Genomic DNA, 114,178 nt, shown 5'->3' with positions numbered 1-114,178 from the left:
TCTTCCACGGTCCGAGGTCATCGGTCTGGAGGATTAAGCTCGCATAGATACGGGCAATAAGCACTGTTCCCACGACGGTAAAGAGGACCGCAATTCCTAAAGAAGCCCAAGATTCAAGACCAGTCGCATAGCCATTGATGGTACGGAAAGGCATGAAGAAGGTTGAGATAAAAGGAATGTACGAACCGATCTTCAATAAGAAGACATCTCCGGCACTTCCCAAGGCGGTTACCCCAAAGAAACTAAAGATGACTAACATCATCAGTGGCGAAATCGCTTTTCCCGAATCTTCAGGTCGTGCTACTGTGGAGCCTAAGAAAGCAGAGAGCACCACATACATAAAGATCCCAGTAATAATGAAGAAGACCGTATTAAGCGAAATCGACTCTGCTAGGTGCTGGGTAATCGGAGAGTTTGGCGCGAGGATATCCTTGACAACAGGGATATCTGCTCTAAAGATCCAAACAGTTACCAAACCAATCACATAGACAAAAATGTGGGTAAAAATCACTCCGAAGAGTCCGAGCATGCGTGCAAAGAAATAGTCGGTTGCTTTGATACTGGAGAAGACCACTTCCATGATCTTGGTTCCCTTTTCGCTGGCCACTTCTTGGGCTGTGATACTAGAGTAGAAGATTAATATCATATAAAGCAACATTCCCAGACCACCTGCAACCATGGTTTGTACCATTTTCAAGCCTTCTTTTTTTTCATCAATTTTTTCTTTGAGAGAAACCTGTTGAGACAAGGCCGTGACTTGTTCTTTGCTTAGATTGGCACGCGCTAGATTGATTCCTTGTTGGACTTGGCTTAACTTCGCAGAGACAAGGCTTTTCAATTCTGTTTTCATGGCTTGGTCGCCCACATAAGTAGCTTCTAGCTGGCCATTTTTTTCATCTACCGTTAGGTAAGCAGCGGCTTTTTCATCCTTGATGGCTTTTTTAGCTGCAGCTTCATCTTTGTAGTCCAAGGTCAATCCATCGGTCCCTTTGAGGCTTTCTTTGACAGCTGGCAGTTCTGTTACCAAGGCCACCTGGTTCTTCGCATCTGTAGAAGAATCCGTCAAATAACCGATTCCGACGCCCAATCCTAAAAAAAGGAAAGGGCCCAAGACCATGAAGAGAAAACTCCATGATTTCACTTGTCTGATATAGGTTTCTTTCATTACGACAAACATCTGCTTCATACTTCTACTCCTGATTCAAGTTTAAAGATTTCATCAATAGTTGGAGCTTGGTGGTCAAAGGTCGCAAGGTAGTGGCCCTTGGTCAAGCGATCAAATAATTCTGGACCAGCTGATGCGTCATCCAAGATCAGCTTCCAAGTCCCTTGCTTAGTCATGCTAACCTTAGTCACGTGTGGGAGAGCTTCTAGCTCTTCTTTGCTAAAGTCGTCAGAGACAAAGAGTCGCGTTTTGCCGTATTGATTACGAACATCTTGGACTGGTCCATGCAAGACGACACGCCCATCACGAATCATAAGGATATCATCACATAGCTCTTCGACATTGGTCATGACGTGGTCTGAAAAGATAATGGTTGCACCACGTTCTTTTTCTTTGAGGATAACCTGCTTGAGCAATTCAGTATTGACTGGATCCAGGCCACTAAAAGGTTCATCTAGAATGATCAGATCTGGTTCATGCATTAAAGTAATGATCAGCTGAATCTTTTGTTGATTCCCTTTTGAGAGGCTCTTAATTTTATCAGTTAATTTCCCTTTTACTTGGAGTTTTTCCATCCAGATCGGTAATTTTTCCTTGACCTCAGCGGTGCTCATCCCTTTTAAGGTAGCCAAATAACGAACTTGTTCAAGGACTGTTAACTTAGGCATGAGACTTCGTTCTTCAGGGAGATAACCAATGCGAGCATAGCTTTCCTGATGAATATCTTGACCATCAAACTGAATCTCCCCTTGGTAGTCTATAAATTTCAAAATACTGTGGAAAATAGTAGTTTTCCCAGCTCCATTTTTACCAACCAACCCCAAAATACGCCCTGGTCGTGCTTGAATGTCAACACCAAACAAAACTTGCTTAGGCCCAAAACTTTTCTCTAGATTTCTTACTTCGAGCATTACCTACTCCTTTAAATTTATTATACTAATTATAATTTTTTAAAGTAGATATTGCAAGGATTTACTTACATTTTTATTGATAGGATGTACTGCCAATCTTTTATATCAAAATGAATAAGATTAAACTTTATTTTATTTCCAATGATAGGTATTTACAAAGACAAAAAAATCCATCCTTCAGGATGGATTTTAGACTGTTAACGCACTTCTGCATTCACTTTTTCTTCAAGCGATGCTTGGATTTTTTCCATGTAGCGAGCGACTTCTTCGTCTGTCAAGCTATCTTCTGGATTTTGGAAGGTCAAGCTATAAGCCATAGACTTCATACCAAGTCCTAGTTTTTCACCTGAGAAGACGTCAAAGAGTTTGATAGCTGTCAAACGTTTCACGCCTGCAGATTTGATGGCATCAACTACATCTTGGTGAGTCACTTCTGCTTTGAGGAGAAGGGCGATATCGCGGCTCACCGCTGGGAATTTGGTGATTTCCACAAATGGACTAGCTGGTTGAAGAGCTGCTTCAATAGCCGAAAGGTTGAGCTCAGCTACATAAGTCTCTGGGATATCATAAGCCTTAGCTGTTACAGGGTGGACTTGTCCCAAGACCCCAATCACTTGGTCCCCTAGTGAGATCAAGGCTGTACGTCCTGGGTGAAGGCTAGCGATTTCAGAGGTTGCTGTATAAGTCACTTCAAGACCCAAACGAGCAAAGAGGGCTTCAAGGATTCCCTTGGCATAGAAGAAGTCAACCGGAACGGCTGCAGTTTGGAAGTCTTTCTCAGCGACTAAACCAGTCAAGGCAAAAGCAAAGCTATTAATTTCATTTGGCAAGTCTTCTTTTGGATTACCAGTTTGCTCAAAGACTTTTCCAATCTCATAAAGAGCCAAATTCTTGTTCTTACGTGCGACGTTGTAGGCAACTGTATCCAAGATACCTGAAATCATGTTTTGACGGAGGACTGAGCGATCCACTGTCATTGGCCACATGAGTTCAGTTAGATTACTTGGTTGAATCGTAAACTCTACTGCTTTTTCAGGAGTTGTCAGTGCATAAGTGATGATTTCTGTCAATCCAGCCCCTTCAGCAATGGTACGAACTTGGCGACGCAATTTTTGAGTTGCTGTCAAAGCACCAGCTGTACCATCAGAAACTGGAAGACTAGCTGGCAAGCGATCATAACCGTAGATCCGAGCGATTTCTTCAAAGAGGTCTGCTTCAATCGAAATATCCCAACGACGACGAGGCACGCTCACTGTAAAGCTTTCTGCATTTCCAGAAAGGCCAAATCCAAGACGGCGGAAGACATCTTCTACATCTACGTAGGAGAGCTCAGTACCAAGGACACGGTTAACGTCTGCAAGAGTCGAAGAAACTTCTACATCAGAAGTGTCCAACTGTCCTGCTGAAACGATACCTTTACGCACAGTCGCACCTGCAAGCTCTGCAATCAAGCTCGCTGCCGCATCTAAGGCTTCATTAACGGTTGCCACGTTAATCCCTTTTTCAAAACGAGAAGACGATTCAGAACGAAGGTTAAGGCGACCACTGGTCTTACGGATTGAAGTTCCATCAAAGACGGCAGCTTCAAGGACAACACGAGTAGATTTTTCAGAGATTTCTGTAGCCTCTCCACCCATGACACCTGCAAGGGCTACTGGTTTGTCTGTGACAGTGATGACCAAGTCAGCTTCTGCAAGTTCACGCTCTTCTCCATCCAAGGTCACCAATTTTTCACCAGCACGTGCTTCACGCACACGAATCTCGCTTCCTTCAAAGGTATCCAAGTCAAAGGCATGCATTGGTTGACCAAAGTAAAGCAAGATATAGTTGGTCACGTCGACGACATTGTTAATCGGACGGATGCCTTCGTTCATGAGGAGATTTTGCAACCATTGTGGACTTGGTGCGATGGTCACATTGTCCAAGATACGAGTTGCATAGTAAGGAGCCTTGTCTGTATCAATGCTGACAGAAAGAGCATCCGCTGCATCTTGGTCTGTTTCTGTTAAAGTAAATTCTTTGAAGTTGACTGCCTTGTCATAGATAGCTGCTACTTCGTACGCTACTCCACGCATAGAAAGGGCATCTGCACGGTTTGGAGTGATAGAAAGCTCGATGATTTCATCATCCAAGTCGAGGTAAGAGAAGACTTCCTCACCTGGTACGGCATCTTGAGGCAAGATTTGAATGCCATCTGCGAATTCTTTTGGTACAACGGAGTCAGAAATCCCTAATTCACCAAGTGAACAGATCATCCCAAGGGATTCCAACTCTCGGATTTTTCCTTTTTTAATCTTGTAGTTATCAGCGATACGAGCACCTGGAAGAGCCACCATTACCTTGATGCCTGCACGCACATTTGGTGCTCCACAGACGATTTGACGAGCTTCTTCTTCACCCACATTGACTTGGCAGACATGAAGGTGTGTTTCTGGCACATCTTCACAAGTCAAGACTTCTCCGACGACAATTTTTGAGAGACCAGCAGCAGGTGATTCCACACCTTCTACTTCGATCCCTGTGGTTGACATTTTTTCAGCCAACTCTTCTGATGGTACATCAATGTCCACCAATTCTTTTAACCATTTGTATGATACTAACATAATTCTGAGCATAAGATCTCAATAAGTGAGACCTTTTTCAATTCCTTTCTTTTTCTTCGAGTCAGTCCTCACCATTTCTCGGCGAGAGAAAATGACTAGAACTGTATAGGACTGTATTTCAGGTTTCAATCTTATTTAAACTGTTCTGAGAAGCGGACATCCCCTTGGTAAAATCCACGGATATCGTTGATTCCGTAACGGAGCATAGCAACACGTTCTTGTCCAAGACCAAAGGCAAATCCTGAATAGACTGTTGAATCAATGCCACTCATCTCAAGGACGCGTGGGTGAACCATACCGGCCCCCATAATTTCAATCCAACCAGTTTTCTTACAGACATTACATCCCGCTCTACAACATTTGAAGCAAGAAACGTCCACTTCAACCGATGGCTCGGTAAATGGGAAGTAAGATGGACGCAGACGGATTTGACGTTCTGCACCAAACATCTTTTGCACGATCAACTGAAGCGTTCCTTGAAGGTCAGCCATGGAAATGTTTTTCCCAACAACCAAACCTTCGATTTGGTGGAATTGGTGACTGTGGGTTGCATCGTCTGTATCACGACGAAAGACACGTCCTGGTGAAATCATCTTCAATGGACCTTTAGAAAAATCATGAGCATCCATGGCACGCGCCTGAACTGGAGACGTGTGAGTACGAAGCAAGATTTCATCTGTGATATAGAAAGTGTCTTGCATATCACGGGCTGGGTGGTCCTTTGGAAGATTCATACGCTCAAAATTGTAGTAGTCTTGCTCCACTTCAAATCCATCCACGACTTGATAACCCATCCCGATGAAAATATCTTCGATTTCTTCACTTGTTTGTGTAAGAATGTGACGGTGACCAGTTGCAACTGGACGACCTGGAAGTGTCACATCGATACTCTCACTAGCAAGTTTAGCTGCAACTTTCTTTTCTTCCAAAAGTTTAGCTGTTTCTTCAAAGGCAGCTGTTAAGACGTCGCGAGCCTCATTTACGTGTTTCCCAATAACAGGACGCATTTCAGCGGACACATCCTTCATCCCTTTAAGAATTTCAGTCAGTGATCCTTTTTTACCAAGGACAGAAACGCGCAATTCTTGTAGTTCTTTTTCATTTTCAGCAGAAATCTGCTTCAAGCTGGCTAGCGTTTCTTCACGAAGCGCTTTTAATTGTTCTTCAATAGTTGACATAATTCCTCCATCAGTCTCTCCTAGATGAAAAGAAAACCACGTATCAAAAACTCCACTCGGAGCGTTGACACGCGGTACCATCCGTTTTCATCTGACAAGTCAGACCTTCATTTCTAAATCTATATGCAAGTGAATTCACTCAACTTTCATGCAAAAGGCTTTCAGTCACGGCCTTTCTCCCTGTTTCACTTCCCTTAAGCTACTAGTCTTGCAGATTCCTATTTAATTACTATTTATTTTATCAAATTCCAAGCATTCTTGCAAGATATTTAGTGACTAATCAACATAGTCCCCACCTTCAAAGCCATAATACTCTTCCAAACTAAGGCCACTTGCAGCAATTTCTTTAGCTTCTTTGCCGACGTAGCGAAGATGCCATTCCTCAGCCATATAACCTGTTTCTTTTTCCTTACCTTTGAGATAGCGAACGACAAAACCATAGTCAGCTGCATGATCTAACAACCATTGGGCAGCCTTGGGTTCTGTAACTAGGTCACCATTTGTTCCAATTATGTCAAAGGCGAGACCAGTTTGATGTTCACTGTACCCAGGTCTTGCAGAATAGCGGTCAGCCCCAGCTTTACCATCTTTTGTGACATAATCTTGATACAGTTTGACTTGATTCTCATAGCTTCTAAAGCCACTATAGTGATCACTAATTGGAAAACCTGCTTCCTGCATTGCTTTAATGAGTTTCATCAGCTGAGCTTTAGCTGTGGGATTTTCACCTGGATTATAATCTTTGGACATAGGATAATGCTTATTAGCCACAACAATCTCATCGTACTTTCCTTGAATGCTGTAGTGATCTCCTTTATCTACTACTTCTGCTTTCTTTTGACCAGCTTCCTGAGACTTACTTCCGGCAGTTCCTTCTTTAACAGTTGCTTGTTCTGAGGTCCCTTTTGCGTTAGGACTCGCTGACTTTTCTTGCGAACAAGCCACTAATGTCAAGGCTAACAAGCCTGATAAGACTAGATATCTCTTTTTCATGGTTTATCCTTTCATACGATAACTTTGTCCAATTCAACAGATAAAGATTGGATTAAGTGTTCTAATTGTTGAGATTGTACCTGGCAATCTTCTGCTACCATCTCTTCCCACGGCACCCACCAGACTGGACCACGACCGTTAAGACCGTGTCCTTTCATATCACCCTCTCGTCTAGGGAAAATATGCCAGTGAGCGTGAGCATCTCCATTTCCTAACAACTCTACATTCATCTTTTGAGCAGAGAAGGCCTTAGAAACTGCTTCCTGAACCAGACTCATTTCCTCTAAAAAGCGAAGCTTGACAGGAACTTCCATATGGTGTAATTCTGTGACATGTTCCTTAGCTAAGAAAAGAGTGTAACCTTCAAAATACTGATGGTCTCCAATGACAACATAGCCTGTTTCCAACTCCCTCACAAAGTAGGGATTGTCACCAGTCTTGATGAGTTCAATTCGATCACAAATCAAACACATATCAGTCCACCAACTCACTCTTGAGATAAGCATCCACCATACGCTCAGTAGCGAGAACAGAATCAATATGAGTACGCTCGTAAGAGTGACTAGACTCGATCCCTGCACCGAGTAGTGCGTGCTTGACTTCTGCTCCAGCTGACATGGCTGCAGAAGCATCTGAACCATAAAATGGATAGATATCGAGTTTAAATGGAATGTCTTGCTCTTTTGCTAGAGCAACCAAATGTTGGCGGAATTCATAGTGATAAGGACCTGAAGCATCCTTGACACAGATAGAGACTGTGTACTCGTCTGTCTGCTGATCGTCACCCATTGCTCCCATATCCACAGCCAAATATTCGACAACTTGACTAGGAATACTTGAGTTAGCACCATGCCCCACTTCTTCAAAGACTGAAAAAGCAAAATGCGTAGTGACTGGAAGCTTAACTCCCTCTTCTTTATAGACTTTGAGGAGATTGAGAAGAATGGCTGCGCTGGCCTTGTCATCCAAATGACGAGACTTGATAAAGCCTGTCTCTGTCACGACTGTTCGTGGATCAAAGCTGATAAAATCTCCAACTTCGATACCAAGTGCCCGTGTTTCTTTTTCGTTGGTCACTTTTTCATCCAAACGCACTTCCATATTGTCCTGCGTGCGTTCGGCAGTTCCAGCGTCCTTGTATACGTGACAAGAAGTTTGGTGGATCAAAATCGTACCTGAAACAGTTTTACCTGTACTAGCTACATGGACAGTACAGTTTTCACCTTCAATCATGTTCCAAGGATAACCACCGATACGGTCCATCTTGAGACGACCATCCGGTTTAACAGCACGAACAATGGCACCCAAGGTATCCACATGGGCAGTGACATAACGCTGTTGCTCGTCATTTTTTCCTTTAACAGTAACGTTGACACCACCTTTAGCAGTACGGATTGGTTGATAACCAAGATTTTCTAATGTCTCAACTAAATAATCCGTAATTTCACGCGTAAAACCTGTTGGGGACGCGATAGCCGTTAGTTCTTTGATATAATTTACAGTTTGATTCATTCATTCACCTCTTTTAACCATTATATCACTTTTCCCCTTTAAGTATGTGTTAAAAAAGGAAACATCTGAAATGCTTTGATAATAAAAGGAGGTTATGGTATAATGAAGCAAGTTCTCTTATGAAAGGAAATACAATGAACAAATATTTTAAAACTGCTCTTTGCTTAGCTTTACCATTAGCCATCTTGTTAGGATGTTCTAAGCAATCATCAACCACTTCTTCTAGCTCAGCAAAAAGTGAAACTACACAGATAGACTCTACTAGTCAACAAACTACAGAAAACAAGTCTGAAGTAAGAACAGTGACCTTTGTAAATGATACTCATAGTGATCTTCATTCTACTTTAACCTACATTGTAGATGGAGATAACGTATTGAAACATTCAGGTCATAATGTCTATGACCCAGTGGCTATCGGCACGACTGCAGAAACTCTTAAAGCATCCGTTGAAGAAGCTTATAAAGGGTATGAAGGCCTCAAAGGTGTTACTCAAAGCATCGAAATTAAAGACGGAAAAGTCGTTCAACATACTGAAATTGACTTCACAGTTGCAAGTCTTGACGAACTTAAAAAAGCCTTACCAGATGAATACTCTGGTATTGGTGACAGTGTTAGCTTTAGCGCCTCTGAGAAAATGTTAAAAAATCTTGGATACACTGAAAAAACAAATTAAAAGTAATAGAAAAAACTTGGCTTATGCCAAGTTTTTTATTCCATCTCAAAAGCTTCACTCTTCTGTTTATTTGGAAGAACAAGAGATAGTAAAATCCCAATAATCGCTGGTACTAACCATGGCAAGGAAGCCTTAGCAAATGGTAGAGCATTCACAATGTTGACAAGGAAGGTCACTTCAAATGAACTTCCCAAGACACTAGCTACGGCAATAGCTGTAACAAGACCCATCGTCAATTGCATGCCTGGTTTTGAAAGTGGTACAAACTTGTTTACAATCACAATCATAACAATCACAATGGTAATTGGATACAAGATAACTAGGACAGGGATAGAATATTTGATGATTGCATCAAGACCGAGGTTGGCAATTGCAAAACCAATCAAGGTAAAGACAGTCGCATAAACCTTATAGCTGAGTTGTGGGAAACGTCCGTTAAAGAATTCCGCAGTTGAAACAATCAAACCTACAGTCGTTGTGAAGCAAGTTACTGTTACCATGGCTGCTAGGAATAATTGAGCTGTTGAACCAAAGATTTCTTGGGTCGCTTGTGACAAGATATAAACCCCTGGAGTTCCACCCTTCATCGCTTCTTCTGTCATCGGGAAGTGATTTCCAAGGAAACCTAGGCCAATGTATAGAGCACTAAAGCCAAGCGCTACGACAATTCCGACTACCCAAATGGTTGAGATGTACTCTTTTTTACTCGAAAATCCAAGTTGTTTCAAGGTTTCAACCGCGATTACACTAAAGGCAACAGATGCGAGAGCATCTAGAGTATTGTATCCTTCAAGGAATCCTGCTCCAAATGCTGAAGCTTGATAAGCTACTGTAGCTGTTTGTGGAGCATTTCCACCATATTTGAGGACTCCAAGGATTACCAAGATGATAATTAAGAGGGCAAAAACTGGAGTCAAAACACGACCGATACGATCCAAAATCTTTGAAGGATTAAGGGAGATAAGATAAGCAGCAACAAAGTAAAGAATGGTAAAGATAATCAAACCAAAACTTTTTCCTTCTTGGTCCAAGAGTGGACTGATCCCTACTTCAAATGATGTTGTTGCTGTACGCGGAATCGCAAAGAATGGACCAATCGATAAGTACAAGGCTGCCAGATAAATGGTCGCAAACCATGGTGAAATTTTCTTAGAAATCTCATAGATATAGCCCTTAGGATTAAGTGTCCCGATAATCAAGGTTAAAACGGCAATCCCGACACCCGAAAATACAAAACCTGCAATAGCAGGTAGGAAGTTTTCTCCAGACTGTGCGCCCAGAGTTGGAGGGAAAATCAAGTTACCTGCTCCAAAAAATATTCCAAACAGAAGTAATCCTGTTAAAGCACCTTTTTTAGCCATAAACTCTCCTTATTACAAAATAAAATACTTTCCTAGTATAACATGATTAAAGGCAAGAAAAGGCTGTCACGGACTAATTCTAAAATGTTTTCAATTTTCGGAATTTTAGAGCAAAAAAAATTCCCTTTGGGACCTTTTCTTAATTTCGGCTCCAAAGAGAGTTTTCTTATTCTAAAGCATCCATGCCACCTTGGACATTGATAACGTCATAGCCTTGTTCTGATAGAAATTGGCAAGCACGTGCCGAACGCTTTCCTGACTTGCAAATCACATAGTAAGACTGGCTTTTATCCAGTTGATCATAAGTATCAGCCAATTGACTGAGAGGAAAATTACGAGCGGCTTCTAAATGAAGAACCTCAAATTCCTCTACTTCTCTGACATCCAGCACAGAAAGTGACTCTGTCTGATAAAGCTGGTAAAAATCGTTAAAAGTAATTTCTTTCATTTTGCTTCTCCGAGAATTTTGTGAATTCTATCTTTCAAGTCAGGCAAGACCTCTTCCTCAAACCAAGGATTTTTTTTCATCCAGATTTGATTACGAGGAGAAGGGTGTACCAGAGGGAAATAATCAGGCAAATAATCCTTAAACCGATGTACACGGTCCGTTACCTTGCCACTGACCTTTTCGTGCAGATAGTAAGCTTGGGCATATTGTCCAATCAAGAGTGTCAATTGGATATCCGGCAATTCCTTCAAGAGTTCTGGATGCCATTTTTCTGCAAAGCCTGGACGAGGTGGTAGATCACCAGATTTGCCATGACCTGGAAAATAGAAATCCATGGGCATGACTGCAAAGTAACCTGAATTATAAAACGTGTCTTCGTCCACACCCAACCACTCTCGTAAGCGGTCGCCACTTTTATCCTTCCAGTAAAGCCCAGCTTCCTGAGTTTTAAGACCAGGTGCCTGCCCAATAATATTAATACGAGCTGTTTTTGGTGCTGCAAATAGTGGTTCGATTCCTTGTTTCGTATAACTTTCATTCTGTGGATCTGTCATAATAGCTTGCTTGATGGTTTCTATGTGAGACATTTGTTTCCCCTCCAAAAAGAAGTCCAAGCATAAAATCTCAGACTTCTATACGTTTATTTGATCAATTCGTAAATAGCTTCAGCATAGATGGCTGCTGCGCGGAAAAGATCATCCAAGGCGATAAATTCGTTGGCTTGGTGCATAGTGTCGATAGAATCTGGGAACATAGCACCGTAAGCTACACCGCGTTCCAAAAGACGTCCAAAGGTTCCACCACCGATGACTTGTTCATGACCTTTAAGTCCAGTTTGCTTTTCATAAACATCGAGCAAAGTTTTAACAAGAGGATCTTCCATTGGAACATAATGAGGAGTATGTTCATGCTCAGAAAGGCTGACAGAAACAACTGGCAAGTTTTCAAGGACTCCTTTGATTTGTTCAGGACTTGTTCCTTTTGGATAACGGAAGTTAAGGGCAATAGTATTGTCAGCACTAGCTTCGTCAAAGCGGAAGACACCAGCATTCATAGAAAGGGCACCCATCTTTTCATCCACATGAGCCACTTTCAAGTTTTTACCTTCGTGGTCATTTAAGAGGATCTTACCAGCAATGTCGAGGTAGTCTTTTGCAGGTCCAGCAAAGTCAAACTGGCTAAGGAAGAGGGCAAGGTAAGTTGCACCATTGACACCTGAAGCAGGCATAGCACCATGGGCTGATTTACCAATTACAGTAACCTTGTACTGACCGTTCTCTTCTTGGATTTCTCCTCTGAGTTTGTGTTCTGCAACGAAAGCGTCTAGCTTGCCTTGCAAGTCAGCTAAGTCTCCTGAAATAACTGCCGTTGCTGATTCTGGCACCATGTTTTCACGCAAACCACCTGTAAAGCTATGAAGACGCGCTGCTCCTTTATTTTCACCTGCAAAGTGGAGATACTCTGTGATATTTCCCTTTTCACCATTGATGATAGGGAATTCCGCATCTGGAGAGAAACCAAAGTCTGGTTTTTCAAGTCCTACATGCTCAAAGTAGTAGTCCATATCTCCCCAACCTGATTCTTCGTCTGTTCCCACGATGAAACGTACCTTCTTTGAAGTTGGAAGGCCAAGTTCCTTGATAATTTTCAAACCATAGTAACATGCTGTAGTTGGTCCCTTGTCATCAGAAGCCCCACGCGCATAGAGGCGACCATCTTTGATAGTTGGAGTATATGGATCCGTATCCCAACCACTACCAGCAGGTACCACATCTAAGTGAGCAAAAATTCCAAGAACTTCCTTACCTTCACCAAATTCAAAATGTCCTGCGTAGTTATCTACATTTTTCGTTGGGTAGCCATCACGATCTGCGATTTCAAGAAATTTCTCCAAGGCTTTTACAGGGCCAGGTCCAAAAGGATGTGCTGCGTCTACCTTACTGTCATCACGTTCTGAGTTGATCTCCAAGAGGCTAAACAAGTCAGCCAAGAGGTCTTCTTTGCGTTTTTCTACTTCTGCTTTAAAATCAATTGTTGTCATTTTTTCCTCCTATCTTTTTTCGATAATTTCATCTACTGGCAAACGGTAACTTGGTTCCAATTTTTCATCTGTATATCCCACTGTGATCAAAAGCTCTGGTCGGAAGCGGTCTTCGATTTCCAAAACTTCATTGGCTTTTGATTTATCAAAACCAAGAATAATATTTGAACCAATTCCTTGGTCTGTAAGGGCAAGAACCAAATTCATAGCTACCAAACCTGCATTTAGAGACAAGTAATCACTGACTTGTTGTTCATCGTAGCGAGCAAACTCAGCTGGGAGATTCTTCATATAGTACTGAAGCTGTTCTTCAGAAAAATTCTTGGCACCACCAATACGTGCAATCTTGCGAGCACGCTGAGAAAGATCAGTATCTGTAAACAAAGCAATAGTAACTGGCGCTTCTGATACTTGTTCAAAATTTGCACCATAGGCTAATTTTGCTAACTCAGCATTTTTCTCACGAACCACGACAAATTTCCAAGGCTGACTGTTGTGAGCGCTTGGGGCCAAGGTTGCGATTTCAATAGCTGTTCGAACATCCTTGGGATCAACCGATTTATCAATAAAATGCTTGGTTGCATGACGTTTTTTATTTAACTCAAGAAATTTCATAATTGATTTCCTTTTCTAATTCTACTGCTTCCATTCTACCACATTCTGAAAGAGCTTGCAGAGATTTTTCATTGACTACAAAAAATCAAAATAATTCTTCACATCTTCCTTATACCCATGCTTTTCAATTAGACTAGCTAACAAATCTCTATTATGTCCTTGGTAATTGTCCTCTCGTCGTAATTCTTCATACATTTCAATAAAAGGAAGACCTTTGATCTTAGCTGATTCTAGCTCTGCTTCATAATCATAGGCAACCTTACGAAATTGGATATTGACCAATTCACCATTTTCAACCTCAATTAAGGCATACTGGGCTCGATGATTTTTTAGCCCTTCCCAATCAAAATAAGGCATACCAATCGAACCTGGATTAAGGATTTGTTGACCTCTACTACCGTAACGTAGAAGCTGTTTATGGACATGTCCATAGACGGCTACATCAGTAGTTTCATCAAGTAGCTGGTCAAATTTTTCGGTATTATTTTCAACCAGCAGATCACCACCATAATTTTTCTCAGGCAAATTATGAGAAAGTGAGAAGCGCAAGCCTTCGATTTCTTTCTTGGCTATCATAGGTAGCTTTCTCAACCAATCAATTTGCTCTGGGTTTAGGCGCTCCATCAAATACTGAGTCATCCTGAGAAGCTGAATTTCTTGAGGATCCTCTAAACCATATTGCCCATCTAAAGCCTCTAAAACACAATCATCCCAGTTTCCTCGAACGGATGCTGTAATGGGTAGGCCTTTCAAAAGAGCCACCAAGTCATTTGCTCCCGGCCCAGGAAGAAAAATATCTCCCAAAAGCCAATATTCAGTCGCTCCCAAATTTTTAGCGTCCTCAAGTACTCCAGCTAAGGCCGTCGTGTTGCCATGTATGTCTGATAAAATTGCAATCTTATGGTTCATTTTCTGCTCTTTCTTTAGTGGATAGCTTTCGGTTTATTCAATCCACTCTTATATTTTTTACTTTTCTTCATTATAGCATAAAATAGCTAGAAGATTTTCGCTTTCCCATATTCTCACCAATATTCTTTTAAAAATATGTCAAAAATAGTTGATATTTTGTTTTTAAAAGAATATACTATAGTCAAATATATGTGACATAATCTAAAAAGGAGGAAGCATGAACCGTGTGAAAGAATTCCGCAAGGAACTGGGAAAGTCCCAACTCGAACTTGCCAAGGATATCGGTGTCTCTAGGCAAACCATCAACATGATTGAAAATGACAAGTACAATCCTACTCTAGAACTCTGTCTCAATCTCGCCCGTAGCCTCCAGACAGACCTCAACAATCTCTTTTGGGAGGATGATTTTTAACAAAAGGAGTAAAAATGAAAAAAGAAACCTTCACTGAAAAACTTATGAAACGGACCTATGGCATTTCAGGACCACTTGATGAACACAAACAACGCGAGGCTGAACGCATTGGAAATAAAATCTTTATGGTTCTCTTTTACCTCATGATTTTTGGAAATCTCATTCCCTTTGTCCTTGCTTATAAATATCCCCAAATGGTCGCTTTCGGATATCCAATCATTATTTTTATGATTTCCATGATTTGTGCAATCTATGTCACCACTCAAACCAAAAAAACTGGTATTACTGCTATTGACCCTGATATGTTGAACCAGAAAGAAAAGAAACAGTTACGCTACCCTGGCCTTAAAGCCGGACTTGTCTATGGAGTTTTGATGTTCTTTGGAATGCCTCTTCTCAATGTCTTGACGGATGATAGCAAAAACTATCTTACCTCTCTTTTTAATATGGGACATTTTAAATCAATACTTTTCGCAGCTTTCTTTTTTGGATTGATGATGCAAATTGTCGTCTGGCTTCGCATTCGAAAAGCCAAGGAAAATCAAGACGACTAATAGGAGGAAACTTATGAAATCACTACAAAATTTAATTCTCAGCCATATTTTGGTCAGCATTTTTGTTACCTTTTTCCTAGTTTATGGCCATATTACGCGTCCTTTTCTGATCATCTTCCTCTTAGCTCTTCCTGTCTTGAACAAAGGACAAAGATTTCAGAAAATCAAATCAAAAAAAATACGCCTCCTAAACGCATCTCTCTGCTTTATCCTCATATCTCTCCCACAACTGATAACGAATTCTATGGATTGGAGATATCTACTATTTCTAACCATCTGTATTATTTTTAGTCTAGTCTACTTCTATACTCTCTATCAACTCTTTAAAGAAGTTAATCAAAAACAAGGTTATTAAGAGGTCCCTACCATGAAAAAAGAAGACTTAACCACTCGCTTAGTTCGAAATTTCTTTCATATCCAAGGACCCTTTGATGAATGCCGTCAAGAGGTCATCTATAAGGCTTGCGCCCGTTCCATGGTCCAAATCTTTTACTCTTCCTTCCTTCTCTTCCTGTTCTATCTATTGTTTGGGCGCTTTATAGAGATAGTTCGAATGGCTATGCCTTATCTCTACTTCTTGATGATTTTTGCCCTCAGTCTCAAGGCAAGATATTCTACTAGAGGACTCCACTTAGAAGATGATGATCAATCCGAGATTCCACAAATCACTTACAGCAAGCGTCAAATTAAGTTAAGAAGTTGGTTAGTTGGAACTAGCATCCCAACTCTCTACTTATTCATACTATTTTCCAAAAAAGTAATCCTTGAAAATCACTCCATTACAGATTTCTTTTTGCAGTTTCTGGAACTCAAAATGATCGCTTTTTTCCTACTAGTAGGACTCGGAGTAGGAACAATCTTTGGTACTATGACTTATTATTTTTTATCCGAACATGAAGAACAGTAGGTATAAGCTGAACTAATTGATACTCAATGAAAATCACAGAGCAAACTAGGAAGCTAGCCGCAAGCTGTACTTGAGTACGGTAAGGCGACGCTGACGTGGTTTGAATTTGATTTTCGAAGAGTATGATTCTGTCTATTATCGACAACAAAACCCTAACACTTCTTCGTGCTAGGGGTGATTTTAGTTTCTTAAATAGCGCATATATTCTACCAATACGTAGATGAGGATTGTTAAACAAATGATAGTTTCTACCCAAACGAGGAGGTTAAGGACCGGAAACTGTAGAATGCCTTGGGCCATTTTCAATGAAGTTACCGTGATAATCGTTGGGAAAGTTAGGGCTGAAAAGGATGGTTGGAAGCCTTGCTTTAAAATCCTTTGCAAGCGACTAAGGACAAAGAAAAAGAAAGCCTGTGATGCAAGGATCATGATTACTAAACTCCAGTTAGGCAGACTAGGACCTCCAACTCGGATAAGGGCAGCTAAAAGGAGAGAAAATGGAGCACAATAGATTCCTTCTTGTCCCAGTAAAGCCAGTGGTAATGGATTTCTTTTCAAATCTTGATAAATCAGAGGATAAAGGATAAATGTTAAGATAAAACCAAAAATCCAAGCTCCATAGGCAATCCCGACAATGCCCACCACTGGGTAGGTCAAGGTCGCTACTGCTATTCCCACATATAGAACTGTCCAACTTGGTGTAGAACTAGACCTTGGTTTTATAAAAACATAGGCCATCGTAAAATACAGAATCAAGCAAACATCAAGTAGAAAAGAAAACCACCAGAGAGCTTGAGGCAAAAGGCTCATCATAGTTGGCAGAACTCGCAGTAGATAGGCTGATAAAATCATCCCTGCCATAGGAAAAGGTGCCATTGCCGATAAAATAGGAGCTTTCTTTAGTTCCTGCTTACTTTCTTGCCAGTGATGCAGATGACTCGCTAAGAAATAAACCCATAATATCAATCCTGATAAACTAAAGACGTGAGACAATAACGGAAAAGTATCCAAAATCAGATTGCCTGCTCCAGCTAATCCCAATAAACAACCTGAAAAAGCCAAGGGGAGTTTTTTCATGTAGACCTCCAAGAATCATATTAATCTCAGTATAGCATAAAAACGCTTAAAAAAGCATTCAAAAATAGAGTCTGAAAGGTTCAGACTCTATTTTTTCTATTCCTTAAGCATAAGGTTGCAATTCTGGATTAATTGGTGTGTTAGCTAGGTTGTTGGCATAGTTACAGAGAGTTGCCAAACTGACACCAAGAACGACATCCAAGGCATTTTGTTGGGTATATCCAGCTTCAAGGAATTCACCAAGAGCTTCATCTCCTACACGCCCTTTGGTATTGATGACTGCCAAGGTAAACTTAGCAAGAGTATCAAGCTTCGGATCAGTTTCAATCGGAGTTCGATTGCGAAGGGCTTGGAGAAGGTCATCATTCATCTGGATTTGCTTGATAGAAAAGGCGGTGTGCCCTGCGACACAAAAGGCGCACCCATTGGTTACAGCTGCAGTGATTTGTACAACTTCTCGCTCTACTGGTGTCAAGCTATTGCGACGATTGATAGCCCCAACCGTGCGATACGTTTCGAGGGCTGTTGGAGCATTTGCTAAAAGTCCGATGAGGTTGGGAATGTAGCCATTATTGTCCTTTTGTACAGTCTCAAGAACTTCTTTGACTTCTGCTGGTGCTGATTCTACGGTATGGATAGTAAATGTTGACATAAAAAACCTCTTTTCATTTTCTTGTCATTTAGTCTATCATAGAATCTCCCCCTTGGATAATATATATTTTTAATTGTATTGATAGGATTTCTTTATGAAAAAATCACACAAAATGTGTGATTAACTTATTTAGCAAAATACTTCTTAGTCTCAGCGATAACCACTGGAGACAAGGCCAGGATAGCAATCAAGTTTGGAAGAGCCATGAGGGCATTGACGATATCCGCAATGACCCAGACCATATCTAATTCGATAAAGCCCCCCAGTAAGACCATGGCAACAAAGACCACACGATAGATCCAGATAAAGCGAACACCAAAAAGGAATTCAAAACAACGTTCCCCATAGTAATTCCACCCCAAGATAGTGGTAAAGGCAAACAAAACTAGGAAAATGGTCAAAAGAGATGGTCCCAAATCTGAAAAGACGGTTGAAAAAGCAGACTGAGTAAGAGCAACCCCATCTAAATGACCATTCCAAACACCCGTCACCAAGATGGTCAAACCAGTCAAGGTACAGATAATCAAGGTATCAATAAAGGTACCAGTCATGGAAATCAAACCTTGCTCCACTGGTTCATTTGTCTTAGCAGCTGCAGCCGCAATGGGAGCCGAACCCAAGCCAGATTCATTTGAGAAAACCCCACGCGCCACACCATTTTGGATAGCCATCCGAACACTGGCACCTGCAAAACCTCCAAGTGCAGCCACTGGGCTAAAAGCTGATGTGAAGATCAAAGCAAGTGTGCTAGGGATTTTCTCCATATTAAAGAAAATGACAGTAAGAGTTCCCAAGATATAGACAATAGCCATAAAGGGAACAACTGTAGTAGAAACTTTAGAGATTGAACGAAGACCGCCAAATACCGCCATTCCTACAAATACTGCAAGTACTAAAGCTGTGATTCCCTTGGGAATACTTACGGTATTGAACACAGATTCTGTAATCGAATTCACTTGCGTAAAAGTCCCAATTCCTAAAAGTGCTACTAATACTCCTGCAATGGCAAAGAAGATTGCAAGTGGTCGCCACTTTTCTCCCATTCCTAGAAGGATATAGTGCATCGGTCCTCCCGCTACTGCACCATGGTCATCCTTGGTCCGGTATTTAATGGCAAGTAGTCCTTCCGCATATTTGGTTGCCATTCCAAAGAAAGCGGCCATCCACATCCAAAAAAGAGCTCCTGGTCCACCAACTTTGATAGCCGTCGCAACCCCAATGATATTACCAGTACCAACGGTAGCGGCTAAAGCTGTACAAAGAGCCGCAAAACTCGATACATCTCCATGCCCCTTATCCTTGATAAAAATAAGCTGGAAGGCCTTAGGGAGACGCAGAATTTGTAAGAGTCCTAAACGAAGAGTCAAATAAATCCCTGTACCAACCAGTAAAATCAAAAGGGGAGGTCCCCAAGCAAAAGCATCAATCGCTTTGAGCAATCCTAACATTCTATTCTCCTATCTTCTCAACCCCAAAAGAAAGAGCACATGCAAGATACATGTACTCTGGAATGCCTTGATAAATGCTTAAAAGCGGTCTATCCTAGCTCTGTCCTTTTACCTGAGAGTTTGAGCAGTTGCCTGCCTTGCCCCTTCGGTGCCATTACGGTCTCTCCAGAGTTCCGTCCATTTACAGTCACGAAAAATCTAACGTTTTTGCGTTTCTATTAAACTTCATTCGGTGTTGTATTTAATTTTTACTTATTTTACAAGAAAAATTAGTTCTTGTCAATTGTTTTCAGAAAGTTTTATTAAAATTTTCAATTATACTTACTTTAACCCTTAAAGGTTACGATGGTGGCACCACTACCACCTGCATTTTGAGGAGCGTAGCCAAAGGTCTTGACATGTTTATTCCTTTGCAGATATTTGGTGACTCCCTCTCGGATAACTCCCGTACCAATCCCATGAATGATATCTACTTGAGCCATGTTGTTGAGCAGGGCTTGGTCGATAAAGGCATCCAATTCACTCATAGCTTCCTCATAACGTTTGCCACGAAGGTCTAGTCTAGCACGTGGTCCTTTTCCTACTGCACGTTTGACGACGTTGACTTGTTTCTTCTTGACTGGTGCTTCTTGTTGAACTTGAACCAAGTCAAACTCATTCTCCTCAAGCGTCATCTTAATCAAGCCGACTTGGGCTTCCCAACGACCATCCTTGAGTTGATTGGTCAAGGTACCTCGTTGACCATAACTTAAAACGATGATATCATCTCCAACTTTTGGGGCTCGTTTTTTCTTGGCCTTTTGAAGGACCTTGTTTTTAGAAAGGTCAACTTTTTCAGGGGCTAATTTCTTAAGCTTAGCCTTGGCCTCAATGATTTCATGCGGTTTCAGTTGAGATTTACTATGAAGATTTTTAAGAATATCATCACTCTCAGAAAGCGCCAATTCAACAATTTCAGCAGCCTGTTCACGCGCCTTATTGAGTTCGGTTTCTTTCTCACGGTTGAGCTCGTTGTAGAGTTTTTTAAGCGCACGGTTCATCTTGAGATTTTCCTGCTCAACTTCTCGAATATTGTCCAGACGTTTGCGACTTTCAAGCGTTTGTTCTTCCAATTGTTCAATGATGCGATTGACATCATTGTCTTGGTCAATTTGCTTACTAGCGTCACCTACAATAACATCTGACAAACCCAGTCGTTTAGCAATCTCAAAGGCGTTGCTTCGACCTGGAACTCCTTGCATAAAGCGATAGGTCGGGCGCAAGCTAGCTGTATCAAACTCCATGCTGGCATTTTGAACATAGGCAGTTTCAATTCCGTAGGCCTTGAGTTCAGGATAGTGAGTAGTCGCCATGGTCTTGACCTGACGTAAGCGTAGGTCTTCTAGGATAGACATGGCAAGTGCTGCCCCTTCTTGGGGATCTGTACCTGCCCCAAGTTCATCTAGCAGTAAGAGCGAATGTTGGTTGACTTTACCCAAAATATCAACGATATTGGTCATATGACTAGAGAAGGTTGAAAGACTCTGCTCAATGGATTGTTCATCCCCGATATCTGCAAAAATTTCCTCAAAAATCCCTACACGACTGCCCTTATCGGCTAGAATCGGCAGACCAGACTGAGCCATGATCTGTGTCAAGCCTAAGGTTTTGAGCATGATGGTCTTACCACCAGTATTGGGACCAGTGATGACGATTGCTGTCAAATCTTTCCCAAAATGCACATCATTTGCGACAGCATTTTGTACCAAAGGATGGCGAACATGGAGAAGTTGAATCTCCTGTTCCTCAGAAACTTGAGGTACCACTGCTTCCGTCTCTTGGATAAAGCGAACCTTGGCACGAATCAGGTCCAAATGTCCAATAATCCAGGCATCATTAGCGATTTCAGCTGCGTGTGGTCTTACTCGTTCAGAGAGCTCTTGAAGGATACGCATCATCTCATAGCGTTCATCTGCACGAAGACTTGCAATATCCTCACTTAGCTTGACTACTTCACGCGGTTCGATATAGACAGTGTTCCCACTGGCAGAAATATCGTGAACGACCCCAGCAATCTTATTCCGATAAGTATTTTTGACTGGAAGAACCTGGCGACCATTTCTACTAGCAACAATTCCTTCTGTCAGCATTTGCCCCTTCTGCTTAAGTAAATCTTGCAAAACATCACGTACTTGACTTTCTCTATCATGGATTTTCCGGCGGATTCGCGCTAATTCTTCACTAGCGAAATTCTCAATAAATCCAGCTTCGTTGATGGCTTGAAGATTGCCCTGTAGATGTGGGAAGTCATGAAGTTTCTCAAACCAGTTAGCCAGATGATCCAAGCGTACATTTTCAAGATTGTCATAGAAGTTTTTCAGTTCACGACTGGCAAATATGACACGCTTGAGAAGAAGAAATTCTTCGATGTTAAGATCAGCACCCATTTCCAAACGTTTGCAAGTAGCTACAATATCTTTCGTTCCTAAGATAGTGAAATGCGGATGCTCGACAAAAAGATCCTGCATCTCCTTCATCTCTGCAAAAGCCTGTTTAATTTTATCAGCTTTATCCGTTGGAGCAAGTTCTTTCAACTGCTCTTGACCTTGTTCCGTCAAAAGATGAGGTTCAAATAAAGCCTTGACCTTGTTATATTCTAACGTTTCTAGTATTTTTGTATTCATCTTATTTCCTTAGTAAAAAAGTTATGGCTTTTCTTATTTTCAACTCTTTAAATCAATCTCTTACTTTTCGAAATTGTAAACAAAAGGCTAGGAATAGTTCCCGCCCTTTTTAACCGATTAATTTGGTTACCCAAAGCTGTTTAATCACATTTGTAGTGATCGGAATACTTTGAATAATGTGTCTAGCTACAAAGCTATTTTCAAGTGAATTTTGAACAATTTGTAGTGGTACAGTAGCAAGAATCGTTAACATCATCTGGAGGACAAATAAAGTCACTCCAACTGATATCACACCTGCCCCGATACGGTAGTATTTCCCGTCAACTATCTTAGTTGGCGCTAAGTTAATAAAAAGTCCAAGTAAGCGACCAATACAGTAAAAAGCTGTAAAAGCTACGAGAAATCCGATACCTGCATAAAAGACCTTATCCAATTGGAAGAGTTGATCGGATGGGAAAAAGAACGTTCCCTGTCCTTCCTGAGGATTTGCATAAGGGATTAATAAATTGAATTTTTGCCCTAAAGATAGGTAAAATTTACTTGCAAAATAAGCGGAAATAATCGTTGCTACAAGATAATATGCTTGCAAAATAATTCCTCTGAGGTAGCCAATATAAAAACTCCAAGCAAGAATTAACAAGAGTAGGAAGGAAATCATAAGGAGTCCTCAATTTTACTCTGTTCTTGTTTAGCCGCAACTACTTTATAACGGAGCGATTCTAATTCTTGCTCCTTATCATCAAACTCAATCTCACGGCTGAGCTGGGTTGATAAGCAGTTAACAGCTAAGAGTATAGCTACTGTCTCATCATCTGCTCCAGGCATTTGTTCCTTGATTGCTTCATATTTTTCCGTTGCAACTTTAGCAATCTCCTCCATGAAAAGATTGTCATGCTCAGTTGTTAGGGTCAATGTTTTTTTCCCAAATGTAAACTTGAATCGATTTAAATTTGCCATAAAATTCACCTCACGATATTATACCAAATTTCACTAAATTTGTCAGTTTTTTCCAATTTTGCTGCTTTTATGGTACAATAGAGACTATGGCAAGTATCACATTAATACCAAGTGAAAAGGAAATTCAAACTTTTGTTAAAGAGTATGAACAAGCCCTCACGCCAAGTAAAAATCCTTATATTCGCTACTTTTTTAAGCTTCCTCAAGCTAGCGTTTCCATCTATACATCTGGAAAAGTTCTCTTGCAAGGTGAAGCAGCTGAAAACTATGCCAGCTTTTTTGGTTATCAAGTAACACAAGTAGCAAGTGGACAAAACATCCCTTTAATAGGGACAGATGAAGTCGGAAATGGTTCCTACTTTGGTGGTCTAGCTGTGGTGGCATCCTTTGTAACTCCTGATCAGCATCACTTTTTGCAAAAACTCGGAGTTGGAGATTCCAAATCACTGACTGATCAGAAGATTCGTCAACTGGCTCCACTTTTGAAGGAAAAAATCCAGCATCAAGCACTACTGCTTTCTCCAAGTAAGTATAACGAAGTCATTGGGGAAGGTTATAATGCTGTTTCTGTCAAGGTAGCTCTCCATAATCAGGCCATTTTCCTACTCCTTCAAAAAGGAGTTGAGCCAGAAAAGATTGTCATTGACGCCTTTACGAGTTCTAAAAACTACGATAGGTACTTAAAAAATGAAGCCAATCACTTCTTAAATCCAGTTACACTTGAAGAGAAAGCTGAAGGTAAGTACTTGGCCGTAGCTGTTAGTTCCATCATTGCGCGTGATCTTTTCCTTGAAAATCTTGAAAACCTAGGACGAGAGTTAGGGTATCAACTTCCAAGTGGTGCTGGTGCAGCTTCTGATAAAGTTGCCAGTCAGATTTTACAAGCATATGGAATGAAGGGGCTCAACTTCTGCGCCAAACTTCATTTTAAAAACACTGAAAAGGCAAAAACGTTGCTAGAAAGGTAAAATATGAAATACATTAAAAGATTTTTTAAAGAATGGGGATTTATCATTCTTATTCTTGCACTTGTAGGACTTAGTCGTTTATTTATTTGGAGTAATGTCCGTGTAGAAGGGCATTCTATGGACCCCACCCTAGGCGATGGAGAAGTCCTCTTTGTTGTCAAACATCTTCCAATCAATCGTTTTGATATCGTAGTTGCCCACGAGGACGACGGGAACAAGGATATCGTTAAGCGAGTCGTCGGTATGCCAGGAGATACCATCCGTTATGACAATGATAAACTTTATGTTAACGGTCAGGAAACGAATGAGCCTTATCTAGCAGAATATCTCAAACGTTTCAAGGAAGATAAACTCCAAAGCACCTATACTGGAGATAGCTGGGATGGAAAAAAAGGCGAGTATTTTAGAGAGCTTGCTGAAAAAGCCCCTGCCTTTACCTTGGACGTTAATCATAATACCAGCTTTACCTTCACTATTCCTGAGGGACAATACCTCCTACTTGGTGATGACCGCCTGGTATCTAGTGATAGTCGACATGTTGGTACTTTTAAAGCAAAGGATATTATTGGAGAGGCTAAATTCCGTTTCTGGCCATTCAAACGTATCGGAACAGTTTAAAAACTCTAAGAGGCCGAGAAGAAAAATCTCAGCCTCTTCTCATTCTATTCTGAATAATATAATCTCATTCAAGAATGTAAAGGAAGTATATGGAAGTCTATTTCACTGGTACGATTGAACGTATTATTTTTGAAAACCCTAGTAATTTTTACCGTATCCTCCTCTTAGATATTGAGGATACCAATGCTGAGGACTTTGATGATTTCGAGATCATTGTTACAGGTACCATGGCTGATGTCATAGAGGGAGAGGAATACACTTTCTGGGGACGAATTGTCCAACACTCTAAATACGGAGAGCAACTGCAAATCACTCGTTACGAAAGAGCGAAGCCAACTAGTAAAGGATTGGTTAAGTATTTCTCCAGTAGCCATTTCAAAGGGATTGGTCTCAAAACAGCTCAGAAGATTGTAGAGCTCTACGGAGATAATACCATTGATAAAATCCTGGAGCACCCTGAGAAACTCGAAACCATTTCAGGACTATCTTCCAAAAGTCGTGAGGCTTTTGTTTCCACCCTCCGTCTCAACTACGGCACAGAAATGGTCTTGGCAAAACTTGCCAACTACGGCATTCCTAATAAATTAGCTATTCAAATTCAGGATACCTATAAAGAGGAAACCATTGATATCGTTGAACATTATCCTTACAAGTTGGTGGAAGATATCAAGGGCTTGGGTTTTACCATTGCTGACCAATTGGCGCAAGAATTAGGCATTGAAAGTCAGGCACCTGAGCGTTTCCGAGCAGGTCTCATCCATAGTCTTTTAAATGCTTGTATGGAAAGTGGGGACACTTATATTGAAGCTAGAGACTTATTAGAAAAGACTCTAAATCTACTAGAATCCTCACGTCCTGTAGAACTGGAACCAAGTCAACTTGCTCAAGAATTGTCCAATCTCATTGAAGAAGAAAAAGTCCAACAAGTTGATACGAAAATCTTTGACAACAGTCTCTTTTTCGCTGAAGAAGGAATTCACAATCACCTCATTCGCATCCTTGAAAAAGAACAACCCAATAAGCATGAAATAGAAATCATCCAGAATCATATCGCAACGGTTGAGGAAGAATTAGGTATCCAATACGATGCCATTCAAAAACAGGCAATCTGCGACGCTATCCAAAATAAGGTCTTTATCCTGACAGGTGGACCTGGTACAGGTAAGACCACTGTTATCAATGGGATTATTGGTGTTTATGCCCTATTAGAGGGGCTCGACCTTAGAAAGAAAAGCAGTCTACCGATTCTCCTAGCTGCTCCAACTGGTCGCGCGGCTCGTCGTATGAATGAGTTGACAGGCTTGCCTAGTGCAACCATTCACCGCCACTTGGGTATGACTGGGGACGACGATACCAGCCATTTGGAGGATTATCTTGATGCCGATTTTATCATTGTAGACGAGTTCTCTATGGTGGATACTTGGCTAGCCAACCAACTTTTCTCCAATATCTCCTCTAATAGTAAAATACTCATCGTTGGAGATAGTGATCAGTTGCCATCGGTTAGCCCAGGTCAAGTTCTGGCTGATTTGCTCCAGATTCCAAGTATTCCGCAAACACGCTTGGAACGAATTTATCGTCAGAGCGAAGAATCAACCATCGTCACACTTGCGAGTCAGATTCGTCAGGGAATATTGCCTGCAGATTTCACCCAGAAAAAAGCAGACCGTTCCTACTTTGAAATCTCTAGTAACCATATCCCTGCTACCATTGAGAAAATCCTGAGTGCTGCCCTCAGAAGTGGTATTCCCGCTCGTGATATCCAAGTTCTAGCTCCTATGTATCGTGGTACAGCAGGAATTGACACAATCAATCAACTCATGCAAGAACTTCTTAATCCTCTTCAAAAAGGACAGATTAGTTTTGAAGCAAGTCAGTTTCATTATCGCACAGGCGATAAGGTCATTCATCTAGTCAACGATGCAGAAGTCAACGTTTTTAACGGAGACTTAGGCTATATCACAGACCTCATTCCTGGTAAATACACTGAATCCAAACAGGATGAGATAATGATTGATTTTGATGGAAACGAGGTTTCCTATCCTCGAAATGAATGGTATAAGATTCGCTTAGCTTATGCCATGAGTATCCATAAGTCACAAGGTAGTGAGTTCCCGGTTGTGATACTTCCGATTACCAGTGCTAGCAAGCGCATGCTGGAGCGCAACCTCATCTATACAGCTATCACCCGTGCCAAAAGCAAACTGATCCTACTTGGTGAACTGCAGGCCTTTGACTATGCAACCCAACACATCGGAACCGCTCGTAAGACCTATATGATTGAACGTTTTAGTGACCTAATGGAAGCAACTAAAAAAACTAGCCAGCAAACTACTGAAACTTCCATGTCAGTTAATTCTAAACCGCCCTACATTCTGACCGAAGAAAACTGGTCTAGTATTCCAGCCATGATTGGGATTACAGAGGCAGACCTTCAAGAGATTTTTGAAAAATAGAGCACAAGAAAGCCCACCAGAATCGGTGGGCTTTTAATCTGTTCAGATTATTTCACTGTTGCAGTACTTGTGATTAATTCAACAGCCTTCTTAACTGTGATGTCGTGTTTCAACATTTCAGTAGAGAGCAAGTTTTGAACTTGAGCAACTTCCATGTTGTAGTCAGTTGCCAATTGTTCGATTTCTTTTTTGATTTCTTCTTCTGAAGCATCAAATCCTTCCGCTTTAGCAACTGCTTCAACAACAAGATTTGTCTTCGTACGTGACTCTGCTTCTGCTTCGTATTGTTTGTGAAGATCTTCTTGAGTAGTTCCAGTGATTTGGAAGTACATGTCAGGATTGATACCTTGACGTTGCAAGTTTCCAAGGAATTCATTTACTGAACGGTGAACTTCTTCGTGAATCATTTCTTCTGGAAGATCAACGATTTCAGCATTTTCTACAGCTTTATCGATAGCTGCACTTTCAACTGCATCTTTGTAAGCTTCTGCTTTTGTTTCTGCTAACTCTTTACGGTATTTTTCTTTCAATTCAGCAAGTGTTTCCACTTCTTCGTCGATATCTTTTGCAAGTTCGTCGTCAAGAGCTGGAACTTCTTTTGCTTTTACTTCATGGATAGTTGTGACGAATTTAGCTTCTTTACCAGCAAGGTCTTCTGCTTGATAATCTTCTGGGAATGTTACAACAACATCAACTGTTTCGCCAGCTGAGTGTCCAACCAATTGGTCTTCGAAGCCAGGGATGAATTGACCTGAACCAAGTTCAAGAGAGAAGTTGTCACCTTTTCCACCATCAAATTCAACACCATCGATAGAACCAACAAAGTCGATCACAACAGTGTCACCTTTTTCAGCAGCAGCTTCTTTAAGAACCAACTCAGCCAAGTTGTTACGTTCACGTTCGATACGTTCTTCAACGTCAGCGTCTGTTACTTCTTTTTCTACATCAACTGATACTTCAAGGTTTTTGTAGTCACCCAATTTTACTTCAGGTTTTGTAACGACTTCAGCAGTGATAACCCAGTCTTGACCTTTTTCCATTGATGTTACATCAATTTTTGGTTGTGCAACAACTTCAAGTCCAGCCTCTTTTACAGCTGCTTCATAAGCGTTTGGTAAAAGTGCATTCATAGCGTCTTGGTAAAGAGCTTCTTCACCAAATTTTTGGTCAAAGACAGGACGAGGAAGGTGACCTTTACGGAAGCCTGGAACGTTAATAGTTTTCTTAACTGAGTTAAACACTCGATCCAATTCTGGTTTAATTTGGTCTTGAGCAATTGTGAAAGTCAAGACACCACGGTTTGTTTCTTTGTTTTCAAATGATACAGACATTCTGCCATTTCTCCTTAAAATTTTAAATACAGTCTATTATACCATATAGTAGCGATTTTTTTCAAGTAATGGATGCGCTTTTCAGTGATGCTCGAATTACCACCTAGTTTCGCTAAAATTCATCAGACTTAACCAAGTGATGTTGAAAGGCATAGACAGCCGCCTGGGTACGGTCACTAACCTGAAGCTTGGCAAGAATGTTCGAAACATGAGTTTTAACTGTCTTGAGGGAGATGAACAGTTCATCAGCAATACGCTGATTTTCATAGCCTTTAGCGATTAGTTGGAGAACATCTCGTTCACGTGCAGTCAAATCTTCATGTAGTTCAACGTGATTGCGGTTGTATTCTACTTTCTTACTTACCTCTTGTTCAATAGCAAATTCACCTGCTGCTACCTTACGAACAGCGTGTAACAATTCATCCGCGCTAGCAGTTTTAAGCATATAGCCCCTAGCTCCAGCATTCAAAACAGGCATGATTTTTTCATTGTCTAGGTAAGAAGTTACGATCAAAATTTTAGCCTCTGGCCATTCTTTGAGAATAGCTAGTGTAGCATCAATCCCATTGACTTCAGGCATGACAATATCCATGACAATCACATCAGGACGCAGCTCCAAGGCCATAGAAATTCCTTCCGCGCCATTTGTTGCTTCTCCTACAACCTCAACATCTTCCTGTAGTTCGAAATAACTTTTTAAACCCAGACGCACCATTTGGTGGTCATCTACCAATAATAGTTTCATTTTATTTCCTTTTGTTAGTCAATCAAGCAAGGGTATGCGAATATCCACTGCCAAACCCTGCTTGGGTGCCGTTAATAATTGTATGGTCCCTGCCATATCTTCCACTCGTTCTTTGATATTTCGCAGACCATAGCTCAGTTCGTCACCACTATCTAGCTGAAAACCACGACCATTGTCTGCAACCTTCAACTGCAATTCCGTTTCCGTTTGATAAAGGTAAACATCCAGACAAGAGGCCTGCGCATGACGAAGGGTATTACTAATCAATTCTTGTACAATCCGAAAAATATGTTCTTCAATCTTTTTAGGTAAAGCTGTTACCTGATATTTAAAGCTTACCTTCAGTTCACTTTTTTCTTCTAGCTCTTTAAGGAGTACCTGAATCCCCTCCACCAAACTCTTTTGTTCTAGTTCAATTGGTCGTAAATGCAAAAGCAGAATGCGCAAGTCTCTTTGAGCTGTCTCCAAAATAGCAGTCACACTTTGGAGTTGTGTCTGCATTTTCTCTCTGTCTAATTTGGAAGCTTGTTGACTGATTCCCGATAACATCATATGAGCAGCAAAAATTTCTTGGCTAACCGTATCATGCAAGTCACGCGCAATTCGCTTGCGCTCCTTTTCAACAATTTCTTCTTCTTTGACCAAGGCTTGGTTGTCTGCTTTTTGAATAGCTTCTGTCAACAAACCAAGCTTACCTGATAAATTTCTAAAACTTGCGTCTAAGTCAGCATCTCCAAGACTTTGAATCTCTTTGCCAGCTAGGAGACACTTGAGATTTGCTTGGATTCTTCTTCTTGAAATTTCATCAACCATTCTCCAAAACAGGACTAATAAACAAGCTAGGGCAAGACTAAACATCAAAGCTAGAAATAGGACTTTTTCTGTCTTTTCTAGATCCTGAAAAAGAGAGCTCCAGTCTAAATCCAAGACTTTAAAAATACTTCGAAATAGAAAAGCGACAAAGAGAAATGAGGTGAGACCAATTAAAATATAGGGTTGCTTTTTCATCCGCGCACCACCTCAACATCTCCAACCATCGTTGTCAAAAGAATCTTAACACTCTTTGGACTCTTGAGATAGTCTCTGGTTTCTTGATGAAATTGCTCATTACGCAAAGCACGCTTAGGCTGGTCAAAAAAGGTTAAATCTCCATACAAAGAATTGATGCTTAGACTGACTTCCACATCCACTGGTACGATAATTCTAGTCGTACCGACCAGTTTTCTCAAGATGATGACATTATCATGATTGCTCAAAATCACGTGCTCTAGATGAATGGTGTCTTTTCCCATAAGACGAAAAAGATTGATATCATCAAAGCGGCAAGTTTGGTAGCTTGAAAAGTGGTGGAGATTTCCAAACCAGCGATTTTTCTCCCTCTTAACTGTCACTACTTCTTCAAAAACCAGATTGGTGTCTTCCCTTTCCTGATTCATCATAGGATAAAGCAGGAACAGGCTGTATATCAAGGCCACAAAAATAGCTAGAATGACAAAGGGATTGAGCATGATAATAAAGAAAAATAGGATGCTCACTGCTACTAAAATGAAATTGTTTCCCTGTCTACCAGTATAGTATCGAATCAAGAGTAAAAATAAGAGCAAAATGAGCAGAAAACGGGAAAAATGCTCTGATACCATCATGATCAGAGCTCCTGTCAATAAACAAGCTTCAATAAATAGAAAAATTTGGAATTTTCGCATGTATCCGTCCTCTCCATTTAATTGTATCACAAATCTCAAAAGTCACATCCGTCTGAGGAATGATAAAAAGACCGGGACTAAAATCCCGACCTCTTTCTTTACATTTGGTCTTTTGCTTCTTTTAATTTTCCATATAGGAGATAGTCGACCTGCTGCAAATCCTCAATCCTTACGCAATTAAGGGCACACATAATCAAGCGTAGATCTTCCTTCCAACCTTGGACAATCGTAATAACTTCGTCAACTGAATGATTTTCAACCAACTCTAACATAGTACGTGAGAGTCCAACTGCTTTTGCTCCAAAGACCAAGCATTTGATGATGTCTAGTGGATTGCGAACACCTCCACTTACCAGAAGCTCCATCTTATCTTTCCAATCTTGGGCATTCAGTAGAGCTTGCATGGTCGATTGACCCCAGTCATTGAGGTAGTCACGTTGACCGCTGCGACGATTTTCGATATAGGCAAAGCTCGTTCCCCCACGACCAGACAAATCAACAGTTCGTATTCCCATTTCATAAGCCTTGGCAATTGTCTTCACATCCATGCCAAAGCCGACTTCTTTTAAAACAAGAGGAACAGAGATTTGCTCAGCATAATCTTTCAGATTGCTTTGCCACAATCTAAATTGACGTTCACCCTCTGGCATGAGCAATTCCTGCATGACATTAACATGAACTTGCAAGAGAAGGGGATTCATCTCTTTCACTGTTTGTAGACCAAATTCAACTGGCTTGTCTAAGCCAATATTGGTTCCAAGAAGGAGGTCAGGATGATTTGACTTCACGGCAAAAGAATCATCTGATGGATCCTTAAGTGCTGCACTGTAAGAACCCGTCACGAATAAAATTCCACAGGCCTCTGCCACCTGAGCCAGTTTTTGATTGATTTCTTTGCCCTTGTTACTACCGCCTGTCATGGCATTAATATAAAAAGGAAAGTCCCATTTTCGCCCTGCAAATTCTGTTGAAAGATCAATCTCCTCTATGTTATATAGGGGTAGCGAAGAATGGATCAACTCCACTTCATCAAAACTATTATAAGTACTGTTTTGTTCAAGGGCATAGCGGATATGTTCATCCTTCCGATTTGTCGTCATGTCCTATCCTTTCTTGATACAAGAGCTCAATCCCTAGATCAGCCCAGCGTTTTTTTAGCAATGTGGTCGAATCTTGGTCAAAGCTAAGTGCAATCCCACAGTCTCCTCCACCAGCACCACTGCTCTTAGCAACAGCTTTTAAGTCTCTGCTGGCATCTTTTAGTTGTCTGAGCGAAGGTGTGTAAATATCTGAACTCAAGCCTTCTAAAAGCAGACTAGCATGATTTAGCAACTCAATGATTTTATCTTCTTGACCTACCTTCAAAGCCTTTACCAAGCTAGTGACAGTGTCTTTTGAAGCTTGCAAGAAGTTGGGATCCATATTATCCTTGATTTGCTTAACCATATGACTAGACACAGCAACTTCCTTGGTCCAACCCACCAGAAAATCAAATTTCAACGCTGGTTCAACACTCCTAATAGAAAATCCCCAGTCACGTGCTAATACAGTTTGCAAGTCTTCCTTTTCTAGCCATTGTGCAACTGTTTCTCTATTAAACGACTGATAGAGGACCAGGTCTTCTGATACGATACAGGCAATGTCCCCCATGGATCCATTGTCCCCACGCTTGAGAAGAACTGCACTCGCCAATTTAAACAAGAGTTCTCTGTCAGCTAATCTTTCATAGAAGGCAAGCATGGCCTTGATGACCAAAACAACTACGCTACCACTAGAACCCAGACCAAACTTCTTGCCCTCACGCTCCATTTTCCCGCGAATATCTATGGAAAAAGGACGCCAGTCAACTCCTTGGGCAGTTAGATACTCCTCCACCAAGGCAACTGTTTCTTGGATCAAGGCATAAGAAGAATCTGGGCGCATATCTACACTATAGGTAAACATATCCGAGTAGAGTCGATAAACATTAGACGCTTTAATCTCAGCCGTCATATAGATGGGAATAGCCTTGATTAGTGCCAACTGTCTTGGTTCTAAAATGGCATACTCCCCAGCCCAATAGAGCTTCCCACAAGTTTTAACAAGCGTCATCTTGGCTCAAATCCTTTGTTTTTGAAACGATTAAGCGATAGCGTTGACCTAAAAGTTCTGATAGATGTTCCAAGTCCTCTTCCAAGCAAAGAACCTTGACATTAGGGCCCGCATCCATGGTAAAGTAGCAAGATTCTCCTTGTTCTCTAAGCTGACGAACAAAATCCATAGCCTCATAACTAGCATCTGTCAGATAAGAGAAGGATGGAGTTGCAGTTTTTGTCGTAGCATGCATAGCCAAGGCGTTCTTCTCCGTCAATTCTCCAACTTTCTTAAAGTCATTTTCCTTGAGATAAGACAACATATCCTTGTAGTCTTGTTCAGACTGACGAACCCAGTCTTCAAAAGTTGTCGAAGTTTCTACACAGAGCTTCATGCCATCTCGACTAGAGATTGGTTTTTTCTGGTCTTCCAAGACCAACATAATCATAGCTAGCTTCAAGTCAGTCTCAACTGGATAAATCTCTCCACTGTCCTTGTCCCAAGCTGCTAAGGGACCATAAAAACTACGAGATGAAGAACCGGATGCAAACTTAGCTTCCAGGGCCAATTCTTTGCGATTCAGTCCAAGTTGGAAATATGCATTACAAACTTTGACCAGAGCAGACAAACCACTAGAACTTGAAGAAAGACCTGCTGCTGTTGGCATATTGTTCTTGGTATCGATACGAACAAACCCTGCTCCTTCAGGACGGTAGCGGTCAATGATTTTACTCATTTTTGCATGTTCAGCTTCGTTTTGCAACTGACCGTTGATGTAAAAAGCGTCAGCCTTAGCATCTGTCGGTAAAGGAGAAAGTGTTGTCTCCGTATACATATTTTCTAAGGTTAGAGAGATACTACTAGTCGCAGGAACCATCTCTTTTTCATTTTTCTTACCCCAATATTTGATTATGGCAATATTGGCATAGGAACGTACTGTTACAGGCTTTCGATCCATGTCTGAACAGCTCCTTTCTCTTCTAATCTTTCTGCGAGTTCTTGTGCTTGGCTCTCATTAGCAACCAAGGCAATGATACAGCCACCTAGACCACCACCACTCATTTTTGATCCTAGAGCTCCGTGGTCAAGAGCAGTTTCAACCAAGACATCTGCCTCAGGGCTACTAACTCCTATTTCTTTTAGGCATCCGTGTGCTTTCGTTAAAATTTCTCCCAGCTTGACAGTATCTTTTGTTTTTATTGCTTCTTCTGCTTGTTGGGTCAGCTCTCCTAGGGAATGCAGGAATGGTAAAGCATCTTTTCCCTTATTCTTGACAACTTGGATAGCTTCACTTGTATTTCCGTAAACACCAGTATCTGCAATCACCAGATAAGCCGACAAATCCATCGTCAATTCTTCAAAGCCGACATTCTTGATAAAACGAATCGGATGACTGCTGAGGCATGTTTTAGCGTCTAATCCACTAGGATTTATATGAGCAATCATTTCAGCACGATTAACCAAAATCTCTAACACATCATGATGAAGTTCTGCTTGGTAATAATCAAATACCGCTCGAATGGCTGCAATGCTGATAGCTGCCGAAGACCCCATCCCACGTTTTTCAGGAATAGCCGAGTCAATTTGGCAACGGATGTAAGCTTCTTTAATATTTAGATATTCTAAGGAAGCATAAACCGCCATAGACAAGGTGTCCTCTTCAAAAAGACGCCATGGTGTTTCTGCTGGAACCACATGACAAGTGACCTCTACCTCTAAAAGAGGTAAAGAAATCGCTGGGTAGCCATAAACAACTGCATGCTCTCCGATTAAAATAATTTTACTATGTGCCTGACCGACACCAACTTCTTTTGTCATTTAATCCTACTATCAGACGAAAACTGTCTGTTTCTAGATAAAATTTTAGAACTTTATTCCTTTCTATTTTATTATATTTTCGCAAAAAAAGCGATTGTTTCCTTTCACAATCGCTTGTTTTCATTACTGTACCCACTCACCGTTATAGTTAACGTAGTAGCCACCTACTGTAGTATTCACAGCTAAGGCACCTGAACTATAGGCATAGTACCATTTACCATTGACTTGGAACCAACCTGTCGTCATAGAACGACGAAAGAAACTCCACATCGACAGGTAAAGAGGAAAGTCGTGAGGGAGCATGCACCATTGACAGCCTGTTTTAGTGACGTACAAAGTCGCATTAACAAGTACTCGTTTCGACCATTTATAGGTACGGTGTTTGGAGAAATAGGGTTCAATCTTAGCCCATTCTTGATCGTTTAAATCAGTATCATATGCTTTGCGTGTCATAACTCTAGTTTAACATTTTTTTGTTAATACAGGTTCTAAATAATAGACCACGAAAATTTCTTAAGTGGAAAACGCCTTATGAAGTATGCTACGGGAAAGTTATACACTTAATTTGACAATTCAAGGAGAATTATGATACTCTGGAGCAAATAGACTTTGCATTGGGAAAATCTGGCGTCCTATTATCATTAATAAAATATTATCAATTTACCAATGACAATACTCTTAAAACTTTCATCCACAATAGTATAGGGGAAATTTATCATTATTTCCTACAAAGAGATACAGCCAAAGAAACCATTTTAGACTATAGCTTTGCTCATGGATATTGTGGAATTGCATATGCTTTATTTGCCTATTCTAAAGTCTTAGAACCTTCTATGTTCTATAATGATCTCCATACATTCCATACTGAATTAAAAAAATTATTAGAAAAGTTACTTCTAATACTGAAAATTTAGGAAATTTACAACTTTCTTGGTGCGAAGGAATTTCCGGAATAATCTTATATCTTTGTATGTACGATTGTGACGGAAACAAAGATATTATTAGTAAATATCAAGAATTTGTTTTTAACCATCATCTAAAAATGATGACAGGATATTGCCACGGAATAACTAGCTTACTACAAACCACTGTCTACAATCAAAACAAATTACTGATGAAAAAAATCCAACAGGTAATTTTAGCATGTTCTGAACGAGATGATCACGGTTTACTGATGTTTCAAGGAGATAGTGGTAAAGCAGATTTGTTTGACTTCGGAATAGGAAGCATGGGGGTATATTGGTGTTTATTAAATAATAAATTCCCATTCGATGTGCAGACATAAGGGGAAAAGTATGAAATTATTTTGGACAAACAACATATATAGACAATTGCTACTAAACAGCTGTTTTTCATCATTCGGCGACAGTATTTTCTACCTCGCCATTATCAATTATGTGGCTCAGTACAATTTTGCTTCGCTAGCGATTTTACTGATTTCCATTTCAGAGATGGTTCCCCTACTATCGCAACTCTTTCTCGGGATTCTAGGAGATTTTCAAGAAAATAGAGTCAAACACGCACTCTGGATTGCCAAAATCAAAATTCTGCTCTACGCTATTTTGACAGCATTTCTCGTCTTGTCGCCCTTTTCATTAGTTTCAGTCATTATGATTGTCATCATCAACCTCATCTCTGACACCTTGAGCTACCTGTCTGCCTACATGATGAACGCCCTCTACATCAGTGTAATTAAGGACGACTTGCATGATGCCATGGGGTTCAGGCAGTCGCTGATGAGGGCTGTCCGCATTATCGCCAATCTGGCTGGCGCGTTCCTTATCAATGTTATGAGTATTCAAACTATTTCCCTTATCAACACTCTGACTTTTGTCATTGCCTTTTTGGGCCTGTATGTTATTCGACATACCTTGTATGAAGTTGAAAAAAGGATTGAAATGTCACATACAGCACTGAGTTTTAAGAAATATTTTCAACATCTTAGACAGTCGCTGGCTGTGCTCCTGAGGTTAAAAGAGACCGTCATACTACTGTTTCTGACGACCAGTATGATTGCCATCTTGGATGTGTCCCCTCGGCTGATTGTCCTCCGCTTCATCCAACAGACACTAGCACAACTGAGCATTGGGCAACTCCTCGCCCTGCTCTCCATCATCATTTCTTGTGGAGCTATCCTTGGCAATATGACCAGCAGTAATCTATTTAAAAATATCCGTTTCACGCACCTCTTGGTTTTCTGTGAGATTTCCCTATTGGCTCTGATAACTAGTATCTTTTGTCAAGCCTATATCGTGATTTTCATGACCAGTTTCATCAGTTCTACGATTATCGGTATTCTCACCCCTCGCTTACAAGCAGCTGTCTTTGCCTATATCCCCAGTGACAAGATGGGGACGGTGGGATCTGCTCTGAGCACCGTGGATATTCTCGCCCCGTCCCTGCTCTCCCTATTAGCCCTATCCATAGCATCGGGCGTTTCGGTGCAGTTAGCATTGGTATTTTTGTATCTTATTTTGATTGCTCTTATCTTTTGTCAATGGTTAGTCAAGTTCAACACTCATAACTAACGAAAAAGCATGTGTAGATTTCACATGCTTTTAATCTCCCCAATCGTCAGGTCAAGTACAACAAAGTCACTCCTTTGATTAAGCGAGTGCTCTAATATAATTATAAGCGCCCTGTCATTATCGGATCCATTCGCCATTAGAGTTGACAAAATAGCCACCTACTGTAGTATTCACAGCTAAGTCTCCTGAACTATAGGCATAGTACCATTTACCATTGACCTGGAACCAACCTGTCACCATAGCTCCTGACGAACGAAGATAATACCAAGTATTATCGATATAAATCCAGCCTGTTTTCATATCACCGTTTTGATCATCTAGATAATACCATGTTGCATCGTCTTGATACCAGCCTGTCGCCATAGCACCTGATGAACGGAGATAGTACCACTTATTACCTAGATATTGCCAACCAGTTTGCATTGCAGCGGTTGTTGGATCGAGATAGTACCAAGTTGAATTGTCGTTAATCCAACCAGCACGTCTTTCTCCACCAAGGTAGTCTTTTCCTGAAGAACCTGTTTTTGCTAGGTAATACCAGTTTGATTGATCATAAAGCCAACCTGTTTTTAATGAATGATCTTGGTCAAAGTAGTAGTTTGCTAATTTAAGAACTTCTGGACCTTCAAAACCTTCACCATATTTTTTACCAACATTTAACGAATCCTTAAGCTCTAATTGTTGCCAGCCAACAAACTCTTGTAGTACGCCATCTTGATTAAAGTGGTACCACTTGTGTTGAAGGCCAATTTCGAAGACTGGACGATTATCAAATAAATCATCACGATAACCTGTTCCAGGAATTTCTATATATTGCCAGCCAACTACCATTTCTCCACCATCACCAAAATAGTAAGTTTTTCCGTCTATTTTATGCCAATAGATTGCTTTATGATCATCTTTTACATAATATTTTCTATTATCCTTATCAACAAACTGTCCACCTGTAGTATCCGCAAATACTGTACTCGTCACTAACAGACCAAAGAAGAACACTGATAGTCCAATTTGCATCATTTTTTTCAAAAATTTCATTTTAACACCCCCCAAATAGATTATATAACAAAAAAACAATATGTCAACATACATACTAAAAAACAGTTACACAACTGCAACTGTTTTTCTATTCTTGCATAGTATAGCCTACACCACGCACAGTTTTTATGTAGCTCTTTTGACCTTTTACGTCAAGTTTGCTACGTAGATAACGGATATAAACGTCCACGATATTGGTTTCGGTCGCACTTTCATACTTCCATACACTTTCCAGCAACTGCTCGCGAGTTAAAACTTTCTTGCTTCCCATAAGGGTAGCCAAAAGGTCATATTCACGACGTGTTAGGGCAATCATTTCCTCACCACGATAGACAGTATGATGTTCTACATCCATACGCAGATTACGATAAGCTGTCGGAACTTTCATCTGACTACAATGTTGGTCGATGAAGTCTCGACCTCGGAAGATTGCTGCAATACGAGCTACTAAATCGTCAATAATAACTGGTTTATAAATGTATGAGACAGCGAAACGCTGGATTGTTTCATGTTGGTCTTGCAATTCTTCTCGATGGTCCAAGACCATGATAACCGAAGCTGGCTTGGTCCGACTCAACTTGTTTGCAAAATCCTGGGCTGTCATATCCCCTAGATGAGCATTCAGTAAAATCAAGTCATAGTCTGTCTGAAGAGCCAAAGAAAGGGCCTTTTGCCCTTTCTCTACCAGATCAACTCGGTATTGCTCTTTTTGGAGTTCCAGACTTAAAAAATGAGCTAGATTTCTTTCTTTCTCGAGTAATAAAATCCGTTTCCCCATGGCTGACCTACTTATTTTTCGTCATACCAAGAGTAGTGGAAGGTTCCTTCTTTGTCTTTACGTTTGTATGTATGAGCACCAAAGTAGTCACGTTGAGCTTGGATCAAGTTCGCTGGAAGATCAGCTGAACGGTAGCTATCAAAGTAAGTGATAGCTGCTGAGAAGGTTGGTACAGGTACACCAGCTTGAACAGCAAGAGCAACGATATCACGAACGGATTGTTGGTACTTAGCAGTTACGTCCAAGAAGTACTCATCCAAAAGAAGGTTAGCAAGATCTGCATCACGGTTGTAGGCATCTGTAATCTTTTGCAAGAAACGAGAACGGATGATGCATCCGTCGCGCCAGATAGATGCGATGTCCGCAAATGGCAAGTTCCAGTTGTTTTCCTTAGAAGCTACACGCAATTGTGCAAAACCTTGTGCATATGAGATGATTTTTGAGAAGTAAAGAGCTTGACGAATCTTTTCAATCAATTCAGCCTTGTCGCCTTCAAATTTGAATGCAGCTGGTTTTGGAAGCACCTTGCTAGCGTGAACGCGTTCTTCTTTGTAGGCAGAAATATAACGAGCAAATACAGACTCTGTGATTAGTGACAATGGAACACCAAGGTCAAGTGCTGATTGGCTAGTCCATTTACCAGTTCCTTTGTTACCTGCAGCATCCAAGATATAGTCTACGATTGGTCCATCTTGGCCTTCGTCGTCTTTACGTTTCAAGATATCTGCTGTTATTTGGATCAAGTAGCTGTCCAATTCACCCTTGTTCCACTCAGTAAAGATTTCAGACATATCTTCTGCAGAAAGACCAAGTAAGTGTTGCATTAAGTCATAGCTTTCTGCAATCAATTGCATATCACCGTACTCGATACCATTGTGTACCATTTTAACGTAGTGACCAGCTCCATCAGGACCGATGTAGGTCACACATGGTTTGCCATCTTCTGGTGCTTTTGCAGAGATTTCTTCAAGAACATCAGCCACCAAGTCATAAGCTTCTTTTTGTCCACCAGGCATGATAGAAGGACCTTCAAGGGCACCTTTTTCACCACCAGAGACACCAGTACCGATAAAGTTGATTCCAGAGTTGGCCAACTCTTCGTTACGACGGATAGTATCTTTGTAGAAAGTATTTCCTCCGTCAATCAAAATATCACCCTTATCCAAGTGTGGAAGAAGAGCTTGGATAGTTGCATCTGTACCAGGTCCAGCTTGAACCATAAGCATGATACGACGTGGTTTTTCAATAGAGTTTACGAAGCTTTCGATATCATAGCTTGGCACGAAGTTTTTATCTGGATGGCAAGCAACAACATCTTCTGTTTTTTCTTTACTACGGTTATAAATGGCAACTGTATAGCCACGAGATTCAATATTTAAGGCAAGGTTACGACCCATTACGGCCATACCAACAACACCAAAGTTAGCTTTTGTCATGTAATACTCCTCTTGTTTAATATGTTTTATTTTATCATGTTTATCTTCGAAAAGAAAGAATTTTGTAAGCATTAGACTAGTAGTCTAGACTGTCAGCATGTCCAGAACCATTTCCTACAAAGTAACCAGTCTTACAATTAAGCGTAAAGAGATAGGTTCCGTCTGGCTTATAGAGATTGTAATAACCGTTCCCATTCACAATATTCACACGTTCCAAGATATATTGATTTCCAGAGATATATCCACGTGCACGTGATGTTGCAAGAATTTGTTCAAGGACACCATCTGCAAAATTCCAGGCAGGATTGCTGCTATCATTGACTGCTGTTTGATTATACGGTACTCGGCTAACACTTCTTTGTAAAGGCACACCTTCACTTGATAGGCCAGCATTTGTAGATGAAGTAGCGCCACTGGTTGAAGCAGAAGGACTACTTTCTGTAGTTGGGCTTGAAGCTTCCTGACTAGAAGCTGGTGTTGAAGAGGCACTTGTTGTTGTACTTGCTAATTGACTCTTACCGAGGCTAATTGCTTTATCTAGCAGTTTATCAATATCTGTATTACCAGTCTTGATATCTGTAAATTTTGCATCTGCTTTGATTTTTGCGTTAGTATCCAAAACACCATCCTTAATAACCGGTGTTTCAAATTGCGAATTTACTTCTTGGATAGCTTTTATCTGTGTTTCTAAGCTATCATATTTTGATTTAGCTAGAGTGTATTCTCTTGCTCCCTCGAGTTTGTCTAAAATTTCTTTCAACTGATTCAGTTGACTAAATTGACTATTTTTAAGAGCTGTTTTGTTTTCATCGGTATAAAATGTATCATAGAGAGTATTAAATTGCTCCAAGACCGACTGATTACTTACCAAGCCTGAGTCTGTAGCTTGGGTCTGCTGTTCTTGAGAAGAACGAGTAATTTGGTGATAAACGTAATAGGCACCTCCAAAAATTAAAAGTAATACCAAGATAAGGACTGATAGAATAGCCCATTTCTTTTTACTTTTTGGCTCTTCACTAGTCTGAGCAGAACGAGACAAAGATTGTAGTAGATTTTCATTTTCTTCATCAATTACTGCTACATTAGAGTTGCCTGCCTTAGCCATTTCAACAGTTTCTAATTCATCCATAAAGGGCTGATCGAGAATTCTTGTTTCTTCTTCATCAGCTTCTTGAGCTAGAATTTCACTTGTTTCTTCAGCTAATGCACTTGAGATTATTTTCTCTTCCGAACTTAATGCATTTTCTTGTTCAGTAGCTTCTCTCACTTCCTGGATCATATCATCCAAACTTTGAGTAGGCTGATCTTTTTTCGTTTGTAAATTCTCAAATTTATCGGCTTCGATTTCTTCACGGTGCTGTTTGATATATTTGTCCAAAACCGTATCTTCTGGAGTTACACCTGCTTCAACCTCTTCATTCTTTCGAATAGCCTGACCAACCGTTAAGTCTTTAGCATCTTCAAATTCAAATTTAGATTCTTGTTCGCTCTTATGATGGCGATTACTTCTTTTCTTACTCATCAGTCTTCCTTTCTGTCTTGACATCTTGTCTTTTCACTCGTTGACCAAAATATTGATACAAATCAACTTTCAAAGTACCATTGTAGAGTTTCCGTTTTTTATCCGCCTGACTACCATACTTACTTTCAAAAGCTTCATCACTGGTCAGGATAAATTTACTCCAAGTTTTGAGTGGTGCAAATACTTCTCCCATTTCAGCATAGAGCTTGGTTACTCCTGCATCGTCTGACAAGCGTTCTCCATATGGTGGGTTAGATATAATGACTCCATTAATTTTGTCCGTACGTAAATCTTGTACGCGCATTTGCTTGAAGAGAATATCTCCAGATACTCCTGCTGCCTGCGCATTAGCCTTGGCAATTTCCACCATACGTCCGTCGATATCACAACCCATAATGTCCAGTTCAATTTCTCGATCTATCTGCTTACTTGCCTCAGTTCTGACTTCTTGAATCAAGCGATCACTGATCCAGTTCCATTCTTCAAAGGCAAAGGAACGACGTAAACCCGGCGCCATATTACGAGCAATCATAGCTGCCTCAATACAGAAGGTTCCTGAACCACAGGTTGGATCAATCAGTGGTTTATCAGGATACCAGTTTGATAATTGCAGAATTGCTGCTGCCATGTTCTCTTTAATAGGAGCCCCACCTTTTTCAGTACGATAACCACGTTTGAAAAGACTAGAACCTGTCGTGTCAATCATGATAGTCGCAACATCTTTAAGAATTGAAACCTCTATTTTAAACTCTGGACCATTTTCCATCAGCGGAACACCTTCTGGTCGAGCATAATGTTTCTGCAACTTCTTCACAACTGCTTTTTTAGAAATAGCTTGAACACTAGGTTCATTATGAAGTTTTGATTTGACACACTTAGCCTTTGAAATTGGAAAACGCGCTCCAAGTGGTAAATAGTTTTCCCAATCTAAGGCAAAAACTCTTTGAAAAAGTTCTTCAAATGTTTTTGCGGGAAAAGTCCCAACAACAATCTTAATCCTATCTGCAGCTCGTAGCCACAAATTAGTTTCAATAATTGTCTTTACATCTCCTTCAAAGCGAACGCGACCATTCTCAACTTGACAGTCATAGCCAAGTGCACGCACTTCCCGACCTACAACAGCCTCTAAGCCTGCTGCAGCAGTCGCGATTAAATTAAATGTTTGTTTCATGTCAGTCTTTAAAGACCTTTCTCTTGTTCACCTTTAAAAAATGAGGTTGAGAAAATTTCTCAGCCCCAACCTATATGCAATTTTCTATAAGCCATGTTTTGTTCCAGAAGTGACTAGGACCACTTCTTTCGATAATCATCTGTCTACCACTAACAGCTAGAAGCTGCTAGCAGTCAGAGTACTACGTTCGTTTCCGCGCACTCCATGCCCCGACCAAAATTTGGGTTGCTAGCTTGAGGGGTTTACCGCGTTCCACTCTCTCTGTTTCCAGAGAGACTTCGTCACTGTGGCACTTTCAGAGCTACTAAAACATATCCGAAAACTTAGTCTATTCACTCGCCGTAACGATTTCTCGTCCCTAGGCTTATGGTTTCGCCTAGCACAAACACTACAGGCATCACAGCCTGTGCTAGCATGGACTTTCCTCATGAAAAGATAAACCCTCCACGCGATTATCCAAAAATTGCACAACTGTATGATTCTAGAAATCAGAATTTTCTACGATTTGTTTGCCAAATACTTCTTTTTCAAGACGATTCAAGCGTTTCAAGATATCAAAGTTAGTCATAGAAGTCGTACTTCCAAGCTCAGTAGGCTCAGACGTTACAGATACAGGTTCCACTTGAGGTTTGTTCGCCAATTGTTCTTTCAATTCTGCGACTTCCAAGCGCAATGATTTAACCAACGCTGCATAAGTTTCATAATCCTTGATAACGTCATCTAAGAATTCATCTACCTCTGCTTTACTGTATCCACGTACTTCTCTTCCAAAATCCTGCTCAAAAATATCTTTTGCTGTAAAAATAATACTTGCCATGTCTCTCTCCATTCTCAGTTACTAGTATTATTATATAAAAAAAGGCAAACAAAAAGCAAGGTCAAAGCCTCAATTTTCGGAAAAATTTTCGGCTATTTCGTTTAAATCCTCAAATGTTAATCTTTTTGTCATATAGTTGTCTTTCTTTTTCATCAGTTCGTAAAAAAATCTCAGTTTTGTTTCGTTTTCTTGATCATAAAAAAGATAGGCGCCATCTGTATTTTCAAGTAAAAAAATCTGGTAATCTCTCAATTGGCTTTTATGCTCATAAGCCGGATAGGCATACTTGATAAAATCGACTTGTTTAAAATCACTCAATTTGATCTGATTTACTTCATTCCAATTCGAGCCATGTGTTTCAAAATCAAAAATAGTCGCTAGTTGGAATCCATAGTCATCTTTCATTTCTCTTGCTACTTCTAAAACCCAGTGTTCAAAACCAAGAGTCCCAGTGAAAACTAGCCATTGCAAGCCTTCTTCGGCCAGTCTTTCCAAATCTCTACGAATGGCTTTTTTGATAATTTTTAAACGAATATCCTTTTCATTAAATAGTCCCAAATCAAAAGCCGAGTATCCCAAAACCAAGGCAGTATGCATTTTTTCACCCTTTCTAAAAACCTTTATGGTATAATAGAGTGATGCTATTGTACCAATAAGGAGGATTATGGTCAACTATCCACATAAACTTTCATCTAAATCAAGTAAAACTTCCCTACCTCAAACTAAAAATTTCGCAAATAGGGGAATGAGCTTTGAAAAGATGATTAACGCTACGAATGACTACTATCTCTCACATGGAATGGCAGTTATTCATAAAAAGCCAACTCCGATTCAAATTGTTCGAGTCGACTACCCTCAACGGAGTCGCGCTAAAATCATCGAAGCTTACTTTAGGCAAGCATCAACCACTGACTACTCGGGTGTTTATGAAGGATATTATATTGATTTCGAAGCCAAGGAAACCAAACAAAAAAATGCATTCCCGATGAAGAATTTTCACTCTCATCAAATTTTGCATATGGAACAGGTCCTTGAACAAAAAGGAATTTGCTTCGTCTTAATCCATTTTTCATCTTATCAGGAAACATATTTATTACCGGCAATTGACCTCATCCGTTTTTATCATCAGGATATGGGGAAAAAATCAATGCCACTTGATTATATCCGGGAAAACGGTTATGCGATTGAAGAACAGGCCTTCCCTCAAATACCTTATCTCGATATTGTCAAACAACATTTACTAGGTGGTAAAAAAAATGAATAAACAACTTATCTGGCGCTTTGCTAGGTATCTAGGAATAGGATTCTTAGCAGTCTTTCTCGCTTCAATACTAATTGGTGGAAGTGTTTTCTTCTACTATGTATCTAAAGCTCCCGAACTTTCTGAAAGCAAGCTGGTCGCAACAACTTCAAGCAAAATTTATGATAGTAAAAATGAATTGATTGCGGACTTAGGAGCAGAGCGTCGTGTGAATGCTCAAAGTAACGAAATCCCTACAGACCTTGTTAATGCAATCGTCTCCATTGAAGACCATCGCTTCTTCAATCATAGAGGTATTGATAGCATCCGCATCATGGGCGCTTTCTTACGAAACCTTCGAAGTAATGGTCTCCAAGGTGGGTCTACTTTGACCCAGCAGTTGATTAAATTAACTTACTTTTCAACTTCTTCATCAGACCAAACAATCGCACGTAAGGCCCAAGAAGCTTGGCTAGCTATTCAGTTAGAAAGAACTGCGACCAAACAGGAAATTTTGACATATTACATCAATAAGGTATACATGTCAAATGGTAACTATGGGATGCAGACTGCTGCGCAAAATTACTATGGTAAAGATTTAAAAGACCTATCAATACCACAACTTGCTCTTCTCGCTGGAATGCCTCAAGCACCAAACCAGTACGACCCTTATTCTCATCCAGAAGAAGCCACTGAACGTCGTAATCTAGTTCTATCAGAGATGCAAAAGCAAGGTTATTTGACAGCTGAACAATATGAAACGGCTATAAATACACCTATCACTGATGGTTTACAAAGTCTTAAAGGAAGCAACTCCTATCCTCCATACTTAGACAATTACCTCAAAGAAGTGATTGAACAAGTTGAAACAGAGACAGGCTACAACCTTTTAACTACTGGAATGGATGTCTACACCAACGTAGACCAAGATGTTCAAAAACGACTCTGGGATGTTTACAATACTAACGAATATGTCGAGTACCCAGACGATGATTTTCAAGCTGCTTCTACTATTGTTGATGTTTCAAATGGTAAAGTCATCGCTCAGCTTGGTTCACGTCACCAAGCCAGTAACGTATCGTTTGGTCTTAACCAAGCCGTTGAAACTAACCGTGACTGGGGTTCTGCCATGAAACCAATCACAGATTATGCCCCTGCATTAGAGTATGATATTTATGACTCTACTGCCTACATGCTGAAGGATGTTCCGTACAACTATCCAGGCACTAACATTCCTCTTTATAACTGGGATAGAGGGTATTATGGTAATATTACCCTTCAAACTGCTATCCAACAATCTCGTAACGTACCCGCAGTTGAAACTCTCGATAGAGTTGGACTCGATAAAGCCAAAAAATTCTTAAACGGACTTGGCATTGATTATCCAACCATGGTATATGCAAACGCAATTTCAAGTAATACGACTGAATCAGGTAAACAGTACGGTGCAAGTAGTGAAAAAATGGCTGCCGCCTATGCTGCTTTCGCTAACGGTGGTATCTATTATAAACCAATGTACATCAATAAAATTGTCTTCAGTGACGGTAGTTCAAAAGAGTTCTCTGATCAAGGTACTCGCGCTATGAAGGAAACTACAGCTTACATGATGACAGAAATGATGAAAACAGTATTATACTCTGGTATAGGTCGAGACGCTTATATTTCATGGCTTCCACAAGCAGGTAAGACAGGTACATCAAACTATACAGATGATGAAATTGAAAATTACATTAAGAGATACGATTATGTCGCACCTGATGAAAATTTTGTAGGATATACCCGTAAGTATTCTATGGCTGTTTGGACAGGTTACTCTAATCGCCTTACTCCTATCACAGGAGATGGTTTCAGAGTTGCTGCAAAGATCTACCGTTCTATGATATCCTATCTCTCAGAAGATGATTCCCCTGGTGACTGGACAATGCCTGAGGGCTTGTATCGTAATGGTGAGTATGTCTTCAAAGTTGGCGCTCGTAGTAATTGGGTTAGCCAAACACCTCAACAACCAGTTACAGAAGTTCAGAATTCCACAACTGAAAACCAGACTTCTGCAACTGAAAATAACAATTCTAATACTTCACGTAACGGTTCCACACCAAACACAAATCAAAACCCTGGACAACCTCAAAATTCTCGAAGACAACAATAAAAAATTCTAGGAGAATTGGTACTGACTCCCAAAAGTTAGGCGAATAATTATAAAAAGGACTTAATTCTGTATCAACCAGAACTAAGTCCTTTTAAATTAACATTAGTTGTAATAATCAATATAGTCTGTAACAGCATGTTTCAATTGATTTAGTGATTGATTGCTATGACTGAACGCCTAATATTCTTGTAATACCAGTTTGCCCATCTGACGATGTCATTCTTAGAAATTTTGAATCAATTTAAAAAATTTTTTCAACAACCATCTTTTCTGATAAACATCTTTTATTGACAATTATCAAGCAAATTTTTATGATATAATGAAAGAAGAAAATTGAAAGGAAACACCATGTCAAAAGAAGTTATTGTTGAAAGTTTTGAACTAGATCATACGATTGTAAAAGCTCCTTATGTTCGTTTAATCGGAGAAGAAACCGGCCCTAAGGGAGATATCATTTCTAACTTTGATATTCGTTTGGTTCAACCAAATGAGGACTCTATCCCAACCGCTGGACTTCATACTATTGAACACCTCTTGGCTAAGCTCATCCGTACTCGCATCGACGGTATGATTGATTGCTCACCATTTGGTTGTCGTACAGGTTTCCATATGATTATGTGGGGACGTCATACTAGCGCTGAAATCGCTGCTGTCATCAAGGATTCACTAAAGGAAATCGCTGAGACCACAACTTGGGAAGATGTTCCTGGAACTACCATTGAGTCTTGTGGTAACTACAAGGACCACAGCCTATTTTCAGCTAAGGAATGGGCAAAATTGATTCTTGAACAAGGAATCTCAGATGATGCCTTTGAACGTCATGTTATTTAACAAAAAAAGAACCAGCTTTTCAACTGGTTCCTTTTTTATTTTGAAGCCTTTGATTTAGGCTTTTTCACGAATGACTAGGACACCATCTTCCATGTCGGCTTCAAGGTGTTTAGCATCCAAGTTATCCAAGTGGAAATCTGTCACTTTATCTCGGATTTGTTGTTCAACTACACGACGAAGTGGACGAACACCCATGACTTCATCATAACCTTCTTCAGTCATGTATTCTTTGGCTGCATCACTCACAGCCAAGTCGATTTCTTTCTTAGAAAGAGTCTTATTGACGTCAATCAACATCAAATCAACAATCTTAGAAAGGTCTTCTTTGCTCAAATGTGAGAATTCAATCACAGCATTGAAACGATTAAGGAATTCTGGACGGAAGTAAGGTTTCAAACGATCCATCAATTCTGGTTTATCAGCATCCTCTGTCAAATTAGCTTCGTAACCAAATCCTGCATTTGAAGTAGCGATAATCACCGTATTCTTGAAGTTTACAGTATTACCTTGACCATCGGTTAAACGACCATCATCCAAAACTTGGAGAAGGAGGGTGATCACTTGAGGGTCAGCCTTCTCAATTTCGTCGAGAAGTACGATGGAGTAAGGATTACGACGTACTCGTTCTGTCAAGGTATTGCTGTTGTCATCATAACCAACATAACCAGCTGTTGTACCGATCAATTTAGAAACAGCTGTGCGATCGCTGTATTCTGACATGTCCAAACGGATGATGGCATCCTTAGTTCCGAACATATCAAGTGCTAATTGTTTAGCCAACTCAGTCTTCCCAACACCAGTAGGCCCTACAAAGAGGAAGCTACCGATTGGACGGTTCCCTTCGTCAAATCCTGCTCGGTTCCGACGGATAGCACGCGCTACTGCTTCTACAGCTTTATCTTGACCAATGACTTTAGTTTGCAAACGATGACCCATATCTTTCAAACGTTCGATATCCGTTGCTCCCATTTGTGATACTGGAATACCCGTCATCCGTTCTACTGATTCAGCCACATCGTTAATTGTTGCTGTTACTTTATGATCTTCAGTATGATTAGCAATTTTCTTTTCAAGTTCTTCGATACGAACTTTTGCATTTAATGCTGCTTCGTAATCTTCTTTAGCTGCAGCTTCTTCTTGTTTTGCTTTTTCTTCTTCAATTTCATGTTCCACAGCATGAACATCTGTCACTGGGTGTTGGGCTGCTAAGTGAGCTGCTGTCACGTCAACAAGGTCAATAGCTTTATCCGGTAAGCTCCGTTGTGGAATGTATTGAACAGAATAATCAACAGCTGCTTTCAATACTTCATCAGGCAAAATGACGTTATGGTGTTGTTGATAAAGATCACGAATCCCTTGAAGAATCTTGAAAGTATCTTCAGCGGATGGAGCATTAACCTTAACTTCATTAAAGCGACGAGCAAGTGCAGCGTTCTTCAAAATAGTATTACGGTATTCATCCTGAGTGGTTGCACCGATCACTGTCAATTCCCCACGTGAAAGAGCTGGTTTGATGATATCCGCAAGACCTTTTGAACCTTGACCATCACCTGTGCTACCTGCACCAAGGATTTGATGAATTTCATCAAAGAAGAGGATAATGTTTCCTGCCTTCTTCACTTCACCAATTAAGTTTTGAATGTTTTCTTCAAAGCTACCACGATATTGAGTACCAGCTTCAAGTCCAGAAATATCAATGGAAATAATTTCTTTGTTCTTGATAGCAGCGGGAACATCCCCGTTTACAATAGCTTGTGCTAATCCTTCAACTACAGCAGTCTTACCGACACCCGCATCACCAACAAGAACAGGATTGTTCTTAGTACGTCGTGAAAGAATTTCAGCAGTTTCCTGAATTTCTTCATTACGCCCGATAACAGGATCTAATTTGCCTTCGCGTGCTTCTTCGGTTAGGTTGCGGCCAAGTTTCGCAAGAATCCCATCTTGTTTCATCCCTTTACCTTGAACGTATTGAGCTTGTTCACTCCCTTCGCTTGGAAGTTGACCAGTTTGACGGTAAATGGCAAATTCCTCAGGTGTTACTTCACGACCGTTAATCAAATAACGACGATTTTCAGAACTATATCCACGCATACCGCCCATCAATTGGTTAAATAAATCATCCATATTGTTAAAATTGTTAAAGTTGTTATTCATATTTCATACCTCGTTTGAATTCAAAATTAGTAGCCAGAGAATCTGACTTTATCTGACCTTTTGCATAAAAAATTAAGACTAGCTTTTTGCTACTCTACGTACTATTTCTGGTTTCTCTTTATCCAATTCAGATCTTGTAATTGGACTTCTAAAAATATTCAAGTTAATCATAGGTTGTACCTCTTTTCTAGGTTTGACCCATACTTTGATTTCAAGATGACATGCACAATCACCTTAAAACCAATGTTTTCTAAGGATCTTCTTATCCTTATGTTCTTAGTATATCACTTTAGTCAGTAATAGTCAATAGTTTTTTGACCAAATTTGACTAATTTTTTAAAATTTTTTGTTTATCAAAAAAACCAGTCAAAATGACTGGTTTTCCGATTAACTATTTATGAATCTTAGCTCAATGCATCATCCATTGAAAGAACTTCGTGGAAGACACGTTGTGTCAATTCAGTTTTTTGTTCTGGAGTGAGGTACTTAGTATTTACACAATATCCAGAGATACGAACGATAACATCTTCACCTGCCATGATCTTATCATAAACATCGTTCAAGTCCATAACGTTCAAGTTACAGTGTTGACCACCATTTTCAAAGTAACCATCTAGGATTGTTACCAAGTTATCAACTTGTTCGTCACGAGTTTTACCAAGAGCACGTGGTGAAACTTGAGTTGTCAATGAGATACCATCAGCTGCATAACCAAAGTCAAGGCTAGAAAGTGAGTTCAAGTTTTGCAACCATCCACCTTTAGCTTTGTTAGATGGGTTAGCACCTGGTGAGAAGAATTCAAGTTTAGACAAGTTTACAGAACCATCTTCGTTGAGGTATACACCTTTGTGGACTGGTGAGTTACCAGTTTGTTTAGAGTAAGCAACGTTAGATGTGATTGTCAAAAGTGATACTGTAGCTTCTGCGTCTTTGTAAAGTTTGTGGCTACGTAGACGAGTTGTGTAAGCTTCAATCAACCATTCTGCCAATTCGTTTGAACGAGGGTCATCTTCACCCCAACGTGGGTATTCACCGATTGTTTCATAATCGTAGATATAGCCATTTTCATCACGGATTGGTTTAACTGTAGCGTACTTGATAGCTGACAATGTATCAACAGTGTTAGCGAATCCACAGATACCGAATCCCATGTTAGCACGTTGTTTAGTTGGCAAGAAGGCCATTTGAACTGCTTCGTAGTTGTACTTATCAGTCATGTAGTGGATGATGTTCAAAGCATCTACGTAAGTGTCAGTCAACCAATCAAGAGATTTTTCAAAGTTTGCTTTAACTGATTCGAATTCAAGAACTTCGTCACGAATTGGTTCGATGTCAAATACTTTGTAGTCTTTATGAACATCGTCATAACCACCGTTCAAACCAGTAAGAAGAGCTTTAAGAACGTTTACACGAGCACCGAAGTATTGGATGTTGTGACGTTGTTCTTCATTTTCTGGGTCAAGTGGAGATACACAGCATGAGATACAGCTCATTTCACCGTATCCGTCTTTAGCCATTGTTGTAACACCTTCATATTGGATTGAAGAGTGTTTGTGGCTCATGTGCATACAGTAGCGACGGAAGCTATAAGGTAATTTGTCAGTCCAAAGAACTGTCAAGTTTGGTTCTGGAGAGTTACCGATATTGTCAAGAGTATTCAAGAAACGGTAGTCCATCTTAGTAACACGGTGACGACCGTCATTACCCATACCAGCCATAGAAGTTGTGATGAAGGTTGGGTCACCTGAGTACAATTCGTCGTAAGCTTTTGTACGAGCAAATTTAACTGTACGAAGTTTCATTACGAAATCATCAACAAATTCTTGAATTTCAGATTCAGTGTAAGTACCACGAGCTAAGTCACGTTCTGCGTAGATGTCCAATACGATTGGTACACGTCCTAGAGATGTAGCAGCACCATTGATAACACGACAAACTGCCATGAATGCAATGTTAGTCCATTGGATAGCTTCTTTTGTGTCATATGCTGGGCGACGTACATCTACACCGTAAAGGTCACCTAATTCAACAACTTCTTTCAATGCTTGATATTGAAGATTTACTTCTTCACGAAGGCGGATAGATTCTTCATCAATTTCAGTGATAGCATTCCAATCACTTACTTTTTCAGCCATCAAATAATCAGCACCATAAAGAGCCAAACGAGCATAAACCCCGATGATACGTCCACGTGAATATGCATCTGGAAGACCAGTTACTGTGTGAGCGTGACGAGCACGACGAATATTTGTAGTGTAGGCACGGAAGATACCATCATTTACAGTTGTTACATATTTTGTAAAGATTTCATGAACTGCTGGGTCTGGTTCAAAACCATTTTCTTTCAAAGTAGTTTCAGCCATACGGATACCACCTTTTGGCATGAAGTTTAATTTGAAGAGTTCATCATTTTGGATACCATAAATCAATTCATTTTCTTTATCAATGTATCCAGCATCAATTCCTGCGATAGAAGTTGGACGGTTATCGTATGGGAAACGAGTAGCTTCATAGTGTGCTTTTGTTTCTTCTACGATTTTCTTAATATGCAATGAACGTTCTGTTGGTCCTGCAAGGAAACTTTCGTCTCCATCATATGGTGTATAGTTGGCTTGAACAAAGCGAGATACACTTGCTTTTTCTTTCCAATCTTCACCTTTAAAGCCTTCCCAGGCTTTGTCAAAAATGTCTTGTGCTTCAACAACTGTCTTAACAACCATGTTATTGTCCTCTTTTTTCTTTCTAGTAACAACCATCTGTTACATTTACAAGACTAGTATACCATACAGGAAACGGTTTCAACAAGTAAAAATAGACTTTTTGATTACTTTCTTTTATAATACAGTCATAATTTTGGGTATATCTGTATTATATTTTTGAAAATAATTTAACCATTTCCTATTTTTTCTGAAAAGAGTTAAAATATAACTAGAATCTTTATCAAAGAAAGGTACTCTCATGCTGATATTCCCACTGATGAATGATTTATCTCGTAAAATCATCCATATTGACATGGATGCCTTTTTTGCTTCAGTCGAAATCCGAGACAACCCCAAACTTAAAGGCAAACCAGTTATTATTGGAAATGACCCAAGAAAGACTGGTGGTCGTGGAGTTGTCTCAACTTGTAGCTATGAAGCGAGATCCTTTGGTATTCACTCAGCCATGAGCTCCAAAGAGGCCTATGAACGTTGCCCACAAGCCGTCTTTATTCCCGGAAACTACGAAAAATATACTGCTGTTAGCCAACAAATTCGAGCCATTTTTAAACGTTATACTGATAAGATTGAACCTATGAGTATTGATGAGGCTTATCTAGATGTGACTGAAAATAAACTAGGAATCAAGTCAGCTGTGAAAATTGCTCGATTAATTCAGCAAGATATCTGGCAGGAGCTTCATCTTACTGCTTCAGCTGGTGTATCTTATAATAAATTTTTAGCCAAAATTGCTAGCGATTATCAAAAACCTTGTGGATTGACTGTTATTATGCCTGATGATGCCGTAAGTTTCCTCCAACAAATGGACATTGCTAAATTTCACGGTGTCGGTAAGAAAACAGTTGAAATATTGCATCAAATGGGAGTGTTCACGGGAGCCGATCTCTTAGAAATCTCTGAAATTACTCTCATTGATCGTTTTGGTCGCTTCGGATTCGACCTCTATCGTAAGGCTCGAGGTATAGATAACTCTCCCGTCAAATCGAATCGTATCCGTAAGTCCATAGGTAAGGAAAAAACTTATAGTAAGATTCTAAGTCTAGATGAAGATATTAAAAAAGAGCTAACTCTCCTTTCGGAAAAAGTTGCTCTTAGTCTTCAAAAATATGAAAAAAGTGGTAAGATCGTCATTTTGAAAATCCGCTATGCCGACTTTTCTACTTTGACAAAACGAAAAACACTGAATCAACAAACACAAGACTCTGAAGAAATTGCTCAAAGCATTATCCAACTCTATGAAACACTGAGTGATAAAGACAAGGGAGTCCGTTTATTAGGAGTCACTGTGACTGGATTTTAAAAACCTTGAAGGATTCTTCCTTCAAGGTTTTTTTCTTATACAAATAGTCGAATGAAGCTATAAAGTAGTAATACACTACCAAGGACAATACGGTATTTACCAAACACGGTAAAGTCGTGTTTTTTGACATAGCTGGTCAAGAAACGAATAGCAACCATGCTGACTGCAAAAGCCACTACCATTGCTACCAAGAGCAAGAAGAATTGACCAAAACTCAAGACTTCTCCCGCTTTGATAAATTTAAAAATCTTCAAAGCGCTGGCTCCAAACATAACTGGAATTCCTAGATAGAAGGTAAATTCTGTTACCACTGAACGACTAGTACCGTTTAACAAACCACCAATGATTGTTGCACCAGAACGACTAGTTCCTGGTAAAAGGGACAAAACTTGGAAAAATCCAATATAGAGGGCTGTTTTATAAGGTAATTTATCTAACTCAGTAACTGTTGGCTCAATCGCTTGCGCTTTGTTACGTTTTTCAAGAAAGATAAAGGCAATCCCATAAACAATCAACATAATGGCTACTGAAACCTTGTTATGGAAGTAGGTATCAAACCAATCATCAAACTTAAAGACTAAGAGAAGAGGTAGAGTCGCCACAAAAACTTTGGACCATAACTGCCAAGTTCTACGAACTTGAACTTTATCCTTACCTGGTTTGAAAGGATTAAGTTTATTAAAGTAGATAACCACAACTGCAAAGATCGCACCAAGTTGAATGACTACGTTAAACAAAGACTTGAAAGCTTCAGTTTGGTCTTTATATTTGACGAATTCTTCCGCTAAAATCAAGTGACCAGTACTTGAAATCGGCAACCATTCCGTAATTCCTTCAACAATACCAAAAAAGATTGATTTTAAAATTTCAAAAAAATACATAGATTACTCCTTTTTCTATCCTCCATTATATCATACTTTTAAAGGCTGTGTTGAGTTTTATTTAGAAAGCACCAACACTTCCACCACCGCCACCGCCTGAGAAACCACCACCAGAGCTACCGCTTCCGGATGATACAGAAAAGGTACTTGCAGTATTAGCGACCGATGCATAACTGTTTATGTGAGAAGTCGATGTATGAAAGTCTGCATCCCATCCACAATACACATAAAGATTCATGTCTGCATTTTCAAGCTGAATATTGTGGAGTTTCATCATCTTATTCACTTTCTTGGCATATCCATAGAGAGTTGCATAGACTAAAAGACGATTCCAAACAACAATGCTCTCTAGTTCAGCCTTATCAAGGTGGGCAATATCACGAAGCATATTTTCAAAACTTGTCCAGAGATATAGTGCTTCTGCTCCTTCTTCGTTTAAGACTCCGTCACGAGATGGGCCTCGTGTCGCAAAATAAACTAGGGCACTTGCTAATAAACCTATTAAACCTAGGGAAAGCAGTGGAATAGAAAAATAACCATGTGTTCGCAAACTATAGTAAAAGATAAGAAGTCCTATTAAACCTGTTATAGCTGAACTGACCTTCATCCCATTCACAAGACTTTTTTCTTTATCCGTTAAAGGACGATAATAGCTTGGAAGACGTAGAATTTTTACCTTTTCTCGAACACAACTTTGCATGCGTTGAAGCCGTCTCTCGAAGGAACGCTTGAGATGTAATCCGAATTCTCGAATGTGCTGCTCATCAGCTTCCTTAGCACCATGGAATAATCCTGAGGAAACTTGATATTCCGGGAAAAGGTCTGAAAGAGGCAGTTCTTTATTAGTAGATAGAGTCATTCGCAAGCATTCTTTTTCAAAATTAGACAAGTCTTTTTCACTATTGATCCTCAAGCACGGTTCCTCTTCACCTTGAAAAATGGATAAATATCCTCGATCAACTAAATCCAGTAAAGTTGCCTGAATCAATCGTTCAAAAGAAAACTTGCCAAACTTCTTCTTATTCAAGGGACTGATTTCCTCCAAGGAGGTAGAGTAAATAGCCTCAGCCAAAACCATTGGAGGTAGATCCATTGGAGGTTCGTAGATCCGATGATTCTTGGGATATACCTTTTTGAGGGTCGTATGTTTACGAAATACTCGATAATACATGATAGTCATCATCAATAACACAATAAAGATTATTGGAAAAATCCACTTTATCATGAGACTAGCTTGCACTTTGCTAGCTTTTATTTCTATCTCAATCTTTTTGAAATCTCTTAAACGCTCTTCTTCCAATCCTTGGCTTGGAGCTGCTGAGAAAGCCTTCCTCGGCCAATAGGCATGTAGTTCAACTTGGCGTTTTCTAGGAAGATTTTTCATCTTCACCTGATAAATATCATTTACTTTTTCGACACTTCCCTCATTGAGGAGTTTACCGGTATGGAAAAAAAGCTTCTCTGCCGGACTATCTGAAGTTACTCGAAATTCCAAATTTTTGATGTCTCCTGAACTATATGTCAGAGGTTGCCAATTCAATTCAGCAATATCCTGGTATAAGAAAAGAAGATTTTTTAATTGCCAAGTAATGTTTACACGTACAGTATCTCCTGCTTTTCCTGGATTTAAAATTGTTACTTGATAACCGTTTCCTTTTTCCTTTGTATAGGAAAGCACATCATCTACAATTTCTCCGTTTTTTGAGACTAGAACAGTGGGATTATCATTAATCTCAAAGTTTTTTGGCATTTTTCCTTCTTTTCCTAGCCCGACTGATTGACCATTAAAATCATCTTTAAAACGGTAGGTGATTGTTTGTCGGAAAACAGCTGTATTATCTGCATGAATATTCAAATCTCCCTTATAGGAGAGAATATCAAAGTCCACAGCAAAAGCGAGACGAGGTATGAATAACAAACAGGTAAATACCAAGACTAGTAGCCATTTCTTTTTCATCTTACATTCCCTTTCATGTTTCTTCACTATTATATCATTTTTTATACGTTAAGAATTACTTGTATTGAAAATCTCACCATTTTTAGATACAATAGAAAGAGCCATTTTTAAACTAGAAATAGGAGAGAATATGAAAAAATTATGCTTTTCAATCCTTGCTAGCCTAGCCCTAACTCTAGGATTAGTTAGCCAGGTCCAAGCCGATGAATATTTACGCGTCGGAATGGAGGCAGCTTATGCCCCCTTTAACTGGACTCAAGACGATGACAGTAACGGTGCTGTCAAAATCGAGGGAACAAATCAATACGCCAATGGTTACGATGTTCAAATAGCTAAAAAAATTGCTAAGGACTTAGGCAAAGAACCACTGGTCGTTAAAACTAAATGGGAAGGGCTAGTCCCAGCCCTTACATCTGGTAAGATTGATATGATCATTGCTGGTATGAGCCCAACCGCAGAACGTAAGCAAGAGATAGCCTTCTCAAGTAGTTATTATACTAGCGAACCCGTACTTCTGGTCAAGAAGGATTCTGCCTATGCAAATGCCAAATCATTAGACGACTTTAGTGGTGCAAAAATCACTTCTCAACAAGGTGTCTATCTTTATAACTTGATTTCACAAATTCCAGGCGCCCAAAAAGAAACTGCCATGGGTGATTTTGCACAAATGCGTCAAGCTCTTGAAGCTGGTGTTATCGATGCTTATGTATCTGAACGTCCAGAAGCTTTAACTGCTGAATCGGCAAACGCTAAGTTCAAAATGATTCAGCCTCAACCTGGTTTTAAAACGGGAGAGGAAGATACAGCTATCGCTATTGGTCTACGTAAAGATGACAAACGTATCAGTCAAATCAATGCTAGCATTGAAACCATTTCTACAGATGAACAAATAGCTTTAATGGATCGTATGATCAAGGAGCAACCTGTAGAAGCTACAACTACTGAAGAAAACAGCAGTAATTTCTTTAGCCAAGTTGCTAAAATTCTAACTGAAAACTGGCAACAACTTTTACGTGGTGCTGGTATTACACTTCTCATTTCGATTATCGGTACCATTGTCGGTCTCATTATTGGTCTTGCTATCGGTGTCTTCCGTACAGCACCCCAATCTGAAAATCAATTTATTTTTGGCATCCAAAAACTAATCGGTTGGATTCTCAACGTCTATATTGAAATTTTCCGTGGTACACCAATGATTGTACAAGCGATGGTTATTTACTACGGTACCGCCCAAGCTTTTGGAATAAACCTAGACCGTACACTGGCTGCTATCTTTATCGTTTCTATCAACACTGGTGCCTACATGACAGAGATTGTCCGTGGTGGTATTCTAGCTGTTGATAAAGGACAATTTGAAGCGGCAACTGCACTTGGTATGACCCATAATCAAACCATGCGTAAGATTGTATTGCCTCAAGTCATTCGAAATATCTTACCTGCAACTGGTAATGAGTTTGTCATCAACATTAAGGATACTTCTGTATTGAATGTTATATCTGTTGTAGAACTTTACTTCTCAGGAAACACGGTAGCAACACAAACCTACCAATACTTCCAAACCTTTACCATCATCGCAGTTATCTACTTTATTCTCACTTTCACAGTAACACGTATCTTACGCTACATCGAAAAACGTATGGATATGGATACTTACACAACAGGCGCTAACCAAATACAAACGGAGGATTTGAAATAATGAATCAACCCATTCTTGAAATCAAACACCTCAAAAAATCCTATGGACAAAACGAGGTCCTCAAAGACATCTCACTCTCTATTCATAAAGGAGAAGTGATTTCTATCATCGGTAGTTCCGGTAGTGGTAAATCCACCTTCCTTCGTTCTATCAACCTTCTTGAAACACCAACTGAAGGTGAAATCCTTTATCATGGTGAAAACGTCCTTGAAAAAGGGTATAACCTCACTCACTACCGCGAAAAACTAGGTATGGTCTTCCAGTCCTTTAACCTCTTTGAAAATCTCAATGTTCTTGAAAATACGATCGTTGCACAAACAACTGTCCTCAAACGTGAACGCTCAGAAGCTGAGAAAATTGCTAAAGAAAACCTCGAAAAGGTTGGCATGGGAGAACAGTACTGGCAAGCTAAACCGAAGCAACTTTCTGGTGGTCAAAAACAACGTGTAGCCATTGCTCGAGCACTTTCTATGAATCCTGACGCTATTCTCTTTGACGAGCCTACATCAGCTCTTGACCCTGAAATGGTCGGTGAGGTTCTCAAAATCATGCAAGAACTAGCTCAAGAAGGTCTGACCATGATTGTTGTAACCCACGAAATGGAATTTGCTCGTGATGTATCACACCATGTCATCTTTATGGATAAAGGTGTTATTGCAGAAGAAGGCAAGCCTGAAGAACTATTTACAAATCCTAAAGAAGAACGTACAAAAGAATTTTTGCAACGCTATCTTGGATAAGAAAAAAAGACTGCAACCTGCAGTCTTTTTTATATTCTTCAAAATGAAATGGCAGTTTCTTTTTCAAACCTGCCTGTATCCAAAGACTAATCTTCAAATTTTTCATGATTTTTGTCGTAGAAATCAATTAAACCGAGAGCTGTTTCAAAGGAAATGTTTTTAACTTTTGCACGTCCTTGAGCTAGAGCGATAATCGACATCTCACGTGCATTTGTTTCCTTAGAAATGCGATAGCCTGTGATTTTCTTATCACGAACCCAGCTAACAACTGATTCTACTTTTTCAAAGTTAGACTTAGCCATGTTTTTCTCCTTTTTTTCTTTGCGCTATATCACTGTATATTTTTTTATAGTATTTGTCAATATAAATGCATACCTACACCAAACTACAACGCTCAGAATACAATTATTTAGCTTTTAAAGCTGATAATATATGGGTTCGTATGTCTTCAACTCCATTAGGATTTGCTGGTAAGAATATTGTATTATTTCCCTCTTTATCTGCAAAATTATTTAATGTATCCAAATACTGGTTGGTTAATAAGATTGACATAATTTGTTCTTCAGTTAATTCAACATTTGCTCCTTTTAACTCTTTAATGGAATCAGCAAGTCCGTCAACAATTGCTTTCCGCTGCTCTGCAATCCCCACACCATGGAGACGATCTTTTTCTGCCTCAGCTTCTGCCGCTGTAACGATCTTAATTTTATCTGCTTCAGCCAATTCTTGAGCTGCTACTCTCTTACGTTGGGCAGCATTAATTTCATTCATTGACTGCTTGACCTCTGCATCCGGCTCAACTTTGGTAATGAGCGTTTTAACGATAATATACCCATACGTTGACATTTCTTCCGCTACTTGTTTTTGAACTTCTAACGCAATCTCATCTTTTTTCTCAAACAATTCATCCAAAGTTAACTTAGGAACAGATGAACGCAATGCATCTTCAATATAAGATTTAATTTGAGCTTCAGGTCTCATCAATTTATAGTAGGCATCTGTAACATTTAACTCATTTACACGATACTGAGTAGCGACATTCATGGTCACAAAAACGTTATCTTGGGTTTTGGTTTCAACCACGATCTCACTTTGTAAAAGGCGTAGCTGTACACGAGCTGCAATTTTGTCAATGCCAAATGGTGCTCGTAGATGAATACCACTATTACTTAACTTTTGATATTTACCAAATCGTTCGATAATGGCAACAGATTGTTGACGAACGACATAAACAGAGCTTACTAGAATAACTCCCACAATAAGCATTAGAATCACTAGAACAAGTATAACTGGTAAAACCATGGGAATCTCCCCCTTTCTTCACTTACATTATAGCACTCATATATAGGTTAGGCAAATAATATGATAAAAATTCTATAGGATATTAAACAAGCATATTATAGAGGGTTTCATTCCCGTTTAAATTAATATAAGACGGGTCGAATCTTTCCATTCGGTGAATTAATCCTGCATAATCGTGCTTATTTGCAAGAGCAACACCAATTAAAACAGGACCCGTTCCCTTACTGGCACGTTTAATGTACTCAAATCGTGTGATATCATCATTTGGTCCTAAGATATCATTTACGAATTCCCGAAGAGCACCTGGACGTTGCGGGAAATTCACTACGAAGTAATGCTTGATCCCATCATATATCAAGGCACGCTCTTCCATCTCTGGCATCCGGTTGATATCGTTATTTCCTCCAGAGATGATACAACAAATGGTCTTACCTTTTATATAGTCTGACAGTACTTCCAGAGCCGCCACACTAGCAGCACCAGCAGGCTCAGCTACAATCCCTTGTTTAGAATAAAGATCAATTAAGGTCTCAGAAATCAAACCTTCATCCACGCCAATAAGAGTCTGTACATTTTTACGAGTTACTTCATAGGTCAACTGTCCTACTTTTTGAACGGCGATTCCATCTGCAAATTTATCGATATCATTGAGTTTGACTGGTCCTCCAGCTTCAAAAGCTGCCTTCATTGAACGAGCTCCTTCAGCCTCAACACCAATAACCTCAATCTGAGGATTTGTTTCTTTAATATAAGTAGAAACACCTGAAATAAGGCCTCCACCTCCTACAGGTACCAAGACGGTATCAAAATCAATGGATTCTTTGCGTGCTTCTTCTAAAATCTCATAAGCAACAGTTCCTTGCCCTGCTTGAACATAAGGATCATCAAAAGGATCGATAAAGGTACGATTTTCAGTAGCTGTGAACTCTTGAGCAGCCTTGGCAGATGCATCAAAGGTATCTCCTACCAATTTAATCGTTACAAAATCACCACCAAAGAAACGAACCTGACCAATTTTTTGTTGTGGTGTTGTAATGGGCATAAAGATTGTTGCAGGGATCTTCATCTCATTACATGTGTAAGCAACTCCTTGAGCGTGATTTCCCGCTGACGCACAGACAACTCCACGTTCACGTTCTTCTTTGCTCAACTGAGAAATCGCATAATAGGCTCCTCGAATCTTAAATGACCGAACTCGTTGAGCATTTTCTTTCTTGAGATAAATTTTAGCTCCGTATTTTTCTGATAAGTAATGATCATATTCTAATGGTGTATTAACTACTACACCACTCAGAACTTTGTGGGCTTTCACCACATCTTGTGCACTAAGCATAATCTTCTCCTTGATTCGTTTTCAAGATAAAAAGCGGGTTAGGTACCCCCCAACTCGCCTTCTATTTTTATTCTCAAAAATTAGTTGTAGATTTTGAATGCGTCATCGTCGTTTTGACCAACGAATGGCATTGCTTTACGTAATTCTGCACCAATTTTTTCAATTTCAAGTTCTTCTGCTTCTTTACGATAAGCTTTCAAACGTGGGAAGCCAGCATCGTGGTCTTCAACGAATTCACGAGCAAATTTACCTGATTGGATATCAGCAAGTGCAGCTTTCATGTTTTCTTTAACTTCTGGACCGATGACACGTGGACCTGTTACAAAGTCACCAAATTCTGCAGTATTTGAACATGATTGACGCATTTTCTTGAATCCACCTTCATAGATAAGGTCAACGATCAATTTCATTTCATGAAGCACTTCAAAGTAAGCCAACTGTGGTGCATAACCAGCTTCAGTCAAGACTTCAAAACCTGCTTCAATGAGGTGTGTCAAACCACCCATAAGCACAGCTTGTTCACCAAATAAATCTTCTTCAGTTTCTTCTTTAAAGGTAGTTACAAGCAAGCCGACACGTGCAGCACCAATACCTTTAGCCCAATCCATTGCGATGTCTTTCGCATGACCAGTAGCATCTTGGTAGACAGCGTAAAGTGCTGGAACACCAAAACCTTCAGCATACGTACGACGTACAAGGTGTCCTGGTCCTTTAGGAGCAACCATGAAAACATCGACATCTTCTGGAACTTTAATATATCCAAAATGAATATTAAATCCGTGAGCAAAACCAAGAGCTTTTCCTGCACTCAAGTTTGGCGCAATTTCATCTTTATAGATATCTTTTTGAATTTCATCAGGTGCCAAGACCATGATAATGTCTGCCAATTTAGTTGCTTCTGCAACTGTATAAGTATCAAAACCATCTTCTTTTGCTTTGTCAAAAGATTTTCCTGGGCGAACACCGATAATCACATCATGACCTGAATCGCGCAAGTTTTGAGCATGCGCATGGCCTTGTGAACCATAACCAATAACGGCGATTTTCTTACCGTCAAGTGCTGCTACTTTTACATCTTTTTCGTATTCCATTTGAACTGCCATAGTTTTTCTCTCTTTTCTATATTTATTGCCTTAAAAGCTAATTTAACAAATTTAGGTTGGATTTTTAATCGCGGGTAAATCCAGTTGCACCCGTACGAGCGATATTCTTGATACCATATGGTCGAATGACTCGAATCAAGGCTTCACTCTTTTCAGCATTTCCTGTCATCTGAACAGTAATGGAGCTTGGAGCTACGTCAACTACTGTCGCACGGAAAGGTTGAATGATAGCCAATATTTCTGCTCGCTTCTCAGCTGGCGCTGCAATTTTCACCAAGATAACTTCCCGTTCTATGTGCGGTTTGTCTGTAATATCGCGAACACGAATGACATCGACCTGACGGTTGAGCTGTTTGATAATTTGCTCCACTTCATCATTCGATGCAACATCAATGATAATCGTAATTCGTGAAACATTTGAATCTTCTGTAGCACCAACAGAAATGCTTTCGATATTGACTTGACGTCTCGATAAGACTCCTGTAAAACGGTTGAGTACCCCAGATCGGTTTTGAAGCTTGGCTGTTAACATTCTACGCATTAAACTTCACCCCCAACATCTCATGGTTACTCTTACCAGCTGGAACCATCGGTAAAACGTGCTCTTTACGAGAAATATCGACTTCGATGAACATAGGTACATCCTCTGTGATGACTTCCAAATCCTTCTCTAAGGTTTCAGGATTATCAAATTTATAATTCTTAATCCCATATGCTTGAGCCATTAATTGGAAATCAGGAAGGCTATCAAAGACTGACTCTGATGTTCGACCATCGTAGAAGGCTTCTTGCCATTGACGAACCATCCCAAGTGAATGGTTATTAAGCATGATGACTTTAATTGGAATCTTGTAGATATTTAAGATTGCCAATTCTTGATTGGTCATCTGGAAACCGCCATCACCAACAAAGAGAACAACCTCTTTATCAGGATTAGCAATTTTTGCTCCAATAGCTGCAGGAACTCCGAATCCCATCGTTCCTAGACCCCCGGAAGTCACTAACTGACGCTCGTTTTGGTAAGGATAGTATTGAGCTGTCCACATTTGGTGTTGTCCTACGTCTGTGACAACAATAGCATCTCCTTTGGTCAACTCACCAATACGTTCAATAACTGCTTGGGGTTGGACAACGCGCTCTTTCTTATCATAGGATCGAACACGATTCTTATCTTTTGTGACTTTTTCAATCCATTTTTCAGTATTGTTACGAACACCTGGTTCTGCAAGCAATTGTTGCAAGGCATTTTTTGCATCACCAACAACTGGAATATCGACTGCAATGATTTTACCGATCTCTGCTGGATCGATATCAATATGCGCTACTTTAGCATTCTTCGCAAATGTCTTAGGATTACCAGTCAAACGGTCATCAAAACGGCAGCCAATAGAAATCATGAAATCTGCCTCAGTCATTGCAATATTGGCTGCAAAGGAACCATGCATCCCGCCCATTCCCAAAAAAAGTGGATGGCTAGTGGCGATTGTACCTTGTCCCAAAAGACTGGTCACAACCGGAATTTGATACCGTTCTGCAAATTCAATTAACTCAGATGCGGCCTCAGCGTAACTAATACCACCACCAGCAAGTAATACTGGTTTTTTAGCTTTGGACAACTGCTTCAAGATTTTCTTGATTTGCATATCATTTGGTTCAAGAGTTGGTTGATAACTTGGTAAAACTACTTCTGGTGAATAGATAAAATCTGTCTCGAGTGCAGAAACATCTTTTGGTAAATCAATAACAACTGGCCCCGGACGACCTGTAGTCGCAATATGTACAGCCTCTGTAATAATACGTGGAATATCCGCTGTCTCTCTAACCTGATAGTTGTACTTGGTAATTGGCATGGTAATACCGACAATGTCTGCTTCCTGGAAAGCATCCTTACCAATACCCGCTCTTGCCACTTGACCTGTAAAAACCAAAAGAGGAACGCTGTCGCTCATAGCATCTGCAATACCCGTAATGGCATTTGTAGCTCCTGGTCCACTTGTGACGACTGCCACACCAAGTTTCCCTGTCGACTTGGCATAACCTTCAGCTTCATGAAGACATCCTTGTTCATGGCGACCTAAAATGTGGCGAATACCTTTAAAACTATAAATAGCATCATACAAAGGCAAGACGGCCCCGCCTGGATAACCAAAAATCGTATCAATTCCTAAATCACGGAGTGTTTCCAAAACAAGTTCTGATCCTGACTTTGGTGAATCTAAAATGATTTTCTCCATCGTTCCCCTTTCTGTTCTCTTAAAATGACTTGTTTCTATCATACCATTTTTTCAAAATTTTTCAAGACAAAAGAAACAATTTTCTGAATTTTCTATCTAGATGTTTTACAATATCAAATTGATTTGAAAACTTATTCGTATTTCAACCTTTTTTATACAAAAAAGGTTGAAGACATTTTCGTCATCAACCTTTTTATTTAATAATTACAGATTAAAGTGAGTTAACATCAACCTTGATACCAACACCTTGAGTAGTTGTGATAGTCAAGTTTGTTACGTAAGTACCTTTAGCTGTAGCTGGTTTTGCTTTTTGGATAACTTCGTTGAAAGCTTTGAAGTTTTCAACCAATTTTTCAGCTTCAAATGATACTTTACCGATGATGGCTTGAACGTTACCTGCACGGTCAGCACGGTAAGTAATCTTTCCACCTTTAGACTCTTCAACTGCTTTAGCAACATCCATTGTTACAGTACCAGTTTTAGGGTTTGGCATCAAGTTACGTGGCCCAAGGACACGTCCAAGACGACCAACAAGAGCCATCATATCAGGTGTAGCGATAACTACGTCGAAATCCAACCAACCGTCGTTGATTTTAGCAACAAGGTCATCTTCACCTACGAAGTCTGCACCAGCAGCTTTTGCTTCTTCAGCTTTAGCACCACGTGCAAAAACAAGAACGCGTGAAGTTTTACCAGTACCGTTTGGCAATACCATTGCCCCACGGATTTGTTGATCAGCTTTTTTAACGTCGATGTTCAAGTTGTATGCAACTTCTACAGTTGCGTCAAATTTTGCAAAGTTAGTTTCTTTTGCAAGTGCTACAGCTTCTTCTACGCTGTATGCTTTTGTGCTGTCGATTTTCTCAAGTGCAGCACGAAGTTGTTTGCTTTTTTTAGCCATTTTCTATTCTCCTTGTAAGTGGTTCAATCGATTTTCATCTCCCACGTCACTTCTCGAAATGATGAAGTCTTGCGGGTTATATTGGGGATGTTATTGATTAGTCAACAACAGTGAATCCCATAGAACGAGCAGTACCTTCGATCATACGCATCGCAGACTCAACGTTTGCTGCGTTCAAATCTGGCATCTTAGTTTCTGCAATTTCTTGTACTTGTGCACGAGTAACTGTAGCAACTTTAGTTTTGTTAGGTGTACCTGATCCTTTTTCAACACCTGCAGCTTTTTTCAAAAGAACAGCAGCTGGTGGTGTTTTTGTAACGAAATCAAATGATTTATCTTCATAAACAGTGATAACAACTGGAATAATCATACCAGCTTGGTCAGCTGTACGAGCGTTGAACTCTTTTGTGAATCCCATGATATTGATACCAGCTTGACCAAGAGCAGGTCCAACTGGTGGAGCTGGTGTAGCTTTACCAGCAGGGATTTGCAATTTTACAAGTTTTTCGACTTTTTTAGCCATTTTTAAATCCTCCTTTGTGGTTTTGGCGGTAATGTAAGATTTTTACCTCCCACAAGTATGCTTTGTGCATACCTTTCTATTATACACGATTTCTTACAAAAAGCAAGAGAAATTTTAATTTTTTAATGTTTCTTTGTATTACATTTTTATGGCGAATTCATTCAATCAAAGTCAGTACAAGACTCACTCCATTTTCAGTAGTGCCACTTTCCACAAATCCAAGAGATTCAAAACATCTTCTAGAAATTCGATTAAAAGTGTAGATCTCTTGAACTTTCAACTGTTTCCACCCCTTTTGCCGAGCTAAATCAATCAAAGTCCTTAAAACCTTGCGTCCAAGGCCTTGATGCTGATAAGCTAGATTGCCAATCACAATAGGAAGATTCTCCTGAGATAAGGCTACATCCCCAATTGGAAACCACTCTCCCTTTTCTAGAAACTCAATCCAGAACAAATCCCCGTGTTCCTCTAAATAGGAATACATAGCATTTAATTTTTCCAAACTATAGGGTATTCTAATGCCGTCTACAAGCTCTACTAAATCCACATCTTGATACCAGACCAAAGCTGCATCATGATGATCTGCTAAAAAATAGGGAACTAGACGTAGGGAATCATCTATCTGAATGATCTTTGATGTCATTTTTTACTCCTAATACTAGCTTCGCTGCCTGATTAAAACCATCACACCAGTTATACCACTTTGGCTCATACTCATCTTGAGATAAGATATGATGTTTCAAATCCAGAACAGAGGTTATCTTTCTTTCCTCACAAGCTTGCGCATAGAGATGATATAGTTCATCACCACCATCTTTATCCCACTCAGCAGAAATCGTATCCCTACCTTCCAATAAAGCCTGGTAAGCCCTGTGATGCCCGTCTGTAATCAGCAAGCGATTTTTAAAAGAAAGAACACTGATTGGATCGATATTGGGCTTTTCTACCGACTGATAAAGCATCTGAATAGCTTGCAACTTCTTTTCTGATAAGTATAGTTGAGTCGGATGAAGATCTGTAATATTGACTCTCATTGCTTTCTCCTCAAGGGAATTTGATACTCATTTCTGTTTTCCTGTAAACCGCCATTGAAAACGGAGTTTGTCATAGTATGGAAACTCCATAAACAAAACTCCTAAGCCCATACAAAGGCTGGCAATCACATCTGATGGGTAGTGAACTCCCAGATAAATTCTTGATACCAGTACACTGACTAAAAATATACCAAGTCCTATTTGCACGACTTTTCTCCAGACATGATTTTTAATCCTTTGACTAAAAATCACAGTCAAAGTTCCTACCATAATCGTCACAGCCAGGGAATGTCCGCTAGGAAAGGAAAAACCTTTTTCCTCTACTAGGTGTAAAATTTCTGGCCGTGGTCTTTGATAGATATTCTTAAAAGTTACGATTAAAATTCCAGCAAAAGTTAGATTTCCTAGCATGAAAAAACTTTCTATCTTCCATTGCTTACAATAGAAAATAAAAGCAACTATTAAAACCCAGGTGATAATAACTGGAATATCAATCAAATGCGTGATTGCTTTAAAAAATATGGTCAAATAGTCAGGCAAGTTTCCTCGAATCACTGTCTGAATCGGTTGATCAAAGTTGATCAACATTTCAGGATAGAATTTAACCACATAACCAATAATCACAAAAAGTAAAAGGGCAAAACTGCCCTTCATTAAAAATGTTTGTTTATTTTTCATATTTTTTCAAAACAGGTTGTAAAAGTACATAGATTAACCAAAACACAATTGCCCAAATAACACCTTCAATTAGATTGAAAGGTGCAACCATAGCTGCTAAGTAATGAACGAGACCAAATGTTTGTGAAATATCATAATTCATAAATTTGGCATATAAGGGAATTGCGTAGAAGTAATTTACCAATACCATAGAAACACTCAAACCGACAGTTCCAATAATCGTTGCCAATACAAATCTGCTATGTGTCCGTTCCTTGTTCCAAATCAAAGCAAAAGCAAGAACAAAAACGAGAACAGCAATAATATTGATAGGAAGGCCAACTATGGTTTCAAGTCCCTTATTATTGAGGGCTAATTTGAGAACTGATCGAACTAAGGTCACAAAAATAGCACTTTTAAAATCTAAAACGACCAAGGCCAACAAGATGGCGACAATGCTCAAATCTATTTTGAAGAAATCTATCAAAAAAGAAAATTGATAAAACATCAAAATAAATGATAAAGCGGACAAAACTGCCACAATGGTCAGTTTACGTGTATTTGTCATAACAGGTTCCTCCAATTTTCTATAAAATCAGAAGAAGTTGGAAAGTTTCTCTCTATCTACTCTCTTAACTATCTCAAAAAGAAACCAAAGTTTACAAAGAAACTAGTTTTATTTCTATTATAATGAAGCAGAATAGACAAAGCTATCCTTTCGTCTTCTCCCATCCAGACTATACTGTCGGTTGTGGAATCTCACCACATCAGCTTGCGCTCGCGGACTTCTTTTAGACTATGGAAATGGAGATTTTTCTTTTAGACGAGGCGACAAGCTGTAGGCATAACTTTTGGTTAGGCAAAGCTTGCAACAAAGTATAAAAGGAAAAAAACATTTCCGAGTAAAAGTCACCGCCGGTCGGGAATTACACCCAGCCCTGAAGACCCCTTTATGATAACAAAAAAAGCTTGCAAGCGCAAGCATTTTATCTCTTATCAGTGTTTATTTCAACTTATCCGTTTCGTAAGTATGAACCAGTTCGAGACCCGCAAAATTTTGTTGACGGAGAGCCTCATACACAATCATGCATACTGTATTCGATACATTGAGACTACGAACATGTTCATCATTCATAGGAATTCTGAGGGCTTTGTCAGGATGCTCACGCATAAATTTCTCAGGTAAGCCCTTATCTTCACGGCCAAAGAGAAAATAATGATTTCCTTCTGTCGTGAAATCTGCATCTGAATAAACTTTTTCAGCAAACTTGGAAATTAAGTAGAGTTGTCCATTCATTTTTCCCATAAATTCATCTAAACTGTCATAGAAATAAATGTCAAGCTTGTCCCAATAGTCTAGCCCAGCTCGCTTCATTTTACGATCATCGATAGGGAAACCCATAGGTTTGATAATATGAAGGGGTGCATTTGTTGCTGCACAAGTTCGTGCAATATTTCCCGTATTTTGTGGAATTTGTGGTTCAAACAACACAATATGATTTGTCATGCCTTACTTCCTCTCACTAGTGCAAAAAAATAGCCACACTGCCCGGAGTCAAGCTCAGCAAACAGCGTGGTTAAAGCATCGTTAACTTACCTCACAACAGGTTTGAAGTAAATCAGCGAAACTACCTTTTAAGTATATCACTTTCAGATTGATTGTCAATAGAAATGGATTGATTTTTTCATTTTTTCCAGGATATTTACAAAATTCAAGCATATCCCGCCAATCTACTCAGTTTTTATAGTCGTCATAACATAGAGAACTTTGGGATAGATTCTCTTTCTTAAAAAAGTTTAATTTCTGAGCAAAAATACTTTTGGAGCCAATCATATGCTTCTAAACAGTAAACAATCGGTTGTTAAATGCATTTTAAACTAAAAAAAGGTATGATAGAAACAGATTAAAAAAGTAGGATATATAACTATGAAAATTATTCTTGTTGGAGGGGGGAAAGTAGGTTCTGCCCTTTGTCGTTCCCTTGTCGCTGACAATCACGATGTTGTCTTAATTGAACAGAACGAAACCGTTTTGAATTACATGACAAGTCGCTTTGATATTATGGGTATTGCAGGAAATGGGGCTGACTTTACAATGCTAGAAGCAGCCAATGTCCAAGACTGTGATATTTTCATCGCCATGACGCAGTATGATGAGGTCAATATGGTTTCGGCAGTCCTTGCTAAAAAAATGGGTGCCAAGGAGACCATCGTTCGTGTCCGTAATCCTGAATATTCCAATCCTTACTTTAAAGAAAAAAATATTCTCGGATTTTCACTAATTGTCAATCCAGAGCTCTTGGCTGCTCGTGCCATTGCTAACATCATCGACTTCCCAAACGCTCTCTCAGTTGAGCGATTTGTGGGAGGTTTGGTAAGTCTAATGGAATTTGTCGTTCGAAAAGATAGCACTATTTGTCAGATGTCCATTGCTGATTTTCGTAAAAAGTTCGGCAATGTTATCGTCTGTGCTATTGAGCGCGATCATAAACTGATGATTCCTGGTGGCGACCTTATTTTAGAAGATAAAGACCGTATCTTTGTAACAGGACATCGTGTCGATATGATGCTTTTCCATAACTACATCAAGTCCAGAGTTGTTAAGAGCTTACTCATTATTGGAGCTGGTAAAATTGCTTACTACCTACTGGGTATTTTAAAAGACAGCCGAATCGATACGAAAGTTATCGAGGTCAACCAAGAACGAGCCGCCTTCTTCAGTGAAAAATTCCCTAAACTTTATATTGTTCAAGGAGATGGAACAACCAAAGACACGCTCTTAGAAGAAAGCGCTCAACACTACGATGCTGTTGCCACCCTGACTGGAGTTGATGAAGAAAATATCATCACATCTATGTTTTTAGATAGTATTGGTGTTCAAAAAAATATTACCAAAGTCAACCGTACTAGCCTATTGGAAATTATCCATGCGACAGATTTCTCAAGTATTATCACACCTAAGACAATCGCTGTTGATACCATCATGCACTTTATCCATGGTCGTGTAAATGCGCAATATTCTGACCTTCAAGCCATGCACCACCTTGCAAACGGCCAGGTAGAAACTCTTCAGTTCTTAATCAAGGAAGCAAATAAGATGACTGGCAAACCTTTGTCTCAATTAAAACTCAAAAAAGATGTCTTGATTGCTGCCATTATCCGTAATGGAAAAACAATTTTCCCAACCGGAGAAGAAACACTCCAAGTAGGTGACAAGCTAGTGGTTATCACTTTGTTATCTAACATCACCAAGATTTATGATTTGTTAGAGAGGTAAGCTATGAATAGAAGTATGGTACGCTTTCTTCTTGCAAAGCTACTTTTGATCGAAGCTGGACTACTCTTGGTACCCGTTTGTATTGCTCTTTACTATCAAGAATCTGATCAAGTGTTTTCAGCTCTTTTCTCTACTATCGGAATTCTCGTCGTCCTGGGTCTTCTGGGCATCATTAAAAAGCCAAAAAAACAACGAATCTATGCAAAAGAAGGGGTCTTAATTGTAGCTCTCTGTTGGATTCTCTGGTCCTTCTTTGGTGCCCTTCCCTTTGTCTTTTCAGGACAAATTCCCAATATGATAGATGCTTTCTTCGAAGTTAGTTCTGGTTTCACTACAACAGGAGCAACCATCCTAAATGACGTATCTGTCTTAAGCAGATCTCTTTTGTTTTGGCGGAGTTTTACCCACCTCATTGGAGGGATGGGGGTGCTGGTTTTTGCCCTAGCTATTATGGACAATGCCAAAAACAGCCACTTAGAGGTTATGAAGGCAGAGGTTCCTGGACCAGTATTTGGTAAAGTTGTGTCTAAACTAAAAAATACAGCTCAAATCCTTTATATTCTCTATCTAGCAATGTTCGCTCTCTTTGTAGTTATTTATTACATTGCAGGGATGCCACTCTACGATAGTTTTGTTATCGCGATGGGAACTGCTGGTACTGGTGGATTCACTGTTTATAACGATGGTATTGCCCACTATCATAGTTCTCTCATCACTTATTTGACAAGCATCGGGGTTTTGATGTTCGGTGTCAATTTCAACCTCTACTACTATCTCATGCTTCGTCGAGTTAAGGAATTCTTTTTCGATGAGGAACTTCGAGCTTATCTCTTAATTGTAGCCATATCCACAGGCTTAATCACACTCAACACACTTCACCTCTATAGTGGAGTTTCACAAAGTTTTGAAATGGCCTTCTTCCAAGTTTCTAACATCATTACCACTACTGGTTTTGGTTATGGAGATATCACAAACTGGCCTTTGTTTTCTCAATACATCTTACTAATGCTAATGGCAATCGGTGGTTCTGCTGGTTCTACTGCCGGTGGTCTCAAGGTCATCCGTGGAGTTATCCTCGCTAAAATTGCAAAAAATCAATTTTTGTCTACCATCTCCCCTCACCGTGTCTTAACTCTCCATGTTAATAAAACGGTCATCGACAAGGATACCCAACATAAGATTTTGAAATATTTTGTAGTTTACATTATGATTCTACTTAGTTTAATCTTCATCGTCAGTTTAGATACCAACAATTTAATGGTTGTTACGAGTGCTGTTTTCAGTTGCTTTAACAATATAGGACCAATTCTAGGAACGACTTCTAGTTTCTCAATTTTTAGTCCATTCTCAAAACTCCTCCTATCCTTTGCAATGATTGCAGGACGTCTTGAAATTTATCCAATCATATTACTCTTTATGAAGCGAACCTGGTCTAAACGTTAGAAATTCATTATCAAAAAGCACAACTTCCAAGAAATAACTGGTGGTTGTGCTTTTTTCTGAAAAAAGACAGTTGAGAGGTAAAAAATGACACTTGAGAAAAACTTAGGTTTTTGTGAATCCTTTTGGTTATAATCTTTAAAAAACGTAGGGGTTATTTTATGAACAAAATTAGAAAATCAATCCAATTTCTCTTGTTAGGGACCATGGCATATCTAGGATTCTGTAGTTGCTTATTTTGGCCTGGAATTTCTCTAACTCTTAAACAAACACATTTTTACATTTTGCTGTTCTTATTAACATTAGCTGGCATGTGTACATTCATCCACTATCTTTCCGGTCATGAACCTGTGAGTAGTCAGCTAGGCAAACGTAGTCGCGCTTTCTTTTTATTGTATAGCGCTATGGTTATTATTAACTTGACTGGAGTCAGCCTTATTTTATTTGAGAATATCAGCACTAACAATTTACTTCAAAAAGAGGTGATAGAATTGTTGTTAATTTCTTTCTTTTTCCTATTTGGACTTGATATTGCAACTTTTTTACCACTAAAGAAATGGAAGAAATTACAAACCCATAATAAAGCAAGAAAACTAACTTTCCTAATTATCTTTAGTTTATTTTTCTACATAATCCTATAACTATCCTCTCTGTTGGTTTTTATATCCTATTAGGAATCAGCTTCCTTAGTTTTTTATTTCCAAAAAAGTTAAGACACGATTTATCTTTCTACAGCCACTTAATACGAGATATCTTACTGATTATCTCTACACTCATGTTTTGGTAGTTTCTAGAATTCCTATCCAAAGTATGCTATAATGAAATAAATTTTTTAGGAGATATTTGGATGAATTTTTTTAAAGATTATCGCAAGCGACTGATTTGGTTAGGAATCTTTTTTGTAGCAATATTCTTATCACAAGTCCCTATGTTAACTTTAGTGTTGCTTCAAAAAACTCAACTGGAATCTATTTGGTCCACTGTAATAGTTGGGATTACTTCTACCGCTGTCGTTACACTCTTTTTATATGGCGCTCACAAAAGCAAGCTCCTAAATTTAAAATCAAAACTCTTTACCATTAATGATGCCCCTCGAATCGCTCTTAGTTATGTAGCCATTATTGTTGGAAATATGATTGGTGCGATTTGGTTGCACCTTCTGAAGCAAACAACTACTTCAAATCAAGAAACTATTAATAGCCTCATCTCTGAAACTTCTCTAATTTCCAGCTTTTTCGTGATTGTTATAGTAGCACCTCTTTGTGAGGAAATTATCTGCCGCGGTATCATACCTACAAAACTATTTGAAGGATATGAAAAAATTGGTTACATTTTTGGTTGGCTTCTCTTCACTATAGCCCATATGCCAAATAATCTTCCTTCTTTCTTGATCTATGGCTGGATGTCTGCTGTCCTAACTTGGACTGCTTATCGCACCAAACGACTAGAGATGTCTATCTTACTGCACCTAGTGAATAATGGAGTCAGCATTCTATTGCTTATCCTCCTTACATTCCTTATCAAGGTTGTTGGTATAGATGCTTTTCAATAAATAGAAGTTCCACTACTAATAAAAAGACTAGAAACCTATTTGATTTCTAGTCTTTTTTATCTTTTAACAATAAAGCACAAACAAGATGCGAAGTGTTGTGCACGAAATTTGTGACCTAATTGGCTATATTTAACTTCCTTAATGTTACGACACGAAGAGGCGAAAACGATTATTTTTCGCCGATGAGTTAGTAAGGCAGTTAGCTAGACTGCTTTCTAACTATATCGATTTTATTTGCCAAACGTAGTTAGTGAGGCAGTCAGGTCACTTTCTACCCATCACGACGTAAAGTTTTACGAATCGATAATATTCGTAAAACTTTACTAGTGGAGCGCCTAGCCAAGTTCCATAGAAACTTGGCGTTAGTTACTTAGATTGTTACACAATCAAGTAACTTTGGCAATCTACATCTTTTCTTCCAACTCCACATCTGGATACTTGTCCGCAAACCAACGGAGGGCAAAGTCATTCTCAAAGAGGAAGACAGGTTGGTCAAAGCGGTCTTTGGCCAAGATGTTTCGGCTTGAAGACATACGCTCGTCAAGGTCTTCTGGCTTAATCCAGCGAACGGTCTTTTTACCCATTGGGCTCATGACTACTTCGGCATTGTACTCATTTTCCATCCGGTGTTTAAAGACTTCAAACTGCAATTGACCAACAGCACCAAGCATGTATTCGCCCGTTTGGTAGTTGGTATAAAGCTGGATAGCTCCTTCTTGCACCAATTGCTCAATCCCTTTGTGGAAGGATTTTTGCTTCATGACGTTCTTAGCTGACACTTTCATGAAGATTTCAGGAGTAAAGGTTGGTAGAGGTTCAAATTCAAACTTGTTCTTCCCAACAGTTAGCGTATCTCCAACCTGGTAGGTCCCTGTATCATAAACTCCGATGATATCTCCTGCTACCGCATTGGTCACATTTTCACGACTTTCCGCCATAAATTGGGTGACATTAGAAAGTTTAGCTCCCTTACCAGTACGAGGGAGATTAACACTCATACCACGCTCAAATTCACCCGATACAATACGAACAAATGCGATACGGTCACGGTGTCGAGGGTCCATGTTGGCTTGAATTTTAAAGACAAAACCTGAGAAATCCTTATCATAAGGGTCGACAAGTTCACCGTCTGTTTTCTTGTGCCCATGAGGTTCTGGAGCAAACTTGAGGAAGGTTTCAAGGAAGGTCTGCACCCCAAAATTGGTTAGAGCTGAACCAAAGAAGACCGGAGTTAATTCACCCGCAAGGATGGCTTCCTCTGAGAATTCATTTCCTGCTTCTTGCAAGAGCTCGATGTCGTCTTTCACTTGCTCGTAGAAAGGATTGCTAGCAAATAGCTTATCCCCATCTTCCAGACTGGCAAAACGCTCGTCTCCTTTGTAGAGTTCCAAGCGTTGGTTATAAAGGTCATAAAGTCCCTCAAAGGCTTTCCCCATCCCGATTGGCCAATTCATTGGGTAACTGGCAATGCCCAAAACTTCTTCCAATTCTTGCAAGAGATCTAGTGGCTCACGGCCGTCACGGTCCAACTTGTTCATAAAGGTAAAGACGGGGATGCCACGGTGTTTGACAACCTCAAACAATTTCTTGGTTTGGGCCTCAATCCCCTTGGCAGAGTCTACGACCATGACGGCAGCGTCCACCGCCATCAAGGTACGGTAAGTATCTTCTGAGAAGTCCTCGTGCCCTGGGGTATCTAGGATATTGACCCGTTTGCCATCATAGTCGAACTGCATGACAGATGAGGTTACCGAAATCCCACGTTGTTTCTCGATATCCATCCAGTCAGATTTAGCGAAGTTTCCTGTCTTCTTTCCTTTGACCGTTCCGGCTTCCCGAATCTCTCCCCCAAAGTAGAGCAATTGCTCTGTAATCGTCGTTTTACCAGCGTCCGGGTGAGAGATGATGGCAAAGGTACGGCGTTTCTTAATTTCTTCTTGAATAGTCATAAGTTCTCTATCTTTCTAATTTTTTTAATTATTTTAATTCCTAATCACTCTTTATTACATTGGACTCTAAAATTCCTTTCAACACTCCATTATATCGGATTTTAGAGAGTTTTTCAATTGCTTACACAAGAAAAAGCAGGTCAAGATACTAGACCTGCTCATAAGATTCTTTTGTTGACTATTTAAATTTTTCATTCTTCATATTTCTTCGCAAATCAATTGTTTCTTGCGCAATTTTCTTTTTCCAACGTTTCTTAAACAAAATATCAAAGAGTACTAAGGCTGAAGAAAGAATGATTGAAACCAGAAGGTATTTTATCCAAATAGGAGCATCTGGGATAAAAGGCGTGGTATTCAAGAGTCCGTAATTCCCACCTGTCACTTGATTAACTCCAACTAGAAAAAGATTGAGAATAAATGTGTAAGCGATAATGCGATACTTTTTCAGCAAGGTCTTGTCGTAGTGGTTCATAAGATAGACCAAGGAATTGACCAAGAGGGCATAATGACCAATGAGAAAAGAAAAACTGGTAATATGCGGGAAATCATAGGGATCAAAAACTGGATAGCCTAAAGCAAATACTGCTCCACTGGCTCCCATTAGGGCAAAATACTGCTTGGTTTTCCATTTATCTGGTAAGAAAACAACTGCAAACATTGCCAAACGACAATGGTAAAGAGGCAGGCTGTTCGAAAATGGAATGCTAAAACCTATATACCAAGTATAAAGAGCTAGCAATTGCGCTATTTGAATCCACTTAAACAATCGGACAAATTTGGGATTTTTGTAGTAAGTAAGAGAAGCATAAATAGACAAGGCAAGAAGGCCTATCATAACTCCATACCAAAAAATCGGAATAGGCGGTGGTGTCGTTTGGGTTCTTGTAATAAAATGATGCATAAAGTCTCCTTAAGTTAACGAATTCAGTTGTATATTAACTATTCTTATGTTTATATTTAACGAGTTGATTGATAAGGATGAGAATACCTGTCATTAAACTGGTTACTATCAAATAGTTAAGCAAACTACCATGATCCCCAATCACAGGTGGCTTGCTCATAAAGCCATAATTTCCTCCTGTCAAGAGGTTGGCTATCAAAATAATGGAATTAACTCCAAGAGTCATCCGGCATATTTTCCAAGTATCCCCTTTTTCAACTTTATAATATCTAACAAGATAAATCAAGCAGTTAGCAAAGAGGGCCCAATGTCCGAAAACATTGTTGACAGACGAAACATGAGGGAAAGGAAAAGGATAAAAGACTGGATAAACCAAGGCCATAATAGAACCAAAGACTCCCAACAGAGCAAAATATTGCTTGAAAAAGGTCTTATTAGGGGCAAAAAGAATCATCCACATAGCCATGCGACTATGGTAAAAAGGGAGAGCCTCAGATAGGGGCAGACGTGCAGCAATATACCAAGCGTTGATAATCAGCAACTGAATCAATTGTCCCCAATACCAAAAGTTTCTGTAACCTTTAGATGATGCGAAACGAATCGATAAAACAGCTATGATTACCAAAGACGTAGGTAATAAAAAGTACCAGAATCCCAAGTGTGGAGGAACTGTCTTTTTACTGGTAAAAAGTAACTCCCAAAGCGTCATATGTCATCCTTAAAGTGTTCTAGTTGAGTCAATTCTCCATCTTGTTTATCAACTAGAATCTACCGTTATTCTTTTTTCTAATTTCAACCATTATATCGAAATAAAAAGTATTTTTCAATTTCCGCTTCTTTTCAACTTGACTTGCCTTATTTATAGGAAAATATGGTAAAATAGAACAGATAAAGAATCATCATTTCACGAAAGGATAGAAGATGAAAATTACGCAAGAAGAGGTGACTCACGTTGCCAATCTTTCTAAATTAAAATTCACTGAAAATGAAACAGCTGAGTTTGCGACAACCCTGTCTAAAATTGTTGACATGGTGGAATTGTTGGAAGAAGTGGACACAACGGGTGTTGTTCCAACAACGACCATGGCTGATCGTAAGACAGTATTGCGTCCGGATGTTGCTGAAAAGGGGACGGACCGTGACCGCTTGTTCAAAAATGTACCTGAAAAAGATAACTACTATATCAAGGTGCCAGCTATTCTAGACGAAGGAGGAGATGCTTAATGACTTTTAATAACAAAACCATTGAAGAGTTGCACAATCTCCTTGTTTCTAAGGAAATTTCTGCAACAGAACTAACACAAGCAACTCTTGAAGATATCAAGGCGCGTGAAGAGGCTATCAATGCCTTCGTTACGATTGCTGAGGACCAAGCTCTTGCTCAGGCTAAAGCTATTGATGAGACTGGAATTGACGCTGACAATGTTCTTTCAGGAATCCCGCTAGCTGTTAAGGACAACATCTCTACTGATGGTATCCTGACAACTGCAGCCTCAAAAATGCTGTATAACTACGAGCCAATCTTTGATGCGACAGCGGTTGCTAATGCAAAATCTAAGGGCATGATAGTTGTTGGTAAAACAAATATGGACGAGTTTGCCATGGGGGGTTCTGGTGAAACATCTTACTATGGACCAGCCAAAAATGCTTGGGACCACAGCAAGGTTCCTGGTGGATCTTCTAGTGGTTCTGCAGTTTCTGTAGCATCAGGTCAAGTTCGTTTGTCCCTTGGTTCTGATACTGGTGGTTCTATCCGCCAACCTGCTGCCTTCAACGGGATTGTTGGTCTTAAACCAACTTACGGAACGGTTTCTCGTTTCGGTCTTATTGCATTTGGTAGCTCCCTAGATCAGATTGGTCCTTTTGCACCAACTGTTAAAGAAAATGCCTTGCTTCTCAACGCTATTGCTAGCGAAGATGCAAAAGACTCTACTTCTGCTCCAGTCCGCATTGCTGACTTTACTTCAAAAATCGGTCAAGACATCAAGGGCATGAAAATCGCTTTGCCTAAGGAATACCTTAGCGAAGGAATTGACCCAGAGGTTAAAGATACTATCCTTAATGCGGCCAAACACTTTGAAAAATTGGGAGCAACTGTCGAAGAAGTTAGCCTTCCACACTCTAAATACGGTGTCGCCGTTTACTACATCATTGCTTCATCTGAAGCTTCATCAAACTTACAACGATTTGACGGGATTCGCTATGGTTTCCGTGCGGAAGATGCTAAAAACTTGGATGATATCTATGTGAACACTCGTAGCCAAGGATTTGGTGACGAAGTCAAACGCCGTATCATGCTTGGAACTTTCAGCCTTTCATCAGGTTACTACGATGCCTACTACAAGAAGGCTGGTCAGGTTCGTACCCTCATCATTCAAGACTTTGAAAAAGTATTTGCAGACTACGACCTCATCCTTGGTCCAACAGCTCCAAGCGTGGCCTTTGATTTGGATTCACTTAACCATGATCCTGTTGCCATGTACTTAGCGGATCTCTTGACAATTCCTGTCAACTTGGCTGGTCTACCAGGAATTTCAATTCCTGCAGGATTTGCTCAAGGTCTTCCCGTTGGTTTGCAATTGATTGGTCCTAAATACTCTGAAGAAACCATTTACCAAGCCGCTGCTGCTTTTGAAGCAACAACAGACTACCACAAACAACAACCCGTGATTTTTGGAGGTGCTAACTAATGAACTTTGAAACAGTCATTGGACTTGAGGTCCACGTGGAACTCAACACCAATTCAAAAATTTTCTCTCCAACATCAACCCATTTTGGCAATGAACAAAATGCCAATACCAACGTGATTGACTGGTCCTTCCCAGGGGTACTTCCTGTCCTCAATAAAGGTGTAGTTGATGCTGGTATCAAGGCAGCTCTTGCCCTCAACATGGACATCCATAAGAAGATGCACTTTGACCGTAAGAACTACTTCTACCCTGATAATCCTAAAGCCTACCAAATTTCTCAATTTGATGAACCAATCGGTTATAACGGCTGGATTGAAGTGGAACTAGAAGACGGAACCACTAAAAAAATCGGAATTGAACGTGCCCACTTAGAAGAAGATGCTGGTAAAAACACCCACAGCCCAGATGGTTTCTCTTATGTCGATCTTAATCGTCAAGGGGTACCATTGATTGAGATTGTATCTGAAGCCGACATGCGTTCTCCTGAAGAAGCCTATGCTTATCTAACAGCCCTTAAAGAAGTTATCCAATACACAGGCGTTTCTGATGTTAAAATGGAGGAAGGCTCTATGCGTGTAGATGCCAATATTTCTCTTCGCCCTTATGGTCAAGAAGAATTTGGTGTCAAGACTGAGTTGAAAAACCTCAACTCCTTCTCAAACGTTCGTAAAGGTCTTGAATACGAAGTCCAACGTCAGGCTGAAATCCTTCGTTCAGGTGGTCAAATTCGTCAGGAAACAAGACGTTACGATGAAGCCAACAAATCAACCATCCTCATGCGTGTTAAAGAAGGTGCTGCAGACTACCGCTACTTCCCAGAACCTGATCTACCACTCTTTGAAATATCAGATGAGTGGATTGAGGAAATGCGGACTGAGTTACCTGAGTTTCCAAAAGAACGCCGTGCTCGCTACGTATCTCAACTTGGCTTATCAGACTACGATGCTAGTCAGTTGACGGCTAACAAAGTCACTTCCGACTTCTTTGAAAAAGCTGTCGCACTTGGCGGCGATGCTAAGCAAGTCTCTAACTGGCTCCAAGGTGAAGTCGCTCAATTTTTGAATGCCGAAGGTAAAACACTGGAACAAATCGAGTTGACTCCAGAAAACTTGGTAGAAATGATTGCCATCATCGAAGACGGAACTATTTCATCTAAGATTGCCAAGAAAGTCTTTGTTCACCTCGCTAAAAATGGGGGTGGTGCTCGCGAATACGTCGAAAAAGCAGGATTGGTACAGATTTCAGACCCTGAAGTTTTGATTCCAATCATCCACCAAGTCTTTGCAGATAACGAAGCAGCCGTTGCTGACTTCAAGTCAGGGAAACGTAACGCTGATAAAGCCTTTACCGGATTCCTCATGAAAGCAACCAAAGGTCAAGCCAACCCACAAGTAGCTCTCAAACTACTTGCCCAAGAATTGGCTAAGTTGAAAGATAACGAATAAAGTATACTTATATAATAGCCCTTTCTACTGGAAAAATAAACTTGTATAAGGAGAACCTATGAATAAGTTTTTAAAATTTTTATTTGCTTTTGTCGTTCTTGCAATGTTAGGAGCCTCTGTATTACAACTCTTTTTCCCATCCTATATGGCTAGCCACTCAGGTTACGGGTTCTCAGTAGGATGGCAGAGAGAAATCGGGATTTGGAATCTAGCTGTTTTAATCATGATTGTCGCTGCAAATCTAAAATACGACTGGTTTTACTTGCGAGTGATTCTCCTATCTCTCATTATTGGTGGAGCCGGAATAGGCACCAACCACCTCGTCAATTTTATGGACTCTCATTCTCCCGTAAATGCCATCGGTGCAATCGAAAATTACCTCTTGGTATTCGGATGGATCCTTGGTTGGGCAATTGAAGACCACACTAGGAAAAACAACTCACATAGTTAGGAGACATATGAAAAAGTTATATACTCTTATCGCGACTTGCTTGCTTCTACTATTTGTGACACCCCTACAATCAATCGATGCTGGGGTTGGACATTCACGAAGTGGTAGCTCTAGTCGTAGTAGTTCACGTAGTAGCAGCTCTAGCCGTAGTAGTTCACGTAGTAGCTCTAGCCGCTCAAGTGGCAATAATTCCTCTTACAGAAGTAGCTATTATTCTGACGGCAGTTACTCAAGTTCAGGTGGTTCTCTAGGTACTGGAATGACCATTCTTATCATGTTTGGTGTCGGAGCTTTCCTACTCTACATGCTCATCAAGTACCTTAACGACCAGAATACTCCACCTGAAACACCGTATAGAAGACATACTACTAACTACGAGCCAGAGCCAACTAGCCATCGTAGGGTTGAAAATAATAACCAAGCTATCGATCGACTCAGGTATCACGATCCAAACTTTGATGCCTCTACTTTCACTTCATGGGCTAAAGAAGTATACATTCAGCTACAAGCTGCATGGACTAAAAAAGATTGGAATGCCGTTCGTTCTCTAGAAAGCGCAAGTCTCTACAAACAACACAGCACACAACTAGAAGATTATATCCAATCTAAAACAACGAATGTCTTAGAACGAGTTTGTGTTGAAAATGTTAGAATCAAAGATTTCAATAGTAATCCAGATGGAAATGATACTTTAGTCGTTATTTTATCATCTACCTTGAGAGATTACGTCGTTGAAGACGAAAGTCGTAAAGTCATCGAAGGTAACCCTCAAAAAGATCTATTCACCGTTTACCAAATGAACTTTATCCGTAAACACGGTAGCCAAACTGAATCAACTGTTCAAGAGAATGCCGTCAGCGACCACTGTCCAAACTGTGGCGCACCACTAAAAATATCAGCCATTAGCAAATGTGACTATTGCGGTGCTGAATTAACACGTAGTCCAAACCAATGGGTACTAGATACCTATGATGTTGTGGATGAAGATGAACTTTATAACTAGGAGAAATAATTATGGGATTTATTCGAGCTGCCCTATCTGCTGGGCTTAATAGTTTTAACGATAGCAAATTTAAAGAAGCTGTTGTGCTTCCAAATGACGTATCATCAGATGCTGTAGCCATTAAAGGCCAACGACTTGCAAAAGACCCTGATGGTCAATCTAGACAAAGCAATCAAAATACCGGTCTTCTTACAGACGGTAGTGTTGTCATTGTTCCTCAAGGCTACGTTGCTATCTTGGTCAATAACGGAACCTTCCTAGGAGATGTCTTGGAAGCTGGTAGCCATGAATGGCAAGCAGGAGATAATGCTTGGCTTCTTGAAAAAGGTGGCTTAAAAGGAACTTGGGAAAACTTTAAAAACCGTTTCTCTTTTGGAGGACAAGTCATTACCCAACAAGAAATTATCTATGTACGTATGCAACCTCTTGCTGGTAATAAATTTGGTACTCAAAACGCTGTCGAATACTTCAGCGAACGCTACCAACAACTGCTCAATATCCGTTTCTATGGACTATTTGACGCTAAAGTTTCCGACCCGGTGCTCTTTTATGTTAGCTCTGTTAGCCACCAAATTACAGAGCAAAAACCATTTACCTTGCAAGATGTGGCCCAAGGCACACTTCGACAAAATATCGCTCCAAAAATTGCCATTGCAATTGCCAAGTACACCAACGAAAACAAAGTCGATATCTATAGCTTAAATGCTAATCAAGATACCTTTAACGAAGTAGCAAAACAAGAGGTCAATAAAGTTTGGACAGGTCTTTATGGTATCGAAGCAACTAACATCTTGCTTGAAGACCTCAGCTATGACCAAGAAAGTTTAGATATTGTTCGTAAGCTTGATAGTGAACTTGTAGCTATGAAATACAACACAATCGAGATTGAAGAACGTCGTGCTCGCAATGAAGCCCTTGTTGCTGCAGCTAATAACGAAGGCAACGGTAGCAATGGCATGAACATGTTTATGGGAATGAATCTTGGACAAGCTCTTGGCGGTCAACTTAACCAACAAGCCCAACCTCAAGCTCCTGTTCAAAATAATGGACAGGCTCCAGCTCAAAACAATGGGCAAGCTACAAGTAAGAATTTCTATATTGAAGTCGATGGCAAGTACGTACTAGTTACCAAAGATGAAGACGGGAATATCGTTCCTGTCAACTAATCAGGAATCATCAGATATTTGAGAATTGTCAACGTTTATGATACAATAAAGAGTAAATTATTTATTAAAGAGGTAAAAACATGATTGAAGCAAGTAAATTAAGAGCTGGTATGACATTTGTAACAGCAGATGGAAAATTGATTCGAGTTTTGGAAGCAAGTCACCACAAACCAGGTAAAGGAAATACCATCATGCGTATGAAATTGCGTGATGTCCGTACTGGATCTACATTTGACACAAGCTACCGACCAGAAGAAAAATTTGAACAAGCGATTCTTGAGACTGTCCCAGCCCAATACTTGTACCAAATGGACGACACAGCTTACTTCATGAATACAGAAACTTATGACCAATACGAAATCCCTGTAGTCAATGTTGAAAATGAATTGCTTTACATTCTTGAAAACTCAGAAGTAAAAATTCAATTCTACGGAAGTGAAGTGATCGGAGTCACTGTACCAACTACAGTTGAATTAACTGTCACAGAAACTCAACCATCTATCAAGGGAGCTACTGTTACCGGATCTGGTAAACCTGCAACTCTAGAAACAGGTCTTGTCGTAAACGTTCCAGACTTTATCGAAGCTGGACAAAAACTTGTTATTAACACTGCAGAAGGAACTTACGTTTCTCGTGCCTAATCTCTAGAAAGAGGTCATTCTATGGGAATTGAAGAACAATTAGGCGAAATCGTTATCGCCCCACGTGTACTTGAAAAAATCATTGCTATCGCTACTGCTAAAGTTGACGGAGTCCATTCTTTTTCAAATAAATCAGTATCTGACACCCTTTCAAAACTTTCACTTGGTCGTGGCGTCTATCTAAAAGAATCTGAAGAAGAACTAACAGCTGATATCTATCTCTATCTTGAGTATGGTGTCAAGGTTCCTAAGGTTGCAATGGCTATTCAAAAAGCTGTTAAAGATGCTGTTCTTAACATGGCTGATATTGAACTCTCTGCCATAAACATTCACGTTGCTGGTATTGCACCAGATAAGACACCAAAACCAGCATTGACAGACTTATTTGATGAGGACTTCCTCAATGACTAGTCCATTATTAGAATCTAGACGTGAACTACGCAAGTGCGCTTTCCAAGCTTTGATGAGTCTAGAATATGGTTCTGATATAGAAACTGCTTGTCGTTTTGCTTATACTCATGATCGAGAAGACGATGAGGTCAAACTTCCTAGTTTCCTAATCAATCTTGTGACTGGTGTTCAAGCTCAAAAAGAGGAGCTAGATAAACAAATTACTCAACATTTAAAGGCTGGTTGGACAATTGACCGTTTAACCTTAGTAGAGAAGAATCTCTTACGTTTAGGAGTTTTCGAAATCACTTCTTTTGATACTCCTCAACTCGTAGCTGTGAATGAAGCTATTGAACTTGCAAAAAGCTTTTCAGATCAAAAATCTGCCCGTTTCATCAATGGACTACTCAGTCAATTTGTAACTGGAGAAAACTAACCCCCGAAAAAGTGCTTGACTCAGATCAAGCACTTTTTACTTCAATCCAATCAGTTACGAATAGAGCCTTTTATAAACAATATAAAAAAGCTAGAACTTTTATTTTGTTCCAGCTTTTTGTATTGATATCAATATTTTCTAAAACGTTGGTAACGTTCTTCAATGAGTTGTTCTAGTGGAAGTTTCCCAAGTTCAGCGAGTTCTGCTTGAAGTTGTTCTTTTACTTGCTTGATTAAATCTTTACTTGATAGGCCCACCTCAGAGATAACCTTATCAACAATCTTCATATCTAACAATTCAAAAGAAGTAATTTTCATCAACTCTGCAGCTTCCATGGCACGACTGCCATCCTTCCAAAGGATAGAGGCAAAGCCTTCAGGACTGAGAACTGCATAGATAGAGTTTTCCAACATCCAAACACGGTTTGCTACAGCAAGAGCGAGGGCCCCACCAGAACCACCTTCTCCGATAATAATGGCAATAATTGGCACCTTAAGATCGCTCATCTCCATAAGGTTGCGGGCAATAGCTTCGCCTTGTCCACGTTCTTCTGCTCCTACACCGGGATAGGCACCAGCCGTGTTGATAAAGGTTACAACAGGACGACCAAATTTTTCAGCCTGCTTCATCAAGCGAAGGGCTTTTCGATAACCTTCAGGATGAGGTTGTCCAAAGTTACGGTTAAGATTATCTTGTAAGCTTTTACCTTTTTGGATTCCAACAACAGTTACTGCTTGGTTTCCCAACCAACCGATACCACCAATAACAGCACCATCATCTCGGAAAGAGCGATCACCATGTAGCTCTACAAAGTCATCAAATATTCCTGTTGCGAAGTCCAAGGCAGTTAAGCGGGTTTGTTCACGTGCTTCTCTGACGATTTTTGCAATATTCATCAACATTCCCCCTTATGTAACCTTACTAATCGAGCAATCATATCTGGCAATTCTCTCCGTTTAACAATCGCATCCACAAATCCATGTTCTAACAAAAACTCTGCCTTCTGGAAATCCTCTGGCAAATCTTCCCTCACGGTATTTTCAATGACACGACGTCCAGCAAATCCTACTAAACTTTGAGGCTCTGCCAAGATGATATCACCTTCCATAGCAAAGGAAGCCGTAACACCACCAGTTGTTGGATCAGTAAGGATTGTTAGGTAAAAGAGACCTGCATTGGAATGACGTTTGACTGCTGCAGAGATTTTAGCCATCTGCATCAAACTCATGATTCCTTCTTGCATACGTGCTCCACCAGATGCTGTAAACAAGACGACTGGTAATTTTTCAGCTGTCGCGAATTCGAACAATCTTGTGATTTTTTCACCAACTACTGTTCCCATAGATGCCATGATAAAATTAGAATCCATGATTCCGAGAGCAACTTTTTCGCCCTTAATCAAAGCAGTTCCAGTAACAACAGCTTCATCAAGGCCTGTTTTTTCACGCATAGAAACTAATTTTTTCTGATAACCTGGAAATTCCAAAGGATCCTTTGTCTCAATTCCTGTAAACATCTCTAAGAAGCTACCCATATCGATGGTTAAAGCAAGACGCTCTTGAGCTGAAATACGGAAGGTATAGCCACAGTGAGGACAAATCCGATCACTCCCCAAATCTTTTTGGTAGATGGTGTGTTTACAACCCGGACATTTTGAGAAGAGTTCATCTGGAACCTCAGGTTTTGCTTGGGGCTTTTCTCTAATTGAACGATTGGGATTAATCCGAATATATTTATCTTTTTTACTAAATAGAGCCATACATCCCCCTTTTAGTTCTCATACTCTTTTTACTTTATTCTTTTTCTTGATAGTGTGGTAAGAATGTTTCCATCAAGAATGAAGTATCGTAGTCACCTGCTATCACACGACGATCAGAAATTAAATCAAGTTGGAAATCAGCATTAGTCACGACCCCTTCAATTTCGAGTTCATAAAGAGCTCGTTGCATTTTCATGAGAGCCTCAAAACGATTTTCACCATGAACAATAATTTTAGCGATCATACTATCATAGTATGGTGGGATGGTATAACCTGGGTACACTGCAGAATCCACGCGCAAACCAACACCTCCACTTGGTAGATAAAGATTGGTAATTTTACCTGGACTTGGTGCAAAATTAAAGGATGGGTTTTCTGCATTGATACGACACTCAATGGCATGACCCTTTAATACAACATCTTCTTGATTCAAGGTCAATGGCTGACCTGCTGCAATACGGATTTGCTCCTTAACAATATCCACACCAGATACAAACTCAGTTACTGGGTGTTCCACTTGGACACGAGTATTCATCTCCATAAAGTAGAATTTGCCAGTTGCTTCATCCAATAAAAATTCAATAGTCCCAGCATTTTCATAATGAACAGACTCAGCTGCACGAACCGCCGCTGAACCAATCTCATGTCGCAATGTTTTGCCAATCGCTATAGAAGGGCTTTCTTCTAAAACCTTTTGATTATTCCTTTGAAGTGAACAGTCGCGTTCACCAAGGTGAATAACATGTCCCATTTGGTCAGCAAGAATCTGCACTTCAATGTGGCGAGCAGGATAGATCACCCGCTCAAGGTACATCGCCCCGTTACCAAAGTTGGCTTTGGCTTCACTTGAAGCTGTTTCAAAGGCTGATACAAGATCTTCTGCCTTTTCAACCTTACGAATTCCTTTACCACCACCACCAGCTGAAGCTTTCAGCATGACTGGATAACCAATTTTTTCGGCGATAGCAAGAGCTTCTTCTGCAGTGTGGACTTCTCCATCTGAGCCCGGAATGACAGGCACATTAGCTTTAATCATTTGAGCACGGGCGTTAATTTTATCCCCCATGACATCCATTACACGAGCTGATGGTCCGATAAATTTGATACCGACTTCTTCACACATAGTTGCAAATTTGGAATTTTCACTTAAAAAACCAAATCCAGGGTGAATAGCTTCGGCTTCAGTCAAGACTGCAGCTGAAAGGATAGCATTGATGTTTAGATAAGATTCTGTAGCCTTCCCAGGGCCGATACAGATAGCCTCATCAGCCAAAAGCGTGTGGAGAGCTTCCTTATCAGCAGTCGAATAAACAGCGACTGTTGCAATTCCTAATTCTCGTGCCGCACGAATAATACGAACAGCAATTTCACCACGATTGGCAATTAAAATCTTACGAAACATGGAAAACCTCCCTAGTTTCCAATAGCAAAGGTTAAAGTCCCGCTTGCTGCAAGCTTCCCATCTACTTCTGCCTTCGCTTCTACTACGGCGATTGTGCCACGACGTTTGACAAAAGTCGCTGTCATGACAAGTTGATCACCAGGAACAACTTGCTTCTTAAATTTAACCTTGTCCATACCTGCATAGAAAACGAGTTTCCCTTTGTTCTCAGGTTTTGATAATTCCAAAACACCTGCTGTTTGTGCCAAAGCTTCCATGATCAAGACACCTGGCATTACAGGATAGGCCGGAAAGTGTCCATTGAAGAAAGGTTCGTTAATCGTCACATTTTTAATGGCAACAATTGTATCTTCACTAACTTCTAAGACACGATCTACTAAGAGCATGGGATAACGGTGTGGCAAAGCTTCTTTAATTCCTTGAATATCAATCATTTGATACGTACCAAGCCTTTCCCGAACTCAACCATTTCTTCATTTTCAACAAGAATTTCCGTTACAACACCATCTTTAGGTGCTGGAATTTCGTTCATGACCTTCATAGCTTCAATGATGACCAAGGTTTGGCCTTTTTTAACTGTGTCGCCAACTGAAACAAAATTAGGTTTGTCTGGTCCGGCAGCCAAGTAAGCAACTCCGACAAGCGGACTCTCTACAAGGTCTCCTTCAGCTACAGATTCAGTAACACTTGATTCTGAAACCGCTTCTGCAGCCGGTACTGTAGTTGGAGTTTGTGGTGCAACTGTAGGTGCAGCTGCTGAAACCACTGGTTGAGGTGCTGGACTTGTTTCTGTAACAAGTTTTGCTTCATTCTTGCTGAAGAGCAACTCATCCGTTCCATTTTTATAAGAAAATTCTTTCAAGCTCGACTGGTCAAATTGTGCCATCAAGTCTTTGATTTCATTTACATTCATCTTTACTTATTCTCCCAACGTTTGAAAGCAAGAACTGCGTTATGCCCACCAAATCCAAAAGTGTTTGAGATCGCATAAGGAATTTCACGTTCCAAGCCTTGTCCATAAATAACATTTGCTTCAATGTAGTCTGATAATTCTGTTGTCCCGGCTGTCATTGGAACATAATTGTGACGGATTGCTTCAATTGTTGCAATGGCTTCAACTGCACCCGCTGCGCCGAGCAAGTGTCCTGTAAATGATTTGGTTGAAGAAACAGGTACTTCCTTACCAAGAACCGCTACGATAGCTCCACTTTCTCCCTTTTCATTAGCAGGAGTTGATGTACCGTGAGCATTGACATAAGCAACTTGGTCTGGTGTAATCTCAGCTTCTTCCAAGGCAAGTTTGATTGCTTTAATAGCCCCTTGACCTTCAGGATGTGGTGAAGTCATATGGTAGGCATCACAAGTATTACCATAACCAACAACTTCAGCCAGGATAGTAGCTCCGCGTTTCTCTGCATGCTCTAAGCTTTCAAGTACCAACATACCTGAACCTTCACCCATGACAAATCCATTACGGTCTTTATCAAATGGAATAGAAGCACGAGTTGGATCCTCTGTTGTTGAAAGAGCTGTTAAGGCTTGGAAACCTGCAATCGCAAATGGAGTAATAGATGATTCTGAACCACCAACCAACATGATATCTTGGAAACCAAACTTGATAGAACGGAAAGCATCCCCGATAGCATCATTTGATGAAGCACATGCTGTATTGATAGATTTACAGATACCATTGGCACCAAAGCGCATGGCAACATTTCCTGCAGCCATATTTGGCAAGGCTTTTGGAAGTGTTAATGGTTTAACACGCTTTGGTCCTTTTTCATGAAGTCGAAGGACTTGGTCTTCGATTTCTCTGATTCCACCGATACCTGATGCAACGATGACACCAAAACGGTCTTTATCAAGCGCTTCTACATCAAGTTTTGCATTGTTCACTGCCTCTTGAGATGCATATAAGGCATACAAAGAATAGTCATCAAAACGATTGGTGTCTTTTTTCACAAAATATTTGTCAAAAGGGAAATCATTAATCTCAGCGGCATTATGAACGTCATAAGCACTGTGATCAAACTTGGTAATTTCACCAATTCCAATTTTTCCATCTTTTAAACTATTCCAAAATTCTTCTGGAGTGTTCCCAATTGGAGATGTCAATCCATAACCTGTTACTACTACACGATTTAGTTTCATTTTCATACCTCTATTTTAACTCTTATTGCATGGTTAGTCCACCATCAATTGCAATGACTTGTCCCGTTAGATAATCTTGGCTTGCAAGAAAGGCTGTGACCTCTGCGACTTGCTCAGCTTGGCCAAATTGTTTCATCGGAATTTGTGCCAACATGGCATCTTTTACCTTATCAGATAGAACTGCTGTCATATCAGATTCAATCATTCCAGGCGCAATGGCATTGACACGCACATTACGATTGGCTACCTCTCGTGCTACTGATTTGGTAAATCCAATCAAACCAGCCTTGGAAGCAGCGTAGTTAGCTTGACCGATGTTCCCCATCAAACCAACAACACTAGACATATTGATAATAGCACCTTCACGTGCTTTTATCATCTGTTTCAAAACAGCTTGTGTCATATTGAAGGCACCTGTCAGATTAACTTTTAAGACCTTCTCGAAATCTTCTTCTGTCATCTTAAGCATAAGAGTGTCTTGAGTAATCCCGGCATTATTAACTAGGATATCAACTGAGCCCAACTCTTCAATGGCTTGTTCCACCATGCGTTTAGCATCTGCAAAGTCAGAAACATCACCAGAGATAGTAATAACTTTCACCCCGTATGGTTTAAACTCAGCTAGAAGCTCCTCAGAGATTTTACTACGACTATTCAAAACAACATTGGCTCCTAAGCTGGCAAATTTATGAGCAATGGCAAGACCAATTCCTCGACTTGAGCCTGTAATAAAGACATTTTTCTGTTCTAGTTTCATTTTTCTCCTTTCAGAACTTCTATCATTTTGGTCTATTTTTCTAAGAGTGTTTGTAAGCTTGTTTGATCTTCCACATTAGCAAGTTGAGCCGTTTTATCAATTTTTTTGACAAATCCTGACAAGACTTTACCAGGTCCAATCTCAATAAAACGAGTGACACCCGCTTCATGCATGACTGCAATGCTTTCATAAAAGCGTACAGGTTCCTTAACTTGACGAGTTAAGAGTTCTGCAATTCTTTCTTTTTTCATGACTTCTGCTTCTGTATTTCCGACAAGTGGACAAGCAAAGTCAGAAAACTCAACTTCTGTCAGAGCGTGAGCTAATTTTTGACTAGCAGGTTCCAATAAAGCTGTATGGAAAGGTCCAGAAACATTTAGGGGAATCAAACGCTTTGCGCCAGCTTCTTGCAAAAGTTCAACTGCGCGATCTACTGCAGCTACTTCACCACCAATAACAATTTGGCTTGGGGTATTGTAGTTGGCTGGAGTTACAACACCAAGTTGAGAAGCTTCTTGACAAGCTTTTTCGATAACTTCAACTGGTGTATTGAGTACAGCTACCATTTTGCCAGACCCTGCAGGAGCGGCTTTCTCCATATAAGCCCCACGTTTAGCAACTAGAGCCACCGCATCTTCAAAATCCAAGGCACCACTAGCTACAAGGGCAGAATATTCACCAAGAGACAGACCTGCCACTATATCTGGTTGGTAACCTTTCTCCTTTAGTAGTCGGTAAATGGCAACGGATGTAGCCAAAATAGCTGGTTGTGTGTAACGAGTCTGATTTAGCTTTGCTTCATCATTATCAATCAAGTCACGAAGATCATAACCTAAGACTTGGCTGGCTTGGTCAATTGTTTCCTTAACGATAGAATATTGGTCATAGAGTTCACGACCCATTCCTAGGTGCTGCGCTCCTTGACCTGTAAATAGAAAGGCTGTTTTAGTCATTTCTTGTAACTCCTGCCCAACGAGCGGCTTCCGATTGAATTTTCTCAGCTGCACCATAGTAGATATCTTTCAAGATTTCTTCAACAGTTTCTTCTTTTGAAACCAAACCTGCAATCTGGCCGGCCATCACTGAACCGCCATCCACGTCACCATGGACAACAGCTTTAGCTAGAGCTCCCGCACCCATTTGTTCAAAGATTTCTAAATCTGGATTTTCTTGTTTAAAGGCATCTTTTTCAGCTTGCTCGAAGTCTCGAGTCAATTGGTTTTTGATGGCACGAACTGCATGACCAAAATGTTGTGCTGAAATAGTAGTATCAATATCACGAGCTTTTAAAATTTTAGCTTTATAGTTTGGATGGGCATTTGATTCTTTGGCAACTACAAAACGAGTTCCTACTTGCACGGCTTCTGCACCAAGCATAAATCCAGCAGCAGCTCCCTCACCGTCTGCAATACCACCTGCGGCGATAACAGGAATTGAAACAGCCGCCGCAACTTGACGTACCAAGGTCATGGTCGTTAATTTACCAATGTGTCCACCAGCTTCCATACCTTCGGCAACAACGGCATCTGCACCGATTTTTTCCATACGTTTAGCCAAAGCGACACTTGGAACTACTGGAATAACGGTAATGCCAGCTTCATGGAATCGTTCCATGTATTTACTTGGATTTCCTGCACCAGTTGTAACTACCTTAACCCCTTCTTCAATGACAAGGTCAACAATATCTTCAACGAAAGGAGATAAGAGCATAATGTTGACACCAAAAGGCTTGTCTGTTAAAGATTTAATCTTATCAATATTGGCTTTGACCACTTCTTTAGGTGCGCTTCCTCCACCAATGATCCCAAGACCACCAGCTTTTGAAACAGCTCCAGCCAAGTCACCATCAGCCACCCAGGCCATTCCCCCTTGGAAGATAGGATATTTTATATTTAATAGTTCAGTGATACGTGTTTTCATATTGCCTCCATAAGTCTTGCTTACGTAATAGTTCGACAACATTATAATTTGACCGTCAAACTATTACCTAAACAAGAGGGAGTGGGTCTCCCCTACTCCTTCTTTATTTATTTTAATTATTTTGTTTGCTCTTCAACATAAGCAACCAAGTCACCAACTGTTTTCAAGTTGTCTTCAGCTTCGATTTGGATATCAAAAGCGTCTTCGATTTCTGAGATTACTTGGAACAAGTCCAATGAATCTGCATCTAAATCTTCAAAAGAAGATTCAAGTGTTACTTCTGAAGCGTCTTTTCCAAGTTCTTCAACGATGATTTCTTGTACTTTTTCAAATACTGCCATGATAGACTCCTTTAAAATAAAAAATTTTATAACAATGTGTTTACCACATGATACCTAAATTGTAACAATAAGTGTGCCCCATGTCAATCCTCCACCGAAACCTGACAAGAGAATTTTTTGGCTTCCATCCAGATGGATGAACCCTTCTTCTACACACTCTGAAAGTAAGATCGGGATGCTTGCCGCACTAGTATTGCCATACTTCATCATATTAGCAGGAAGCTTGTCACGATCGACACCGATTTTTCTAGCCATCTTATCTAAAATTCGAATATTAGCTTGATGAAGCAAGAGATAATCTAGTTCATTTGCTGATATTGGACTCTTGTCGATGGTCTCCTTAATGGATTCAGCCACATCTCGAATTGCAAAGTCGAAAACAGCTCTCCCATCCATTTTCAAGAAAACATCTGCTTCTTCTTGAATTGAAAACGGTGAAATTAACCCTGTCTGACCATAAGTAAGACATTCGCCACGCGAACCATCACTATTGAGACTTTCTGCCAAGAAATGTTCTTGGTCACTTGCCTCTAGTAGGACTCCACCAGCTCCATCTCCGAACAAGACAGCTGTTGAGCGGTCAGACCAGTCCAAGGTTTTTGACATGGTTTCACTTCCGATAACCAGACCCTTGCGATAAACTCCTGAAGATATGAACTTCTCTGCAGTTGATAGAGCAAAGACAAACCCACTACAAGCAGCTGTTAAATCATAGGCAAAAGCCTTATGAGCGCCAATTTTTGCTTGGACACGAGCTGCTGTTGAAGGCATCATGGAGTCAGGCGTCATAGTAGCAAGTATAATAAAATCCAGCTCTTCAGCAGAAATCCCTGCCTTCTCTAGAAGCCGCCTTGCAACTTCTGTCGCTAAATCTCCTGTTGATTGTGCCTTAGAAATATGACGTTCTTTAATCCCTGTCCGACCTGAAATCCATTCATCACTCGTTTCTATGATCTGAGCCAAGTCTTCGTTAGTGACAATTTGCTCTGGAGCATAATGAGCGACCTGGCTTATTTTTGCAAAAGCCATTATTTCAAATCCTCCAAAAAGTGATAAAGATTAGTCAATCCTTTACCCATAACAGTCATCTCTTCAGGACTCATGCCTTCGATAATTCTTTCGACCATAGCCTTATGGAAGCGTTTATGAAGACGATGTACGAGGCGACCTTTCTTTGTCAAATGCAGATGTACTACACGACGATCTTGATCTGAACGAATCCGTTCGATGTATCCTTTTCGCTCCAAATTGTTTAAGCTCGTTGTCACAGTCCCTAGAGTCACCATCAACTCTTTGGAAACTTGACTCGGAGTCACATCTGGATACTTACCGATAACATCAATCGTGTGCATTTCTTTGATAGAGATATCCTTGAAACGACTACCTCGCAAACTAACTTCCTCAATCACTAGGACGTTATTAAAAATTGATGTTAAATAGTCATTGACTTGTTGGTAGTCCATTTCTCTTCCCTCCTCACCAAAAAAGTTTCATTATCAAAACATTTGACAAAAAAAGTATATCAAACTTCAAAGAATTGTGCAAGTATTTTTTATTTCCCGACAAATTTTGGACGTCTTCTTTCCGAATGTGCACGAACACCTTCTTTAAAATCTTCCGTATATGATAGTGATTTCTGTAATTCTAATTCTAGTTGAGCATACTCGTGCCACTGTTTAAATTCGCTTTCCCACACTAGCTTCTTAATCGCAGCATAGGAATTTGAAGAACCACGTCTCAACTTCTTCAATAATTGCTCTCTTGTTTTCTCTAATTGTTCGCTTGTACATAGGCGATACAAAGCTCCTGCTTCCATGGCTTTTTCAGCAGTAAAAGCTTCACCTGTCATCGCTAGTTGCGTCGCTCGAGTTGCACCTAAAGATCGGGTAAGCAAGAATAAACCACCTGCATCAGGAGCCAATCCTACACCGACAAAGGCCTGGATAAATTTAGACTTGTCAGATGCGATACAGAAATCAACTGCCAAGGCCATATTAGCTGCAGCTCCAGCAACTGCTCCGTCCACTTCCATGATAACCGGTTTAGGAATCTGTTTAATCTTATAAGAAATAGTATTGACCAATTCAGCGATTCTAGTTAGAGAAGCGATATCATCCTCATCGACAGCACGTTTCATCTCAACTAAGTCTCCACCGACAGAAAACACCTTGCCTGCAGCATTGATGAGAATAAATGAAACAGAATTGTCTTTTTCAGCTAATTCCAGTGCTTCTAAAATTTCTTCACACATAGGAATATGGAAACCATTTGCCACCTCGGGACGATTTAAAGTAATTGTTGCTAAATCGTCTTGAATTTGAAAGATAATATGATTCATAGCCACTCCTTTAATTTAAACAGCAGATTAAATGATTCTATTATCAAAGTATATCTTTTTCTATTCATTTATACAAGCGAAAATCGAATAAAAGTGTATCAGCCGATTTTTTAAAGAACATTTTCAATACTTATAATAGTTAGGTTGAAATTATCATGTCAAGACCTCAAAGAAGATGTGGCCTTCCCTATTCCAGATTGAAAAAAGACCTTCTTTCTGCTATAATCGTATAAAATACTATCTTAGGAGTACTTATGAAGGTTGTAAAATTTGGAGGAAGTTCACTTGCCTCTGCAAGCCAGTTAAAAAAGGTTTTAAACATTGTAAAAAGTGACCCTGAACGTCGTTTTGTAGTTGTATCTGCACCAGGAAAACGTAATGCTGAAGATACCAAGGTTACGGATGCTTTGATTAAATATTATCGTGATTATGTTGCAGGCAACGATATCAGTGTTAGCCAAAATTGGATTATCGATCGTTATGCAGCCATGGTTAGCGAACTAGGACTTAAACCAGCTGTTTTAGAACGAATTTCTAAAAGTATCCGTGCTCTCGCTACCCTCCCAATTGAAAATAATGAATTTCTTTACGATACCTTCCTTGCTGCAGGGGAAAATAATAATGCAAAACTCATTGCAGCTTACTTTAACCAAAATGGATTAGAGGCTCGCTACGTTCATCCACGAGAAGCTGGTATTGTTGTTACCAGTGAACCTGGTAATGCTCGCATCATTCCTTCAAGCTATGATAAAATTGAAGAACTCAATAATGGCACAGAAGTCCTTGTTATTCCTGGATTCTTTGGTGTAACCAAAGATAATCAAATCTGTACCTTCTCCCGTGGAGGATCTGATATCACAGGTTCCATCATTGCTGCAGGTGTCAAAGCAGACCTTTACGAAAACTTTACAGATGTCAATGGGATTTTTGCAGCACATCCTGGTATTATTCACGAACCACACTCAATTCCTGAATTAACTTACCGTGAAATGCGGGAACTAGCCTATGCTGGATTCTCTGTACTTCATGACGAAGCACTCCTTCCAGCCTACCGCGGAAAGATTCCTCTCGTTATCAAAAATACCAATAATCCTGACCACCCAGGTACTCGAATTGTACTTCAACATAGTAGCGATAAATTCCCGGTAGTTGGAATTGCTGGCGACTCTGGCTTTGTCAGCATCAATGTGTCTAAGTATCTGATGAACCGCGAAATTGGTTTTGGTCGTAAAGTACTTCAAATTCTCGAAGATTTAAATATTGGTTGGGAACATATGCCAACTGGTATCGATGACCTTTCTGTTATTTTACGTTCACGCGAACTGACTCCTATCAAAGAGGAAGAAATCATTCGTCAATTGGTCCAAAAAGCCGAAGTGGACCACGCTGAAATTGAACACGATCTCTCAATCATCATGATTGTGGGTGAAAAAATGAAGAGTCATATCGGGGTCACAGCCACTGCAACTCGTGCCCTATCTGAAAACAAGATCAATATCCAGATGATGTCCCAAGGTTCTAGTGAAGTTTCCATCATGTTCGTGGTCCATAAGGATCAAGAAAAGGCTGCTATCAAAGCTCTCTACCAAGCCTTTTTCGGTGAAAGTAAGGAAGATTAAACATGGCACAATCTCTCAACAAGGTCATTGACCTACAAACTACTGGAACTTCTTACCTCTCTATACAAGGAAAAGTTGGAAAGTTCCTTGTTGGAGATCAGGCACTAGAATTTTACTCAGACCGAAATGTTGAAGATTACATCCAAATCCCATGGTCTAGTGTTAATCAAATCGGTGCCAATGTTTCGGGTCGTAAGGTTAGTCGTCATTTTGAAGTTTTTACAGACCAAGGAAAATTTCTCTTCGCCTCAAAAGATTCTGGAAAAATTCTTAAAATTGCTCGTGAAAAGCTAGGCAATGATAAAGTTGTCAAACTTCCTACTCTCATCCAAATCATCGGTCAAAAAATTAAAAATCTATTTGCAAAAAAATAGAAACTTTAGTATAATCATAACAACGGATAAGTAGGTTATCCCCTTCTTTCAGAAAGTCTGCGGTTGTTGCGAGCAGATAGGAGGGATAGGTGAAATTCTACCGTTATTCTCAATTACATACATAATCAAGTGCACATCTGTGAAGTTGGATGGAACCGTGGCCCTGCCACTCCAACGCTTTAACAGGTGTGCTTTTTATCATAAAGGAGTTCTTATGTTAGATATCAAACGAATCCGCACAGATTTTGATACTGTCGCTAAAAAACTGGCTACACGTGGGGTAGCCGCTGCTACTTTGAATGAGATGAAAGAAATCGATGCCAAACGTCGAGACATCTTGGTTAAGGTTGAAACACTTAAATCTGAACGTAACACCGTTTCTGCCGAAATTGCCCAAGCTAAACGCAATAAAGAAAATGCGGATGATAAAATCACTGCCATGCAAGCTCTCTCTGCTGACATCAAATCATTAGATGCAGAATTGACAGAAATCGATGCTAAGTTAACAGAATTTACCACCACTCTTCCAAATATTCCTGCTGATAGCGTGCCCGTTGGAGCTGATGAAAATGACAATGTCGAAGTTCGCCGTTGGGGAACTCCTCGTGATTTCAGCTTTGACGTTAAAGCTCACTGGGACTTAGGAGAAGCCCTAGGCATACTAGACTGGGAACGCGGTGCGAAAGTTACCGGAGCTCGCTTCCTCTTCTATAAAGGGCTCGGTGCAAAACTAGAACGTGCCATCTACAACTTCATGTTAGATGAACACGCAAAAGAAGGCTATACAGAAGTCATCCCTCCATACATGGTCAACCATGATTCTATGTTTGGTACAGGGCAATATCCAAAATTTAAAGAAGATACCTTTGAACTAAGCGATACAAATTATGTCCTTATCCCTACTGCTGAAGTACCCTTAACAAACTACTATCGTGATGAAATTCTTGATGGAAAAGACTTACCAATCTACTTTACAGCTATGAGCCCATCATTCCGTTCAGAAGCTGGTTCAGCCGGTCGTGATACTCGTGGCTTGATCCGTTTGCACCAATTCCATAAGGTTGAAATGGTGAAGTTTGCCAAACCAGAAGAATCATATGATGAATTGGAAAAAATGGTTGGCAATGCCGAAAATATCCTCCAAAAACTCAATCTTCCTTACCGAGTAGTAGCTCTTTCAACTGGAGATATGGGATTCTCTGCTGCTAAGACTTATGACTTGGAAGTTTGGATTCCAGCTCAAAACACTTATCGTGAAATCTCTAGCTGTTCAAATACAGAAGACTTCCAAGCTCGTCGTGCGCAAATCCGCTATCGTGATGAAGCTGATGGCAAGGTTAAACTTCTTCATACCTTGAACGGATCTGGGCTTGCAGTTGGACGTACGGTTGCAGCTATTCTTGAAAATTATCAAAACGAAGATGGTTCTGTGACCATCCCTGAAGTTCTTCGTCCATACATGGGTGGCGTTGATGTAATTAGACCATAAGAAAAAGAGGAAGAGATTCTTCCTCTTTTTTATGAACTGACAAGATTCTAGTTCAGATTAAAAAGGTAGGAATTCTAAATTCCTACCTTTTTGGTTTTTCTAATAACCACCCATCATTGATGGATCCATCGCTGGCGCTGGAGCAGCTGGTTCTGGTTTATTAGCAACAACTGCTTCGGTTGTTAAAATCAAGCTTGCTACTGATGCAGCATTTTGTAATGCTGAACGGCTAACCTTAACTGGATCAATAATTCCTGCTTCAATCATATTGACCCATTCTCCTGTGGCAGCATTAAATCCTGTACCTGCTTCAGCATTCTTTAGGCGATCAATGACAATGGAACCTTCATAACCAGCATTATGAGCAATTTGACGGACTGGTTCTTCTAAGGCACGGAGAACAATATTACGTCCTGTAGCTTCATCTCCAGTCAATTCCAAATTAGCAACCGCTGGAATCACATTGACAAGGGCTGTACCACCTCCAGCAACGATTCCTTCTTCTACAGCTGCACGAGTGGCATTAAGCGCGTCTTCGATACGAAGTTTCATTTCTTTCAATTCAGTTTCTGTTGCGGCACCAACCTTAATAACAGCAACTCCACCAGACAATTTTGCCAAACGTTCTTGGAGTTTTTCACGATCAAATTCTGATGTTGTTGTTTCGATTTGGGACTTGATGACTGCGACACGGTTGGCAATGGCTTCAGAATTTCCTGCACCCTCAACAATTACTGTACTGTCTTTTTCAACAGTGACTTTAGCTGCTTGACCAAGCGCTTCTATAGTAGCATCCTTCAACTCAAGACCAAGATCTTCTGTAATGACGGTACCGCCAGTTAAGATGGCAATATCTTCCAACATGGCTTTGCGCCGATCACCAAATCCTGGAGCTTTGACAGCAACAACATTGAAAGTACCACGAATTTTATTCAAAACAAGTGTTGGGAGGGCTTCACCATCTACATCATCAGCAATGATTAGGAGTGGACGGCTACTTTGAAGAATACTTTCCAATAATGGTAACACTTCTTGGATATTTGAAATTTTCTTATCGGTGATTAAAATGTATGGATTTTCAAGTTCTGCTACCATCTTTTCGTTATCAGTCACCATGTATTGTGACAAATAACCGCGATCAAATTGCATCCCTTCGACAACTTCAAGTTCCGTAGCCATACCACGTGATTCTTCAATTGTAATAACACCATCTTTACCAACTTTTTCCATGGCTTCAGAAATATACTCACCAACTTTTTCAGAGCGAGAAGATACTGCTGCAACTTGAGCGATGGCTTCTTTGTTGGCTACTGGAATTGCAGTGTCTTTCAAATTTTCGACAGCTGCTGCAACCGCAGCTTCAATCCCACGACGAATACCGATTGGATTTGCACCGGCAGTGACGTTTTTAATTCCTTCACGAACGATAGCCTGAGTCAAAACTGTTGCAGTAGTTGTCCCGTCACCAGCGATATCGTTGGTCTTAGAAGCTACTTCTGATACCAATTTGGCACCCATGTTTTCAAAATGGTCTTCTAGTTCAATTTCTTTGGCGATTGTTACACCATCATTGGTAATCAATGGTGAACCGAATGATTTTTCAAGAACGACGTTACGACCTTTAGGACCTAAGGTTACTTTGACTGTATCGGCCAATGTATCAACACCACGAACCATTGCTGAACGTGCATCAGATGAAAATTTAATTTCTTTTGACATTTGAATACCTCTTTCTATTCTTCTACAATTGCTAAGATATTAGCTTCGCCTACGATGATGTATTTTTCATCACCATCTTTGACATCAATACCTGCATGGGCTTCCACTAAAACTTGATCTCCAACTTTTACACTTGGAGCAACTAGTTCACCGCTCAAGGTACGAACACCTTGTCCAATAGCTACTACTTTAGCTGTTTTTGTTTTTTCTTGGGCTGATCCTGCAAGGACAAATCCCCCAACAGTTTGTTCTTTTTCTTCAATCTTTAAGACCACTCGGTCTCCTAATGGTTTCAACATCTGTTTTCCTCCAGTTCCTATTCATTCATTTTAGCACTCTTAATGTTAGAGTGCTAACTTATGATTCTATTGTATCACTTGGTCAGAAATAGTCAAGGAAAAAACACCTCAAAAATGAAAGAGATGTTCCTTTAATATTAATTGAGAATCGTCAACTTTTGATTGAAATCATCGATAACCTTTTGGAGATTGATCCGCCCGCGGTAGATACCATATCCAAAAACCACCATTCCTAATATTCCAATCAAGGCAAGTAAAATTCCGAAAATTAAGAGTGGGAGGAAGGTTTTATGAAAAAGATAAATCAATACCACACCAATACTAGCAGTGATAAAGAGCAAACTGAACCAACGACCCAAATTTTCAAGCATGTGGCGTTGATACTTAATTTCTGTTTCATATCCATTAACAAGTTCTTGTTTTGTAACCATGAAAATCCTCCTGATAAAAATTGAGAATGAAGTGTAAGAGAAGGAGATTAGTCTACTTCATTCTCAAAATTTTTACTAGTAAATATTGGGTTCTCTTGACCTTAGTAATTAAGATGTGGGTCAAAGATACCTAGAGCAACACCAATTAAGGCAACAACAACTAGAATTAACATGACTTTGTTTGGTGAAACTTTTTTCTTAGACATCAACCACCAGCAAATAGTGATGAAGGTTGCTGTCAAGAGACCTGGATAAACACCATCAATCTTTTCTTGAATTTTAAGGAAGGCTTCTCCATTAGCATTTTTGAATTCGAGTGCTGTTGTAACAGAGACCCAAGTCGCTGCTACGGCACCAATAACCATACCACCGACAACGCTGATTGCTTTACGAAGAGCTTGTCCTTTTGGTCCTACTAGGAATTCAACGGCTTTATCCCCTAATTGATATCCTTTGAAGAAGGCAAAGCGCATACCAAAGTAGACTAGGAAGTTCCATACGACGATGTAGAAGATAGCACCAGCGACGTTACCACCTTTAGAAAGACCAAGTGCAATCCCCAAAAGAACTGGAATCAAGGTACCAACGATCAAAGAGTCACCAATACCAGCGATTGGTCCCATCAAACCGGCACGCATCCCATTGATGGTTTCACCATCTACTGCATCTCCATTTGCACGTGCTTCTTCCAAACCAGCTGTAATCCCTACAACAAGAGATCCAAGTTGCGGTTCAGTATTGAAGAAAGCAGTATAGGTTTGCATAGCATCTTTTTGTTCTTCTTTTGTATCATACATTTCTTCTACGATTGGAAGCATAGAAGTCAAGTACCCAAAGGTTTGCATGTGTTCTTGAGAGAAACAAGTCAAATGACCATAATACCAATGATGAAATGCTTTTGCTAATGTTTTCTTTGAAATTTTCTTTCTATCAGCCATTTTAAATATCCTCCTCATCATCGTCTACGTAAACAGCCCCAGCTGGAACAGCTTTCATAGATTTGATTACTTCAAGTTCATAGTAGATTACTGCAAAGATCAATGAAACAACCGCACTCGCTACCAAGTTCAAGCCGAGAGATTTAGCCAAGGTAAATCCAACAAAGAATGGAATGAAGTCAGTTGCTTTTGTAACAATTTGTTTCAACAAGATAGCAATACCGACACATGGGAGAAGAGCTCCGACTGTAAAGAGAGCTTTCATCCAGAAACCATCCATAGGAAGGTAAAGTTTCATCAAATCAACCATGTTTTCACCATATTTAGTGATAATCATAGTTGGAAGGAAAGAGAAGAGGAAGTGAGAGATCCATGGGTAAACCCAGTCAACTGCGTAGAGTTTTTTGAAGTTTCCTTCTTCAACGGCTTTCCAACCAATGTGTTGCCAAAGCAAGTTCATGGTAGCTGTTCCGTAGAAAAGAACAGTACCGATTGTCCCAACGGCCGCACCGATTGGGGCTGCAGCTGCTGCAATTCCAGCTTCATCTGTGATGTGATTTGCATGCACAAACAAGATAGCAAGAGGAACACCGATATAAGAAATGGCACGAACATCCGCAGATACGGTTCCACCAGGTGTTACCAAGGCGATATAAACGACTTGAAGGGCAACCCCTACCATAATACCGGTTGTCACATCTCCAAGAATTAAACCTGAGATCAACCCACCAATCAAGGGACGACCGAGTGTATAGTTCCCGATACTGGAACCTCCCATACCAGGCATTGAAGACAAGCTGGCGAAAACTGCAAGCAAGATTGCTTGAATCCATGAAATTGTCATAACAAACGCTCCTTTTTGTTTGTAAATTTATTTACCTAATTAATAAAATTGTTAGGTTTAAAAACCAAATTTAGATTTGAAATCATCCCAGTAACCAATCGAAACATCAGGCAACAACTGGAATTTCACCTTATAGCCTGCTGCTTGAATTGCTTGGAAGGCTTCTGCTTCTTCCTGTGTGATGGATTGGTTATTACCCAATTTCACTGCACCAGGACGATCATTTGCAGGGCCTACGATGATTTCTTTAACATCCCCTGGAACAAAACCTTGGTCCACCAAAATTTCCTTCATATCGATTGGATTTTTGGTGATCAAGAAGTAACGACTATCTGATTCTGTTACTTTTGCTGATTTTTCTTTAAATGCTTCTTTTGTCCATACAAAGGTTTTTTTGTCTGATGCGCCTTTGTAAGCTTGGATCAAAACCTTGTTTGATGCTGCTGCATCGTTTACGGCAATCAAACCATCACATGGTTTTTCTTTTGCCCAGCGTGTGACTGTTTGACCGTGAATCATGCGGTCATCAATCCGTACAAATGTTACTACCATAAGGTACCTCCCTATTAAATATCGTCATCATCTTCTTCAGCACTAGTGGCTGAAACTTCAAAAGGCTGTAGTGCAGATCGTGCTTCTGATAAGATGGTGGCTGACAAATCGTCTCCATCCAACACATCCTTCATCACAACTGCTGTCAAGGCCATGGTGAGGTTCATTCCACCAAGGATCAAAGCTTCATCTAGCTTCCCAACTTCTTCTAGGACAGTTGCTGCTGTGGTTAGTGGACTACCGCCTACAATATCTGCCAAGACCAGTACAGAATCATCTGCTGTCAATTCTGAAATGCTTTCTCTAAAATCAACTGCAAAATCATCGACCGACTTTCCTTCTTTGAGTCCAACTGCAATGACCTGGTTCATCTTATCACCAGCAAACATAGCTAGTGATGTTTTTAGGCCTTCTGCCAATCCTCCATGACTGACTAAAATGAGGTATTTCATTTTGCTACGCCTCCTTTATTTGACTCTATTGTAGATTATTTGAAAGCGTTTTTACATTGTCAAATGTCACATTATAAACATGACATTTAGCAATAAAAAAAATGACATCTGTCACTTGACACGATGTCATCTTTTTTTCTTTAAAATCCTACCTGGAGACTACTTTCAATCTCCCTTTGAATTTGCGGCAGGCGGTTCTCAACATCTTGATTGCGCAAGGCATTGCCAATCAAGTAGTCCAGTTTTTCTAACACTTCTTTCGAGACATTCTTGGGACTACTTTCTACAGCTTGTTCCATGATTCGGTTCAAGGTCTGATTGGTTAAGGAATCTGCCCCAAAATCATCCACTTGCAGAAGGTCTTTACTAGAACGACTCTTGACTACATCAGGAATGACAGAAATCCCTTGAGATTCAGCAAAAAGAGTTTGTTGGATTTCTGGATCCTCTGTCAACACTTGCATCAACTCCCAAGCCAACTTTGAATGAGGAGTCCGAGCAGACATGGCAAAAGAAGTCGTCGTAACCAAGGTCGCCTTAGTGGTTTTTGACTTAGCAGGCATAGGAATACAGGTCCAGGTGAAGTTTGAATATTTGGAAACATGATAGGGATAAGGTTTATAAGTCCTATATTGAGCCAAAGTCATGGGGTAAAACGCTACTTTCCCCTGGTCAAAATCTTTGGAACTCACCTTATAATTTTTATTTAACTCTTCCAATTTTTGCAGAAAAGTCAAAGATTCTTTGACTTCTGGAGCCGTAAGTTTGAGCATCCCACCTTGAAAGAGACTACCCCCATTTGCTGCCAAAGCTTCTTTCCAGGTGTATTCTGTACTCCCAAACTGATCCAATTGACCATCTCCATTGGTATCTTTGGTTAGTTTTTTACAAATTGTATAGAACTCTTCCAAGCTCCAACCTTCTTTGGGAACCTCAATGCCTTCTTTATCCAGCAAATCTTTATTGACACACATCAAAATAGGATTACTTTCATATGGCAAGGCATAGGTTTGCCCCTGATAAACACCTGATTCAAATGCAACAGGATAAAAAGCAACTTGGTCTTCTTTATTCATATAGCCGTTTAACTTTTCTAAAACGCCACGTGCCGCCAATAAGGACAAATCTTTCTCAGAAACCATAAACACATCAGGGGTCTTTCCTGATACAATTTTTTCTGAGAGCCAGTTTGAATATTCCGACTGCGGAATTCCATTTTCATATTCCACACGGACATTAGGATGGGACTTTTCAAATTTTTGGATCGCAAGATCCAATGCATGAGAACGTTGACTGGTCGGTACATCCCAACTAGAGCCTGCATAAACTCCTATATGAAGGACGGTCGGTTGCTGTTTCCACCAATAAAAACCAGCACTCAAAGAGAGCATAAAAAGGAGACAAATCCCTAAACAAAGTTGCTTTCGCTTCAATTTCATTCCGTATTTCCTTTTGAAAAATCACGTCGGGTCACTCCTGTTTGGACTGACCAAATCGCTAATTGCGTTCGATCTCTTAGGTTTAATTTCGACAAAATCGTTGATAAGTAATTACGAACAGTTCCTTCTGATAAGAAGAGTTTAGCCGCAATCTCTTTATTTGACTCACCATAGCCAATCTCTTGGATAATGCGCCATTCCGTCGTGCTCAAATCCTTAACGTTATCCTCATCCACAGCAATAGAGAAATTTGATTTGGCCATTTGCGAGAAAATTTGAAAGACCTTGCTTGCGATATCAGGGTTGATCATTGCTCCTCCCTGATGCACCACCTTAATAGCTTCATAAAGCTCCTCTGTCGAGGCTCCTTTTAAGAGATACCCTGAAGCACCATACTTGAGCGCACTATAGATAAATTCATCATCGTCAAAGGTTGTTAAAATAATAATTTTGATATCCGGATAGTGCTCTTTTACTTCTTTTGTAGCCAAAACCCCATCCATGCCTGGCATCCGAATATCCATTAAGATTAAATCCGGATGCGAGTGTGGAATGCTAGACAAGACATGATTCCCATCTTCCACTGTGGCTACCACTTCAATATCTGAGTAGGCCGACAAAATAATTTTCAGAGATTCTCGAATCAAGGACTGGTCATCCGCCACCATTACTTTTATCATCATCTATTATCTCCCTTCTTTATATTTTGGTAAACTAACACGTGTGAAAAATCCATCGCGACTTTCAAATTGAAGCTGGCCTCCTAGAATTGAAATACGCTCCATCATCTGTTTGAGTCCGTAGCCATAGGTCAAGGTTTCAAACCCAACTCCATTATCCTGCAACTCAATCATGTAATCTTCTTCGTCCTCAAAAAAATGGAGGTCCATGTGGCTGGCATGACCGTGGCGAACCGCATTAGTCATAGACTCTTGTATCACACGAAAGATTGTATCTTCAATCATGACGTCCATATCGACATCGATCCATTCATAGTTGAGATCAACTTGCAAGTTTGAAAGAATTTGGTACTCGCGGATTGTCTTTTCTAAAGCATCTTTGAGAGTTCGCTCCTCAAGGGCTCCTGGACGAAGGCGATTGAGAGAGCCTCTCACATCCTGGATTCCTTCACGGACGACTTCTGATACGTTTTTTACCTGCTCTTTGGCACGACTTGGATTGATATCAATCAAGACCCCGACAGCATCTAAACCTGCTGAAATCCCTGTTAACGCGTGTCCCAAGGTATCGTGAATCTCCCGAGCAATCCGCTTGCGCTCCCGATCCTCTGCAATCTTCTCAGATAAGGCCATATAGTTGTTCAACTCGGTATTAACCTTGGACACCATGGCCAGCTCTTGTTCAACTTCATGGTTTTCCGCAAGGACATTCATGATATAAAATAAAAGTGAAATAATGAAGAGTACCATATTCAAGGCGTAGAGGGAATTCTTTAAGAAAAAGGCCAAAATACGGATAGATTCAGGATAAAAATGAATATAGGTATCAAGAGAAGGAATTGGGAAGAAAAGCGAAAAGACGTCTGAATTGGTTACAAGGAGCATCAAGAAGCTCACTAGGATAAAGGCAAACCAATACTTCCGATCTCTCTTGGTATTCAACTCTTTGGAGCCATAGAAGATATCTGCAAAAACCAAGAGAATGAGCCCGTTATAAGCTATGTTCTGAACCCACATCAACAGTAACATCAGGAGAATCTCTAGAAGATTCCTCTTATCAAAAATGGACCATCGACTTGTTTGAGGTCTATAACGACTCATTGAGATTAAGGCAATCCCAGCAAATAAGATTGCTGACAACCAAAAAGTCGTAGATGGAGCAAAAGGAATACGCTCTAGGCGCTCCAATAATAGAGAGGCTTGGCGTTGAGCAATGATATAGTTGGTTGCTTGAAGATAGATGATGCTGTTGAGCATAACAGCAATAAAATTCACGACCATAAGAATGGCCAAACTGTATCGAACACCTCTAAACTTTCTCATTACTGCCACCCATTCACATCAAACTGATCAATGTTTTCCTTTGTCATCATTTCAACTGGAATGATCACCTCTTTGGTATAGCTCTTCCCTTCAGAAATATCTTGGATAACTTCCATAACACGGTCTCCCATCTTCAAGGGAGATTGAGCAACGGTTCCCACTACATCATCCGTCGAGTGCAACAAGGATTTCATATCTGGTGAGCCATCGATTCCATAAATTGCAATGGACTGGCTATTTCCTTGCTCCTTAATTGCAGCTAAAGCTCCTATAGCCGAGCGGTCATTTAAGGCAACCAAGGTATCAATTTCAATCCCTGATTGTAAAAAATTCTGGACAGCCGGCATGGCGATCTCCGTTTGCCCCTTGGTTTCTAGTTCCGATACAATCTGATAAGAACTGTGCCCCTCTATAGTGTCTTTAAACCCCTGAATCCGCGTATCTGCTGAGACAGTCCCTTTATGCTCCAAAAGGAGGACTCGAGCGCTAGAAGAACGTTTCATGAGCTCTTTAGCAATCATTACTCCCGCTTGGTAGTTATCAGATACAATACTTGCATCGGGCTTAAAATTTTTCAATTGGGTATCGACTGCAATGATTTTAATTCCTTGTTTTCTAGCTTTTTCAAGAGCAGTTAAAATGGACTGGCTATCCCCCTTGACCGGATTGATCACAATCACATCAACTTTTTGAGCACAAAAATCATCAATCTGCTGGCTCTGCCTTTCTTCATCCAATTCTGGATCTCGGACGCAAACAAGAGCTCCTCTTTCATCGGAAATTCGACTAATTTCCGAATGAATACTTTTATAGAACTCATTGTTCATGGTCATATAGGTTACACCAATTTTAGTCTGATCCTTGATGCCACTTGTTTGACAACGGCCAAAAATCCAAAAGAGAATACAGACAACTGGAATCAGCAGTAATATACGCTTTATCATCCATTTCAACAATTCTTTTTTCTCTTTATTTTCCTTCAAATTTCATTCCTTTTCTGAAAATTTTGAATATATATTACTTTATTCTACTACTTTTTCAAAAAAAATGCTTGATTTTATTGTACAAGGACATTTATTTGACCTATTTTAAGAAGTAATTTCCGAACAATAAAACTAGAAACAATAGAAAAAGCCAGTCTATAAACGAACCAGCTTTTTTCTATAATTGATTCTAGAAAGGAAGCTCCTCCTCTTCCAAAACCAGATCTGCTAAGTCTTGACCAGCATTATTTTCACGCATAGCACGTTGAGCACGACTTTCCAAAAGTTGGAAGCCTGTAGCGAGAACTTCGGTCACATAGTTGGTCTGACCATTCTTCTCAAACTTACGGGTACGGAGCTCCCCATCGACAGAAATGAGACTGCCTTTAGTCGCGTAGCTAGCCAAGGTTTCAGCCAGTTTGCCCCAGACAACAATATTGATGAAGTCAGCTTCGCGTTCCCCATTCTGGTCCTTGAAACGACGGTTAATAGCAATCGTCGCACGAGCCACAGACTTGTCGTTGTTGGTTTTGTGCAATTCTGGTGTAGACGTTAAACGTCCAATCATAATAACTTTATTATACATTTTTCATCCTCCTACTTACTTATTCGAAGGAAATCGAAAAAAGTTACAACATTTGTAACTTTTTTTAAAATAATATTAATCTCTGTGAATCGTAAACCCAGTAGCTTGTTGATTAGCCATGATTGTCATATCTGTGATTTGTACACGACGTGGTTGACTGGTCACATAAACTACTGCATCAGCGATATCTTGCGCTTGCAAGGCCTCAAGCCCCTGGTAAACAGTCGCAGCCCGTGCTTCATCTCCATGAAAACGTACCTTAGAAAAATCCGTCTCTACAATTCCAGGTTGAATAGTGGTCACCTTGATATCTGTAGCAATGGTATCAATCCTTAAGCCATCCGAAAAAGTTTTGACTGCAGCCTTGGTTGCTGAATAGACTGCTGCACCCGCATATGCGAAAATCCCTGCAGTAGATCCCATATTGATGATATGGCCTTGATTAGCTGCTACCATGGAAGGCAAGAGACAGCGTGTAACTGCCATCAAACCCTTGACATTGGTATCCAGCATGGTCAACATATCCAACTCTTCATAGTCCTGATAAGGAGCTAAGCCTAAAGCAAGTCCAGCATTATTGACCAAGATATCAACCTGACCTACAATTTCTAGCATTTCTGAACAAACAGTCTTTACCATGCTCATATCTGTTACATCTAACGGAAAGGTCCAGACTTTTTGATTCGGAAAGGCTTCTACAAACTCGTTTTTTAGGACCTCAAGTCTTTCTGTTCGACGCCCTGTGAGTACAACATTCTCACCTTTTTCTAGATAAGCACGCGCAATGGCTTCACCAATACCTGATGTTGCACCTGTAATGACTACATTTTTTGCCATCTTATTTCCCTCTGTCAAAGATTATAAATCACTTTTAGTGATTAAACAGTTCCATGAATACACTTTTTAAATCTTATATCCTTGTTTTAATAGGGTTTTAGGACTTTTGAATCTTTCAAAATAGACTCATTTTTCAAATTTTAGTAACTTTTTAGTAACCTGTTCAAGATACGGATGTATAGCCCAGATAAAGACAATTCAAATTAGATTACGTCTATCTATTCACTTACCTTTTATTTGCTTTAATTCCTTTATCTCTTTTAGAATACTAAAAATATAGAAACTAAATAGAACTACACCTAAAAAAGATAAAACAAAGAAACCAAACGTAAGTTTTCCTCCCATACCAGCTACTACTCCAAGGGATAAAATACCGATAGCCATTATGGAAATTATGAGGATAAACCACAAGTAAATCATGTAAAACTTATAAAGATAGCAAAAGGACTCAGTCTTGTGCAATACAGAACTAAATCCTTTGGATAAATTAATTGTCTAACTTTTTGGGGTCTGTACAAAACAATGCTTTTTATTATTCAAGTTTTTAGCAAGATTCCTTACTTTTATAAATCAAGTCATCTAGCCCTCTTTTGCTGATAGTGACCATTTCCTCCCTATAATGAAAATCCTTTATTAGCTAGATAACATTAAAATCTGTCTAGCTATACATCATTAGCAAAAGAATTCCTGTTGCATTTCCAAGAATATGAGAAAGTGTAGAAATCAAACAATTCCCAGACTTTTTATAAATCATTGCATAGATGATACTATCAACAAAAATCATGAAAATATCGTAGCTTACAAGCCCAACGCTTCCACTAGAAATATGGGCTATCGCGAACAATAAAGAAGATAGAATGGCACAAAGCCAAAATGGTATAATTCTCATTGACTTACCAAGAAAGAAACCTCTCCATGCAATTTCTTCCCCCAAGGCTGCGATTACTATTTGAACCATAAGAAGCGGTATTTTATCGAAGGATAACATACCATCCGTTCTTCCCAAAATATGACTAGCAAAAGCGCCCTTAAATATCATATCGCCGATAATCAAAGTTGCTGCAGCGGTTCCTACAGGAAGCAAGACCAAAAGAATTACCCCTTGTTTTTTCAAATCATCGAAAAATGATTTAAAGCGCAAACCTGATTCTATATGTGATTTTTTATCAAAATGTTCAAGAACAAAGAAAAAGAGAATACCAATCAGTACAGTGAGACCTGACAAAGAAAGCTTAGGTATTATCTTTGTCAAAGACAATACTGCCATTAGAAACAAACCAATGATCGTAGTATATACAGACTTTTTATCTATTTTAGCAAAATCAGGCATAAATATTTCTCCTCAACATTAGTAGGGCGACATGGTTATTCATTTGTCCTGAATTGTCAAACTAGGTGCACAATTCAAGACTTAAAAAACTTTCGCCAAAAGATTTCTAGGATTTCACGAGCAAAGTTACACACTCAACAATTCGCTGTTGTCGTTGGTAATCGAGTCCAGTGTGTAGCTGGGTCAAAGGGTGTTCCAACTACCTGGTCGTCTGACAATTCAATGACACCACGTTTTTGGGGAGCATTTGGCAAGGCAAGTTCACGAGGACTACACATCATACCAAAACTCTTTTCCCCACGAAGTTCCCCTGGGAAAATGAGATTGCCTTTTGGCATCATGGCTCCAGGAAGAGCAACAATGGTTTTCAAACCAACACGTGCATTGGGAGCACCAGCAACGATTTGTACTGTTTTATCATTCCCAACAGCAACTTGGCAGATATTGAGGTGGTCACTATCTGGATGCGCAACCATTTCTACAATCTCACCAACCACAAATTTCGGTTCCTTGTCATTAATAATCTCTTCAGTAAACCCTTGAGCCTGCAATTCTTGGTTCAAACGAGCTACTTGTTCGTCAGTTAAAAAGACTTGCCCGCGCTCAGCGATCTCAAACATGCTAGAAACTTCAAAAATGTTCCAAGCGACAGTCTCACCAGTTTCTTTTAGGAAAACACGCGCTACATTACCTTTACGCTCAACATCTAGTTTGGCATCTCCACTGTTTTTCACGATGACCATCAGGACATCGCCGACATGTTCTTTATTATATGTAAAAATCATTCTTTTCTCCTATTTCAAACTTGCTAAAAAGTCATTGATTTGCCCCTTGGTTTTACGGTCACGATTGACAAAACGTCCAATCTCCTTGTCCTTGTCTAAAACAACAAGACTTGGAATCCCGTATACATCCCAAAGTTTAGCAAGTTCCATGTACTCATCTCGGTCTACCCGTATAAAAGTGAACTCTGGATTTGCCTCCTCAATCTCTGGCAAGGCAGGATAGATATAACGGCAGTCGCCGCACCAATCCGCAACAAAAAGGAAGACCTTCTTGCCATCCTGCTCTACTAGATTTGCTAATTCTTCTATATTTTTAGGAGAAATCATAAGACTTCCTCCTCGTAGAAGAGATCTTCATCTTCATAGACAAAGGTATAGTGACGACCATCTTCAAAAATGACACCACCAACAAGACGTTCTAGGCTACTTTCGTATACTTGGACATAGAGAGTCCCAATCTCACCCATTTCTGAGAAATAGTCACGCACAATAGCAGTCAACTCTTCCTGCGTCTTCATGAGTTTGTGATCATCAGCTACTTTCTTAGCTCCAAAAGCAAGTGCTCCAAGCCCTGCCACGACTAAACCTGTTTTAATAATATTTTTCGTTTTCATGCTAACATTGTAACACAAAAAGGCTCAAGGAACAATGA

General features: G+C 39.9%; 119 protein-coding genes, 1 other RNA gene, 1 pseudogene and 2 riboswitches (1 of these 123 cut by a window edge). Of the genes and pseudogenes, 33 read left to right on the top strand and 88 right to left on the bottom strand.

The window, feature by feature from the left end; genetic code table 11:
* The 7 genes from HMPREF9180_RS03825 to HMPREF9180_RS03795 form a co-directional block, all read right to left on the bottom strand.
* A protein-coding gene (locus HMPREF9180_RS03825) for an ABC transporter permease (RefSeq protein ID WP_006145130.1) crosses the window boundary here: on the bottom strand, positions 1–1,186 show its 5' portion. It extends 29 nt beyond the left edge of the window; only the first 1,186 of its 1,215 coding nucleotides appear in the window; the start codon lies at positions 1,184–1,186; its stop codon lies beyond the left edge, outside the window.
* Positions 1,183–2,076, bottom strand: coding sequence for an ABC transporter ATP-binding protein (locus HMPREF9180_RS03820; RefSeq protein WP_006145129.1), 894 nt, complete (start codon positions 2,074–2,076; stop codon positions 1,183–1,185). Before HMPREF9180_RS03820 ends, HMPREF9180_RS03825 begins: the two co-directional genes overlap by 4 nt.
* A 197-nt stretch (positions 2,077–2,273) precedes the next feature.
* Complete coding sequence (gene pheT / locus HMPREF9180_RS03815) at positions 2,274–4,679, bottom strand: phenylalanine--tRNA ligase subunit beta (protein WP_025168619.1); 2,406 nt, start codon at positions 4,677–4,679, stop codon at positions 2,274–2,276.
* 131 nt (positions 4,680–4,810) lie between these two features.
* Complete coding sequence (gene pheS, locus HMPREF9180_RS03810; protein WP_025168618.1) at positions 4,811–5,857, bottom strand: phenylalanine--tRNA ligase subunit alpha; 1,047 nt, start codon at positions 5,855–5,857, stop codon at positions 4,811–4,813.
* A gap of 276 nt (positions 5,858–6,133) precedes the next feature.
* Complete coding sequence (ldcB, locus tag HMPREF9180_RS03805) at positions 6,134–6,850, bottom strand: LD-carboxypeptidase LdcB/DacB (protein ID WP_006145126.1); 717 nt, start codon at positions 6,848–6,850, stop codon at positions 6,134–6,136.
* An 11-nt stretch (positions 6,851–6,861) separates the two neighbouring features.
* On the bottom strand, positions 6,862–7,323 hold the full coding sequence (locus HMPREF9180_RS03800; protein ID WP_006145125.1) for an HIT family protein: 462 nt from the start codon (positions 7,321–7,323) through the stop codon (positions 6,862–6,864).
* A 1-nt stretch (position 7,324) separates the two neighbouring features.
* A complete protein-coding gene (locus HMPREF9180_RS03795; protein ID WP_006145124.1) occupies positions 7,325–8,362 on the bottom strand; it encodes a M42 family metallopeptidase in 1,038 nt (345 codons plus the stop codon).
* Between the two features lie 134 nt (positions 8,363–8,496).
* On the opposite strand from HMPREF9180_RS03795, the gene HMPREF9180_RS03790 reads away from it, so the two are divergent.
* Positions 8,497–9,036, top strand: coding sequence for a DUF1307 domain-containing protein (locus HMPREF9180_RS03790; RefSeq protein WP_025168617.1), 540 nt, complete (start codon positions 8,497–8,499; stop codon positions 9,034–9,036).
* A 35-nt stretch (positions 9,037–9,071) separates the two neighbouring features.
* Here HMPREF9180_RS03790 and brnQ read toward each other — a convergent pair whose 3' ends face one another.
* The 6 genes from brnQ to HMPREF9180_RS03760 form a co-directional block, all read right to left on the bottom strand.
* Positions 9,072–10,397, bottom strand: coding sequence for a branched-chain amino acid transport system II carrier protein (gene brnQ / locus HMPREF9180_RS03785; RefSeq protein ID WP_006145122.1), 1,326 nt, complete (start codon positions 10,395–10,397; stop codon positions 9,072–9,074).
* 166 nt (positions 10,398–10,563) lie between these two features.
* Entirely contained in the window at positions 10,564–10,845 is a 282-nt protein-coding gene (locus tag HMPREF9180_RS03780) for a rhodanese-like domain-containing protein (RefSeq protein ID WP_006145121.1), read from the bottom strand.
* A complete protein-coding gene (locus tag HMPREF9180_RS03775; RefSeq protein WP_025168616.1) occupies positions 10,842–11,432 on the bottom strand; it encodes a uracil-DNA glycosylase family protein in 591 nt (196 codons plus the stop codon). Before HMPREF9180_RS03775 ends, HMPREF9180_RS03780 begins: the two co-directional genes overlap by 4 nt.
* 53 nt (positions 11,433–11,485) lie before the next feature.
* Positions 11,486–12,886, bottom strand: coding sequence for a dipeptidase PepV (pepV, locus tag HMPREF9180_RS03770; protein ID WP_006145118.1), 1,401 nt, complete (start codon positions 12,884–12,886; stop codon positions 11,486–11,488).
* Positions 12,887–12,895: 9 nt separating this feature from the next.
* Positions 12,896–13,501: a nitroreductase family protein gene (locus HMPREF9180_RS03765; protein ID WP_006145116.1), complete on the bottom strand. Its 606-nt coding sequence runs from the start codon at positions 13,499–13,501 to the stop codon at positions 12,896–12,898.
* Positions 13,502–13,576: 75 nt separating this feature from the next.
* Positions 13,577–14,410 carry a metallophosphoesterase family protein gene (locus HMPREF9180_RS03760; RefSeq protein WP_006145115.1) on the bottom strand — a complete coding sequence of 278 codons (834 nt, stop codon included), beginning with the start codon at positions 14,408–14,410 and terminating at the stop codon, positions 13,577–13,579.
* Positions 14,411–14,627: 217 nt separating this feature from the next.
* Here HMPREF9180_RS03760 and HMPREF9180_RS03755 point away from each other — a divergent pair, with 217 nt between their 5' ends.
* The 4 genes from HMPREF9180_RS03755 to HMPREF9180_RS03740 are packed head-to-tail and all read left to right on the top strand — an operon-like array spanning position 14,628 to position 16,283.
* Positions 14,628–14,822 (top strand): helix-turn-helix transcriptional regulator, encoded by a 195-nt coding sequence (locus HMPREF9180_RS03755; protein ID WP_006145114.1) that lies wholly within the window; start codon positions 14,628–14,630, stop codon positions 14,820–14,822.
* 14 nt (positions 14,823–14,836) lie between these two features.
* Complete coding sequence (locus HMPREF9180_RS03750) at positions 14,837–15,376, top strand: DUF3278 domain-containing protein (RefSeq protein WP_006145113.1); 540 nt, start codon at positions 14,837–14,839, stop codon at positions 15,374–15,376.
* 13 nt (positions 15,377–15,389) lie between these two features.
* Positions 15,390–15,731, top strand: a complete 342-nt coding sequence (locus HMPREF9180_RS10430; RefSeq protein WP_006145112.1) for a hypothetical protein — start codon at positions 15,390–15,392, stop codon at positions 15,729–15,731.
* Positions 15,732–15,743: 12 nt separating this feature from the next.
* Positions 15,744–16,283, top strand: a complete 540-nt coding sequence (locus tag HMPREF9180_RS03740; RefSeq protein WP_006145111.1) for a DUF3278 domain-containing protein — start codon at positions 15,744–15,746, stop codon at positions 16,281–16,283.
* Positions 16,284–16,463: 180 nt separating this feature from the next.
* On the opposite strand, the gene HMPREF9180_RS03735 is transcribed toward HMPREF9180_RS03740, so the two are convergent.
* From HMPREF9180_RS03735 to zapA, 6 genes are all read right to left on the bottom strand, one after another.
* Positions 16,464–17,360: a TDT family transporter gene (locus tag HMPREF9180_RS03735; protein ID WP_006145110.1), complete on the bottom strand. Its 897-nt coding sequence runs from the start codon at positions 17,358–17,360 to the stop codon at positions 16,464–16,466.
* 103 nt (positions 17,361–17,463) lie between these two features.
* The gene (locus HMPREF9180_RS03730; RefSeq protein WP_006145109.1) at positions 17,464–18,012 is read right to left on the bottom strand and encodes a carboxymuconolactone decarboxylase family protein; all 549 of its coding nucleotides are present in this window, start codon (positions 18,010–18,012) and stop codon (positions 17,464–17,466) included.
* Between the two features lie 125 nt (positions 18,013–18,137).
* On the bottom strand, positions 18,138–19,460 hold the full coding sequence (locus tag HMPREF9180_RS03725; protein ID WP_006145108.1) for an alanine/glycine:cation symporter family protein: 1,323 nt from the start codon (positions 19,458–19,460) through the stop codon (positions 18,138–18,140).
* Positions 19,461–19,550: 90 nt separating this feature from the next.
* Positions 19,551–19,639: riboswitch (glycine riboswitch) on the bottom strand.
* Between the two features lie 147 nt (positions 19,640–19,786).
* A complete protein-coding gene (locus HMPREF9180_RS03720) occupies positions 19,787–22,123 on the bottom strand; it encodes an endonuclease MutS2 (RefSeq protein WP_006145107.1) in 2,337 nt (778 codons plus the stop codon).
* A gap of 109 nt (positions 22,124–22,232) precedes the next feature.
* The gene (locus HMPREF9180_RS03715; protein WP_006145106.1) at positions 22,233–22,781 is read right to left on the bottom strand and encodes a CvpA family protein; all 549 of its coding nucleotides are present in this window, start codon (positions 22,779–22,781) and stop codon (positions 22,233–22,235) included.
* Positions 22,778–23,080 carry a cell division protein ZapA gene (gene zapA / locus HMPREF9180_RS03710; protein ID WP_004252047.1) on the bottom strand — a complete coding sequence of 101 codons (303 nt, stop codon included), beginning with the start codon at positions 23,078–23,080 and terminating at the stop codon, positions 22,778–22,780. Before zapA ends, HMPREF9180_RS03715 begins: the two co-directional genes overlap by 4 nt.
* Before the next feature lie 86 nt (positions 23,081–23,166).
* Here zapA and rnhC point away from each other — a divergent pair, with 86 nt between their 5' ends.
* The 3 genes from rnhC (at position 23,167) to recD2 (ending at position 27,122) form a co-directional block, all read left to right on the top strand.
* Positions 23,167–24,048, top strand: a complete 882-nt coding sequence (rnhC, locus tag HMPREF9180_RS03705) for a ribonuclease HIII (RefSeq protein ID WP_006145104.1) — start codon at positions 23,167–23,169, stop codon at positions 24,046–24,048.
* Positions 24,049–24,051: 3 nt separating this feature from the next.
* Positions 24,052–24,666, top strand: a complete 615-nt coding sequence (gene lepB, locus HMPREF9180_RS03700) for a signal peptidase I (RefSeq protein ID WP_006145103.1) — start codon at positions 24,052–24,054, stop codon at positions 24,664–24,666.
* Between the two features lie 89 nt (positions 24,667–24,755).
* On the top strand, positions 24,756–27,122 hold the full coding sequence (gene recD2 / locus HMPREF9180_RS03695; RefSeq protein ID WP_006145102.1) for an SF1B family DNA helicase RecD2: 2,367 nt from the start codon (positions 24,756–24,758) through the stop codon (positions 27,120–27,122).
* A gap of 47 nt (positions 27,123–27,169) precedes the next feature.
* Here recD2 and tig read toward each other — a convergent pair whose 3' ends face one another.
* From tig to HMPREF9180_RS10480, 9 genes are all read right to left on the bottom strand, one after another.
* Positions 27,170–28,453 carry a trigger factor gene (gene tig, locus HMPREF9180_RS03690; RefSeq protein WP_006145100.1) on the bottom strand — a complete coding sequence of 428 codons (1,284 nt, stop codon included), beginning with the start codon at positions 28,451–28,453 and terminating at the stop codon, positions 27,170–27,172.
* A gap of 112 nt (positions 28,454–28,565) precedes the next feature.
* Positions 28,566–29,198: a response regulator transcription factor gene (locus HMPREF9180_RS03685; protein ID WP_006145099.1), complete on the bottom strand. Its 633-nt coding sequence runs from the start codon at positions 29,196–29,198 to the stop codon at positions 28,566–28,568.
* Between the two features lie 18 nt (positions 29,199–29,216).
* A complete protein-coding gene (locus HMPREF9180_RS03680) occupies positions 29,217–30,206 on the bottom strand; it encodes an envelope stress sensor histidine kinase LiaS (RefSeq protein ID WP_006145098.1) in 990 nt (329 codons plus the stop codon).
* Entirely contained in the window at positions 30,203–30,901 is a 699-nt protein-coding gene (liaF, locus tag HMPREF9180_RS03675) for a cell wall-active antibiotics response protein LiaF (RefSeq protein ID WP_025168615.1), read from the bottom strand. The genes HMPREF9180_RS03680 and liaF overlap by 4 nt, the downstream gene beginning before the upstream one ends.
* A gap of 98 nt (positions 30,902–30,999) precedes the next feature.
* Complete coding sequence (gene fni / locus HMPREF9180_RS03670; RefSeq protein ID WP_006145096.1) at positions 31,000–32,001, bottom strand: type 2 isopentenyl-diphosphate Delta-isomerase; 1,002 nt, start codon at positions 31,999–32,001, stop codon at positions 31,000–31,002.
* Positions 31,979–32,992 (bottom strand): phosphomevalonate kinase, encoded by a 1,014-nt coding sequence (locus HMPREF9180_RS03665; protein WP_006145095.1) that lies wholly within the window; start codon positions 32,990–32,992, stop codon positions 31,979–31,981. Before HMPREF9180_RS03665 ends, fni begins: the two co-directional genes overlap by 23 nt.
* Positions 32,979–33,932 carry a diphosphomevalonate decarboxylase gene (mvaD, locus tag HMPREF9180_RS03660; RefSeq protein ID WP_006145094.1) on the bottom strand — a complete coding sequence of 318 codons (954 nt, stop codon included), beginning with the start codon at positions 33,930–33,932 and terminating at the stop codon, positions 32,979–32,981. Before mvaD ends, HMPREF9180_RS03665 begins: the two co-directional genes overlap by 14 nt.
* Positions 33,914–34,792, bottom strand: a complete 879-nt coding sequence (mvk, locus tag HMPREF9180_RS03655) for a mevalonate kinase (RefSeq protein ID WP_006145093.1) — start codon at positions 34,790–34,792, stop codon at positions 33,914–33,916. Before mvk ends, mvaD begins: the two co-directional genes overlap by 19 nt.
* Before the next feature lie 123 nt (positions 34,793–34,915).
* A complete protein-coding gene (locus HMPREF9180_RS10480) occupies positions 34,916–35,245 on the bottom strand; it encodes a transposase (RefSeq protein WP_006145092.1) in 330 nt (109 codons plus the stop codon).
* 161 nt (positions 35,246–35,406) lie between these two features.
* Here HMPREF9180_RS10480 and HMPREF9180_RS10400 point away from each other — a divergent pair, with 161 nt between their 5' ends.
* The 3 genes from HMPREF9180_RS10400 to HMPREF9180_RS03635 are packed head-to-tail and all read left to right on the top strand — an operon-like array spanning position 35,407 to position 37,320.
* The gene (locus tag HMPREF9180_RS10400) at positions 35,407–35,706 is read left to right on the top strand and encodes a lanthionine synthetase LanC family protein (protein ID WP_006145091.1); all 300 of its coding nucleotides are present in this window, start codon (positions 35,407–35,409) and stop codon (positions 35,704–35,706) included.
* 56 nt (positions 35,707–35,762) lie between these two features.
* Positions 35,763–36,077, top strand: a complete 315-nt coding sequence (locus HMPREF9180_RS10395) for a glycoside hydrolase family protein (protein WP_001839054.1) — start codon at positions 35,763–35,765, stop codon at positions 36,075–36,077.
* A gap of 10 nt (positions 36,078–36,087) precedes the next feature.
* Positions 36,088–37,320: an MFS transporter gene (locus HMPREF9180_RS03635; protein WP_025168614.1), complete on the top strand. Its 1,233-nt coding sequence runs from the start codon at positions 36,088–36,090 to the stop codon at positions 37,318–37,320.
* A 117-nt stretch (positions 37,321–37,437) separates the two neighbouring features.
* Here HMPREF9180_RS03635 and HMPREF9180_RS03630 read toward each other — a convergent pair whose 3' ends face one another.
* The 8 genes from HMPREF9180_RS03630 to HMPREF9180_RS03600 form a co-directional block, all read right to left on the bottom strand.
* On the bottom strand, positions 37,438–38,355 hold the full coding sequence (locus HMPREF9180_RS03630; RefSeq protein ID WP_025168613.1) for a PspC-like choline-binding domain-containing protein: 918 nt from the start codon (positions 38,353–38,355) through the stop codon (positions 37,438–37,440).
* 88 nt (positions 38,356–38,443) lie between these two features.
* Entirely contained in the window at positions 38,444–39,133 is a 690-nt protein-coding gene (locus HMPREF9180_RS03625; protein WP_006145083.1) for a response regulator transcription factor, read from the bottom strand.
* An 11-nt stretch (positions 39,134–39,144) separates the two neighbouring features.
* Positions 39,145–40,569, bottom strand: a complete 1,425-nt coding sequence (gene gndA, locus HMPREF9180_RS03620; protein WP_025168612.1) for an NADP-dependent phosphogluconate dehydrogenase — start codon at positions 40,567–40,569, stop codon at positions 39,145–39,147.
* A 76-nt stretch (positions 40,570–40,645) separates the two neighbouring features.
* A complete protein-coding gene (gene mapZ / locus HMPREF9180_RS03615) occupies positions 40,646–42,091 on the bottom strand; it encodes a cell division site-positioning protein MapZ (RefSeq protein ID WP_006145077.1) in 1,446 nt (481 codons plus the stop codon).
* A complete protein-coding gene (locus tag HMPREF9180_RS03610) occupies positions 42,084–43,262 on the bottom strand; it encodes a THUMP domain-containing class I SAM-dependent RNA methyltransferase (protein WP_006145076.1) in 1,179 nt (392 codons plus the stop codon). The genes mapZ and HMPREF9180_RS03610 overlap by 8 nt, the downstream gene beginning before the upstream one ends.
* A gap of 82 nt (positions 43,263–43,344) precedes the next feature.
* Positions 43,345–43,726: RNase P RNA component class B (gene rnpB, locus HMPREF9180_RS10095), an RNA gene on the bottom strand.
* 17 nt (positions 43,727–43,743) lie between these two features.
* The gene (gene gpsB / locus HMPREF9180_RS03605) at positions 43,744–44,079 is read right to left on the bottom strand and encodes a cell division regulator GpsB (protein ID WP_025168611.1); all 336 of its coding nucleotides are present in this window, start codon (positions 44,077–44,079) and stop codon (positions 43,744–43,746) included.
* Positions 44,080–44,148: 69 nt separating this feature from the next.
* Positions 44,149–44,676 (bottom strand): SLOG family protein, encoded by a 528-nt coding sequence (locus tag HMPREF9180_RS03600; protein WP_006145073.1) that lies wholly within the window; start codon positions 44,674–44,676, stop codon positions 44,149–44,151.
* Positions 44,677–44,743: 67 nt separating this feature from the next.
* Here HMPREF9180_RS03600 and recU point away from each other — a divergent pair, with 67 nt between their 5' ends.
* Together recU and pbp1a are read left to right on the top strand one after the other, a co-directional pair.
* Positions 44,744–45,343: a Holliday junction resolvase RecU gene (gene recU, locus HMPREF9180_RS03595; RefSeq protein ID WP_006145072.1), complete on the top strand. Its 600-nt coding sequence runs from the start codon at positions 44,744–44,746 to the stop codon at positions 45,341–45,343.
* Entirely contained in the window at positions 45,336–47,468 is a 2,133-nt protein-coding gene (gene pbp1a, locus HMPREF9180_RS03590) for a penicillin-binding protein PBP1A (protein ID WP_025168610.1), read from the top strand. The genes recU and pbp1a overlap by 8 nt, the downstream gene beginning before the upstream one ends.
* A 102-nt stretch (positions 47,469–47,570) precedes the next feature.
* Here pbp1a and HMPREF9180_RS10540 read toward each other — a convergent pair.
* Positions 47,571–47,627: pseudogene (locus tag HMPREF9180_RS10540) on the bottom strand (IS3 family transposase); the annotation flags it as partial.
* A gap of 189 nt (positions 47,628–47,816) precedes the next feature.
* Here HMPREF9180_RS10540 and HMPREF9180_RS03585 point away from each other — a divergent pair.
* Positions 47,817–48,299, top strand: a complete 483-nt coding sequence (locus tag HMPREF9180_RS03585) for an S-ribosylhomocysteine lyase (RefSeq protein ID WP_000032544.1) — start codon at positions 47,817–47,819, stop codon at positions 48,297–48,299.
* A gap of 54 nt (positions 48,300–48,353) precedes the next feature.
* Here the strand turns inward: HMPREF9180_RS03585 and HMPREF9180_RS03580 are convergent, their stop codons facing one another.
* A complete protein-coding gene (locus HMPREF9180_RS03580) occupies positions 48,354–50,456 on the bottom strand; it encodes an AAA family ATPase (RefSeq protein WP_006145069.1) in 2,103 nt (700 codons plus the stop codon).
* 404 nt (positions 50,457–50,860) lie between these two features.
* Complete coding sequence (pflB, locus tag HMPREF9180_RS03575; protein WP_025168609.1) at positions 50,861–53,176, bottom strand: formate C-acetyltransferase; 2,316 nt, start codon at positions 53,174–53,176, stop codon at positions 50,861–50,863.
* Between the two features lie 238 nt (positions 53,177–53,414).
* Between pflB and dinB the strand changes: the two genes are divergently transcribed.
* The gene (dinB, locus tag HMPREF9180_RS03570; RefSeq protein WP_006145067.1) at positions 53,415–54,476 is read left to right on the top strand and encodes a DNA polymerase IV; all 1,062 of its coding nucleotides are present in this window, start codon (positions 53,415–53,417) and stop codon (positions 54,474–54,476) included.
* Positions 54,477–54,511: 35 nt separating this feature from the next.
* Here the strand turns inward: dinB and HMPREF9180_RS03565 are convergent, their stop codons facing one another.
* Complete coding sequence (locus HMPREF9180_RS03565; RefSeq protein WP_006145065.1) at positions 54,512–55,357, bottom strand: undecaprenyl-diphosphate phosphatase; 846 nt, start codon at positions 55,355–55,357, stop codon at positions 54,512–54,514.
* A 61-nt stretch (positions 55,358–55,418) separates the two neighbouring features.
* Positions 55,419–57,314 (bottom strand): DUF2207 domain-containing protein, encoded by a 1,896-nt coding sequence (locus HMPREF9180_RS03560; RefSeq protein ID WP_025168608.1) that lies wholly within the window; start codon positions 57,312–57,314, stop codon positions 55,419–55,421.
* A gap of 130 nt (positions 57,315–57,444) precedes the next feature.
* Between HMPREF9180_RS03560 and HMPREF9180_RS03555 the strand changes: the two genes are divergently transcribed.
* Both HMPREF9180_RS03555 and HMPREF9180_RS03550 read left to right on the top strand, forming a co-directional pair.
* A complete protein-coding gene (locus HMPREF9180_RS03555; protein WP_025168607.1) occupies positions 57,445–59,010 on the top strand; it encodes an ABC transporter substrate-binding protein/permease in 1,566 nt (521 codons plus the stop codon).
* Positions 59,010–59,750: an amino acid ABC transporter ATP-binding protein gene (locus tag HMPREF9180_RS03550; RefSeq protein WP_006145061.1), complete on the top strand. Its 741-nt coding sequence runs from the start codon at positions 59,010–59,012 to the stop codon at positions 59,748–59,750. The genes HMPREF9180_RS03555 and HMPREF9180_RS03550 overlap by 1 nt, the downstream gene beginning before the upstream one ends.
* Before the next feature lie 86 nt (positions 59,751–59,836).
* On the opposite strand, the gene HMPREF9180_RS03545 is transcribed toward HMPREF9180_RS03550, so the two are convergent.
* The 13 genes from HMPREF9180_RS03545 to HMPREF9180_RS03485 all read right to left on the bottom strand — a co-directional run bounded on the left by HMPREF9180_RS03545 (position 59,837) and on the right by HMPREF9180_RS03485 (position 70,344).
* Positions 59,837–60,052 (bottom strand): capsule biosynthesis transcriptional regulator, encoded by a 216-nt coding sequence (locus HMPREF9180_RS03545; protein WP_002893653.1) that lies wholly within the window; start codon positions 60,050–60,052, stop codon positions 59,837–59,839.
* A 103-nt stretch (positions 60,053–60,155) separates the two neighbouring features.
* Positions 60,156–61,052 (bottom strand): SPFH domain-containing protein, encoded by an 897-nt coding sequence (locus tag HMPREF9180_RS03540; protein WP_006145056.1) that lies wholly within the window; start codon positions 61,050–61,052, stop codon positions 60,156–60,158.
* Positions 61,053–61,134: 82 nt separating this feature from the next.
* Positions 61,135–62,385: a threonine ammonia-lyase IlvA gene (ilvA, locus tag HMPREF9180_RS03535; RefSeq protein WP_006145055.1), complete on the bottom strand. Its 1,251-nt coding sequence runs from the start codon at positions 62,383–62,385 to the stop codon at positions 61,135–61,137.
* 80 nt (positions 62,386–62,465) lie between these two features.
* Entirely contained in the window at positions 62,466–63,488 is a 1,023-nt protein-coding gene (ilvC, locus tag HMPREF9180_RS03530; RefSeq protein ID WP_006145054.1) for a ketol-acid reductoisomerase, read from the bottom strand.
* Between the two features lie 64 nt (positions 63,489–63,552).
* Entirely contained in the window at positions 63,553–64,029 is a 477-nt protein-coding gene (ilvN, locus tag HMPREF9180_RS03525) for an acetolactate synthase small subunit (protein WP_006145052.1), read from the bottom strand.
* Entirely contained in the window at positions 64,022–65,722 is a 1,701-nt protein-coding gene (locus tag HMPREF9180_RS03520; RefSeq protein WP_025168606.1) for an acetolactate synthase large subunit, read from the bottom strand. Before HMPREF9180_RS03520 ends, ilvN begins: the two co-directional genes overlap by 8 nt.
* Before the next feature lie 211 nt (positions 65,723–65,933).
* Entirely contained in the window at positions 65,934–66,623 is a 690-nt protein-coding gene (gene rplA, locus HMPREF9180_RS03515; RefSeq protein WP_006145049.1) for a 50S ribosomal protein L1, read from the bottom strand.
* A gap of 97 nt (positions 66,624–66,720) precedes the next feature.
* On the bottom strand, positions 66,721–67,146 hold the full coding sequence (rplK, locus tag HMPREF9180_RS03510; protein ID WP_006145048.1) for a 50S ribosomal protein L11: 426 nt from the start codon (positions 67,144–67,146) through the stop codon (positions 66,721–66,723).
* A gap of 157 nt (positions 67,147–67,303) precedes the next feature.
* Entirely contained in the window at positions 67,304–67,789 is a 486-nt protein-coding gene (locus HMPREF9180_RS03505; RefSeq protein WP_006145046.1) for a GNAT family N-acetyltransferase, read from the bottom strand.
* Positions 67,761–68,180 (bottom strand): ParB N-terminal domain-containing protein, encoded by a 420-nt coding sequence (locus tag HMPREF9180_RS03500; protein ID WP_006145045.1) that lies wholly within the window; start codon positions 68,178–68,180, stop codon positions 67,761–67,763. The genes HMPREF9180_RS03505 and HMPREF9180_RS03500 overlap by 29 nt, the downstream gene beginning before the upstream one ends.
* Before the next feature lie 27 nt (positions 68,181–68,207).
* Positions 68,208–68,858 (bottom strand): phosphatase PAP2 family protein, encoded by a 651-nt coding sequence (locus tag HMPREF9180_RS03495; RefSeq protein ID WP_006145043.1) that lies wholly within the window; start codon positions 68,856–68,858, stop codon positions 68,208–68,210.
* Complete coding sequence (locus tag HMPREF9180_RS03490; protein WP_006145041.1) at positions 68,848–69,405, bottom strand: ECF transporter S component; 558 nt, start codon at positions 69,403–69,405, stop codon at positions 68,848–68,850. Before HMPREF9180_RS03490 ends, HMPREF9180_RS03495 begins: the two co-directional genes overlap by 11 nt.
* A gap of 148 nt (positions 69,406–69,553) precedes the next feature.
* A riboswitch (FMN riboswitch) is annotated at positions 69,554–69,787 on the bottom strand.
* Between the two features lie 53 nt (positions 69,788–69,840).
* Positions 69,841–70,344: a tRNA (cytidine(34)-2'-O)-methyltransferase gene (locus HMPREF9180_RS03485; protein ID WP_006145040.1), complete on the bottom strand. Its 504-nt coding sequence runs from the start codon at positions 70,342–70,344 to the stop codon at positions 69,841–69,843.
* 420 nt (positions 70,345–70,764) lie between these two features.
* Between HMPREF9180_RS03485 and trkA the strand changes: the two genes are divergently transcribed.
* The 4 genes from trkA (at position 70,765) to HMPREF9180_RS03465 (ending at position 75,106) form a co-directional block, all read left to right on the top strand.
* On the top strand, positions 70,765–72,114 hold the full coding sequence (gene trkA / locus HMPREF9180_RS03480) for a Trk system potassium transporter TrkA (RefSeq protein ID WP_006145039.1): 1,350 nt from the start codon (positions 70,765–70,767) through the stop codon (positions 72,112–72,114).
* A gap of 3 nt (positions 72,115–72,117) precedes the next feature.
* Complete coding sequence (locus tag HMPREF9180_RS03475; RefSeq protein WP_006145038.1) at positions 72,118–73,557, top strand: TrkH family potassium uptake protein; 1,440 nt, start codon at positions 72,118–72,120, stop codon at positions 73,555–73,557.
* Between the two features lie 158 nt (positions 73,558–73,715).
* Positions 73,716–74,195, top strand: a complete 480-nt coding sequence (locus HMPREF9180_RS09975) for a hypothetical protein (RefSeq protein WP_006145037.1) — start codon at positions 73,716–73,718, stop codon at positions 74,193–74,195.
* 206 nt (positions 74,196–74,401) lie between these two features.
* Complete coding sequence (locus HMPREF9180_RS03465; RefSeq protein ID WP_006145036.1) at positions 74,402–75,106, top strand: CPBP family intramembrane glutamic endopeptidase; 705 nt, start codon at positions 74,402–74,404, stop codon at positions 75,104–75,106.
* A gap of 404 nt (positions 75,107–75,510) precedes the next feature.
* Here HMPREF9180_RS03465 and HMPREF9180_RS03460 read toward each other — a convergent pair whose 3' ends face one another.
* The 3 genes from HMPREF9180_RS03460 to HMPREF9180_RS03450 all read right to left on the bottom strand — a co-directional run bounded on the left by HMPREF9180_RS03460 (position 75,511) and on the right by HMPREF9180_RS03450 (position 78,665).
* Positions 75,511–77,055 carry a peptide chain release factor 3 gene (locus HMPREF9180_RS03460; protein ID WP_006145034.1) on the bottom strand — a complete coding sequence of 515 codons (1,545 nt, stop codon included), beginning with the start codon at positions 77,053–77,055 and terminating at the stop codon, positions 75,511–75,513.
* 178 nt (positions 77,056–77,233) lie between these two features.
* Positions 77,234–77,956 carry a YwaF family protein gene (locus tag HMPREF9180_RS03455; protein ID WP_006145033.1) on the bottom strand — a complete coding sequence of 241 codons (723 nt, stop codon included), beginning with the start codon at positions 77,954–77,956 and terminating at the stop codon, positions 77,234–77,236.
* Between the two features lie 34 nt (positions 77,957–77,990).
* Positions 77,991–78,665, bottom strand: a complete 675-nt coding sequence (locus HMPREF9180_RS03450; RefSeq protein ID WP_006145032.1) for a YwaF family protein — start codon at positions 78,663–78,665, stop codon at positions 77,991–77,993.
* Positions 78,666–78,877: 212 nt separating this feature from the next.
* Here HMPREF9180_RS03450 and gatC point away from each other — a divergent pair, with 212 nt between their 5' ends.
* From gatC to nusB, 9 genes are all read left to right on the top strand, one after another.
* Positions 78,878–79,180 carry an Asp-tRNA(Asn)/Glu-tRNA(Gln) amidotransferase subunit GatC gene (gatC, locus tag HMPREF9180_RS03445; RefSeq protein ID WP_006145031.1) on the top strand — a complete coding sequence of 101 codons (303 nt, stop codon included), beginning with the start codon at positions 78,878–78,880 and terminating at the stop codon, positions 79,178–79,180.
* Positions 79,180–80,646: an Asp-tRNA(Asn)/Glu-tRNA(Gln) amidotransferase subunit GatA gene (gene gatA / locus HMPREF9180_RS03440; RefSeq protein WP_006145030.1), complete on the top strand. Its 1,467-nt coding sequence runs from the start codon at positions 79,180–79,182 to the stop codon at positions 80,644–80,646. The genes gatC and gatA overlap by 1 nt, the downstream gene beginning before the upstream one ends.
* Entirely contained in the window at positions 80,646–82,091 is a 1,446-nt protein-coding gene (gatB, locus tag HMPREF9180_RS03435) for an Asp-tRNA(Asn)/Glu-tRNA(Gln) amidotransferase subunit GatB (protein ID WP_006145029.1), read from the top strand. Before gatA ends, gatB begins: the two co-directional genes overlap by 1 nt.
* Positions 82,092–82,149: 58 nt before the next feature.
* A complete protein-coding gene (locus HMPREF9180_RS03430; protein WP_006145028.1) occupies positions 82,150–82,542 on the top strand; it encodes a DUF6790 family protein in 393 nt (130 codons plus the stop codon).
* Between the two features lie 7 nt (positions 82,543–82,549).
* Positions 82,550–83,545, top strand: coding sequence for a zinc-ribbon domain-containing transport protein (locus HMPREF9180_RS03425; protein ID WP_006145026.1), 996 nt, complete (start codon positions 82,550–82,552; stop codon positions 83,543–83,545).
* 11 nt (positions 83,546–83,556) lie between these two features.
* Positions 83,557–84,711: an SPFH domain-containing protein gene (locus tag HMPREF9180_RS03420; protein WP_006145024.1), complete on the top strand. Its 1,155-nt coding sequence runs from the start codon at positions 83,557–83,559 to the stop codon at positions 84,709–84,711.
* Between the two features lie 80 nt (positions 84,712–84,791).
* On the top strand, positions 84,792–85,352 hold the full coding sequence (gene efp, locus HMPREF9180_RS03415; RefSeq protein ID WP_006145022.1) for an elongation factor P: 561 nt from the start codon (positions 84,792–84,794) through the stop codon (positions 85,350–85,352).
* A 21-nt stretch (positions 85,353–85,373) separates the two neighbouring features.
* Positions 85,374–85,763, top strand: coding sequence for an Asp23/Gls24 family envelope stress response protein (locus HMPREF9180_RS03410; RefSeq protein WP_006145021.1), 390 nt, complete (start codon positions 85,374–85,376; stop codon positions 85,761–85,763).
* Positions 85,756–86,178 carry a transcription antitermination factor NusB gene (nusB, locus tag HMPREF9180_RS03405; RefSeq protein WP_006145020.1) on the top strand — a complete coding sequence of 141 codons (423 nt, stop codon included), beginning with the start codon at positions 85,756–85,758 and terminating at the stop codon, positions 86,176–86,178. The genes HMPREF9180_RS03410 and nusB overlap by 8 nt, the downstream gene beginning before the upstream one ends.
* 128 nt (positions 86,179–86,306) lie before the next feature.
* Here nusB and HMPREF9180_RS03400 read toward each other — a convergent pair whose 3' ends face one another.
* The 13 genes from HMPREF9180_RS03400 to HMPREF9180_RS03340 all read right to left on the bottom strand — a co-directional run bounded on the left by HMPREF9180_RS03400 (position 86,307) and on the right by HMPREF9180_RS03340 (position 96,846).
* Positions 86,307–87,074: an acetyl-CoA carboxylase carboxyl transferase subunit alpha gene (locus HMPREF9180_RS03400; RefSeq protein WP_025168604.1), complete on the bottom strand. Its 768-nt coding sequence runs from the start codon at positions 87,072–87,074 to the stop codon at positions 86,307–86,309.
* A complete protein-coding gene (accD, locus tag HMPREF9180_RS03395) occupies positions 87,074–87,937 on the bottom strand; it encodes an acetyl-CoA carboxylase, carboxyltransferase subunit beta (RefSeq protein ID WP_006145017.1) in 864 nt (287 codons plus the stop codon). Before accD ends, HMPREF9180_RS03400 begins: the two co-directional genes overlap by 1 nt.
* A gap of 34 nt (positions 87,938–87,971) precedes the next feature.
* On the bottom strand, positions 87,972–89,339 hold the full coding sequence (gene accC, locus HMPREF9180_RS03390) for an acetyl-CoA carboxylase biotin carboxylase subunit (protein ID WP_006145016.1): 1,368 nt from the start codon (positions 89,337–89,339) through the stop codon (positions 87,972–87,974).
* 11 nt (positions 89,340–89,350) lie between these two features.
* Positions 89,351–89,773, bottom strand: coding sequence for a 3-hydroxyacyl-ACP dehydratase FabZ (gene fabZ / locus HMPREF9180_RS03385; RefSeq protein ID WP_006145014.1), 423 nt, complete (start codon positions 89,771–89,773; stop codon positions 89,351–89,353).
* Positions 89,770–90,252 (bottom strand): acetyl-CoA carboxylase biotin carboxyl carrier protein, encoded by a 483-nt coding sequence (gene accB, locus HMPREF9180_RS03380; RefSeq protein ID WP_006145013.1) that lies wholly within the window; start codon positions 90,250–90,252, stop codon positions 89,770–89,772. Before accB ends, fabZ begins: the two co-directional genes overlap by 4 nt.
* A gap of 2 nt (positions 90,253–90,254) precedes the next feature.
* Positions 90,255–91,490, bottom strand: a complete 1,236-nt coding sequence (fabF, locus tag HMPREF9180_RS03375; RefSeq protein ID WP_025168603.1) for a beta-ketoacyl-ACP synthase II — start codon at positions 91,488–91,490, stop codon at positions 90,255–90,257.
* A 22-nt stretch (positions 91,491–91,512) separates the two neighbouring features.
* Positions 91,513–92,247, bottom strand: coding sequence for a 3-oxoacyl-[acyl-carrier-protein] reductase (gene fabG / locus HMPREF9180_RS03370; RefSeq protein WP_006145009.1), 735 nt, complete (start codon positions 92,245–92,247; stop codon positions 91,513–91,515).
* A 32-nt stretch (positions 92,248–92,279) separates the two neighbouring features.
* Positions 92,280–93,200 (bottom strand): ACP S-malonyltransferase, encoded by a 921-nt coding sequence (gene fabD, locus HMPREF9180_RS03365; RefSeq protein ID WP_006145007.1) that lies wholly within the window; start codon positions 93,198–93,200, stop codon positions 92,280–92,282.
* Positions 93,193–94,209, bottom strand: a complete 1,017-nt coding sequence (gene fabK, locus HMPREF9180_RS03360; protein WP_425274379.1) for an enoyl-[acyl-carrier-protein] reductase FabK — start codon at positions 94,207–94,209, stop codon at positions 93,193–93,195. Before fabK ends, fabD begins: the two co-directional genes overlap by 8 nt.
* Before the next feature lie 74 nt (positions 94,210–94,283).
* Positions 94,284–94,508: an acyl carrier protein gene (locus HMPREF9180_RS03355; protein WP_006145005.1), complete on the bottom strand. Its 225-nt coding sequence runs from the start codon at positions 94,506–94,508 to the stop codon at positions 94,284–94,286.
* A gap of 54 nt (positions 94,509–94,562) precedes the next feature.
* Complete coding sequence (locus HMPREF9180_RS03350; protein ID WP_006145004.1) at positions 94,563–95,537, bottom strand: beta-ketoacyl-ACP synthase III; 975 nt, start codon at positions 95,535–95,537, stop codon at positions 94,563–94,565.
* Positions 95,537–95,971, bottom strand: a complete 435-nt coding sequence (gene fabT / locus HMPREF9180_RS03345) for a fatty acid biosynthesis transcriptional regulator FabT (protein ID WP_006145003.1) — start codon at positions 95,969–95,971, stop codon at positions 95,537–95,539. Before fabT ends, HMPREF9180_RS03350 begins: the two co-directional genes overlap by 1 nt.
* Before the next feature lie 89 nt (positions 95,972–96,060).
* The gene (locus HMPREF9180_RS03340) at positions 96,061–96,846 is read right to left on the bottom strand and encodes an enoyl-CoA hydratase (RefSeq protein ID WP_006145001.1); all 786 of its coding nucleotides are present in this window, start codon (positions 96,844–96,846) and stop codon (positions 96,061–96,063) included.
* A 254-nt stretch (positions 96,847–97,100) separates the two neighbouring features.
* Here HMPREF9180_RS03340 and HMPREF9180_RS03335 point away from each other — a divergent pair, with 254 nt between their 5' ends.
* From HMPREF9180_RS03335 to serS, 3 genes are all read left to right on the top strand, one after another.
* Entirely contained in the window at positions 97,101–98,465 is a 1,365-nt protein-coding gene (locus tag HMPREF9180_RS03335) for an aspartate kinase (RefSeq protein ID WP_006145000.1), read from the top strand.
* A gap of 2 nt (positions 98,466–98,467) precedes the next feature.
* On the top strand, positions 98,468–98,839 hold the full coding sequence (locus tag HMPREF9180_RS03330; protein ID WP_006144998.1) for a DUF956 family protein: 372 nt from the start codon (positions 98,468–98,470) through the stop codon (positions 98,837–98,839).
* A gap of 214 nt (positions 98,840–99,053) precedes the next feature.
* Complete coding sequence (gene serS / locus HMPREF9180_RS03325) at positions 99,054–100,328, top strand: serine--tRNA ligase (protein ID WP_006144996.1); 1,275 nt, start codon at positions 99,054–99,056, stop codon at positions 100,326–100,328.
* A gap of 99 nt (positions 100,329–100,427) precedes the next feature.
* Here the strand turns inward: serS and groL are convergent, their stop codons facing one another.
* The 18 genes from groL to HMPREF9180_RS03235 all read right to left on the bottom strand — a co-directional run bounded on the left by groL (position 100,428) and on the right by HMPREF9180_RS03235 (position 114,140).
* On the bottom strand, positions 100,428–102,047 hold the full coding sequence (groL, locus tag HMPREF9180_RS03320) for a chaperonin GroEL (RefSeq protein WP_006144995.1): 1,620 nt from the start codon (positions 102,045–102,047) through the stop codon (positions 100,428–100,430).
* Between the two features lie 14 nt (positions 102,048–102,061).
* A complete protein-coding gene (groES, locus tag HMPREF9180_RS03315; protein ID WP_006144994.1) occupies positions 102,062–102,346 on the bottom strand; it encodes a co-chaperone GroES in 285 nt (94 codons plus the stop codon).
* Positions 102,347–102,483: 137 nt separating this feature from the next.
* Positions 102,484–102,777 (bottom strand): hypothetical protein, encoded by a 294-nt coding sequence (locus HMPREF9180_RS03310; RefSeq protein ID WP_000256768.1) that lies wholly within the window; start codon positions 102,775–102,777, stop codon positions 102,484–102,486.
* 101 nt (positions 102,778–102,878) lie between these two features.
* Positions 102,879–103,733, bottom strand: a complete 855-nt coding sequence (locus HMPREF9180_RS03305; RefSeq protein ID WP_029689583.1) for a PTS system mannose/fructose/sorbose family transporter subunit IID — start codon at positions 103,731–103,733, stop codon at positions 102,879–102,881.
* Positions 103,717–104,559, bottom strand: a complete 843-nt coding sequence (locus HMPREF9180_RS03300; RefSeq protein ID WP_000156207.1) for a PTS mannose/fructose/sorbose/N-acetylgalactosamine transporter subunit IIC — start codon at positions 104,557–104,559, stop codon at positions 103,717–103,719. The genes HMPREF9180_RS03305 and HMPREF9180_RS03300 overlap by 17 nt, the downstream gene beginning before the upstream one ends.
* 57 nt (positions 104,560–104,616) lie before the next feature.
* Positions 104,617–105,111 (bottom strand): PTS sugar transporter subunit IIB, encoded by a 495-nt coding sequence (locus HMPREF9180_RS03295; protein WP_000261775.1) that lies wholly within the window; start codon positions 105,109–105,111, stop codon positions 104,617–104,619.
* A gap of 14 nt (positions 105,112–105,125) precedes the next feature.
* Positions 105,126–105,563, bottom strand: coding sequence for a PTS sugar transporter subunit IIA (locus HMPREF9180_RS03290; protein WP_004251855.1), 438 nt, complete (start codon positions 105,561–105,563; stop codon positions 105,126–105,128).
* Positions 105,564–105,703: 140 nt separating this feature from the next.
* Entirely contained in the window at positions 105,704–107,002 is a 1,299-nt protein-coding gene (locus HMPREF9180_RS03285) for an ABC transporter substrate-binding protein (RefSeq protein WP_004251854.1), read from the bottom strand.
* Positions 106,999–107,682 carry a response regulator transcription factor gene (locus tag HMPREF9180_RS03280; RefSeq protein ID WP_004251853.1) on the bottom strand — a complete coding sequence of 228 codons (684 nt, stop codon included), beginning with the start codon at positions 107,680–107,682 and terminating at the stop codon, positions 106,999–107,001. The genes HMPREF9180_RS03285 and HMPREF9180_RS03280 overlap by 4 nt, the downstream gene beginning before the upstream one ends.
* 6 nt (positions 107,683–107,688) lie before the next feature.
* Positions 107,689–109,005 (bottom strand): sensor histidine kinase, encoded by a 1,317-nt coding sequence (locus HMPREF9180_RS03275; protein ID WP_004251849.1) that lies wholly within the window; start codon positions 109,003–109,005, stop codon positions 107,689–107,691.
* Positions 109,005–109,949: a substrate-binding domain-containing protein gene (locus HMPREF9180_RS03270; RefSeq protein WP_398577643.1), complete on the bottom strand. Its 945-nt coding sequence runs from the start codon at positions 109,947–109,949 to the stop codon at positions 109,005–109,007. The genes HMPREF9180_RS03275 and HMPREF9180_RS03270 overlap by 1 nt, the downstream gene beginning before the upstream one ends.
* Before the next feature lie 229 nt (positions 109,950–110,178).
* Positions 110,179–110,574, bottom strand: a complete 396-nt coding sequence (locus tag HMPREF9180_RS03265) for a single-stranded DNA-binding protein (RefSeq protein ID WP_006144984.1) — start codon at positions 110,572–110,574, stop codon at positions 110,179–110,181.
* 75 nt (positions 110,575–110,649) lie between these two features.
* Positions 110,650–111,411: an SDR family oxidoreductase gene (locus HMPREF9180_RS03260; RefSeq protein WP_006144982.1), complete on the bottom strand. Its 762-nt coding sequence runs from the start codon at positions 111,409–111,411 to the stop codon at positions 110,650–110,652.
* Between the two features lie 222 nt (positions 111,412–111,633).
* Complete coding sequence (locus HMPREF9180_RS03255) at positions 111,634–111,795, bottom strand: hypothetical protein (RefSeq protein WP_006155717.1); 162 nt, start codon at positions 111,793–111,795, stop codon at positions 111,634–111,636.
* A 274-nt stretch (positions 111,796–112,069) separates the two neighbouring features.
* Positions 112,070–112,741: a CPBP family intramembrane glutamic endopeptidase gene (locus tag HMPREF9180_RS03250; RefSeq protein ID WP_006144980.1), complete on the bottom strand. Its 672-nt coding sequence runs from the start codon at positions 112,739–112,741 to the stop codon at positions 112,070–112,072.
* A gap of 134 nt (positions 112,742–112,875) precedes the next feature.
* Positions 112,876–113,526 (bottom strand): YtpR family tRNA-binding protein, encoded by a 651-nt coding sequence (gene ytpR / locus HMPREF9180_RS03245; RefSeq protein ID WP_006144979.1) that lies wholly within the window; start codon positions 113,524–113,526, stop codon positions 112,876–112,878.
* A 9-nt stretch (positions 113,527–113,535) separates the two neighbouring features.
* Positions 113,536–113,853 carry a thioredoxin family protein gene (locus tag HMPREF9180_RS03240; RefSeq protein WP_006144978.1) on the bottom strand — a complete coding sequence of 106 codons (318 nt, stop codon included), beginning with the start codon at positions 113,851–113,853 and terminating at the stop codon, positions 113,536–113,538.
* Entirely contained in the window at positions 113,850–114,140 is a 291-nt protein-coding gene (locus HMPREF9180_RS03235) for a DUF4651 domain-containing protein (RefSeq protein ID WP_006144977.1), read from the bottom strand. Before HMPREF9180_RS03235 ends, HMPREF9180_RS03240 begins: the two co-directional genes overlap by 4 nt.
* Positions 114,141–114,178: the final 38 nt, after the last annotated feature.

The organism is Streptococcus peroris ATCC 700780, assembly GCF_000187585.1.
GTDB classification, from domain to species: Bacteria; Bacillota; Bacilli; order Lactobacillales; family Streptococcaceae; genus Streptococcus; species Streptococcus peroris.
The sequence above is the reverse complement of the archived record's forward strand: the minus strand, read 5'-3'. Positions and strand labels throughout refer to the sequence as shown.

Bases quoted from the DNA above. Each gene is read 5' to 3' on its own strand.
- HMPREF9180_RS03820 (WP_006145129.1), bottom strand. From the start codon at position 2,076: ATGCTCGAAGTAAGAAATCTAGAGAAAAGTTTTGGGCCTAAGCAAGTT.
- pheT (WP_025168619.1), bottom strand. From the start codon at position 4,679: ATGTTAGTATCATACAAATGGTTAAAAGAATTGGTGGACATTGATGTA.
- pheS (WP_025168618.1), bottom strand. From the start codon at position 5,857: ATGTCAACTATTGAAGAACAATTAAAAGCGCTTCGTGAAGAAACGCTA.
- ldcB (WP_006145126.1), bottom strand. From the start codon at position 6,850: ATGAAAAAGAGATATCTAGTCTTATCAGGCTTGTTAGCCTTGACATTA.
- HMPREF9180_RS03800 (WP_006145125.1), bottom strand. From the start codon at position 7,323: ATGTGTTTGATTTGTGATCGAATTGAACTCATCAAGACTGGTGACAAT.
- HMPREF9180_RS03795 (WP_006145124.1), bottom strand. From the start codon at position 8,362: ATGAATCAAACTGTAAATTATATCAAAGAACTAACGGCTATCGCGTCC.
- HMPREF9180_RS03790 (WP_025168617.1), top strand. From the start codon at position 8,497: ATGAACAAATATTTTAAAACTGCTCTTTGCTTAGCTTTACCATTAGCC.
- brnQ (WP_006145122.1), bottom strand. From the start codon at position 10,397: ATGGCTAAAAAAGGTGCTTTAACAGGATTACTTCTGTTTGGAATATTT.
- HMPREF9180_RS03780 (WP_006145121.1), bottom strand. From the start codon at position 10,845: ATGAAAGAAATTACTTTTAACGATTTTTACCAGCTTTATCAGACAGAG.
- HMPREF9180_RS03775 (WP_025168616.1), bottom strand. From the start codon at position 11,432: ATGTCTCACATAGAAACCATCAAGCAAGCTATTATGACAGATCCACAG.
- pepV (WP_006145118.1), bottom strand. From the start codon at position 12,886: ATGACAACAATTGATTTTAAAGCAGAAGTAGAAAAACGCAAAGAAGAC.
- HMPREF9180_RS03765 (WP_006145116.1), bottom strand. From the start codon at position 13,501: ATGAAATTTCTTGAGTTAAATAAAAAACGTCATGCAACCAAGCATTTT.
- HMPREF9180_RS03760 (WP_006145115.1), bottom strand. From the start codon at position 14,410: ATGAACCATAAGATTGCAATTTTATCAGACATACATGGCAACACGACG.
- HMPREF9180_RS03755 (WP_006145114.1), top strand. From the start codon at position 14,628: ATGAACCGTGTGAAAGAATTCCGCAAGGAACTGGGAAAGTCCCAACTC.
- HMPREF9180_RS03750 (WP_006145113.1), top strand. From the start codon at position 14,837: ATGAAAAAAGAAACCTTCACTGAAAAACTTATGAAACGGACCTATGGC.
- HMPREF9180_RS10430 (WP_006145112.1), top strand. From the start codon at position 15,390: ATGAAATCACTACAAAATTTAATTCTCAGCCATATTTTGGTCAGCATT.
- HMPREF9180_RS03740 (WP_006145111.1), top strand. From the start codon at position 15,744: ATGAAAAAAGAAGACTTAACCACTCGCTTAGTTCGAAATTTCTTTCAT.
- HMPREF9180_RS03735 (WP_006145110.1), bottom strand. From the start codon at position 17,360: ATGAAAAAACTCCCCTTGGCTTTTTCAGGTTGTTTATTGGGATTAGCT.
- HMPREF9180_RS03730 (WP_006145109.1), bottom strand. From the start codon at position 18,012: ATGTCAACATTTACTATCCATACCGTAGAATCAGCACCAGCAGAAGTC.
- HMPREF9180_RS03725 (WP_006145108.1), bottom strand. From the start codon at position 19,460: ATGTTAGGATTGCTCAAAGCGATTGATGCTTTTGCTTGGGGACCTCCC.
- HMPREF9180_RS03720 (WP_006145107.1), bottom strand. From the start codon at position 22,123: ATGAATACAAAAATACTAGAAACGTTAGAATATAACAAGGTCAAGGCT.
- HMPREF9180_RS03715 (WP_006145106.1), bottom strand. From the start codon at position 22,781: ATGATTTCCTTCCTACTCTTGTTAATTCTTGCTTGGAGTTTTTATATT.
- zapA (WP_004252047.1), bottom strand. From the start codon at position 23,080: ATGGCAAATTTAAATCGATTCAAGTTTACATTTGGGAAAAAAACATTG.
- rnhC (WP_006145104.1), top strand. From the start codon at position 23,167: ATGGCAAGTATCACATTAATACCAAGTGAAAAGGAAATTCAAACTTTT.
- lepB (WP_006145103.1), top strand. From the start codon at position 24,052: ATGAAATACATTAAAAGATTTTTTAAAGAATGGGGATTTATCATTCTT.
- recD2 (WP_006145102.1), top strand. From the start codon at position 24,756: ATGGAAGTCTATTTCACTGGTACGATTGAACGTATTATTTTTGAAAAC.
- tig (WP_006145100.1), bottom strand. From the start codon at position 28,453: ATGTCTGTATCATTTGAAAACAAAGAAACAAACCGTGGTGTCTTGACT.
- HMPREF9180_RS03685 (WP_006145099.1), bottom strand. From the start codon at position 29,198: ATGAAACTATTATTGGTAGATGACCACCAAATGGTGCGTCTGGGTTTA.
- HMPREF9180_RS03680 (WP_006145098.1), bottom strand. From the start codon at position 30,206: ATGAAAAAGCAACCCTATATTTTAATTGGTCTCACCTCATTTCTCTTT.
- liaF (WP_025168615.1), bottom strand. From the start codon at position 30,901: ATGCGAAAATTCCAAATTTTTCTATTTATTGAAGCTTGTTTATTGACA.
- fni (WP_006145096.1), bottom strand. From the start codon at position 32,001: ATGACGACAAATCGGAAGGATGAACATATCCGCTATGCCCTTGAACAA.
- HMPREF9180_RS03665 (WP_006145095.1), bottom strand. From the start codon at position 32,992: ATGACGCTTGTTAAAACTTGTGGGAAGCTCTATTGGGCTGGGGAGTAT.
- mvaD (WP_006145094.1), bottom strand. From the start codon at position 33,932: ATGGATCGAAAGCCTGTAACAGTACGTTCCTATGCCAATATTGCCATA.
- mvk (WP_006145093.1), bottom strand. From the start codon at position 34,792: ATGACAAAAGAAGTTGGTGTCGGTCAGGCACATAGTAAAATTATTTTA.
- HMPREF9180_RS10480 (WP_006145092.1), bottom strand. From the start codon at position 35,245: ATGACACGCAAAGCATATGATACTGATTTAAACGATCAAGAATGGGCT.
- HMPREF9180_RS10395 (WP_001839054.1), top strand. From the start codon at position 35,763: ATGTACGATTGTGACGGAAACAAAGATATTATTAGTAAATATCAAGAA.
- HMPREF9180_RS03635 (WP_025168614.1), top strand. From the start codon at position 36,088: ATGAAATTATTTTGGACAAACAACATATATAGACAATTGCTACTAAAC.
- HMPREF9180_RS03630 (WP_025168613.1), bottom strand. From the start codon at position 38,355: ATGAAATTTTTGAAAAAAATGATGCAAATTGGACTATCAGTGTTCTTC.
- HMPREF9180_RS03625 (WP_006145083.1), bottom strand. From the start codon at position 39,133: ATGGGGAAACGGATTTTATTACTCGAGAAAGAAAGAAATCTAGCTCAT.
- gndA (WP_025168612.1), bottom strand. From the start codon at position 40,569: ATGACAAAAGCTAACTTTGGTGTTGTTGGTATGGCCGTAATGGGTCGT.
- mapZ (WP_006145077.1), bottom strand. From the start codon at position 42,091: ATGAGTAAGAAAAGAAGTAATCGCCATCATAAGAGCGAACAAGAATCT.
- HMPREF9180_RS03610 (WP_006145076.1), bottom strand. From the start codon at position 43,262: ATGAAACAAACATTTAATTTAATCGCGACTGCTGCAGCAGGCTTAGAG.
- gpsB (WP_025168611.1), bottom strand. From the start codon at position 44,079: ATGGCAAGTATTATTTTTACAGCAAAAGATATTTTTGAGCAGGATTTT.
- HMPREF9180_RS03600 (WP_006145073.1), bottom strand. From the start codon at position 44,676: ATGCATACTGCCTTGGTTTTGGGATACTCGGCTTTTGATTTGGGACTA.
- recU (WP_006145072.1), top strand. From the start codon at position 44,744: ATGGTCAACTATCCACATAAACTTTCATCTAAATCAAGTAAAACTTCC.
- pbp1a (WP_025168610.1), top strand. From the start codon at position 45,336: ATGAATAAACAACTTATCTGGCGCTTTGCTAGGTATCTAGGAATAGGA.
- HMPREF9180_RS03585 (WP_000032544.1), top strand. From the start codon at position 47,817: ATGTCAAAAGAAGTTATTGTTGAAAGTTTTGAACTAGATCATACGATT.
- HMPREF9180_RS03580 (WP_006145069.1), bottom strand. From the start codon at position 50,456: ATGAATAACAACTTTAACAATTTTAACAATATGGATGATTTATTTAAC.
- pflB (WP_025168609.1), bottom strand. From the start codon at position 53,176: ATGGTTGTTAAGACAGTTGTTGAAGCACAAGACATTTTTGACAAAGCC.
- dinB (WP_006145067.1), top strand. From the start codon at position 53,415: ATGCTGATATTCCCACTGATGAATGATTTATCTCGTAAAATCATCCAT.
- HMPREF9180_RS03565 (WP_006145065.1), bottom strand. From the start codon at position 55,357: ATGTATTTTTTTGAAATTTTAAAATCAATCTTTTTTGGTATTGTTGAA.
- HMPREF9180_RS03560 (WP_025168608.1), bottom strand. From the start codon at position 57,314: ATGAAAAAGAAATGGCTACTAGTCTTGGTATTTACCTGTTTGTTATTC.
- HMPREF9180_RS03555 (WP_025168607.1), top strand. From the start codon at position 57,445: ATGAAAAAATTATGCTTTTCAATCCTTGCTAGCCTAGCCCTAACTCTA.
- HMPREF9180_RS03550 (WP_006145061.1), top strand. From the start codon at position 59,010: ATGAATCAACCCATTCTTGAAATCAAACACCTCAAAAAATCCTATGGA.
- HMPREF9180_RS03545 (WP_002893653.1), bottom strand. From the start codon at position 60,052: ATGGCTAAGTCTAACTTTGAAAAAGTAGAATCAGTTGTTAGCTGGGTT.
- HMPREF9180_RS03540 (WP_006145056.1), bottom strand. From the start codon at position 61,052: ATGGTTTTACCAGTTATACTTGTTCTAGTGATTCTAATGCTTATTGTG.
- ilvA (WP_006145055.1), bottom strand. From the start codon at position 62,385: ATGCTTAGTGCACAAGATGTGGTGAAAGCCCACAAAGTTCTGAGTGGT.
- ilvC (WP_006145054.1), bottom strand. From the start codon at position 63,488: ATGGCAGTTCAAATGGAATACGAAAAAGATGTAAAAGTAGCAGCACTT.
- ilvN (WP_006145052.1), bottom strand. From the start codon at position 64,029: ATGCGTAGAATGTTAACAGCCAAGCTTCAAAACCGATCTGGGGTACTC.
- HMPREF9180_RS03520 (WP_025168606.1), bottom strand. From the start codon at position 65,722: ATGGAGAAAATCATTTTAGATTCACCAAAGTCAGGATCAGAACTTGTT.
- rplA (WP_006145049.1), bottom strand. From the start codon at position 66,623: ATGGCTAAAAAAAGCAAACAACTTCGTGCTGCACTTGAGAAAATCGAC.
- rplK (WP_006145048.1), bottom strand. From the start codon at position 67,146: ATGGCTAAAAAAGTCGAAAAACTTGTAAAATTGCAAATCCCTGCTGGT.
- HMPREF9180_RS03505 (WP_006145046.1), bottom strand. From the start codon at position 67,789: ATGACATCAAAGATCATTCAGATAGATGATTCCCTACGTCTAGTTCCC.
- HMPREF9180_RS03500 (WP_006145045.1), bottom strand. From the start codon at position 68,180: ATGAGAGTCAATATTACAGATCTTCATCCGACTCAACTATACTTATCA.
- HMPREF9180_RS03495 (WP_006145043.1), bottom strand. From the start codon at position 68,858: ATGAAAAATAAACAAACATTTTTAATGAAGGGCAGTTTTGCCCTTTTA.
- HMPREF9180_RS03490 (WP_006145041.1), bottom strand. From the start codon at position 69,405: ATGACAAATACACGTAAACTGACCATTGTGGCAGTTTTGTCCGCTTTA.
- HMPREF9180_RS03485 (WP_006145040.1), bottom strand. From the start codon at position 70,344: ATGACAAATCATATTGTGTTGTTTGAACCACAAATTCCACAAAATACG.
- trkA (WP_006145039.1), top strand. From the start codon at position 70,765: ATGAAAATTATTCTTGTTGGAGGGGGGAAAGTAGGTTCTGCCCTTTGT.
- HMPREF9180_RS03475 (WP_006145038.1), top strand. From the start codon at position 72,118: ATGAATAGAAGTATGGTACGCTTTCTTCTTGCAAAGCTACTTTTGATC.
- HMPREF9180_RS09975 (WP_006145037.1), top strand. From the start codon at position 73,716: ATGAACAAAATTAGAAAATCAATCCAATTTCTCTTGTTAGGGACCATG.
- HMPREF9180_RS03465 (WP_006145036.1), top strand. From the start codon at position 74,402: ATGAATTTTTTTAAAGATTATCGCAAGCGACTGATTTGGTTAGGAATC.
- HMPREF9180_RS03460 (WP_006145034.1), bottom strand. From the start codon at position 77,055: ATGACTATTCAAGAAGAAATTAAGAAACGCCGTACCTTTGCCATCATC.
- HMPREF9180_RS03455 (WP_006145033.1), bottom strand. From the start codon at position 77,956: ATGCATCATTTTATTACAAGAACCCAAACGACACCACCGCCTATTCCG.
- HMPREF9180_RS03450 (WP_006145032.1), bottom strand. From the start codon at position 78,665: ATGACGCTTTGGGAGTTACTTTTTACCAGTAAAAAGACAGTTCCTCCA.
- gatC (WP_006145031.1), top strand. From the start codon at position 78,878: ATGAAAATTACGCAAGAAGAGGTGACTCACGTTGCCAATCTTTCTAAA.
- gatA (WP_006145030.1), top strand. From the start codon at position 79,180: ATGACTTTTAATAACAAAACCATTGAAGAGTTGCACAATCTCCTTGTT.
- gatB (WP_006145029.1), top strand. From the start codon at position 80,646: ATGAACTTTGAAACAGTCATTGGACTTGAGGTCCACGTGGAACTCAAC.
- HMPREF9180_RS03430 (WP_006145028.1), top strand. From the start codon at position 82,150: ATGAATAAGTTTTTAAAATTTTTATTTGCTTTTGTCGTTCTTGCAATG.
- HMPREF9180_RS03425 (WP_006145026.1), top strand. From the start codon at position 82,550: ATGAAAAAGTTATATACTCTTATCGCGACTTGCTTGCTTCTACTATTT.
- HMPREF9180_RS03420 (WP_006145024.1), top strand. From the start codon at position 83,557: ATGGGATTTATTCGAGCTGCCCTATCTGCTGGGCTTAATAGTTTTAAC.
- efp (WP_006145022.1), top strand. From the start codon at position 84,792: ATGATTGAAGCAAGTAAATTAAGAGCTGGTATGACATTTGTAACAGCA.
- HMPREF9180_RS03410 (WP_006145021.1), top strand. From the start codon at position 85,374: ATGGGAATTGAAGAACAATTAGGCGAAATCGTTATCGCCCCACGTGTA.
- nusB (WP_006145020.1), top strand. From the start codon at position 85,756: ATGACTAGTCCATTATTAGAATCTAGACGTGAACTACGCAAGTGCGCT.
- HMPREF9180_RS03400 (WP_025168604.1), bottom strand. From the start codon at position 87,074: ATGAATATTGCAAAAATCGTCAGAGAAGCACGTGAACAAACCCGCTTA.
- accD (WP_006145017.1), bottom strand. From the start codon at position 87,937: ATGGCTCTATTTAGTAAAAAAGATAAATATATTCGGATTAATCCCAAT.
- accC (WP_006145016.1), bottom strand. From the start codon at position 89,339: ATGTTTCGTAAGATTTTAATTGCCAATCGTGGTGAAATTGCTGTTCGT.
- fabZ (WP_006145014.1), bottom strand. From the start codon at position 89,773: ATGATTGATATTCAAGGAATTAAAGAAGCTTTGCCACACCGTTATCCC.
- accB (WP_006145013.1), bottom strand. From the start codon at position 90,252: ATGAATGTAAATGAAATCAAAGACTTGATGGCACAATTTGACCAGTCG.
- fabF (WP_025168603.1), bottom strand. From the start codon at position 91,490: ATGAAACTAAATCGTGTAGTAGTAACAGGTTATGGATTGACATCTCCA.
- fabG (WP_006145009.1), bottom strand. From the start codon at position 92,247: ATGAAACTAGAACAGAAAAATGTCTTTATTACAGGCTCAAGTCGAGGA.
- fabD (WP_006145007.1), bottom strand. From the start codon at position 93,200: ATGACTAAAACAGCCTTTCTATTTACAGGTCAAGGAGCGCAGCACCTA.
- fabK (WP_425274379.1), bottom strand. From the start codon at position 94,209: ATGTTGTCGAACTATTACGTAAGCAAGACTTATGGAGGCAATATGAAA.
- HMPREF9180_RS03355 (WP_006145005.1), bottom strand. From the start codon at position 94,508: ATGGCAGTATTTGAAAAAGTACAAGAAATCATCGTTGAAGAACTTGGA.
- HMPREF9180_RS03350 (WP_006145004.1), bottom strand. From the start codon at position 95,537: ATGGCTTTTGCAAAAATAAGCCAGGTCGCTCATTATGCTCCAGAGCAA.
- fabT (WP_006145003.1), bottom strand. From the start codon at position 95,971: ATGGACTACCAACAAGTCAATGACTATTTAACATCAATTTTTAATAAC.
- HMPREF9180_RS03340 (WP_006145001.1), bottom strand. From the start codon at position 96,846: ATGAATCATATTATCTTTCAAATTCAAGACGATTTAGCAACAATTACT.
- HMPREF9180_RS03335 (WP_006145000.1), top strand. From the start codon at position 97,101: ATGAAGGTTGTAAAATTTGGAGGAAGTTCACTTGCCTCTGCAAGCCAG.
- HMPREF9180_RS03330 (WP_006144998.1), top strand. From the start codon at position 98,468: ATGGCACAATCTCTCAACAAGGTCATTGACCTACAAACTACTGGAACT.
- serS (WP_006144996.1), top strand. From the start codon at position 99,054: ATGTTAGATATCAAACGAATCCGCACAGATTTTGATACTGTCGCTAAA.
- groL (WP_006144995.1), bottom strand. From the start codon at position 102,047: ATGTCAAAAGAAATTAAATTTTCATCTGATGCACGTTCAGCAATGGTT.
- groES (WP_006144994.1), bottom strand. From the start codon at position 102,346: ATGTTGAAACCATTAGGAGACCGAGTGGTCTTAAAGATTGAAGAAAAA.
- HMPREF9180_RS03310 (WP_000256768.1), bottom strand. From the start codon at position 102,777: ATGGTTACAAAACAAGAACTTGTTAATGGATATGAAACAGAAATTAAG.
- HMPREF9180_RS03305 (WP_029689583.1), bottom strand. From the start codon at position 103,733: ATGAGGAGGATATTTAAAATGGCTGATAGAAAGAAAATTTCAAAGAAA.
- HMPREF9180_RS03300 (WP_000156207.1), bottom strand. From the start codon at position 104,559: ATGACAATTTCATGGATTCAAGCAATCTTGCTTGCAGTTTTCGCCAGC.
- HMPREF9180_RS03295 (WP_000261775.1), bottom strand. From the start codon at position 105,111: ATGGTAGTAACATTTGTACGGATTGATGACCGCATGATTCACGGTCAA.
- HMPREF9180_RS03290 (WP_004251855.1), bottom strand. From the start codon at position 105,563: ATGAAATACCTCATTTTAGTCAGTCATGGAGGATTGGCAGAAGGCCTA.
- HMPREF9180_RS03285 (WP_004251854.1), bottom strand. From the start codon at position 107,002: ATGAAATTGAAGCGAAAGCAACTTTGTTTAGGGATTTGTCTCCTTTTT.
- HMPREF9180_RS03280 (WP_004251853.1), bottom strand. From the start codon at position 107,682: ATGATAAAAGTAATGGTGGCGGATGACCAGTCCTTGATTCGAGAATCT.
- HMPREF9180_RS03275 (WP_004251849.1), bottom strand. From the start codon at position 109,005: ATGAGAAAGTTTAGAGGTGTTCGATACAGTTTGGCCATTCTTATGGTC.
- HMPREF9180_RS03270 (WP_398577643.1), bottom strand. From the start codon at position 109,949: ATGATAAAGCGTATATTACTGCTGATTCCAGTTGTCTGTATTCTCTTT.
- HMPREF9180_RS03265 (WP_006144984.1), bottom strand. From the start codon at position 110,574: ATGTATAATAAAGTTATTATGATTGGACGTTTAACGTCTACACCAGAA.
- HMPREF9180_RS03260 (WP_006144982.1), bottom strand. From the start codon at position 111,411: ATGGCAAAAAATGTAGTCATTACAGGTGCAACATCAGGTATTGGTGAA.
- HMPREF9180_RS03255 (WP_006155717.1), bottom strand. From the start codon at position 111,795: ATGGCTATCGGTATTTTATCCCTTGGAGTAGTAGCTGGTATGGGAGGA.
- HMPREF9180_RS03250 (WP_006144980.1), bottom strand. From the start codon at position 112,741: ATGCCTGATTTTGCTAAAATAGATAAAAAGTCTGTATATACTACGATC.
- ytpR (WP_006144979.1), bottom strand. From the start codon at position 113,526: ATGATTTTTACATATAATAAAGAACATGTCGGCGATGTCCTGATGGTC.
- HMPREF9180_RS03240 (WP_006144978.1), bottom strand. From the start codon at position 113,853: ATGATTTCTCCTAAAAATATAGAAGAATTAGCAAATCTAGTAGAGCAG.
- HMPREF9180_RS03235 (WP_006144977.1), bottom strand. From the start codon at position 114,140: ATGAAAACGAAAAATATTATTAAAACAGGTTTAGTCGTGGCAGGGCTT.